Below are 115,343 nucleotides of genomic sequence, written 5' to 3'. Positions count from 1 at the left end.
GGCCAGACGCACCTTTATCTCCTTGTCAACTAATCCTGGATCCGCCTGACGCAGTAACTTGCCGTCAGGGCCGGTGACCAGGGCATAGCCCCTTTTCAGTACAGCCTGCGGCCCCAGGGCTTTAAGGCTGGCCTTTAAGTTTTCAAGGCGGCCCCGATCGCTTTGCAGCCTTGTTTTAAGTGCGTCAAGCAGACGAAAGCCAAGCTCGGTATTCTTTTGTTTTAAATGTGCCAAACGCCTGTCCGGCCTTTTCTGATGCAGGCCCTGCTCAAACTGGTAAAGGGTTTTCCTTTTCCCATGGCAGTTTGCATTCACCCCGGCAGCCGCCCGCATCATGAGGTCGTCGAGCCTGAGCCTTTTATCTATCAACCCGCGGCTCGGATCACTTAGGCCCTTTACGGCAGAGGTCAGGGCCAGCCTGCGTTGGTTGATCAGCCTTTGGCCTGCTGCCAGAAGCCTTTTCTCCAGACCGCCTGCGTTCTGAGCCAGAACAGCCATAGGCTGGGCCAGCATTTCAGCCGCAGCAGTGGGTGTAGCCGCCCTGTGGTCAGCCACAAAATCGCTGATCGTAAAATCAATCTCGTGCCCCACTGCCGAAATCACCGGCAAGGGGCAGTCTGCGATGGCTCTGGCCAAATCTTCATCATTAAAGGCCCACAGATCTTCGGGTGAGCCTCCGCCCCTGGTCAGGACGATTACCTGGGGCCAATCCCATTGGCTAAGTTCTTTAAGCGCCTCGATTATCTGGCCGGGAGCCTTTTCACCCTGTACGGTTGCGGGGAAAACCGCCACTTCAATGCCTGCAAAACGGTTATGCAGCACCTCTATGAAATCGCGCACCGCAGCCCCGGAACGGGAGGTTATGACCGCCACCCGCCTGATAAACTCGGGCAGGGGTTTTTTACGTTCCTGATCAAAGAGCCCCTCTTCGGCCAGGCGTTTTTTTATCTGCTCAAAGGCCAGGGCCAGGGCGCCGGAGCCCCTGGGCTCCATGGAATCCACCACCAGCTGGACCTCGCCCCTGGGTTGGTAAACGCTAAGTTTGCCCTGACAAAGGACCTTTAACCCGTTTTCAGGCTTAAAACGCAGGTAACCAGCCCGGTTGCGGAAAAAAACCGCCCGCAGCGTGGATTTGTCATCTTTAAGGCTGAAATAGAGATGCCCGCTGGCCGGACGGGCCAGACCGCTGATCTCGCCTTCCACCCAGATAAAATTAAACCTGCCTTCAGTATGTTTTTTCAGCTGGGCCACCAGATCACTGACGCTCAGGATCTGGCGCTGGCTGAACAGTTCCAGGTTCTTCAAGCCAACTCCTCTTCAGCCGCTATTAAGACGCTTGCGGGCATAACTCAAAAGCCAACTCTCTTTCAAGGAATTTTACCCACTCAAGCATATTACAAGGCATGAATGCGAACTCATAATCATATCCCAAAAAGGAAAAATACGCTAAATACCGCTGGAACCAGCTTAAATAAAAGGAAGGGCTCGCCTGGGAAAGGGCCGAAACCGTAACTCGGCTTTGGGAAACAGTAATTTTGCTTTAAAATCGTCATCTTAAAAAGGTTATTGCGGGATAACCCTGTAGGAAGTGATTTTGCCCTGGTTTTTCAGAATCTCGGCCGCGGCTTTTGCTGCCTTTCTGGTTCGATATTTGCCCACCAGGAGCCGCTGCCACCTGCCCTTTCCCCCCAGATCCACTGCGGCCAGTCTGGCCTGGACGCCGTTTTGGTTGAGTTTCCGCACCTCTTGATCGGCATAATCCTTTTTCTTGAAACTGGCCAGATGCAAGGTAAAGCCGCTGCCGCCGTGATTGGACGCAAACTTTGGCGGGGTTCTTTTTTCAGTGCCCAACACCACACTCATGCGGTCAACTCCACCGGCGTGTAAGGGAACATCCACATGATAATCGCTCACCCCTCCCGGGGTGCTGGCCTGGTAAACAATAACCTCGCTGCCCTGGGGACCGCTTACCACATAACGGCCCACTCCACCCCGCTTGCGCACCCTGGTTTCATTTTCCAGCATTATGGCTATGGTTTTATTTGAAATGCCCGCCCGGCGCAGTTTGATCACCTGCTCCACAGTCAGGGCCTTTGCCGGTAAACCGGTCAACAGGGAAAAAAACAAGCCTGCAACCAGCCAATAAAAAAAACTTTTTTTCCGCATCTCTCCCTCCTTCAAGGCAGGGATTCCAACCAGGCCCTGGCCTCCAGGGCCTCGGGACAGTCACCTTTTTCACAGGCCTTGTCCATATCCAGGTTTCCGCAGGGCCAGGGCTCGCCCTTTAGCAGGGGCAAAAGATCTTCCGGCCCTTGTTTCAGGATTTTTTCCCAGTCCGACACTTCTTCTTCAGAAGGAAGCCTGGGGGTGAGTACAGCCAATACATTTAAATCGCCATCCCGCCATTCGAGCCAGGCCGCATAGCCCGGACGCACGGTATTGCCCAGAACAAAGCCCAGGCCGTTCACCACGCCCCTGTTTTCCAGGTGTAAACTGCCGGAAAGCCAAAACACGTAAGGCAAACGGCCCACTTCGTAAAACTGGGCTAAGAAGGCTTCCTTAAGCAAGTTGAGAGGCGGCTTTTTACCATATATCCGCTGAATATTGTTTGCCCAAGGGTCCAAACCGGCCAAATGATCCGGTTTTACCTGCCAAAGCCAGTCATTTTCCGGCTTGGCCAGCAGATAGCAGTCAAGTCCCCATTCAACCTGTTTGTGCAAGAGGTTATTCTTGGAATATCCTCCCCCCACCACGGGATTAACGATCCGGGAATGACCCTGCAGGTCCAAAAGGCAATGGCTCAACCAGCCCAGGGCAAAAGCCCGGTCTGAATCTGTGTGGGCATTTTTGAAAAGAATTTTACAGAAACGCCAGGGAGCCAACTGGTGGGCCGCCTGGGCCAAACCGTTTTTTTGCTCCAGATAATAACCCGCATCAGGGGCCAGGGCGCCCGCCTGAAAAACCCGCCATAATCTTTCATCACCAGCTTCCATGCCGGTCTGTTTGGCCACATGGGGCCAAATTTCCTTGGCGTATTTCAGATGCGCAAAAGGACCCAAAGCCCACACTCCGCCGCTGAATCCAAAAACAAGGGCCACGACAAACAGAAACGTAAAAATGAGTGGTTTCAGGTTATCACTTCTCAAAAGCAAGCAGGGCCTCCACATGACCTGTGTGGGGGAAATGATCGAAAACCATGAATGAGCATGGCTCATAACCCAACTTTATCAACTCCTTGGCATCACGTGCGAGCGCCGCGGGATGACAGGATATATAAATTATCTTAGTGGGATCAAGCCTGGCCAGGCCGGGCATCAAACCTTTGGCCCCCGACCTGGGCGGATCCAGAACCACCAGATCAAAATGAGCCTTTTCTTCCCAAAGAACCGGCAGAACCTTTTCAACCTTGCCCTGGAATCCGGCCAGCCCTTGCTTTAATCCGTTAGCCTCCGCCCCAAAGACAATTGCGTCCAGAGAGCCGACGGCGTTTTCCACTGAAGTGACCAGCCAGTTTTGCCTCAAAAGCGGCAAGGTGAAGTTACCGGTTCCGGCGTAAAGGTCCAAGGCCTCCCCACCTTGTCCTTCTCCGGCCTCTTTGGTCAACTCCTCAAGCAGAATGTCATTGGTGGCAAAGTTGACCTGGGAAAAAAATCCGGGAAAAGCGAACAGGTCAAGATCAGCGGATCTGTACATGTTCGCCCCATTTTCAGGGGAAAACTCCCAGCGTTCAAGCCTGCCTGCCACGGAAAAACGAACCCCGGCCAGCCCGGTGTCAAGGAGCCCCGCCCTCAGTTCTTGGATTTTTTGTTTTGACACCCTTTGAGAGCGGTCAAAAATCACACAGGCGAAAACCGTGTCCTCCAGGCCGGAGAGAAGCTCGATCTCCTTGGGATCGGGGCCTTGCCATTGTTCCAGGTATTTTGCCAGTTCCGGCAGGATCCGGTTTATAGCATCTTTTGCCACCAAGCAATTTGAAATTTCCACCAGATCATTGCTGGCACGGGCATAAAATCCGATTTTTTTATGCTTTACCTGGACTCTCACCCGGTTGCGGCACCCCTCGGAAGCAGGAGAAGAAATTACTTCATGGGGCTTGATTCCGGATACACGGTGAAGAGCCCGCTCGACCCAGGCGGCCTTGGCCTTTACCTGAGCCGGATAGGCAAGGTGCATGAGGTTGCAACCGCCGCAATTTGCGTAATAGGGGCATAAAGGCTCAACCCGGTCCGGGCTGGGCTTGAGGATTTGCACCACCTCGGCCTGGTCGTAGTCCTTATGCTCCCTGGTAATTCCGGCCAGTACGGTTTCGCCTTTTAACGCACCTTGGACCATGACAGCCTTGCCATGGTCATTGCGGCCAAAGCCCCTTCCGCCAAAAGCCAGGTCGGTGATATCGATTTTGATTTCTTTGGTTTTCGTTTGTTGAGTTTTCATAAATCCTATGCTAGCAAATCAGGGACGTGAATAGAGCGGAAAAGTCTTTAACTTGGATGCCGCTTTTCAACCCATGAGCCGTTGAAATTGTTATTGCAATAGAGATGTTCTATTATAACCATAAGCCAAAAAACATTTAAGGCTTCCCGCCCATTACACCTTGCTGATACTTAAAGCATCACATTAAGGGGGCTTTTAAGTGAAACCAGACCCGGTTCAATTGCTCCTCAAAAGAAGTGAGAAAGAACCTTTCCGACAATTCATGGATTTGGAGGTCCTGGAGATAAAACCCGGAAACGCTCTGGTGGCCATGCGGTTCAGTAAAAAGCTGCAAAATATTTTCGGCATGCTCCACGGCGGCGCGGTCTTCAGTCTTCTGGACGAGGCCTTTCAACTGGCCTGCAACGCCCATGGCCAGGTGGCGGTGGCCCAAGAGCTTACCATCTACTACCTGGCTCCCGCCCGGGCCGGGGCCAGGCTGTTGGCCAGGGTCAGCGAACAACACGCTACCAGAAAAACCGCCCTTTACAAGGCCAAGGTATGGGAAGAAGACAGTGAAAAAATGATCGCCAGGGCCAGTGCCATGGCCTATCGCAAGGGCACTGACCTGCCTTTCAATGAAAAAGGCGAGCTTATCAATGAAAGTTGATCAATTGCAGTCTCCCAGGAGCAGGTCCGCGGTTTCCCCCAATACTTGGCCTATGGGCTCCCGGATCACCAGGGTTGCGTGATCGTCCAGCCAGGTTTCGTCCCGGTTCATCAAGACCACCCGGCCATGGTTTTCCAAGGTGAGCCTGGGCAGGGCCGCAGCCGGATGCACCACCAGAGACGACCCGGCTACTATCAAAAGATCAGCCTCGGCGCAGGCCTGGGCCGCTCCCTGGAGCACATTTTGGTCCAAAGACTGGCCAAAGCTTATGGTGGCGGGCTTTAAAATTCCACCGCACAAAGGGCAGGCCGGGTCAAGTTCACCCACCTCAAAACGCTTCAACACGGCTTCGGTATCTTCCATGTGTTTTTTGCAACTCAGGCAGGAGGTCTTGGCCACTGTGCCGTGCAACTCCCACATGGCCTCGGGCGCAACACCTCCCCGCACATGCAGTCCGTCTATATTTTGGGTGACAACCGCCTTCAGGTTGCCTGCCTCATAAAATCGGCCCAAGGCCAGATGACCTTGATGGGGCTGGGCCTTGAAAAAATCCCAGAAAGCCTCTTGATAAAAGCGCCAATAGGCGGTGCGGGCCTTGGATGAGGTCATAAATTCCTGGAACTGAGGCGGATTATGACGCTCCCACACTCCGCCCGGAGAGCGGTAATCCGGAATGCCTGATTCCGTGGACATTCCCGCCCCTGTGAAAACCACCAAGGAGTGAGATTGGGCTATGAGATCAGCAAGTTCCCGCATCTGCGCCCTCTTTTTCCCGGGACTCGAAGGCCTGCATGGCGTTTAAAAACTTTTCCGGAATCGCCACCGCCCGGCCCTGGTCCAGATCGTATGAGACGGTGAGGCTTTTACCCTTGGCCGCCAGAACTTCGCGCTCCGGCAGCCAAAGGGCATACTCAAAGGTAAACTTTTTTTGATTATACTCTGAACTCCGGATATAAACCCGGACCTTGTCCGGCATTCTGACAGGAGCCAGGTAGTCAACCTCTGTTCTTTGAATAACTATGGATATGGCCGGTTTGGTCAGGGGATTGAATATGCCCAACTTGCTTAGATAAGCCACCCTGGCCTCTTCAAAATAAGTTAGAAAAGTGGCGTTGTTCACCATGCCAAAGGCGTCTATATCGGAAAAACGGGGCCTGAACTCGTGGTAAAAATGAAAGCCCTTTAACAAATCGGCCATTATTCGAAGAAGCTCCCCGGGATCAGCTTTTATTCTTGCTGCTCCTGCGTTCGGCCAGGCTGAGCACCTTGCCTTTTGATTTTGGTTTTTCATCCTGGTCAGAAGTTTCCGGAGTCTCCGGCTCGGGCGGAAGCTGTCCCTGGGGCCGGGGCAAACGCTCCAGGCGCATGGACTCTCCCCCCATGGTGAACTCGGCTCCGTCTATATATTCCTCTCTGAGAATCCAGGTGACCTTGGCGGTGGGCAACTGCAAAAGCATAATGGTTATCTGCCACCAGCCCGGCTTTACATCGGCAACAATATCCTCAACGCGGGCAAACCCCATGGGCTGATCCTTGTGATAGATCAGGATAAGGTCCCCTGTCATGGTCTCCATGTTAGAATCTACTCGGTTTTACGGTTAATTTTCAAAAAGCTTCTTCACTTTGGCCAGACGCTCCTCAAACTGGCCTTCCTCGAGGCAGTATTCCTGAGTGCCGTGGCAGGCCACGGCAAAAGAGGAGATAGCGGAACCCCAAAGGGCGGCCTCTTCCAGGCTTAAGCCATTGGAAAGGCCTTTTAAAAGGCCGGAGCGATAGGCGTCTCCGGCTCCCGTGGGGTCGTTCACTTCATCAGGCGGGGCGGCGGGAATAAAGGTTTCACTGTCTTTTCTGCGCACCAGCGAGCCTTTTTCACCCATGGTGGTGATAACGCTTTCGACATTTTCCAAAATGGTCTTTAAATCCAGACCGGTGAGCTTTTGAATGATCTCCAGTTCATATTCATTGGAGATTAGGGTCATGGCGCCGTCCATGGCCTGTTTGAGCTCCTCGCCCTGCCATATATTCAGGGACTGGCCTGGGTCAAAGATAAAGGGCAGGCCCACTTTGCGGTAAAGCTCGGGCAGCCTGCTCATATCCTCTTTTCCGCCCGGGGCCACAATGGCCAGGGAATCAGAGGGCTTCAAGTGGCCTTCGTCCACATTGCAGGGGAAGTACATGGCGCCGGGATTGAAGCTGTTGATCATGTTGTTGCAGCAGTCGTTTGTAATAAAGCAGCCCGCTGTGAACTGATCATCGACCAGGCGCACGAACTCGGTTTTAATACCGTGGTTTTGCATCCATTCCAGATAGCGGGAGCCGTCCCTGCCCAACGAGCCCAGAACCGCCGGTTTTTCACCGAGCTGGGTAAGGCCGTAGGCAATATTTCCGGCGGTGCCGCCGAGCATTTCCCTCATGCTGTTGACGTTGAAGCTCACTGAAAGAGAATCTATATTGTTGGGCAGTATATGGTCTGAGAACTGCCCCTCAAATGTCATGATGCGATCGTAAGCCAAAGAACCGTAAATAAGGATTTCCATTATTAACCTTTCCGTGGGAAGGTGGCGTCAAGTAAGGTGAGCATCTGGTTCGCCCAGAGACGGGCCTGGTCCAGATGCTTATCATCAGTAGATGGAGCCCGGCCGCAAGGCAGGCTGAAGCATTCGTCTTTACTAAGCCGCAAGGTGACGCATCCGGGAAGTCCGGGAGGCAGGTGACTGGCCTGGTTTATCTGGTAAACGGTAAAGCAATCTTCATCGCAACGCACGCTGAACAGGGAGTCGCCCTGCTTCAGCCTCAATGCCTTGCCCAGCACCCCTCGGCAGAGAAATTCCTGATGAATTATCTCAAAAAGCTGGTCTTTGCTGACTTCCTTCATCCGCGCCCCCCGTTTCACAGTGTTTTAGCCCAAACCAAAGGCAGCTTTCACTGATAAAGACTGTGACAATGGATGTTACGTGGTCAAAGGAGGCATGTCAACCCATCACGCTTTTCCGCTAAAGGCCTTCCAGCCAAGCCCCATGCGCCATACAAAATAGAGCCCCACCAGGGTTGTGACTACAAAATGAATCAGCCAGAGCAGCATGGCATAGCCTCCGGCCTGAGCCGGATCAGCGCCCACAAAACTCAAAGTGGCTGCGGCAGCCAGGTGGAAGGTACCCAAAAAAGCAGGTGCGGAGGGGATCAAAAGGGCCAGCGCCACAACCACCTCCATAAGCAATCCCACCATCGGGCTCATGCTGATGCCAAAGGCAAATAAAAGGCTCCAGGCCCAAAAAGCCAGGCAGAACCAGACCAACAGAGAATGAATGGCCACAAAAAGCAGGTCCTTGGCCCTTGTGACTGCGAGTCCGTCGGCAAAAGCGTCCACCATGGTGAGAATCTTTTGACCCAGGCCCTTGGGCAGGGGTTTCAAGCAGATTCCCACCAGCTTGAGGGAAAGGTCCTTTTTCCAGCGGAAGCACTGCAAAATCACCAAAAGGCCTGCAAAAAGGGCAAATCCCAACCAGCCGCCGGTGCGCAGGGCGTCTACGGTTATTATGGTGCCGTCAACCCGGCCCTCGGGCAGGTCCATGAACCACATAACCAGAAGCAGGAAAAAAAGCACCGTGAGCCCGTCATAGACCCTTTCCATGACAACGGTGGCAAAGGTCGCCGATTTGCTGACTTTTTCGGTGCGCCCCAATACATAGGCCCTCACCACTTCCCCAAGATGGGCGGGCAGTATGTTGTTGCCCAAAAAGCCCACCATCAAGGCTTGAAAAAGGGGTTTGAAGCGGACATTGGCAAGGGGAAGCATGAGATAATGCCAGCGTATGGCCCTGAAAACATAGGAAAGCAGATAGAGCAGTGCATTGGGGAGAAGGTAAATCAGCTTCACTTGGCCCAGGGTGGTTGTCATCTCGTCTAAGGGAACAACCTGGAGAAAAAACCAACCAGCCGCCAGACTGATCAGAATTCCGAAAAGATATTGTTTCCACATGTGGTTTCACCAGGCCTAAAAACAAGGGCGGCTTAAGGCCGGCCCTTGATCTGCTTCTTGTTTCCCCAGGCGCAGCCGGAGAAAAAAGCGGTATATCGGAAGAAAACGGATCAATCCACAAACCGGAACTTGATCAGGCACCAAAGAGCCACCAGACCGTCTCTCCAGGTGATCTTTTTACCTTCATCAAACTCCCTGCCCGTGTACTTGATGGGGACCTCGTAGATGCGCAGGCCTTTTTTAAGGAGCTTGGCCGTGATCTCCGGCTCGAAATTGAACCGGTCGCTCTTTATGACCAGGCCCTCCAAGGCCTCTTTGGTAAAAAGCTTATAGCAGGTCTCCATATCACTTAAGGTGGTGTTGTAGAGGATATTGGTGGTGAGGGTGAGGAATTTGTTGCCCAACCAGTGGTGAAAGAACATGTTGCGTCTTTCACCGGTAAAGCGGGAGCCGTAGACCACCTGGGTTTTTCCCCTGAGCACCGGCTTTAAGAGCACCGGATAATCTTCGGGATCATATTCCAGGTCTGCGTCCTGGATAAGTATAAGATCGCCTTTGGCTTCGGCAAAGCCAGTGCGAAGGGCCGCGCCCTTGCCCCGGTTCACCGGATGTTTGAAAATGCGGATGGGCAGGTCAAACGGCTTTGCCTGTGGGTTTATACTGGTCTTGCCTTCCATGGCCGCCATTATCTGGGGAGTTTTATCCTGGGAACAGTCATCGATCATGACCAGCTCCCGCTCAAGATCGCCCAAGTCCACTGCCTGAACTTGTTTTACGATCTCCTCCAAGAACTGTTCTTCATTGTAAACGGGCATAACAATGGAAAGCAGCATAATACAACCTTATCTTAATTAATCAGACCACTATATAAAGGTTCAAAAATACCTTGGTAGGCTACTTGAGCCCCCCCAGATGTCAAGTGTAAAAATTGTTTAACTAACGCTTAAAGTTGTCTAAAAAGACTGAAAAAAGGCGTGAAACCTTTATTTATTTTCGTAAAACCCCGCAAGCGCTTCAAGTAAAAGCATACTACCAGGGAGAGGCGGGTGCAGTCGACTGCATATGCCTTTACTTAATGCCGGAATTTTTTTAGGGGCCGACAAAACAGCTCCCAAAATAAAACCAGATGGCCTTGAGATGAGCCCTGGTTCCTGTTATGGTCTGCGGTGGTTTTCAACTATATGAAAAATCAATAAAAGGCAGAGATGAACTTGCAAGTTACCATCGCGGTTATTTTCAAACCAAACCAAAAACACCTTGAAACCTTTCTGAGTCTTGCCGCGACTTGGCTGGATGAGGAAAGCGAATTGCTTTTGGCTGTCCCGGACCGGGAAGGAATCAACCAAGGCGGGCTTCTGCCTCTTTTCAGCGCCCTGCCCTGTAAAGCCTCCCTGATTCACCTGGCCTCTCTCTCCAATTTGGCCGGCATGAACCAATTGGTGCAGGCTGCAAAGGGGGAAATAATTTGTTTCATCTCTCCGGATTTTTTGATAGGGCCGGATTTTGTGCCCAGAGTAAGAGAATTCTTCAAGGAAAATGAATCCCTGGCCGCACTGGGAGGCGTTCCGGGAGTTTTGCCCGGAAAAGGCGCCTGGCCCGAGGTGGCTGAAGCAGTCGCAAATTTTACAGCTCTAAGCCAAACTTTTTGGGAGCCTGAATTACAGAACGCCGCCTTCAGGAAAAGCGCCCTTTTAAACGCCGGTGGCTTCAGTGACCAATGCGCCGATCCGAAGGGGGATCCTTATTTATATGAAAAGCTGGAAGATCGGGGCTTTGAAATAGCCTGTGATCACAATTGGCCGGTTCGCCGGGCCCACCCCGAAACCTTGCTCCAAAATCTGTTGGATCAATTTTGGCAGGCAGAGAAATGGGGTGCGAGCAAACCAAGGGGAGCCGCACCTTGGCCGGGCATGGCCTTGCAAAGTGGATTTGTAATGCTTGGCCTGGGGCTTTTTATCAGCCTGTGGCCATATGACCTGGAACGTGCGTTGACGCTCAGCCTGGTGTGTTTTATGTTGAATTACTATCCCAACCGGCAATTCTTTAAATTTGTCACGGAAAAGAAACCCGAGCTGATGGGTAAATCCATAGTTTTCGCGATGCTAAGGCCGTTTTTTGCTTTACCGGGTCTTTTTTGGGGGTCAATACGCAGACTGGGGCTTTTGACCTGAATTTATTGGTGATCAGCCTGGCCGAATCGGACAAGGAATTTGCTTTTTCTGTTATCGCCAAAACGGGACTAAAATGAATCTATAACACAAGACACTTGTTATACTGATAATGTTTGCTAAAAGGTTTCTGCTTTGTTTACCCGACCCTGTCTGGAGCTAACCCCCTTGAGCGCAGATCCTTCACTATTCAATAAGCGACAGGGAGCTTGTCCGGCAAGCGAGTTACAGGCAGCCAGACTTATAAATAAAACCTGTTAAAGGATCAGGAGAAAAACTGTGTTCAGTAAAAAATCCAAGAAATTTATTTACAAATCCGGGATTATTTCCGCGTTGATTGCCCTGGCCTTTTGCCTGGAACCTGTTCAAGCCAAAGCCGCTGACCCTATTACCCTGGATCAGGCGGTTACAATGGCCCTGTCCTACTCACCTACCCTCAAGGCTTCGCAACATAAGGTGGACTCGGCCAAGTTGGCGGAAAAAGAAGCTTATACCTATTATCTGCCCACTTTGGACACCCAATATGCCTATAAGGGCGTGCAAGACGCTCCCACAACCAGCATAGCCGGTATGACTTTCGAAGTTGGGTCTGAAAACACCTATAGTTGGAAAACAACTGTAACCCAGCCTATTTTTACTGGTTTTCGCATAACAAGCATGCACAAGCTGGCTGAACTGGGAATCGACCTGGCCAAGACAGACCTGCTCCTGGGCAAGCTCGACGTGGCGCTTTCAGCCAAGGAGTCCTATTTCCAGTACCTGAAAGCCCAAAAATCACTGGAAGTAGCCAACCAAGCCGTGCGGCAGCTAGAGGCCCATTTAAAGACTTCCCAGGATTTCTATGATGTGGGGATCATACCGGTCAATGACGTGTTGAAGGTCAAAGTTGAATTGGCCAATGCCCAGCAGAGCCAGGTGGCTGCGGATAACGCGGTCTCCCTGGCCGAGGCCAAGCTCTCGAGCCTTATTGGCTGGGGTGTGGATGAAAAAGTCCAGGTTGAGGACATCTTGCGCCGTCATCACAAAGACATCAGCTACAACCAGGCCCAACACAAAGCCAGGACAGAAAGGCCCGAACTCAAGGCTCTGGGCATTCAGCTTAATCAGGCGGACCAGCTTATCAAAAAGGCCCAGAGCGAATATTTCCCGGAGATAGGCTTGAAAGCGGGATACAACTACCTTAGTGATTCACCGGATATAAGCGATTCCGAGTATTACGACAACTCCGGCTGGGAAGTCCAGGCCTCCCTGGATTGGAGCATATTCGAGTGGGGGCGCACCAAACACAAGGTAGGACAGGCCAGGGCGGACAAAATGCGGATTACGGCCTTGGAAAACAACCTCAAGGACCAGATAGACCTGCAGGTGAAACAGGCCTGGCTCTTTTTGATAGACTCTGAGAAAAACATCATTACAGCCACCACCCAGGTTGAGCAGGCCAAGGAAAATTACCGCATCACCGAAGAGCGCTTTAAAGAGCAACTGACCACCAATACCGAGGTGCTCGATGCCCAAACCCTTTTAACCCAGGCCCAGGAAAACTACTATTCAGCCCTTACCACCTATAATCTGGCCGGGGCCAGGCTGCAAAGAGCCATGGGTGTGGGGCTTGAGCCCACCAAAATAAGGGGTAAAAAATAAAAGCCCTTTTGCCTTTCATTGAGCAAGGCCTTAAAATGCATTTCAGGCTGTGAAACGAAAAACCGGCCTGAAATGCATTTTTGCTTTACCTGTGTAGATAAAAGGTTTATCCCGACCGAACCGGTAAGCCGAATCCTATCTTGATCTGTTACGACTGTTAGTTATTCACCGCTTCCGGCTGGAGGCCAGATGGTCTTTTTTGAGCAAGTAAAGAAAACCTATCACGGCCGCACCAAACCTGCTTTGGATGAAATCAATCTGCACATACAGCCCGGCCAGTTCGTTTATTTAAGCGGGCCCTCAGGCGCAGGCAAAACAACCTTTTTAAGGCTGCTTTTCGGCGCCGAGCTGCCCAGCTCCGGACTGGTGAAAGTCCTGGGCGCGGATATGGGGCGCATACCCGCCCGGGCAATGCCGAGGTTGCGCAGAAAAATCGGGGTTATTTTCCAGGATTTCAAGTTGGTCAGGGGGCTTACTGTTTATGAAAACACAGCCCTTGCCTTGAGTGTCGCCGGTATTAACGGAAAAACCATGGCCAACCAGGTTTCAAAAACCCTGGCCCAAGTGGGGCTGGCCGCCAGGGCCCACACCCTGGTGGAGACCCTTTCCGGCGGTGAACAGCAAAGGGTGGCCATTGCCCGGGCCTTGGTGGCCCGGCCCAAACTGTTATTGGCCGATGAACCAACCGGCAACCTGGACCCTGAAAATGCAAGAGAAATCATGCGCCTGGTGGTCCAGGCCCATACCAGGGGAACCACTGTGATTGTGGCCACCCATGATCCCCAGCTGATTAAGCTGGTTCGCGGCCCCAAGGTGATCCGCCTTTATCAGGGCCGTTTGGAAGAAGGCTCATGAGCCCCAAACAGCCGAGCATGGGTCCTTTTGCCAGGGCCTTTAAGCAAATGAAACGGGATTTATGGCTGCAATGGGCCGCCATAATGAGCTTAACCGTGTCCCTGGCCATTTTGGGCGCATATGTAACCCTTTGCCTGAATCTTTCCGGCGCTTACCAGCAGATGATTACCGGTGCGGCCATGATGGTGGTCTTGGATGATTCCATAGCCGAATCCGACGGCTGGTATCTCACCAGACAACTGGCGGTGAGAAGCGAGGTGGCCAAAGCAACTTTTATAAACAAAAAAAAGGCCTTAAACCGCTTTACCCGTCAATTGGGGGAAAATGCCGATATTCTGAATGGACTTAAACAGAATCCCCTGCCCCCCACCATAGAGGTTTTTCTGTTGCCCGGAGCAGTTCAGAAAACCCTGGCCGAGCAGATAAAGGGCCTGCCCCATGTGACGGAAGTGGTGACCACCCGTCCCTGGTTGCGCAAAATGGAGGATTTTGCAGGCACCGCCTGGGAGCTGGCCATGGCGCTTGGCCTGCTTTTATTTGCGGGAATCGTGTTTCTGGTTTTAAACACCGTGCGTATTGCGATCTATGTACGCAGGGACCAGCTGGAGGTAATGGACCTGGTCGGCGCGTCAAATTGGTTCATCAGGATACCTTTTTTAATAGAGGCCCTGATCCAGGCCTTTGTTTCCTCAACCCTGGCCAGTCTCCTGATCTGGGGGCTCTTACGCGTTCTTGCCTCGCCCAAGGCCCTGCCCCTGGGGTTCAATGCCAGGCAACTGATGAGTTTTCCCTGGCAGGCGCCGGTGATTATTTCCTTTTTGGCTGTATTGGCCGCGGTGTTGGGCGGTTTTTTGGGTGTAAGCCGGGCCTTGCGCCCCAAGGGGGAATTTTGAGGCGCATCTTTTTTGCTTTAACCTGCCTTTGTCTGGTGTTGCCTTTGCCCCTTGGGGCGGCTCAAAAACCGGACTCCCTGGAAACCGCCCGCCGGGAGCTCAAAACCAGGCTCTCAACCCTGGTGGATCAGAGAAATCAGCTCACCCGCACAATCGAAGCCATTCATCTGGAGATCAATTCCCTTAAAATCCGCAGGATCAGGGCCAGGGCCCGCATAAACGAACTAAAGGCCCTGGCGCTCAAATCTTCCGGACGGCTTGAGGATCTGCGCCGGGAAGCGGCTGAGCTGCAACCAAGTCTTCTCAAAATGCGTGAGATATACGGTGAACGTTTGCGGGCCATGTACCTGCACGGACCGGACACCGGCCTGGCCATATGGGCCGGAGCCAATTCTTTTCATGATGCGTTGACTCGCAGTCAGGCCCTGGCCAGATTGGCGGCGGATTCCAGGGAAAAACTGCAAAAAATAAAAATACGCCAAAAAAAATACGAAAAACTTAAGACAAGCCTGGCCTTTAAGCAGAATGAATTTCTGGAGTACATCAAGGATCAACAGGAGACCGAAAAAACCCTGAAGGAGATGGAGCAAAAAAACGGCGGGCTGCTTAACAATCTGGAGGCTCAGGGAAAAAAACTTTCGGAAAATATAAACACCCTTAACCAGGCCCAGGCCAGGCTGGTCAGGACCCTGGCAATGGTAAAGACCCTGCCGCCGGAACAAAAACGCGGTAAAATCCTGGTTCCGCCGATTAAGGGTGTTGTGGCGGCCAAGGGAAACCTCTCCCCTCCGGTGGAAGGGGCTCCAACCAACTTGAACTTGCCGGAAAAACATGGCATTTTCATAAAGGCCAGGCCCGGATCATTGGTTCGCTCTCCCTGGTGGGGAAAGGTCGCCTATGCGGGAAACCTGGCGGGATATGGAAAAGTAATTGTTTTAGACCACGGTCAAAGAGTGCATACTGTACTTGCCTGTCTTGGGAACCTTTCTGTGGATAAGGGTCAAAATGTTAAGGCGGGGAGTGTAGTCGGCCAGGTTGGCGGCACGGCTTTGGTATACTTGGAAGTACGAAAAGGAGCCAAACCGGTAAACCCGTTAAAATGGCTGCGCTTGGGTTCTTGACCCAGACTTGTCAGACAGATACATTAAAATTCAAACATGTTGTATTTCACCCAGGAGGCTTTCATGCAAAAAGGCCGGTTAAGCGTACTGAAAACGCCTTTGGCCATTCTGTTTTTCTCTGTTGTTGCCGCGGCCTGCGTTATCGGTTTTTCCCGTAATCTGCCGGCTCAGGCGGCCAGTGACGCAGAATACAGGCGTATGCGCGTCTTTACCGAGGCATTGGCGGAGATTGAACGTAAATATGTCGAGAAAAAGTCGCCTGAGGAGCTGATAAACGCAGCCATAAAGGGCATGGTTTCCAGCCTTGATCCTCATTCCTCCTACCTCACGCCTGAAGAATACAAGGAACTGCAGGTGGAAACCAAAGGCAGTTTCACCGGGGTGGGAATTGAGATCACCACCAAAGACGGCATTCTCACCGTAGTCTCCCCCATTGAAGGGACTCCGGCCTACAAGGCCGGAATAAAGGCCGGAGACCGCATCGTAAAAATCGACGGCAAACTCACCAAGGGGATGACCAGCATGGACGCGGTAAAGGCTATTCGCGGTCCCAAGGGTGATAAGGTGGTGCTTTCGATCATGCGCGAGGGCGAGGCCAGGCTGCTTGACATACCTATTGTCAGGGACGTTATCCCCCTGGTGAGCGTGCGTCATAAAATAATTGAAGACGGTTACGGTTATGTAAGAATCAGCACCTTCCAGGAGAACACCACAAGTGACCTGGTTAAGGCCCTGCGCAACCTTCAGACCCAAAAAATCCCCTTGAAAGGTCTGGTGCTGGACCTGCGCAATGATCCGGGCGGTCTTTTGCAAGAAGCCGTGGGTGTGGCCGATCAATTCCTGGAAGACGGTGTCATTGTCTCCACCAAAGGCAGGCTTCCCGGTCAGGAAATGGTCTTCAGGGCCACAGGCTCCATGACTGCGGGTGATTATCCCATTGTCTGTCTGGTCAACAACGGAACTGCCAGCGCCAGTGAAATTGTGGCCGGAGCGCTCCAGGATCACAGCCGCGCCATAATAATGGGCACAACCAGTTTTGGCAAGGGCTCTGTACAGACCATTATCCCCATGGATGACAACGGGGCCTTGCGCCTCACAACAGCCCGCTACTATGTGCCCAGCGGCCGTGCTATCCAGGCCAAGGGAATTGTTCCCGATGTAGTGGTGGCCTTTGAGCCTCCGCCTGAAAAGCCCAACAAAAAGGAAAAATTCCATGGCATCAGGGAAAAAGACTTAAACGGAGCCATGAAAGCCGAAGAAGACCCTGAGGCTGAAAACAAAAATAAAGACGAAGAAGAAACCGACGATAAGCTTTATATGACGGCCGAACGTCTGGCCAAGGATAATCAGCTGCGTCGGGCCCTGGATCTGTTAAAGGCCTGGCAGGTCTTCGAAAAAGTGGCCAAAACAAAATACAGCCATGGGGCCACAACAGAAGAACGCTAAACCGTGGCCAAAAAACCGGTCATAAAAAAACTTAACAAGACAAAGAAAAAACCCGGGCGAAAGACCAAAAAATCCGGTTTCGCCCGGGTCTTTGACACCAGGGCGCTGGTCTACAGCGCCCTTTCAGCTGTCCTTTTGGCGGTTATGGGCACCTTTGTCTGGTGGCTTATTCAAGGCTCGCCCCAAAGCACGCCCCCTAAAACCCATAAAACCAATCAACCGAAAAGTATAATCTACGAAGAACCCCAGCATGACACCTGGGAAGAAACCCTTCACAGGATAGATGAAGCCATCCTGAAAAGCCTTAGGAGGGGCGGTCTTTCCCTGGATCGTACAAGGCTCAATATCAGAACCGCCCAAGGCGGGTATGTTACGGAAATCCAGTGCCGCGTAAAGGACAAGAAACAGATTTCAACCCTTAAAAACGCTCTGCTTAAAGGGTTGAAGGGCTTTAAGTTGAAAATAGCTCGGCAAAGGCACAAAAGAGGTTTGATTCTTTTGGTTTATTACCAAAAGAGACTGACCCACAGGGTGATCCTCCTACACAACGGCCTGCCAAGTTCAACCAGTATTCCAAAGGCGGATAAAAGACACCTGGCCGCCATCATCATAGATGATATGGGGTATCAGCTTAAACCGGCCCAAATCCTGGCCCGGATGAGTCTGCCCATTACTTTTTCCATTCTTCCCCATGCCCCCCATGGCAAGGAGGTGGCGGGCCTGGCTGCGCGCCATAAAAAAGAAATCTTACTGCACTTGCCCATGCAGCCTAAAAGTTATCCCAAGGTCAGCCCAGGGCCGGGAGGCCTGTATCTGGACATGCCCTTTGCCAAATTAAAAGCAGTCACAAAAGCGGATATCGATTCAGTGCCTTTAGCGGTGGGGGTTAATAACCATATGGGGTCTCAGTTCACGGAAAGCCCCAGAGTCCTTAAACCGGTTTTAAACCAAATCAAAGACCGCGGGCTTTTCTTTGTGGACAGCTTTACTTCCCCCAATTCCCAGGCCATGAAAGTGGCCCAATCCCTGGGCATGAGGACCTGGCGTAGACACGTGTTTCTGGATCACGATCCCAGCCCTGAGGCGATTCGCAGGCAGATGGAGAGGTTTATCAGCCTGTCCAAACGCCAGAACAGGGTGGTGGCCATTGGTCATCCCCATAAAAGCACTATATCCGTGATTGAAAAATACAAGGCAAGACTGAAAAAAGAAATGAGGCTGGTTCCGGTTTCCAAGGTGATTCCCGATTGAGGCAAATGTACACGGAGCAGATGACTAACGAAAAATAGTCCGCATATGTCTTGGCAGGGTTAACCTGTAACACCTCAAGTATTCCTTGAATACACCTTTAAATCGATTTTCTTGAAGCGGCCCCAGGTTTAGATCAATTTAAAACCGGAATTGAACGTGTCTTGAACACCATGCACATCAGGATGCACGGTGTAGTCTGCGATTTGCCGTTTTGGCGTAGACATTGGAATCAAGACCGGCTTAGTTAAAGCCGGAGATTTTAAGCCCAGATCAAGGGAACCCAGGAAAAAACCAGTTTCACCCCAACCAGGGCCATAACCCCGGCTACAACGTCATCGGCCAAAACGCCCCAGGCGCCGGGCAGGCCTTCGGCCTTATTCACAGGAAAAGGCTTGAAAATATCAAATATCCTGAAGAAGACCAAGCCGGTAAGCATGGCCGCCCAATCACCTGCCTGGGCCCCGTAAAGGGCCACCACCAGGCCCAGAGCTTCGTCTATGACCAATTGGGGAGGGTCCTTGGGGTCTGTTGAGCGGACAAAGGCATTAAGCTTGAGCGAGAGGTGAGTGATAAGCCAGGAAAGAGGCACAAAGCCCGCCATAAAGAGCAGGTAACCTGCACCGGTCAGTGCGTCGCCGCCGTTTGCCAGCCAGGCCCAAACCAATAAAAAGGTAAGGATCGAGCCATAGGTGCCGTGGGCTCCGGGGATCAGCCCCACACCTAAAGAAGCGAACCAGCGCAATATTCCTTTAATGATGATGTTGTCGTGAGAATTCATGGCCAGGAGTATATCAGACCGGGCTTAATAATGCTGACCAAGCTTATTAATTGGACGCAGTTTGTAGTTGTATCACCCAAGTTTAGAAAATGTGCTAAACCGGCAGATATCTGATCTTTTGCAATGGATCGTTATTAACCTCGCAATAACGGCTGCGAGCGTAAGGATACCGCCTTCCGGAAGAACTTTATTCCAGGAAACACCGGTTCTTTACTGATCTGAAAACCAAGTCAGGCAGGCATAATGCGCCAGGCTTTGGAGCGGCCCCTTGGCTTTTCCAATACGAATTTTGCGCCAGGTTCAGCACCGGTAACTTTTTCAAAATCGGAAATGGTAAGTCTGCCGGTTTGGGTGACTTCGTAATAGACTTGTTTTTTAGCCTTTTTTTCGCGTGACGTTTGTTTTATCTCTCCAGCTTCAACCATGGCTTGCTTTAACTGCTGTGCAAACTCAACCGCAGTCATGGCCCTTGAACGCCCCTTATTGTCTGATGTTGTGAATTGGTTGCGGATTTCTTGTTCAGAAACACCCGCATGCACCATTTTAAGAAGTTGAGCCCTCTGATCCCTGGTCCAACGAGATTTACGAGCCATTTTTGGCTACTCCTTTTAATTTAACAATTCAAAACTACATCTATAATTAATATCTATAAAGGCTAATGGTTATACTTGTCAACAGTATAAAAACAAATTCAGGCAATTTAGTGTGATTTCGCAGAAGATTTAAATAGTAAAGAGGTTTTTTGGGGAAAAAATAAGGCCGCGGGATTTTGTCGCGATATTATTTTTTTAATACTGAAAACGCCAAGTGGGGGTGAGCTTGGGAAAAAATGTTTCAGCTTGCACCACGAAGAGAGAGGTTCTATGTAAAAAAAGCCCTGCCCTCAAAATTTATACTTACCATTGGATACTTAAAAAGAGTCTGATTATTCAATTATAAATAGTACTACTTAATTATTTGCTTAAATTGTTTATACAACGGTTGCCATTTTAAGCAAAGAATGAAACTCAGGTATATATTGCAATTAACATGCTGTAATTATTAATATTTTATTTCGAAAATCTTTTGTCGGCCAACTATTATCTTTCCAGCCGGGTATGGTGACATGCAGTTTCTCTTGTTTCCCAAACTCCTCTTCTCTCTGTAATACAGATTCATGTAAACGAATGCCGCTACAGAACTCAATCCCGGTCTTTTCCCTGTCCACAAGCTCGTTTGATAGAACACCATAGCAATGCACCCATTTCCGTCTATGCTTGTCATAATGCTCTTCATAGCCTTGTGTCCAAATCGGCAAGCGTTTACACGGATGCTCAGTTAGCGCATTTGAAATTTGTTTCTAAAAGATTAAAAAAACAGCTTCCGTCAGGTCTATTAATCTTTGAGTGAAAAATCGCCCCACTCTGTTTCCCAAAGGACCCGAAGGACCCGCCTGATTTTTCTATTTCCAGGTAATTTTCAAGGAAGACAGGCAATATCGCCAAAAGAACGGCAAAAGTAATAAAGTTTAAGAATATTTTATTTTATTTAAAAATAATTAATTTTGAGCCGCGTCAAGCAAGTAATTTGTAAGTTGCGAAAACGCTTTGATCTTTTCGCATTTTTATTTACCGGGTTATAGGAAGCTATTTTTTATTAAACCAAAAGGCTTATTTAAACAAAAAACATAAAGCCCGTGGGGTAAGCAGGCTTGCAGCTATTTGTTATTATTTCTTTGCAAATTATGTGGAAATGGAAATATGCAATTTACTCAATACATTGTCTGACAGTTGAAAATCACTGCTTCTTGCCTGCTTTATCATTGTATACTTAGGCTTTACGCAGCCGGATTTTCCTGATAAATCCATTCACAACATTTGAACAAGGCCTTAAATAAAATTATTCCATAAGGCCTGAAGGCTTTGAAGTCTTCTCTTCAGTCCGATAGAAGAAAAAATTATGCACGATCTTACTTTGCTTGTTTCCGCCCTTATACTGGACGCCCTTTTGGGTGATCCGCCCCATTGGCCTCATATGGTGCGTTTCATGGGCCTGGCAATCAATAAATTGGAGTCTATTCTAAGGCCCAGGGCAAGCACCCCGTCGGCGCTGCGCCTGGCAGGGGCCATTATGACCTTAATTTTGGTTTTAGGTTCAGGCGTCCTGACCTGGGGCATTATCCTTCTGACCGGGATTTTTGCACCTGCGCTTGGCCTTTTGGTTGCTTTGGCCTTTACTTTTCAAAGCCTGGCTCCGGGCCAACTTTGGCGAGAGGCTAAACGGGTGGTAGAGCCTCTTGAACAGGCTGATCTGCAAAAGGCCAGGCAAAGGCTGGCCATGATAGTTGGAAGGGAAACAAGCGAACTGTCCGAAACCCAGGTCAGACAGGCTGTGATTGAAACAGTGGCTGAAAACCTAAATGATGGTGTGATTGCCCCGCTTTTCTATTTCGCCTTGGGCGGCCCTGCTTGGGCGGTGGCCTACAAGGCAGTGAACACCCTGGATTCCATGGTGGGGTATAAAAACGAAAAATACAAAGATTTTGGATGGTTCGCTGCCAAGCTCGATGATTTGGCAGGCTGGGCTCCCGCCCGGCTCAGTGCTTTCATGGTGGTTGTCGCCGCCAGGTTAATCGGGCTCAACGCCAAAGGCGCGGCAAGCTCTATCCGCTCGGATCACAATAAGCACAAAAGCCCCAATGCGGGTTGGCCTGAGAGCGCCTTTGCCGGGGCTCTTGAAATACGTCTGGGCGGACCCAACTATTACCACGGCAAGCTGGTGGACAAACCCTGGCTAAATCCCCAGGCTCGTTTTGCCGGCGATTCAGACTTCAAGGCTGCTTTGAGATTGATGTGGGGGGCCACCTTGGCCATGACGGCCTTTTGCTCCCTGTGGCTGGTTGTATAATAGCCTATAGAGGTCTTAAACTGCCCGGCAAGGCCTTAAAAGCAGGACTTGCCGGGTAGTTTTATTAAAAAAGCGTTCTAGCCACGCAGAGCTGTTATGGTCATCTCCGGCGGATCTATGATGGCCTTTTTCACTGCGCACAGGTTGGCAACCCTGATAACCGCCTTTTCATATTTATCCGGAAACTCAGGGGGTAAATAGATTTCCATCTCAATTTTTTCCAGGCGTTTGGTTTTTTCGTTAAAAGTGGGTTTTTGCACCAGCCTGAGTCCTTCAGTGGAGATCTCCCTGGCCTTGCAGAAGTTAAGCACATAAACCCCTGAGCAGGTGGCCAGGCCAGCCAGAAACAAGGTAAAGGGTTCCGGTGCAGTGCCGTCGCCTCCTTCATCTACAGGCTGATCTGTATGAATGGTGAATCCATTATACTTGGCATCCGCTTTAATCCCGCCCGGGAAACTGATTTCGATATTTTCCATATTTAGTTACCTTTCCTGGAGAAGGTGTTCCGATTTTAACCTCAACCCTTGGATATTACCTTTAAAACAGATACGGGGCCATGTCGGCTTTTGTGCAAGTTTTCACCTTTTCCCTATCCTGTTTTACATGGCCGCATTACGGCTTGAAATTAATACTGCCACTGAAATACTTAAAATGCCGGTTTACTTAAGGCTGCTTACAAAGAGTATTCATTTTTGCTATGTATTCCAACCCTCCTCCCTTAATATTGTAATTAGGTTGTCAAACATCAAATTTTGTTTACAAGGGATGGTGTTTTTTGCATTTTTGGGAACCGGGCAAAATTGTTCTAGCGATGTCGGACCTTACTTTCAGAACTGAAATAAAAAACTTGCTCCAACAAGCCGGACATCAAGTTTTAGAAGCCAAAGACGGCGCCCAGGCGCTTTGGGTTCTTTCCGACCACCGCAATGTGGAGATGGTCCTTTCCGAGCTGAAGATGCCGGTCTTAGATGGCGCAGGGCTCTTGAGGGGTATACGCAACTCACCGGATATGGCCTCTATTCCGGTAATTATCCTGGGAAGCGAAGATCAAAACCAGGGTATATTGCAATGTCTGGGAGCCGGAGCCTCCGATTTTATTAAACGCCCTTTTGAACCGGAAGAATTTTTGGTCAGGGTACGCAACAACCTGGCTCTTTTCCGCACTACGAAAGGCCTGGCCGAGCTGACCCAGGCCGATGACTTAACCGGACTTTACAGCCGAAGATATTTATTTGATATTTTGAACAGCGAGATGGAGCGTTCCCGCCGCACCATGGAATCACTGGGCATAATTTTAGCCAATCTCGATCAGTTGGACAGAATAATTGAGAAATGGGGCCCCATGATGGGGGATCAGATGATCAAGATTTTTGCTCAAAGGGTAATGCAACAAGTAAGGCCCTATGACAAGGCGGGCCGCTATGATTCCTCCAGAATAGTCATAGTTTCACCCAGCCAGGATGATATTGGGCTCATGGCCTTGGCTGAAAGGCTTCGTCTGGCCATGGAGGAGCCGGTCCCCACCCAGGGCGGAGAGACCGCTTCGGGTTTCATCAGCCTGGGAGCCGCCCTACTCGACCCCATACACAAGGAAACAGACTTGAATTTTCTGTCCAGGGCGGAACAGGCCCAGCTTGAAGCCAGGCAACGCGGCGGAAATCAAACACGTATGGCGGCCCCGAGTCTTTAGATTGGCGTTTTTAGAAGAAAACTGGAATCTTGAATTGATCTTTGGCGGACCAATGACAGTCCGCCAAAGATACATATATTGAAAAGCTAACTATTTTAAAGAGTTGTCAAAATTTATTTTTACTGGATCCAGGAGCGTAAATCCAAGCAGAGACTTCTTTGAATCCAATAATCAACCCTGATCCATGCCATGCCCCTCCGGGAAATCATTATCTGCGAAAACTTATCAGAGCCTTTGCTTAAATACTTCCAAGGCCTCGGGTATAAGTGAACGCACCAAAGGATCCTGCTCCACGCCCGGCCTGTCCCACAGGCCCTTTTCTCTTTGAAAACTCTTTACCAAAAGGGGCACCGTAGGAGAGAATTCTTCTTTTATTTCCTGGTTCCTGGATGCCAAATCAACAAGGGGATAAAGATCCGCTGCCAAGGAATGCACCCAGCCCAGCCTTTGCATCAAGTCAAAGCGCACTTGATCCAGGACAAACAAAAATGCGTCCAAGGCCTTGACCTTGTCCTGACTCCCTAAGTAATGAAATTTTTCAGCCGGCCCCAGATCCCGAACCCCCATGACCAGGTCATAAAGGGCCAAGGTGGCCTCATGTCCCAACTCGGCCAGGCAAAAAACCACCTTGTCAGGCAGGTGGCTGATTTTTTCAGAAGGCTCCGGCTGGTATCCCAAACGTTTTTCCCAATGGGTAAAAGCCTTGCCGGCCATGCGGTTACGCTTAAAGTCGATTATCGATATGAGCTGTGCCACAAAAAGTCGCCTCGCAAACCACTTTCTACTTTAAATATGCCCGCCCTTCTTCGGCCGCAGGCAGGGTGACCAAAAAAGAAGCGCCTTCACCTTCGCTGTTATGAACCTCAACATGTCCAAAATGACGATTCACGATTTTGTGCACTATGGAAAGGCCCAAACCAGATCCATTGGGTTTGGTGGTGAAAAATGGGTTGAAAATATTATGGATTACATCCATGGGAATCCCGCCGCCGTTATCGGTGACTTCACCGGCCACAAACTGCTTGCCCTCCCGCATAACCGCAAAGCTGCGGATGGTGAGGAAGCCGCCTTGGTTTGCCATCGCCTGGACCGCGTTTAGAAAAATATTGAAAAAAACATGCTTCACCTGCCGGTCGTCGCAAAGGATCATGGGCAGGTCCTTGCCGTATTTTTTTTGGATTTCTATTCCCTGATCACTAAGCTCCCTCTCCAAAAGCTCCAGGGCCTCATCCATGATCTGATTCAGATCAAACTCCGAAAAATGGTCTCTGGCTTCATTGGAAAAGTCAAGCATCTCGTTTAAGGTGCTCTCCAGCCTGGTCACCTCTTCAATGATAACATCAAGGTAAGGCGTAATCTGGGAATCATCCCCCACTTTCTTTCTGATGCGCCGGGTAAAGCCGCCTATGCTCACCAAAGGATTTCTGATCTCATGGGCCACACCGGCTGCTATTTCACCCAGGGCGGCCAATTTGTCCGCCTCCAAAAGGCGGTTTCGCATGTAGGCAAGCTCCTTATTGGCCTTTTCCAGGCTCTGATACAATCTGCTGGTCTCCACCGAAAGACCGCCCAACTGGGCCAGCATGGAAAGAAATTTCACATCCCTTTCCACAAAGTTACGCCCACTTAAACTGTTACTGACCACCAAGACCCCCACAGCCTTACCCTTGGCAAACATCGGCACCGAAACAAAGGCATGTTCCCCAAGGACCTTTTTCAACAACGGGTTTACCTGGGGGTCTTTGGCAGGATTATCCACTAAAATGGGCTTTTCTTCCAAAACGGTTTTAGCCAGAATCGATTTTTGCGGATCCAGGGGCAGCTTAAGATCGATCACCTCTGGAGACGGCTCCAGATGATCGTCAAAAATCGAGCCCTGAACCTCGTAAAGGGTGTCTCTCAGTTCCTTGACAGGGCTGATAAAATGGCTTTTTTGCATTTCCGCCACGGTTCTCAGCACACCTGAGAGATCATCAACCAAAAACAGAATCACATGATCATGATCAAATCCGGCGGGATGAATAAGTGCATGCAGGATAATCTGCACGGTCTCGTCAAAATCCATGGTATTCATCAAAACCGTGCTGATTTCAAAGATGGTGCCCAGAAACTGGACCATTTCCTCGTTGCGCTGGGCCAGGGTCTCGATGCTGTGCATGGTCAGCGCATTTTCCAGGGCGGAAGAGATCATCACCCCCATGGTATTGATGGTTTTCTGGTCCTCCAGGGTGAAACCCCTTTGCAACTCGCCCTGTTCCCTGACTTTTTTCTCAAAAACCAGAAGGTGACCCTTATGGCCGCGTTTAAAGGTGAGTGGTACGCAAAGAATACCCTTTCTTTCTGAATCATCTGTGCCCCTGGTCCTGATTAATCCCGGGAAAACCGGTTGAGGGGAACAAATGTCAGTGGGAATTGGGCCTGTTACATATTCATCAGGCACATTGCCGTATTGGGCGGTCAGTTCTTTCTGCTCATGGTTTTTGGTTTGGATCCTCACCAGCCCGCCTTCTGCGCCCAAAAGTTTGGCGCAGATGCTGGCCACCGTATCCAGCAGTTCGTTCAGCTCAATGGTGGATACTGCGTAGCGACCCATATCCGAAAGCACGTTGAGCTCTGCAATGCGCTTTTTAGCCTCCAGATAAAGATCATAGTTGCGCATGGTTCCGGCCATTTCGCGAGCGATCATGAGAAGCACCCTGAGGTCGTCATCGTCCAGCCAGGTGCTTTCATTCAGAATCAGGGCAGCCACACCGTATAGTTTGCGATCGTCAACCACAGGCAACAACACTGCGGTCCTGGCTATTTCGGCAATGCTCTTTAAGGCCCGATCATCTGTATCCGGGGTGACTTTTTCCTGTACAACCTGTCTGGAAAGGGCGACTTTTCCCATAAGCCCTTCATCCAGGGTGAACGAAGGCAGATTCCTTTCATCAAGCAGGGAGTTGGGCCAGGCATGAGCCAGTACAAAGGGTGTGCCCCCTTTATGCTGCACAAAAAGGGCCATGCACCGGGCCTGATAGTAATTATTCACCGCCACCAGAATAGAGTTGAGCCGCTCATCGGCGTCAACGCTGGAGGTGGCTATCTCAACCACATGGGATAACAGCTCAAATCTCTCATCCAGTGCCATGAGCTTTATGCCTCCTGCCTGCTCTCCCCAAGTCGCCTGGCTCTTTCATACAACTCCACGTAGCGTGGCGCAGCCTGCTCCCAGGTGTAGCTTCTAGTCATGGCCCGGCCCACCAGGGCCTGCCATTCATTGGTTTCGGCATAGGTGTCCAAGGCCCTTTGGACTGCCCGCAACATATCATTTGTGGTGTAATCCTCGAATTTAAACCCAACGCCGGGATTGGTTGAGCTGTGGTCTCTTATGGTGTCATCCAGTCCGCCCACCGCCCTTACTATGGGGGCAGTGCCGTAGCGCATTGCATGCAACTGGTGCAGCCCGCATGGTTCCGACTTGCTCGGCATGATCAGCATGTCCGCGCCCGCCATCACCTTGTGGGCCAAGGCCATGTCGTAACCGACATAAAGCCCGAGGCGTCCATTTTGTTTTGACTGGAAATGGGCGAGCGAGGTGTGATAATGGTCTTCACCAAAACCCATTATGACCAGGTCCGCCCCCATATCGATAATTTTTTCCAGGCCGGGAAGCAAAATTGCGAGCCCCCTCCTGTCCAGAAGTCGGCCAACAAAAGCCATCAGCGGGTGGTCGCCCTCCCCGGAAAGTTTGAACTCGCGAATCAGTTCTTTTTTACATTCTTTTTTGCCTTTAAGATCATCGGCGGTGTATTGGGCCTTGATGTGGGGGTCAACGGCCGGATTCCAGGTGTCGTTGTCAACGCCGTTTATTATTGCGCTTAATCTGGAGAACCGCTCCAGAATCACCCCTTCCAGGCCCCGGGCCACCTGGGGGGTCAATATCTCTCTGGCATAGCGGTGAGAAACAGTGGATATAAAATCAGCGAAAAAAATTCCGGCTTTCAAAAAATTGATCTTGCCGTGGAATTCAAGCACGTCTTGATTGAAATATTCCCAGTCCAGGCCGGTCAAGGGCATATCGTAATGCCAGAAAACACCCTGAGACTGAACATTGTGAATGGTGAGCAAACTGGCCGCATTTTTAAAGATTTCAACCTCTTTATAAAGGGTTTTCAGATAGAGGGGAACCAGGGCCGTGGTCCAATCATTGCAGTGGATAATGTCAGGGGACTTTTCAAGGGCAATCAGAAGTTCCAGTGCGGCTCTGGAAAAAAAGATAAACCTTTCTGCGTTGTCTTCGTAATCACCAAAGGCGTTGCCGTAGAGTCCGTCCCTTTCATAGTAGTGATCATTGGCAATGAGATAGACGTTAACTCGTTCGTGGGGCTTGTGATGATAAAAAACCGCCTGTTGAGTGCGCCAGGAAACGGGGATTTCCAACTCAAAATCCAGGCGGGACAAATCTTTACATAATTCCAGGCCTTCCCGGCATCTCAGGGTGATGACATCTACGGTGTGCCCCATCCGGGCCAGGGCCAAGGGCAGGTCATGGGAAAACTCGGCCAAACCTCCCACGCGGGCATAGGGCCAAGTCTCCGGTGTCATGAAGACAATATGCATGGATTTTAAACCCTCAATTCAAAAACCGGTCAATACCAAATTATAAAAGACTTGTAGGCTGCGTTTTTTAAAAAAAACAAACACCTCAGGGGTGACGCTGGCTTATCCCCTTATCCTGTTCTAATGCTAGATCATAGCACGCTCGCTTAGCCAGTACAAAAAACCCTGGTCATGCCCAGTTTTTCAGGGAAACTATAAGAAAATAGTAAGGAGACTGAATGATGTTGACCGATGGGTCAATTATTTTTTTACAGGCTTCCAGGTCAGGGAATTTGCGCTCCAGTGAACCAGGCTATATATTAAAATCCCGTGACAAGCACAGACCGCTTGACCAAATCCAAAAAAATGCGGCATTATAGCACTGTTTAGGGTTTACTCTTTTTAAATGCACCTTGGCTTACTTGGGCTTTCAGTGCACCCTTGACCAAGGAGGGATAAAAAACAATGGCTCCAAAATTTATCTTTATCACAGGCGGCGTCCTTTCCTCACTCGGCAAGGGATTAGCCGCCGCTTCTTTGGGCGCACTCCTGGAAGCCAGGGGTTTAACTGTTGTTCTGCAGAAACTGGATCCCTATGTAAACGTGGATCCGGGGACCATGAACCCCTTTCAGCACGGGGAAGTCTTTGTAACCGACGACGGAGCGGAGACCGACCTGGACCTGGGGCACTATGAGCGTTTCACCAATGCGGTTGAATCCAAAAAATGCAACCACACAACCGGCTCCATTTACCACAGGGTGATCAACAAAGAGCGCCGCGGAGATTATCTTGGCGGCACTGTCCAGATCATTCCCCATATCACCGATGAAATCAAAAAATCGGTGCGGGAAGTGGTCAACGGGGTGGATCTCGCCATTGTGGAGATCGGCGGCACTGTGGGCGATATTGAGTCCCTGCCCTTTTTAGAGGCAATCCGCCAGTTCCAGGCTGAAGTTGGCAAGGAAAACGTCCTTTACCTGCACCTGACCCTGGTTCCCTGGATCAAAACCGCGGGCGAGCTCAAGACCAAACCCACCCAGCACTCGGTAAGTGAGCTGCGCCGGGTGGGAATCCAGCCGGATATCCTGCTTTGCCGCACAGAAAAATCTTTGGGCAAGGATCTTAAAGACAAAATCGCCCTTTTCTGTAATGTAGAGCCCCAATCGGTGATCACCGCCCTGGATGTGGAAAACATTTATGAGGTGCCGCTGAACTACCACGACCAGGGCCTGGATGAACAGGTCTGCCGCAAGCTGAACATCTGGACCAGGGCTCCGCATCTGGAAAACTGGAAGGATCTGATCTACAAGGCCAAGAATCCCACCAACAAGGTCAAGATAGCCATGGTCGGCAAATATGTCGATCTCAAGGAATCCTACAAGAGCCTGAACGAGGCCCTTTCCCACGGCGGCATCGCCAACAACGCCAAGGTGAAAATAACCTATATTGACAGCGAAAGCGTGGAACGGGAAGGCGTTGGAGCCTTGAAAGGCGTCGACGGCATTCTGGTTCCCGGAGGCTTTGGCTCCAGAGGCATCGAAGGTAAAATCGCGGCCGTAAAATATGCCAGGGAAAACAACATCCCCTACTTCGGCATATGCTACGGCATGCACATGGCGGTGGTGGAGTTCGCCAGAAACGTCCTGGGCTGGAAAGAGGCCCATACGGCCGAGATAGACCCCAACACGCCTTATCCGGTGATCTACCTAATGCGCGAGTGGTTCGACTACCGCTCCCAGCGGGTTGAAAAACGTGATGAGTTGAGTGAAATGGGCGGCACCATGCGCCTGGGCGCCTATCCCTGTAACCTGATCCCCGAAACCAACGCGGCCAAGGCTTACCGCACCGAAGCCATTGAAGAACGCCATCGCCACCGTTTTGAGTTCAACAATGAATTTAAAGACGAACTGGTGAAAAACGGCCTGGTGGTTAGCGGAACCAGCCCGGACGGTGAACTGGTGGAAATTGTTGAACTGGCTGATCATCCCTGGTTCCTGGGATGTCAGTTCCATCCGGAGTTCAAGTCCCGCCCCATGAATCCCCATCCTCTTTTCCGGGATTACATCAAGGCGGCCTTGCGCTACCACAACGACAGGCAGAATAAAAAATGAAAAATCAGCCCGGTTTGACCTTGGCGGAGAAGCCTTTTGACACTGCTAAGTTTTTTGCCATCATGGGGCCGTGCGTAATTGAAAACCCGGAAATAACTCTCGGGATAGCCGAAAGCCTGGCCGAAACAGGCCAAAGGCTTGGCCTGCAAATAATCTTCAAGGCCAGCTTTGACAAGGCCAACCGCACCAGTATTGAGAGCTTCAGAGGCCCGGGCATGGAAAAGGGCCTTGAAATACTGGCCAAAGTGCGCCGGGAAACCGGGTTGCCCGTAATCAGCGATATTCATCAGCCCGACCAGGCAAAAATCTGCGCCGAGGTCTTGGATGTAATCCAGATACCGGCCTTTCTCTGCCGTCAGACAGACCTGCTTTTGGCAGCGGGCAAGACCGGCAAGGTGGTCAACCTTAAAAAAGGACAGTTTGTAGCTCCTTGGGACATGCAGGCCGCAGTGGGCAAACTAAAGGGCGCGGGTTGCCAAAATATCTGGCTCACCGAGCGGGGAAGCTCATTTGGATACAATAACCTGGTGGTGGATATGCGCTCCATACCGGCCATGGCCTCTTTGGGCTGCCCGGTGATCATGGATGCCACCCACAGTGTGCAGCTTCCCGGCGGCCTTGGCAGTTCAAGCGGCGGAGACCGCACCCTGGCCCCGGTTTTGGCCAAGGCAGCCGTTGCCGCCGGTGCAAACGGCGTATTCATGGAGGTGCACCCCAGGCCGGACGAGGCCCTTTGCGACGGGCCCAACAGTCTGGAGCTCAACAAGGTGGAACCCTTGCTCAAAACCCTTTCAGCCATTCACAACCTGGTAAGGGCGGAGGAATAACAACCCATGCAACCTGAAACCCTGCCCCAAAAGGCAGCCAAGATAAAACTACTGGTTCTGGATATAGACGGCGTGCTTACAGACGGCCGGGTGGTCTATGATTCAGACGGCCGGGAAATAAAGTATTTTGACGTAAAGGACGGGCACGGCCTGAAGATGCTGATGCGCAGCGGGGTTGAGATCGCGCTTTTATCCGGCAGGGAATCGAAGGTAAACCGCGATCGCGCAGAGGAGCTGGGTATAGAGGACCTCACCGAAAAGACCCATGTCAAGCTCCCGGCTTTTCTGGAAATCATGAAGCGAAAAGGCGTCACCCCGGAACAGACCGCCTATATGGGTGATGATCTAATCGACCTGCCCCCCATGCGGGCCGCCGGCCTTACCTTTGCCCCTAAAAACGCGGTGGTTGAAGTGCGGCAACAGGTTGACATGGTATCTGATTTCGAGGGCGGCAAGGGTGCGGTGCGCCAGGTCTGCGAGTTTCTCTTGCGCTCTGCCGGAACCTGGGATGAGATGATAAAACGCTATTTCTAACAGCAGGCTTTGTTCAAATCAAAAAGGCCTGTCTCCGGAGTTTCCGGAAGTCAGGCCTTTTTTCACGGCTTCTTAAAAATTAATCTTTTACTTTAAAAAAACGCGCAACCGACTGCTTCTAAAGGTTTTTGTGGCAATGATCATATAAAAAGTCAACGTCAGGACCCTTTTCCGGGCTCGCTGTCTACTTGCGGGCCCAAGGCCAAAGGCCCTGACAATCAAGACCCTTTTAAAAACCTCCATGTCTTTAAAACCGGTTTTATCAGACAGGCTTGCCCGTTGCCTGTTCATGAGCCTTTTAAAAAGGGAACAACCTTTGGTTTTGGGCCTGACGGGGTGCGGCTCAAACACCCCGCCAGGCAAAGCCGGACGTCCCCGGCTCTATCATGTGGGTTCCCTTCCCAGAACGGGCAAGCCTGCCCTCTGGAAACCTTTTTAGATTAAAAAGGTCCCAATGAAATCCAAGCCGGTTTTCAACGTAGTTCTCTGAGCAATGCTTCCAGTTCACGCGCCTTTTTACGCGCATCCCTGATGCTCATTCCGATTGCCAGGATAAGTCCCCCCAGTGAACCCGCGAAGACCAAGTAGGCGACGTCCATGTCATGCCTCCTTAAGAGTAAATGAATTGTTTGATTATCTAATCGGCAGGGGAGATTTTGACTTTAGGGTTTTTTTAAAAAACAAAGAATTAAAGGCCCGGACAAAGACGGGAGCCCGCATCCCCGAATGGAACCTGGGCGGCTTTTTAAAAAAAAGTTTTAATTATCCTGGTGCTCAGGAATACCTGAAAAAATTAAAACCGGGCGGGAGGTCAAAAAAGGACTATACAGGGGCATGATTCTGGTGTTCCAGGCGCTCCTTTTCTTCCCAATAGTCTTTTATGGTCAGAATTTCGTCTTTGATGTTTTAAAAGGCATCCACCACCTTGGGATCAAAATGACTGCCCGAATCGTCTTTTATAACTCTGAGCGCCTTATCCACCGGTTAGGGCTCTTTGCAGGGGCGACGCATGGTCAGTGCGTCAAACACGTCCGCCACCGCTGTAATCCTGGCCGGCAAGGGAATCTCCTCGCCCTTAAGTCCCAGGGGGGATACCCCTGGCCATGCTGAACAATGGTGTGTCTTCCCTGCAAAGGATTTCTCCGCCCTCCTCGGCAGGCGCTGCATCACCGTCCATTCATCCTGGTTCAATTTCGCCGGTTTTTTGAGGATATTGTCCGGGGTGCCGACCTTGCCCAGATCATGCATTTTAGCGGCCAGTTCCAGGATCATTGAATCCTTGGCGGAGATGCCCAGGGCCCTGGCAATGGCCACGGAATATGCAGCCATGCGTTCCACATGCCAGCCGGTGTCTGTATCTTTAAAGTGAGAGGCCTGGTCCAACATGCTGATGGCCCCTTTCTGGACCTGGCTCAACTCCTGCAGCAAGGGATTCATGCGCATAAAAATCCATACACCGGCGCTTATCACCAACAAAGCCAAGACCAGGACCACAGCCGCTTCCTGGCAAAAGGCTGACTTAGGCGGACCCAAAGAAGCGCTTAAGACAACAACCATCGGTACTTTATTGATCTCAAGGGGTGCGAAAGCCAAAAGAAATTCTTCCCCCGAAGCATCCTCAACAAAAGCCGTCCCGCTTTTCCCGCCCAGGGCCAGCTTGGCTATGGTTGAATATTTCTTTTGGGTTATGGTTCTGGTGGTTCCTTTCTGGTCCAGTAAATAAAATTTTTGCGGGTATCTAAGGTCTGCCGGATTCCCCCCGCCACTGGCCAATAATATAAGACGCTCCTCAACAGGGACTGCAATAATCATTTCATGCAATATTTCAGGTTTTCCCTTCAGCGAACCGTGGCACACCTCCAAAAGTGTCTTGATAAAACCTTGGCAGGCTGATATTTATCTGATTGCAAAAAAGACCTTGTCACTTCTATCTGATGGAGAAGAGAAGCCTTTTTGCCTTTCAATACAGCATGGTACAGCTGATGCAAAGTAAGTGTCTCCGCCATCAGAATTAAGCAGGAAAGCAAAGCTATGATAAGAAAAACAGCTTTTTTCTTGTGTTGAAAGGGCAGATCAGCCATTTATGGGGACCTCCGGAATTGACAGTTTTTGCAAATTTTTTATTTTCGGCTAGTTGTGTGCCCCCGCAGCCCTTGTCAAAGCCCTTTGGCAACTTACACAAGTAAAAACAGACCGCCCCGGCTCGCACAGGTTTTAATTAGCGCGCCTACGCCTGAGCTGCTTTCAGATAAGGAGCTCCCAGCTTTTTTCAACTCAAGTCCGGTTTTTTAAGCCTGCCCTGCTTGATGTTTCTAAATGCCTCTTATCTTTTTTAACGCGGCGGGACCTATCCCTGAAACAGCCAACAGCCCTTTGTCAGATGCCTTTTTTAGGGCTGCCATATCCGGGTATCCGGCCTTGTTCAAGGCTTCTACCTGGCGGTGGGTGAGGCCGGTCAACCTCTCAAGGGAAGCCAGATCCGGTTTCGTAGCTCGAGGCGCCTCGGCCTGGAAATCGGGTCCAGGTTCTTCTGTCTGAGGTCCTGCGGGCTCTGATTTTGGGGGTGTTTCCGGTTCAACCTTTGTTGTTTCAGCTTGCAAGCCGCCCTGCTCGGCTTCATCCGTTTCTGAGGAGCACTTCCCCCATTTGCGGTAAGTTTTCAAGGCTATTGCCGTTCCTATCGCCAATCCGGCCAAAATCCAGCGCAACACGAAAGCCCTCCTTTAATAATCCAATGAACAGAATTGACGACAATCTTGTTCACTGCGGGTTTTTAACTACTCCGGTTATTTTTATATATTAAACAAGCACCTTTAGCAGGGCAAACCCTAATGACAGACTTTATTTAATGTCTTTCAGTCTGTTAGCCGGGATATGGGATCAATTGGAATGGGTTGGGTTAAAATGATTATTGGGGAGCGGGGAAACTAAACGGCCCTGGCGGGAAAAAACTGATCCTGGTCTTTTCCGTTTAAAAAACCAGGATCAGCTGTTGTTTAAAGGAATTAACTCCGAGCCAGATCCAGGGCTTGCCCCAGATCCAGGGTTCCTTCGTATATTGCCCTGCCGGTGATGACACCGGCCAAGCCCAAGGGCTCAAAGGGTTTCAGGCGTCTGATGTCTTCTAAGTCATGCACCCCGCCCGAGGCGATTACCGGCGCCTTGATCCCCCGGCACAATTCCTCGGTGGAATCCAGGTTAACCCCTGAGTGCATGCCGTCTCTGGCTATATCGGTGAACACAATGGCGGCCACAAATTCTTGATCAAATTTGGCTGCCAAATCCATGAAATGAATCTTGCTTTCTTCGGTCCAGCCGTGAGTGGCCACCATGCCGTTTTTGGCGTCTATACCGATCACCACCTTGCCGGGGTTGGCCTGGGCCGCTTGCAGGGCAGCCTCAGGGTCTTTGACCGCCAGGGTGCCCAGAATGACCCGGTCAACGCCGAGTTCCAGGGTCTTCTCAAGGCCGTTAAGGTCTCTCACCCCGCCGCCGAGCTGCACCGGTATTTCAAGGGCCTTTGCTATATTGCTTATGACCTTTGAGTTGGCGGGGCGACCGGCCACCGCGCCGTCCAAATCGACTACATGTAAGCGCCCTGCTCCGGTTTCCTGCCATTTCAGGGCCATGGAGACCGGATCAGAGGAAAACACAGTCGAATCATCCATACGGCCCTGGCGCAGTCGCACACAATGACCGTCTTTTAAATCAATTGCTGGGATTACTTCCATTTAAAACCTTATTCCGGGTTTTTTTCGGTTTTTATGGGTTGTTTGCGCCAGGGGAACCTGGTCAAAAGGGTGTCCATTCCGTAGCCGGCCAGTTCCTCGGCCGTGTACCAGCGTATACCGCGGTCTAAATACTCGCCAAGATTGAAAATATTTTCGGTCAGGGATTTCTGGGTTTCATCAAAGGAGTTCTTCCAGATGATCTGCCCGTCTTTTATCCGCACGAGGGTCAGGTCAAAAGCCACGGAAGCTGGCTTTTCCGCGCTCAACTCACCGCCCACCCGGGGGGAAAAACGATACAAATGACCAACCAGGGCGGCATCGGTCTTAAAAGCCTCTCCCGTTTTCTTAATGGCCTCCATTAACGAAAGGCTCATATCCCTGCGCTGGATGGCGTTGAACACCTTGCCCGCCAAGGACTCGGGCACATACTCAAAGGTGGCCCAATCGGCCAAATTTTTCTCCAATGACCGGTCCAGGGAAGAAAGGCCGCCCAGGCCGCTTATGCCGTCGCGCACAAAAAAGGTGGCCCCTGTCAAGGGAGAACGCACCACCCCGTTTTCAGCGGTATCCGGCTCCACTTTCAGAAAAGGCAAAACCAGCACCCGGGTGGGGTTGAAGACAGGAGCGACATCCGCCGCCTTTTTGGGGGCCTGGCAAGCGCAGGCAAAAACCAACCCCGCCAGGACACCTGTGATTGCCGCATAGCGTAAAAACCCTAGACCTTTCATAGAACCCCCTTGGTCGATGCCACGCCCTTGCTGCGCGGATCCAGGGAAACAGCCTGATCCAAAGCCCTGCCCAGGGCCTTAAAGGCAGCCTCCAGTATGTGATGATCGTTTTCGCCGTAACACAAATCAATATGCAGAGTAACCCCGGCATGCAGTGCAAAAGCCCGCCAGAATTCCTTGGCCAGCTGAAGACCGAATCCACCGGGCTCGCCGGGGAACTTTACACCCGTGACAACCACTATGGGGCGATTGCTGAAATCTAAAACCACCCTGGCCAGGGCTTCATCCATGGGCACAAAGGCATGTCCATAGCGGGCGATGCCTTTTTTATCGCCCAGGGCCCGGACAAAGGCCTGGCCCAGGCAGATCCCCACATCTTCCACAGTGTGGTGCTGATCCACCTCCAGGTCTCCAATAGCCTTGACCTTGAGATCAAAGAAACCGTGAAACCCCACATGGGTGAGCATATGGTCGAAAAAACCCAGGCCGGTGTCAATATCCAGCCTGCCCTGACCATCCAATGCGAGATCAACCTTTATTTTGGTTTCCTTGGTGTTGCGCTCGATAAGCGCCGATCGCCCCATGCAAAAACTCCCTCCCAAGACATTGAAGCCTGTTATTTTTTCCGGACATGGATACCGGCTCTTTAAAACAAGAGCGCGTAATTTTAGATGCCGTGTTTAAGGCATTGTTTTTCGTTTGATAATGATTGCCTTGAACACGACGGATGCTAACATGTTGAATCTCTGTTGTCGATAACTTATGCCTGTTTTCAAAAGGCGTTAACCTGTTTTCCAACCTAAGGCGCCAGCCTTTTACTTCAATAACACAAAACCACATAAGTATGCCTGCAACAACCAGAAAACTTGGTTTTGTCTATATTTTAACGTCACCCTAAAAGGGCAGAAACAAAAAACACCTCGGAGAACCCCTCAAACAAGGGGTGAGGAAATTATCCCCTTGCAGACGGTTGACTTGCCCGCATCCGCCAGGTATATTCGCCTTCTAGTCCAACTCGGCGGTTAAACCAATCGCCTTTGGCTGCCCAAGTGGGGACGTAGCTCAGTTGGGAGAGCGGTGCGTTCGCAACGCACAGGCCGTGGGTTCAAGTCCCATCGTCTCCACCAAAAAAATAAAAACCCGGCTTAAAGATCCGGTTCGTGACAACAGGCTCCGCCTTGGTTTTGTAAATTTAAACCTAGGACAGGGCCTTTGTTATTTGATCTGTAAAAAAACTCCACCTGCTCATGCCGGTTGACCTCGCAGCTCCTTACCACCTATACTCATATAGATTTACCAGGTAATAAAGCGACACCATCCAACTTAAAGACAAGCGAGGCCTCTTTGTCCCAGCGGCCGGGTATATCCATTTTTGCCAAGCTTTTGCTGGTGATACTGCCTTTAGTGTGCCTTCCCATTGCCCTGGTTGGCTACTATTCCATGGACGCGGCCAGCGACAGGGTGAACCATCTGGTGCGTCAGGAGCAAATGCTCAAGGTAAAGGCGGTTGCCGAGGAGATCAACCAGGCCTTTGCGGGTTGCCGCATGGATTTGAAGACCATGACAAGCCTGCCGGTATTGGATGAATACCACCTGGCCAGGCATTTTGAATTGCAGGCGGAATCCATGTTTCACCAGGAAAACCTGGTGCGGCTCAGCCGGGAATTACTGGAGCGCACCCAACATTACCTGAGTGTAAGGTTTCTGGATATTTCAGGCAAAACCCTGATCCAGGTTAACCGGGCCGGCTTTTCCATAAACCGGGCAGGCAGCGTATGGCCGGGCCGAAATTTGATTAACTCACCGCCTTTAAAAGAAGCAGGGGTGTTTTTTTCCAAGATAAATAAAAAACCTGCCAAAGACGGCTATCTCATAAGCGCTCTGCACCCTTTTTTCACCGGATACAGGGACCTGGCCGGTGTTTTGGTTATTGATCTTGATTTCGGAAAAATCGCGGGCAAGGTGCGGAACATCCAGGTTGGAGAAGATGGATACTCCTTTCTGGTGGACCAAAAAGGCAACACCCTGGTTCACCCTGATTATGCCCCTTATGTGCGAAACCAGGGCTCTTACACGGAAGAAAGCCTCCAATTTCTTATTAGGGAAATGATGGCGGGAAAAAAGGGGTGGTCTAATTATACTTCTGAAAACCAGCCCAAACTGGCAGCCATGTGGCCCATAAGCCAGATGGGTTGGTCTCTTGCGGTCACCGTGCCGCTTTCCCAGATGCAGAAACAGGCAAATGACCTTAGCCGAAAAGTTTTCAAGCTCATGGCCGTCACCATGCTCTTGGCTGTTCTGGGCGCTTTTTTACTTTCCTATAACCTGGTCAAGCCCCTGCGCAACCTGGCAGAGGCCAGCAACCGGGTTGCCCGGGGCAGGCTGGACAGACCCTTGCCGGTCTCAACCAGTGACGAAATCGGCGATCTCACCAAAGCCTTTAACCACATGACCGCCAGCCTGGCCCAAGCCCAGGCCGAGTTGGTGCGCAATGAAAAACTGGCCTCTTTGGGGAGAATGTCCGCCGGAGTGGCTCATGAGATCAGAAACCCCTTAAATGCCATCAAAGGCGCCATGGCCCACCTGAAACAACGCCACGGCGACCTTGAGCTGGTGCGCCAATACTCGGGTCTGGTGGTGGAGGAAACAGATCGCCTGAACCGCTTTGTCTCTGACTTTCTGTTCTTTGCCAAACAAACCGCACCTCGCAAAAAACAAACCGATTTAAACCGTCTGATTTTAAAGGTACAGGATCTGATAAGCCGCACATCTGAAAATGAAGCGAGCCTCTTTCAAAACGAGCTGGACCCTGCCCTGCCCTTGGTGAGGCTTGATGATGAGCAAATCAAACAGGTGCTTATAAACATTTATCTGAATGCAATAGACGCAGCCCCGAACACAGGCGGAATTAAAACCCTCACCAGGCTTCAAAACAATCCCTATGCCCCGGTAGTGATCTGTGAAATCACAGACCAGGGTCCGGGCATGGCCCCACGGGATCTGTCCAATGCCTTTGATCCCTTTTTCACTACCAAAGAAAACGGCACCGGCCTGGGGCTTACCTTGAGCCTTGGCATAATTGAATCCCATGGAGGCAGGCTGAGCCTTGTCAACCGGGAAAAAGGCGGCTTGAAAGTAAGCATTAATTTACCGGTCTAGAGAAAAAGGAAACAACATGGATAAAAGGCCCGGAATATTGGTTGTGGATGATCAAGTCAACACCTTAAGGGTTCTGGCCCTTTTTCTGAAAGACAACGGTTTTTTAGTGCACAAGGCCCTGGGCGGGAAAAGGGCTTTGGCCCTTTACCGCGAAATGCCGCATCTGGATGTGATACTTTCGGATCTGAAGATGCCCGGTATGGACGGCCTGACACTTTTTAGAAAGATGGAGGCAATCAAAAAAACGCCGCCCTTTATCATCATGACCGCTTATGCCACGGTTCAGACAGCCATAAAGGCGCTTAAGGCCGGGGTGACGGATTATCTAATAAAACCCCTTAATTTTGAAGAACTGCCCCTTACCCTGGCCAAGGTTTTGAAGCAAAAGGAAATGAGCCGCGAACTTGACCTGTTGCGCAGGCAGGTGGGGCAAAACACCTCTTTTCAAGGCATGATAGGTCAAAGCGAGACCATGCTTAAGGTGTTTGAACTCATCAAAACCGTGGCCCCCACAGATGCGCCGGTTTTGATCACCGGTGAGACCGGCAGCGGCAAGGAGCTGATCGCCAAGAGCCTGCATAAAAAGTCCCACCGAAAAGACGGACCCATGGTCTCCATAAACTGTGCGGCCCTCACGGAAAGCCTTTTGGAAGCCCAGCTTTTCGGGCATAAAAAAGGTTCCTTTACCGGCGCGCTGAAAGACACCATGGGCCTACTGGAAAAAGCCGACCAGGGAACCCTTTTCCTTGATGAGATCGATAAGATGTCTTTGGCTCTTCAGGCCAAGTTGCTCAGGTTTTTGGAGGAAAAAACCTTTCGCCCCGTGGGGGGCAGTCAAACTAAAAACGTGGATGTGCGCATTATCGCAGCCAGCAACCAGGACCTTGCCCAGCATATTCGGCAAGGCGGCTTTTTATGCGACCTGCTCTACCGTATTGAGGTGATAAAAATAAAAGCGCCTTGCCTTAAGGAGCGTAAAGAAGATATCCCCTTGCTATGCAAACATTTTCTGGAGCACTATGCCCGGCACTACCGCAAACCCGTAAACGGAATAAACACCCCTTGCTTAGAAGCCCTGGCCAATTACCATTGGCCGGGTAATGTGCGGGAGCTGAAAAACTGCTTGGCCCGGGCTGTGATACTCTCCAGATCCAAGACCATCAAACCAGACGACCTGCCCGCCAAAATTACAGGATCGGCTCAAAAAAAACCTCACACAGGTCCTGGTTTCAACCTGGCAATGCCTGGCAGCAGCCTGAAGGAAATGGAGACGAGCCTGATCCAAAACACCATGGAGCACTGTAAGGGTAACAAGAGCCTGGCCGCCCGTATGTTGGGGATTTCCCGCAAGGGGCTCTATCAAAAACTTAAAAGACTGGGATTGGAATCAGAGGAGCGGAACAAGCGATGACCTGGCGATCAGCCCTTTTTTTTCTGGTTCTGGGAATAATCCTTTCGCCCGCAGGCATCAAGGCGCAAGAGATAATAATCGGCGCACCAACTTCCCTGGCCTCTTTGGAAGGTGAAGAAAGCTGCCGGGCGGCCCAAATGGCTGTGGAGCAAATCAACGCCTCGGGCGGGGTGGAGATAAAGGGGCGAAAGCACAAGCTGCTTCTTAAGACTTGTGATCTCGAAGATTTCAGGGCGCCCCACAAACCGGGCAAACCTTTGCTGAAGTTAAAGAATTTTATTCTCTCCCAAAAACCCCAGGCCCTTTTGGTCGGCCCTTTTCGTTCAGAGGTTTTCCTTAAATCCATGGACCTGGTCTCTGCCCATCGCCTGCCCTGTGTTGCCTCTATTGCCATGACCCCGGCTGTGGAGGCCGCGATTCTGGCTAACCCGAAAAACCGGTTCATCTTCCGCACCTGCCTTAACTCACGCTATCTGGCCGCTTATCTCATGGGGGCCATGGAGATGATCCGTGAACAGTTTGGTTTTAGAAAAGTTTATATTCTCAACCAGGATGTGGCCTGGGCCAGATCCACAGCCTCTTTATTGAGCAAGGTGTTTTTTGAAAAAAGGGGCTGGCAGGTGCTGGGCCAGGAAAACCTGATCATAACCAGGCAAAACGCAGACCGGATTTTAGAAAGGGTTGCCCGCAAAAAGCCGCGGGTGATTTTAGTCATATTCGATCAGCCGGAAGCGGCATTTTTGGTGCCCGGCTGGCGTAAACGCAAGATACCCGCGCTTATGGGCGGCTTTATATCGCCCTTAAGCGGCCCCGGCTCCTGGGCCGAGCATCAGGGGCAAATCGCCGGTTTTTTCAACATGGTCTTTGAACTCGGCAATCTGCCTTCAGACAAGTACCAGCTTTCAAAGGCCTTTTACCACAGGTTCAACCAACGGTTCGGCCGTCCCCTCCAGGCCGGTCACGGCCCTGCCCCGGCTTACGAGTCGGTTTTTGCCCTGGCTGAGGCCATTAAACGGGCCGATTCCCTGGACCCGGAAAAACTGGTGAAAAGCCTCATCCAAACCAACCGCCAGGGAGTCATGGGCAGGCTGCGCTTTCACCGGGCCCAACAGGCGGTCTTTGGAACCGATCCCCAAAAGAGTTCGGTTGGTTGTGTATTTCAATGGACAAACAACGGCGAACGCAGGTTGGTTTTTCCAAGCTCCATTGCTCAAGGTGGTTTTAAGCTGCCCTGGTTTGTCGGGCCTTGACCTTCATCATGCGTTACCTTTATGGGCACCTTGTCCAGCGTCTGACACCTTTTTACCCACTTTTCGGTCTGTCCTCGGCAACCACATGCTTTAACTTAATATTCTCCCCAGGAATCAAGCCGCAATTATTTAAACCGTTACCTTAAGTAACACATTTTCCCTTCCTTCTCTTGGCTAAGCCTCCTATTTTTCTAGTCATATCAAGCAATAGGGTTTTTTAACCTTTTGGCACGCAGCTTGCCCTTAAAAGCCATGCTTCTCTATGACAGGTCGCTTTTATTCAAGGGAGGAAAAGCCATGAAAAAACAAGCGCTTTTAATATTCACTCTCCTGTTTGCCCTGCTGGCCTGTCCCGGCCTTGGTGTAGCGGGCCAATCCGTGGTGGTGGGGGTCTCCACCTCACTCACTTTTTTGGAAGGCAAGGAATCCCTAAAAGCGGTTGAAATGGCTGTGGAGCAGATCAACCAGGCCGGAGGGGTTCAGGTTGGCTCCAAAAAGCTGCCCATGAAGATCGAATCCATTGATATCAGGGATGCGGCCAAGGGTGTTCCTGTGCCTGAGGCGCTTTTGGGCATGGAAAAACTGATTTTAGAGAAAAAGCCCACCGCCTTGGTGGTGGGGCCTTTCCGTTCAGAGGCGCTTTTGGCGGGCATGGAGCTTTTGGGCAAGCACAAGGTCCCCCTTTTAGGCACCATTGCCATGACCCCCAAAACCGAAGGCATGATCGCCAAAAATCCCAAATATAAATACGTCTTCCGCACCTGCCTTAACGCCAAATATTTTGTGGGCTACATCAAGGGGGTGATGGACCAGCTGAACAAGGAATACGGCTTTACCAAGGTATACATCATAAACCAGGATGTGGCCTGGGCCAGGGCCACCGCGGGAATCATGAAAAAACTCTACGGCAAAATGGGCTGGGAGGTGCTGGGGCATGAGACCTTCCCCATTGGAGCCGGTGATTTTTCCTCTGCCCTTATGAAGGCCAAGATGAAAAAGGCCCAGGTAATTCTGCCGGTCTTTGACATGCCCACCAGCGGTATTTTGGTGAAGCAGTGGCGCTCCATGCGGGTTCCGGCCTTGATGGCCGGATTTATCTCGCCTTTGGCCGGTCCGGCGGCCTGGAAAGCCTTTGACCAAAAGATCGGCGGCGCGGTGAACTCCATATTTGAGCTTGGCAATGTGCCTTCAACCAAATATCCGCCTGCCAAGGCCTTTTACGATGCCTATGAAAAAAAATACGGCAAACCCATTGAAGCCGGGCACGGGCCTGCGCCTTCCTATGCCTCCATATTCATCCTGAAGGCGGCTATTGAAAAGGCGGGCTCGCTTGATCCGGAGGCCATTGTCGAGGCCTTGAAAAAGACCGACCTTGAAACGCCTTTGGGCAGGGTCAAATTCTCCGAAGGGCATCAGGCCCTGTTTGGCCAGGACCCCGCCAAATCAGCCCTGGGCTGCTTTATCCAATGGAATGATCAAGGCAAGCGGGTGGTGGTGTATCCACCTTCCATTGCCATGGAAAAAATCGCCCTTCCCAAGTGGATGAAATCCGCCAAATAGGCCTTATATAGGCGGGCCCTCATTCGGGGGCCCGCCAAACTGCGAGGCCTTCTCAAGACGCGTAATTTCATCCGTTTGGCAAATCCCTGTTTTTTTCTCAAACGGCCTCTGACAAAGGCCGCCTTCAAAACCAAGGAGCTGATTAGTTGCTGGAAGGAACCCTGATCTACGGGCTGGTGAACAGCGTGATCCTCTTGCTGACTGCCTTGGGTTTTAATCTTACTTTTGGCATCAGCGGGGTGGCCAACTTTGCCTATGGAGCCCTATACGTGGCCTGCGGTTTTTTAGCCTGGCTGGGGCTCAATTCCCTGGGTTTGCCTTATGCAGTCTCCGCACCGCTCGCGGTGGTTTTGGTGGCCCTGGTTGCAGCCGCCGGGCACCGTTACCTCCTGCAAAGGGTGCGGGGCCTGGTCATAAGCGAGGTGATAGCCACCTTTGGCCTGGGGCTTATCCTGTTGGAGCTTTTCCGCTATTTCGGGTTTGTGGGGTTTGAATACACCCTGCCGATGATACTCGACGACACCATAACCATAGGCCAGACAGACCTGGACCTGCAAAGGGTGCTGATTGTCGGCGCCGGCATTCTGCTCACCGGGTTTTTATTTTTCTTTACCCGTTACACCAAGATCGGCCTGGCCTTTCGCGCCATTGCCCAGGATGAACGCACCGCCCTGACCCTGGGCATAAACACAGACCGCATCGCAGCCTGGGCCATGGGTTTCGGGGCGCTTTACGCAGGCCTGGCCGGGATTGTGATCCTGCCCCTGGGGACCATCAACGTTGACCAGGGTTACGGAGTTTTGATCAATGCCCTGGCGGTCTGTATTGTCGGCGGCCTGGGCAGCACCATAGGCGTGGTGGCCGCTTCTTTTATCCTGGGCCTGGCCCAGACCTTTACCGCTTATTACGGCGACACCCACCTCATGATGCTGGTGAGCCCGGCTGCGATTTTGCTGGTGCTTCTGTTTAAGCCTTCGGGCCTTTTGGGCAAACACAAGGAACTGGAAGAAAGAATATGAGGCTCATACCGGAAAACTGTTCATATAAGGCGGAATCGCCATGACCATGAGGCTTGAAAGAATAGATCGGGGCATCAAGGCCAGAAGCAGTGATATCTTTGCCCTTACCTCTTTCCGGGAGATGGGCTATCTGCTTTTGCCGAGGCTTTTACCCATTGTGCTCCTTCTGGTTATAGGGTTCAGCGTAAACCTCTATTGGCAAAGGGTCTTTGTCTCCACCATCTCCTTTGCCCTTTTGGCCGTTTCCTGGGATCTTCTGGCCCAGACAGGCATGGTCTGCCTGGGGCAGGCCCTTTTCTTTGGCATGGGGGCCTATGCAGCCGGAATCATGGATCAATATTTCCACCTGCCGATCTGGTTCACCATTCCAGCAGCCACCCTTGTCGGTGGATTTTTAAGCACCCTGCTGCTTTTACCGGTCCTAAGGCTGAGGGGGATCTATTTTGCCATGGTCACCCTTATCCTTCCCATGATGATGGAACGCTTTATAGAGGCGGCCCGCATATTAGGCGGAACCGAGGGCCTGCACGGCATTGCGGCCATGCCTTCGGTGCAATGGGAGCTTGTTCTGATCATGCTGGCTGTATGGGCGGCGCTGTTTGGCCTGCGCAGGCTCATGGCCACGGATCACGGCCTGGTGCTGAAAGGAATCAACGATAACGATCGGGCCGTCATGTCCGCGGGCATCAACATCTATTGGTTCAAGGCCCAAGCCCTGTTTATGGCCAGCTCAGTGGGGGCCTTTGCCGGAGCGTTCATGACCCATTCCTATCAGTTCGTGGGCATGCCGGTCTTTGCCCTGGATTATTCCATCATGCCTATCGCCTCGGCTGCGGTCGGCGGCATGGGCACCCTGGCCGGTCCCATGCTGGGCTCCTTTATCCTGGTGCCCCTTTCCGAGGCCCTGCGCGGCTTAGGCGGCTTGAGAACCGTGTTGTACGCCCTTTTGCTGGTGATCTTCACGGTGGGGCTGCCCGAGGGAATCTTTCACTATTTATCCCGAAAATACAATCAGTTTGAACGCTGGACCGAGGTGGAATAATGGCTTTAGAGGTATTGCTTGCGGTGAAGGGCTTAAGCCGCGCCTTTGGCGGAGTGCAGGCAGTGGATCAGGTTGACTTTGAATTAAAGCGGAACCAGGTCCTGGGAGTCATCGGGCCCAATGGCTCAGGCAAAACCACCCTGGTGAACCTGATCACCGGCTTTGTACGCCCGGATAAGGGCAAAGTGATATTCAAAGGCAAAAACATTACCAAAAAGCCTCCCTACAAAGTAGCTCAGATGGGTCTGGCCCGCTCTTTTCAGATGGCCAAACCCTTTTACCAGCTTGAGGCCTATAAAAACCTCAATGTGGCCCTTTACTCCCCCAGGGTGAAAGGTCTTTTGGGCGGCAAATTCGGAGATCGGGACGCAGTGGCCAAGGACCTTTTGGAAGAAGTGGGCTTTGAGCGGGATTCCCAGGTGATAACCCAGACCGCCTCTTCCCTGCCCCACGGTTATTTAAAGCGCCTGGAGCTGGCCAAATGCCTGGCCTTGAGGCCGGACCTTATTGTGCTGGATGAACTTTTCAGCGGCCTTTCCCTGGCCGAGGTGGCCTCCATGGTGCCTGTGATTGAAAAGCTGGTGGCCCAGGGCAAGACCCTGATCATGGTGGAGCACAGGCTAAGAGAACTTTTCCGCATCGCCGACCAGGTTCTGGTGCTGAACTTCGGGCGCAAGATAGCCCAGGGCAACCCCACGGAAGTCATGGATATGCCCGAGGTTAAAAGTGCCTACCTGGGCGCGGAAACAGAGGGGTTTTGATCATGCTCAAGGCCACGGACCTTATGGTTTTTTATGAAAACGCAATAGCTGTGAACGAACTGTCCCTGTCTGTTCGCAAGGGGCAGGTGGTGGGGGTGATCGGCTCCAACTCAGCAGGCAAGACCACGCTGTTAAACACCATAAGCGGGCTTATCCTGGATATCCAGCTCAAGGAAAAAAGAAAAGGCGGCGAACGCATAACCGTGATGGGAAAGATTGAATACCAGGGCCAAGACATAAGCCGGCTCAAGGCCCATGAAAGGGCAAGCCTGGCCCTGGTGCTCTGCCGGGAGAGACACCCGGTTTTTCCTGATTCCAATGTGCATGAAAACCTGAAGATTGCAAGTTACTTAAGGCCCACCAACCAGGTCCGGCAGGTCATTGACCATGTTTATGAACTCTTCCCCAATTTAAAGCGCTGGCGCAAGCGCAAGGCGGGCTTTTTAAGCGGCGGCGAACAGCAGATGCTGGCCATAGGCATGGCCATGGTGGTGGGTCCCAAGCTCCTGCTTTTGGATGAACCCCTTTTGGGGTTGAGCCCTGCCATGCAAAAAAACCTGGTTCAGGCCATTGAATCCCTGTCCCGGGAAAACGGCATCACCATGCTGATCGCAGAACAATTCGCAAGGCCGCTTTTGCCCATGCTTGATTTTGCCTATGTGATTGAAAACGGAATGCTCACCCTGACCGGCACCGGACCGGAGCTTATGGAAAACCCGGAGATCAAATCCGCTTATTTTGGTTTTTAAAAAACCCCGGGAGGCCCCATGCAACAAAGCACCCAGCCGCTCACCATACCTGCTCATTTCGGCGGCCTTTTGGATTCCTGCTCCCATAAAACCGCTGTGATATACCTGGGCGAGGAGTTCAGCTATAGAAGACTGAACCGGCTCAGCAACAGCTTTGCCCAAGGACTCAGGCAAAGGGGTGTCACCTCGGGCAGCAGGGTTATCATATATCTTCCCAATTCCATCCAATGGATCATCTCCTGGCTGGGGGTTCTCAAGGCAGGGGCAATCGCGGTTCCCATCACCCCTATCTACACTCCGAGCGATGTTGAATACATAGCCGATGACACAGGCGCCAGAGCCATAGTCTGTACAGACCGAAACTACGGTTACGTAAGCCAGGTGATTGAAAAAACGAGTTTAGAGGAGGTCATTGTCTCCAACCTGGCCGATATGCTGCCCCTTTACAAAAAATTCTTTGGCTGGGCCTTTGACCTGGTTCCCAAGGGCAAGGCAGCCAAAGGCGACCGCACCACCAACCTAAAACAAATGGTCAGTGAACCAACCGATGATATTCAGCCGGTGGAGGTGGGAGAAAACGACATATGCGAGATCATCTACACCGGGGGGACCACCAGGCACCCCAAGGGAGTGCCGATCACTCACCGTCTGCTTTTGGAACAGGCCCATGAGCAGATAAGCATGAGCGCCAGCAACTTTGAACTTTCGGAAAACGTAATCATGGGGTCGGCTCCCCTGTTTCATATTCTGGGACAGACCTGCTCATTGGGCACTATTCTGCTTCACGGCGGGGCCTTGATTCAGCAGCCCAGGGTGAACTTGGACGCCATGATGGACGCCATCACCAGGCACAGGGCCAAGACCATCATAGGTGTGCCGACCCTGTATCGCATGATTCTGGAGCATGACCGCCTGGATCAGTATGACTTGAGTTCACTGGAATACTGCTTTTGCGGGGGCGATGTGCTGCCCGAAGATGTGGGCAGGCGCTGGCAAAAGCGCTTTGGCAAGCCCATTTACATTGGCTATGGAGCCAGTGAAACAGTGGGCGGCGTTTCCATGACCCCCACTGACGAAGCCCCGCCCCAAGGGGCCATGGGCAGGGTTCTCGAATCTAAAAAAGTAATGGTGGTGGACCCGGTCACCTTGGATGAGCTGGCCCCGGAGGAGAGCGGCGAGCTTCTGGTCCATTCCGACCCCATGGTGGAGGAATATTGGAACAAGCCCCAGGAAACCAAGGATTCCTTTGTAGAAATTAAGGGAAAGCGTTTTTACCGCACAGGGGATGTGGTGAGAAAAGACGAAAACGAATGGCTATTCTTTGTGGACCGCACGGTAGACACCATAAAACATAAAGGGTACCGGGTTTCGGCCTCTGAGATTGAATGCGTGCTCCAGGATCACGCGGCTGTGGTGGGCTGCTGCGTGGTGGGGGTTCCGGATGAAAAAGTCGGTGAAAGGGTCAAGGCCTTTGTGGTGCTTAAAAAGGATATCAAGGGCATAACCGGATACGACCTGATCAAATACTGCCGAAACCGCCTTTCATCCTATAAGGTGCCTCAATATATAGAGTTCCGGGATATGCTCCCCAAATCCAAGGTGGGCAAGCTTCTACGCCGGGAAGTGCGGGCCGAAGAAAAGAGCCGCTTGGATTGATAATGACTCAAGGGCAAGGCACCTTAACAATTGCGTTTTAACCTGATTTCAAAGGGATAAACTTTGACAGGTCCCGTCAGCCCACATAAATCAGCTCCGATTCTTGGAGAAAGCCAGGCTGCGGGCAAACAGCTTGTTGAACAGAGGTTCACTGGCCAGCTCCAGATAACGGGCCATGGATGGAATAGCCTCCGCCCTGATTCTGGCCTCTTGATTATTGAGCATCTGTTGAGCCCCCTTGCCGGCTGCATTGCCAACCTGGCGGTAGATCGCAGCGGGTGCATCAGGTATCAAGCCAATAGACCTGGCGTTCTCCACATCAAAATTGCTGCCAAAGGAGCCCGCCAGCACTATTTCAGAGATATCGAAAGGTTCCAAACCGGCCAGATGGAGCAGAGTGAAGGCCGCCGCGTTGATGGCTCCCTTGGCAAGCTGAACCTGACTGATATCCGCTTGGGTCACCACGATATCCTTGCCGGTGGCTGATTGTTCACCCGGCACCAGAATATAACGAATGGAGCGTTCATCCACCTTCACCTGAGGCAGGGATTGATCTAAATGGCCCTGCGCGTTGATGATTCCGCCGCGCGCCATTTCCGCCACCGCGTCGATAATGCCTGAACCGCATATTCCGGCGGGCTTGCCGCCATCTATGGTCGACCACACCAGCCGGCCCTTATCCAACTGCACCCGGGAAACAGCCCCTGCCATGGCCCGCATGCCCGAGCTGAGATGAGCCCCTTCAAAGGTTGGGCCTGATGGGGCCGAAGCGATTAAAAGGGGATGCTCGCTGCCTGGCGCGGTAAGTACAACCTCAGTGTTGGTGCCGATGTCCAGGCCCAGGCGACAGGGGCCGGGCAAATCCAGATCAGCCCCCATTATCATGGCCACGTTGTCAGCCCCCACAAAACCGCCCACCAGAGGGGGTAGATATAAATAAGCGCCCGGAGCCAGGTTAAGGCCGATCTCCCGTGCCTTTAGGTCAATGGCCTGGTCCAGGCTGGCCACAAAAGGCGGTGCACCCAATTGTTCCACGGGCAGGCCAAGCAAAAGGTGCGTCATGGCTGTGTTGCCCACCAAGCTCATCTCGGTGATGCAACTGGGTTCAACTCCCACAGAGGAGCTTAATTCGACTACCAAATCGCCAAGCGCCCGGCGCACCAGGGAGGTTAGTTGGCGTCGGTCGTCGGGATTATGAATGGCCCGTTGCAAACGTGTAACTACATCGGCTCCAAATGCCACCTGGGGATTGAGCCTGCCCCGGGAATTCAGCACCTCTCCTTTTTCCAGATCTATTAAATAGGCCGCGATCTTGGTGGAACCCAAATCCACGGCCACACCCAGGGCAGCATCTCCGGGGCCTGCCACGCCGACTACTTCGGACCCGCGTTTATACACCCTGAGATTCCAGTCTTTTTCCCGGGCCATGCGGGTTATTTGGGTCGCTGTGGCCGGATCGCCCCACAACTCGCCTTCCCCTTCCCCAGCTGCCGGGGGGGTAACAGCCTCCAGCACTCGACGGAGGTCCGCACGGGGGTCTTCCAAGGTGGGAGCCTGAACTCGACAATCCACAGAGGTGATCACCGGTGAATTTGTCTGCGTAGCGCTTAAGTCGCCCAGGTCTATGCGCCAACTGCTGTCAGCGGTTTCAGCCGTATCAGGAATAACCACCCGCAGATCACCCAAGGCCCGAGTCTGGCAGGCCAAACGAAATCCTTGTTCAAGACGGGATTGATCAAGTAGGCGTTCTTCGGCATCATTAGGCGGAGAAACAGCTCCTTCCACTTGCACAAGGCAGCGGCCGCAAGTTCCTTTGCCTCCGCAGTCCAAAGGCAATAGCACTCCGGCAGTCAACATGGCTTCTGTAATAAGGCCGCCTTTTTGCAGCGCGACACTCTGTCCCCCAGGGTTGAACTCCACATTGACCATTGATTTCTCAGCCAAGGCAATTCTCCATTATAAAATACATTATCCACACAACGTCGCCGCAAGCAGCATGGTGTCGGACCCGGTGACGGAAGTAAGGATTGACCTCCCATAACCGGGCCCGAGTGCCCAGTTTTAAACAATCAAAGTACGCTAGAATGAACCTATCAGGGTAAGACAGACGTTTTGCCCCTCAGTGGTGTTCTCACCGGCATACTCAAACAAATACCGTAAGCTCAACTGGAATGGAAACGGCTTAAATCCCATGAGGCGGATTTCCGGTCCCACTGCATTACCAAAGTATTTTTGGTCTGAAGCTCCATCGCCAGAGTCTTCATCAAGCTGTTTATAGGTATACCCCGCCACCCCAGCGGTTAGAAACAGTTCTCCACTATTGAACGGAAAGGCCTTGGCCAAGCCGTACTCGGCCACAACATTGGCGCCAGCGGTGATTTCGGTGTCCCTGTCTTCTGTGTTCTGGAGCCAACGGGTCAATAGGGAGGCTGTCCAGGTCCTGGCTTCATCAAAGTAATAAGTGGCTCCCAGGGTCTCCATGAAGCTCCAGTATCCGGCGCCTGGTGATGAGGGTTCATCACTTTCGCCGGTGGGCGCGTAGAAACCAAACGCCAAGGCCACATCCCACCTTGGTGTATGCCAGGCAAATACAAAAGGCTCAACGCATATATCACCCAGGCTAAAGCTGTCTTCATCCACACCCTGGCGTTTCATTTCCATGCTGGTGTAAACCAGTGGAATCAAAACATCAAAACCAAAGTCAGCTCCCAAAATCTTATAATCAGTCATGTAGGTGAACTGGTGAACATTTGCGAAAACGGTGAGATCAAGGTCCAGATCAAGATCATTACCATTATCGTCGAGCATGGTGTCGGCGGTGTACATCAGATTGTACATGGTGTAGTGAAAACCCGGAGGCGGCAGGCTGGCTGCATTAAGGCCAAGAGAACCTGGAGTATAGTGACCAAAAGCCATGGCCGTGCTGGTGCAGTAAAAGAAAAATCCGATGGCTAATGTGATAGTGACAAGCCCTTTAACACGCCGCAACATAGTATCACCCCTTTTCTTGTCATTTGTGGTGACAAGCCTACTGAGATTTGGCTGGTAAATAAGGCTATAAGATCTCTTTTTCATCCTCAGGTTGAGACGAAGGCCCGTAATCAGCCCCCCAAAAGGCACACACTCCCGATGACTACATTACTTCTTTCATGGAGTAATGACGGTATGCCTCTGTCCGGGTTGACCATTCCCCTGTCCAATATCCGTTTTAAATAGTTCTTTTTCTATGTATCCATTGGTTAGGTGTTCGTGGCTCCCCAACAACAATCAAGGGTTTTGAGGAGCCACCTTTGTTCCGCTTAAGGGATCTAACCAATCTCCCGCTAGTATTGACCGTATTCCTTACCAGCCTCGACAAAGGCCAACATAGTGTCGTGCTTGGCTTCATCCATGGCGCAACCTATGCTGAGCATGTAGCCCTTATCTCCGGCAGCATCGTCAATGAGCTTTTTAGTCCCTTCCTTGACCTGTTCCGGGGTTCCGGTAAGAATCAAAGAGATCGGGAAACCACCGGCAATACACACCTTGCCGCCCAATTTTTTGCGGGCCTCTACCATATCTGTCCTATCGAACAGGTACATGGAGCGTATATCGGCTGTTTCAGCCAGGTAGTCCAGACGCTGGTTATAGGCTCCCTCCACAAAGCAGGCGGGCACACATCCAGCCTTGGCCAAGCCGTACATAACGGCCTTTAAGGTGGGCCAATAGAACTTCTGGAACTGCTCGTCAGACATGAAGCCATCGGCGCCTTTGTGCAAGGGGATGAACACCAGGGGATTTCCGCTTGCCACGGCCCCATCCACACCGGTCTTGATCATGGCAGGCACCAGACGCTCCACTGCCTCCAAAACCTTTTCGGGGCGGCGGTACATGTCCATCATCAGGGGAGTGGTGCCTCGGAAGGAATCGCTTAAGGTGTCAAAAGGAGCCTTGGTGGCGCCGCCTGCCCCAAAGGGGAACCCGGCAGCCAGAATCTGGGCCAAATACCCGCCCAGGCAATTGATCCATTCAAAATACTGCCGGCCTGCCTTGAGGAGAGTCTCGAAAGCTTCCTGCACCGGTGGGGTTCCAAGCGCAATCAGCCAGGAGCCCAGCATGGGCAGCTCCATGCTGCCATAAACCGGCGGAATCTCGGCCAGGGGAGCCAGGGCTCCCATGGTCTTTGGCATCCAGGAACGGAGCCAGAAATCCGTGGGATCGTTGATCAGATGATCAAACTCATCCGCCTTCATGTATTCCTTTTCGTGGAACTGGTAGGAAAGATGCTCGGCCACTCCATTGCCCGGCCATTTGTACAGGTGGTATTTCAAGGTGTCCAGGGCCGGGCCATAGCCCAACATGGGCGCCGCGCCTGCAGTGTCGGGTTGATAGGTGGTGCAAAAATCCAGATACGCCTGGCCGGCGGCATCGGGATCATACATGGCCTGACGCCCGGAAATCCCCTTCAACATGGTGGGGGCAAAGGTGGTCAAGGGCATGATCGGCACGCGCTTGATGTCTTGATCTATTTTCAAGGCAGCGGCCACCAGCCCGGCGCGCTCTTTATAAGCGGCCCTGTTTTCCTCGCTGGTAAACTCTATACCCTCACCCGAGGCCCATTGCTCCAGAAAAGCGTCCTGCCTCTCTATAACCGAGAGCTTTTCAAATCCTTTAATCATGATTCCCTCCGGGAAATTTTTATTTTGATTTGAAGGCGATTAACTGACCCATCCCTTGACTCGGCTGACACCTTCCACGGCATCTGTCACATAGGCGTCGGCTCCCACATAACTAAGCACCTGTTCGTCCATCTGACCGCCGCCGATGAGCACCTTGATATCATCCCTGAGTCCCTCGTCTTTCAGCTTATCCACCACAGACTTCATGGGGTCAAAAGCCAGGGTCAACAGGCCGCTCAAGCCAATTACATCCGCGCCAAAAGCCTTGGCCTCTTCTATGATCTTTTCAGTGGGCACATCGACCCCAAGGTCTTTCACATCAAGGCCGTTCAGTTCCAGCATCATGGTGGCGATATTCTTGCCTATGTCGTGGATGTCTCCTTGAACGGTGGCCATAACCACCTTGCCCAACTTTTCCCCGCCGTTTCCCGTTGTTCTTTCCTTGGCCAGGTAAGGCTTGAGAATATCGGCCGCTGCTTTCATCATTTCGCCTGACATGATCAACTCGGGGATGAAGTAAAGTTGTTTTTCAAATCGCTGGCCAACTTCCCCCAGAGCGTCCTGATAGCGGTTGAAGATATCCATGGCCGGAACGCCCTCATCAAGAAGGGTGTTGGTTAACTCCATGGCGGTTTCTTCCTGCATTTCTACAATCGCAGTATAGAGTTCCTGTAGATCAGCCATTTTAACCTCCAAATAGTTTATTTTTGCTCTTTTGTGATTTTCCCGGACCGGTAGGCCCGGCTGAATTTTTGGCAGAACTTATCTCTTCCCGTGAGCATTTCCGCCGCCAGCATCACGCCGATAAGGTCGCTGTTGTTGGGGTCGATAATGGCGCTGTCCAGCCCCATTTGAATGCACATGGCCATAAAAGTTTGATTGATCAATGAACGCAAGGGCATGCCAAAGGAAATGTTGCTGAGGCCGCAGGTTACGTGTGCTTTGGGATAGGCCTCATGCACACTTTTTATGCTGTCAAAGGTAATCAGGGCGTTTTGATCGCCGGTGCTGATAGCAGTCACCAGCGGATCGACATAAAGTTGGTCTTCCCGCAGGCCTCCGTCCTTGGCCAAACCCACCAGGCGATGGACAATCTTGAGGCGACCCTCGGCATTATCGGCAATGCCCACCTCGTCGTCCAGGGCCAGTAGAATCAGTCCGGTTTTATATTCAAGGGCTAAAGGCAATACACCCTCGATACGGGACTTTTCCCCGCTGACCGAATTTATGATAGGAGTTTTCTTTACGAGGTCGAGACCAGTCTTCAGGGCCTCGGGATTGGCGCTGTCCAGACAAAGCGGGCAGTCGGTTACCGATTGGATGCACTCCACCAGCCAGGCCATGTCCTCGGGCTCACGGCTGGGGGAGGTGCCGGCGTTCACATCTAGATAGTCGCTGCCCGCTTCCACCTGATTGAGGGCAAGTTGTTTTATATGTTCGGCGTCACGCTCCCTGATGGCGGCACCCACCTTTTTACGGGTGCCGTTGATTTTTTCACCGATAATAATCATAAAATTCCCTCACTTTCACTAAAACATAGGGATGGGGATACCGGGGGGGGCCACTATGAATTCAGGTCCATCCCACGGTCCATGTAAAAGTTTGTCCAATAGTTTCAAATCTTTGGGCAGGCAACAGAAGGTCATGTCGTGTTTTTTGGCCAGTTGACGGCAACGCTTTAAGGGCTCGATGGATTGATCTTTGCCGGTGAGCAAAGCAAGCCGGTTGTAATGTTTCAAGGCCACTTTAAGCAGCTGCTGTTGCCGTTCTTTGGGGAAGCGTTTTAAATCTTTTTTGAGTTGATCGAAGATATTCAGCTCTGTGTCGAGCCAGTGCGATTCCAGGAAATAGGTGCCTGGATTTTCATGTAGAACCTGCCGGTGCCTCTGGCGGGAGCCCAGTAACATTCCAACGCAATCATCAACCTTGGATAAAACCAGGGTGCTCTTTTTTGCCACCACCCCTTCCAGGGCTCGGCCGCATAAACCATAAGCCAACAGTATGGTTTCACCATTACGTTCCAGGCGGGCCACCTCCTCTCCTATGCTTTGGCGCAGCCGTTCCGGCTGCAAATGCAAGGCGATATCCAACACAGTCAAGGGCTCATCTGTTCCCAGCAGTTCCTTGACCAACGGGGCCAACGCTCTACAGGTGATGACTTTATTGGGGAAAGGCACGTAATTTATCTCCCAAGTCTAATCGGTTTTAGAGTATTATAGTCTTATAGAGTGATTTTACAAGAGTCTTATAGAGTAATTCTAAAATAACGCCGCATCCAAAAATTATTTATTACGGCAGCATCTGGATTTGCAGTTGATAAGCCATTGGAAAACAAAGGTTTAAAGGCGGGATGATTTCGTATATATTACCTGGTGAATTATTTTTCATAACCAGAGCGACCCCATGCGCCAACCTCTGATCAGTTGGGTGTGGCATTAGTACTGATATTCATGAGGTTTGTGCAGAGTGTCCAACTTGAAGGCAAACATAAAGAAACGGCAAAATCCGGACAAAGGCCCGAGACGCCCCCTGCTGGAGGTCAAAGAGGCCATTGACAAAGCCTCGCCCATGCCGGCCTACGCTCAATTGGCCGATTTTTTAAGGTCAGGCATTTCAAGGGGCGAATACCCCCCGGGTTCTCGCCTGCCGGCAGAGGCAACCCTGGCCAAGGCATACGGAGTCAGCGCCATGACCGCCCGCCAGGCAGTGAGTGTCCTGGAAGAAAACAACCTGGTGCGCAGGGTGCAGGGCAGCGGCACATATGTGCGCAAGGTGGACGTAGGCACCAGCAATTTTGACCTGGAGTCCTTTGCCCGTGTGTTTGGTGATCAGGATAATCTTCAAGTGCGCATTGTAAAGGCTGAGGTGAAAAAGGGGGCCGGCCCGGAAAAAGAAGTTCTGGGGTTACAGGCCAAAGATTCGGTTATCATGGTGGAGAGGATCATCTCACACCAAAACGAGCCTTTCACCCTGCACGTTTCCTTTACCACCTTTGATCCCACATCGCCCACAGTGGAGGCCATGTTGGATACGGTGGTATTGACCGGGCTCATTTTTCAAGAAGGATATTCCAATTTCAAACGCGGATCCTTGCGTCTTACTCCCACTCTTTTGGAGCCGCGCGAGGCCCGGCTTTTGGAGCTGAAGCAGGGAGAGCCGGTATTTAAACTGGATCATTTATTTTATAATTTTGATGATCAGCCCACCGCTTTTGGCTGGTTCTTGATAAGCCATGAAAAAATGCCATTAATTAGCAAGGTTGGTATCTGGGATGACTGATCGTACAGAACAAGGCGCCTTGGACTTGCGGCTGAAGCGACTGCTTGACCTGATCGTGCAGCTAAAGGAAGAGGAAAGCCTGGCCGAGCTGAAAAGTATGCTGGCCGAAGGAGTTGACCATAGGGATCTCCTGGCTTGCTTCATGGAAGGTATGCGGCGCGTCGGAACCAAGTTTGAAACAGGAGTCTATTTCATAGCCGCATTGATAATGGCGGGAGAGATAATGCGGTCGGCCACGGAGATATTACGCCCCTATTTAAAGCCCGGGCATCCGAACAACAAAGGACGCGTCCTTATAGGCACCATAGAGGGCGACATCCATGACCTTGGCAAGAACCTTTTCGCCCTTTTGCTTAACTGCAACGGCTTTGAGGTCATAGATCTGGGAGTGGATGTACCGGTCGTGAATTTTTTGCAAAAGGCCAGGGAACTGAAACCGGACGCCATATGCATAAGCTGCGTGCTCACCACCAGTGTGGAATATTTAAAGGACGCGGTGAAAGTCTTGGCTGACGAGTTCCCTTTTGCGAAAAATCGGATTGTGGTGGGCGGCACCTGCCTGGACGCACGCCTGGCTGAATATGTGGGCGTATCCCTCTGGGCCAGGGATGCCGCCGAAGGCCTGAAGATTTGTCAGAAAATAGTGCATACCAATCCCGCTGTCTGACGGTTTTGAAAACAGGAGCCTGTTTGCCGGCCTGTAAAAAGGCCCGACTCCTTTGAGCCGATTGGCGCCCCGATAAAAAGCCTTATTTACCTGGTACTGAACAGGACACAGGTGAAGTTTTGCCCACCCAAACTAGAAAACAGGACAGCTATGTGAAAAAGAAGCTGCGGGTGAACCGCGGCTGATAACCACTTGAGGCATGAATACTCAGGCAATGCAGCAAAAAACCTTTACGGAACGGGTGATCGATATCATCAGGGAAATCCCGCCGGGCAAGGTGGCGACCTATGGCGGAATAGCGGAAAGGGCCGGCAATCCCCGTGCTGCCAGGCAAGTGGCGAGAGTGCTCCATTCATCTTCCCGCAAAAGGGGCCTGCCCTGGCACAGGGTCATCAACAAACAGGGCCGCATAGCCTTGAAAGACCAGGGTTACGAACGCCAAAAGGCCCTGCTTGAGGCGGAAGGGATTTACCTTGATTTAAAGGGCAATGTTGACCTGGAGGAGTATTTGTGGAATCCCATCGGCGGCCTGATTTAGAGAACCTCACCTACCAAAGCGACGGTTTAGCGGCCACGGAAACGCCGCGTCTTTGCAACAGGCTGCCCTCTGCCAGATAAAGCCTCACCAAACCAATACGATAATAAACAATGGCCTGAACTTCGTTTATCTGGCTGGCCAAAAGATCCCGCTGGGCCTGGGCCACCAAAAGCGAGGTGCTCTTGCCCACGTCAAAGCGTTCTATCTCCGCAAAAACCGTTTTTTCCTGTAGCTCCCTGGTCAGACGGGTGGCAAAGATCTGGCGCCTGGCCCTTTCAACCTGGTTCAGGGCCAGCCTCACATCCAGCTCCACCTGTTGATTAAGGTTGTCAAGAGCCGCCCGGGCCTGCCTGGCCGAGGCCAGGGCAGCGGTGTGACGACCCTCGGCCGAAAGGTTATCCAGGTAATGACTGAGCTTCACCCCGGCCACGGCATCATAATTGGAGCCGTCCAAGTCTGAAAACGAATTGGATAAAGACTGGGCATATCCTGTCTTGCCCAGGCTGACAAACAGATCAAGCCTCGGCAGGAGGCCGTTTTTGGTTGCTATGGTCTGCAGGCGGTTTTCCTTTAGCCTAAGCCTGGCTTCATTCAGATCCGGCCTGGACTTGCGGGCCAGGGCTGCTCGGGCCTTGATATCTTTTATCGACCTTGGGGTGAGGTCCGGCCGGCTGGTGCTGACGAGTTTAAGCCCCAGGCCGCCGCCGGGGTTGATAATGCGCAAAAGCCTCAGCCTTCTGTCTTCCAGGTTGCTCTCCGCCTCAATGGTGGCCTGTTCGCGTCTGGCCACTTCCGCCCTGGCCGCGGCAGCCTCCACCTGGGGCAGCATGCCCACCTCTATCCTCTGCTCGATCTCCAAAAGCTGCTGCTGGGCCACTTCCAGGGAGCGCTTGAAAATGGCTATTTCCCTTTCGGCCTGCACAAACTCCCAATAGGCGATCTCAGCCTGGGCCAGGGTGGCTTCGGTAAAGCCCCTTAATTCATACAGACTGGCCCTGGTCTTAAGTTCGGCCTGACGCACAGCCACCAGGTTCACCACCGGCCCCAGGCCCCTTAACAAAGACTGGGTAATGCTCAAGCCCAACCGGGCCTCGCTCTCATCCGGGTCCAGGCTGGAGGAGGTCCTATCCCCTTCCGCGCTTATCTCCACATTTGTGCCGCTTGCAAAACGCCTGCGCACCCCGGCTGTAGCCAGGGTTTCCGTGGTTTCTTCGTTTTTCCAGGTTCTGGATGAGGTTTTGAATTTATCGGCCTTTTCCAGGCCATAGGAAAAATCCGCAAAAAGTTCAGGCGAAAAAACACCCCGTTCTATCTTTTCAAAGGCTCCGGCTTGCACAGGCGCGAACTGCCGGACCGTAAGCTCTTGGTTTCCTCTCAAGGCTGCATAGGCCGCCTGTTCCAAGGAAAGCAAAGTCTGCCCTTTTTCATTCACCTTAAAAGATGGAGCCTGGGCTTGCTCGGGCTTCAACTCGGCCGGGACCTGTAAGCTCAGATAGTCATCTTGGGGAAAGCGCTTATCATATTCAGCCTGGTCCACAGGCCAGCCGCCGGGCTTAAGGCACCCGGCAAGACCTAAAAACAACAGTAAAACCGGTAAAAAACGATATATGGAAATCAGTAAACGCAATTTCAACTCCGGGGCTTTTTTGAATCTGGATGAAACAGGCAATAAACCGCCGGGATCAAGACCAGGGTTATAAGGGTTGAACCGGTCAAGCCGCCTACCACTGCCCTGGCCAGGGGGGCCTGGGCATCGGCCCCCTCGCCCACGCCAAAGGCAAGGGGCAAAAGCGCCAGAATCGTGGTCAGGGTGGTCATTAAAATGGGGCGCAAACGACGACGCCCGGCCTCGGCCACTGCCTCCACCACAGCCATGCCCCGCCTTTTCAGTTGGCCTGCCTGGTCAACCAAAAGGATGGCGTTATTAACCACAATACCACCCAGCATGATGCAGCCTATATATGATTGCAAATTCAGGGTGGTCTTGGTCAGGAATAAAATAACCAAAACCCCCACCGCAGCCAGGGGCACGGAGAACATGACCACCAGGGGGTCGCGCAGAGACTCATACTGGCAGGCCAACACCATGTAAACCAGCACCAGGGCCAGGATCAAAGATACGATCAATTCGTTAAAGGCCTTGTTCTGTTCCTCAAGATTGCCCGTAACAGCCAGTTCATACCCCACCGGCCGGGGAATGGTGTTAAGCAGCTCTTCCACATCGCCGGCCACAGCACCCATGGGCCGACCGGCCACATTGGCCTCCACAAAGGCTATGCGCTGCTGGTCCTTGCGCTCTATCAGAACCGGCCCCCTGCCCTGGTCCGTGTGAACTAAATTGTTCAAGGAAACCTGGTCGCCGGTCCTGGTGGTGAGAGTGAGCCCCAGGATTTCTTCCAGAGGGCGCTTTTCCACATCCTTGAGCTGCACCAATATGCGGTAGGAGTTGCCACCGGTGCGGTATTCACCGGCCTTGGCCCCGGCCACGGCAATCTCAAGGGCCTGGGTCACATCCCGCACGCTAAGGCCCATGTCAGCCACCTTGTCCCGCTCCACTATGATCTTTTCCTGGGGTTTGCCCGGCTGCTGGCTGACAGTTACATCGGTAACTCCGGGAACCTTGGTCAGGAGTTTGGCCACCTGGTTGGCCAGGGCCTCCAGGATGTCTAAATCATATCCCCTGACCTCCAATTGCAGGCCTTCGTCCCCACCCAAGAGCCGCTCAAGCAGAAACTGGCCCTGTGGAGCCCTGGTGCGGATGGTCATGCCCGCCACCTTGCCGCCCAGGCGGCGACGCAAATCCGCCGCGATCTCAGTATTGGAGCGCTCACGCTCGGCCAAAGGTTTAAGGGAAAGGTTTATCTGGCTCTGACTGGAGGCGACTGCGCGCCGCCAGCCTGGGCCTACGCTTACCACACTGGATTCAAGTTCCGGCACGGCCGGGTATATGATCTTTTCCATGATCCTGGACTGCCGGTCCACCAGATCCAGACGGCTGCCAACCTCCATTTCGCCTACGACCCTTACCTCGCCCTCATCACTCGGAGGCATGAACTCAGTGTCAATATAGGGCAGCAACAGCAGGCTAAGCCCCAGACAGGCGGCTGCCGCGAAAACCGTGTACCAGGGATGGGTGAGGGCTTTTTGCAAAAAATCCCGATATCCGCTATCCATCCGGTTAAAGGCGTTTTCAGCCCATTTCATGATCCGGGCGTTCAGCCCGGATCTGGCGGGCAGGCATTCCCCCGGCGCCTTGAGCAGTTTGGAGGCAAGCATCGGCACCAGGCTGAAGGAAACCATAAGGGAACAGATCAGAGAAAAAATAATCACATAGGCCAGTTCAGAAAACAAAACCCCGGTCACTCCGCGCACAAAAACCAGGGGCAGAAAAATCACCAGAGTGGTCAGGGTGCTGGCTATGATAGCCATTCCCACCTCGGTGGTGCCGGTGGCCGCCGCCTCCTCAGGGGCCTCGCCCTCTTCCTGGCAGCGCCTGAAGGTGTTTTCCAAAACCACCACCGAACTGTCCACCATCATGCCCACCCCCAGGGCCAGGCCTCCCAGGGACATGAGGTTCAAGGTGAACCCGCCAAAATAGATCAGGGCAAAGGTGGCAATGATGGAGATCGGCATGGCCAGAGAAATCACCAGGGTGGAGCGAAGATCTCTCAAAAACAAAAGTAGAACCAATACAGCCAATCCACCGCCATAGAGCACGGACCGGGCCACATTGGAGATGGAGCGTTCTATGAAGTTGCCCTGGTTGCTCACCGGAACAACCTTTACCTGGGGAAATTCCGTGTTGACCCGTTTAATCTCCTCCAGTATGTGGCGTGACACCTCGACTGTATTTGCCTCGGCCTGCTTGCGAATGGCAACCCTGACCCCCGGAACTCCGTTGACCCGTATGATGCGGTTCAATTTTTCATAAGTGTCATCGACCTGGGCCACCTGGCTCAAGGTGACCGCGGCGCCTGCGCTTTTGGCAACCACGGTCTGCCTGATCTGATCCAGGCTGGTGTATTCGGCCGGCGCCCTTAAGGTTACCTCGTAGCGGCCCTGTTCAATCTCACCGGTGGGCAGGTCCAGATTGGCGTTTTCAATGGCCGCCAAAATCTGGGACAAGGGAAGCCCCAGGGCCTTGATGCGGTCCGGATCAAGCTGAACCCTCACCTCACGGTTAAACCCTCCCCAAACATCAACCTGGGCCACACCCGGAACCCGGGAAAACCTGAACCTGAGCTGATTTTCGATTATTTCAGTCAGTTCAATCGGGTCCAGTTTGCTGGAGATTCCCAAAATCACAATAGGAAAGCTGTTTATGTCGAATTTTCTTATGCGCGGCCTGACAATGTCATCGGGCAGTTCATTGATCTCGTCTTCCAGCACGGAACGCACATCCATGGCAGCCGTATCTATATCCGTGCCCCAGGAAAAGCTGACCGTGATCCTGCTTTTGCCTTCCGAAGACTGGGAGCCGATCTCCTCCACCCCCGGAACGGTGGCCACGATCTCTTCTAAAATCTGGGTGACCAGCCGCTCCATAACCTCGGGGCTGGCCCCTTCATAATTGGTCTGGATGGTCAGGGTGGGCAGCTCGATGTTGGGCAAAAGATCGATCTGGAGTCTGCTCAGGGAAAAGGCGCCTATGATCACAACCATAAGGGTAACCATGGTGGTAAAAACAGGGCGCCGAACACTGGCGCGGGGTAGGTTCACTGTCATTACCTCTTGACGTTTTGGGTTGAATGATTTTTTTGGTCCTCCGGCATGGTAATTTTGGAACCGTCAGCCAAGAGCTGCTGGCCCAGGGTGACTACCCTGCCCGAGAGATCATCATCCAGAACCTGAACCTGGCCATCCTGGTGTATGCCGGTTTTCACCGGCCTCCAAACGGCTTTCAAGTTTTTTTCATCAACCAAAAACACACCGCTTTCACCGCTCCGTTTGGTTACGGCAAGCGCCGGAACCATCACGGCATCGGTTATTTTCCGTAAGACCACGGTGGCCCTTATGAACATCCCCGGTTTCAAGCGCCTTTTAAGGTTGGGGATAACAAGCTCCACCCTGGCCTGGCGGGAGGTTTCCTTAAATACCGGAGCAATACGGTCTATCTGGCCGGTAAACTCAAGTCCGGGATAAGCGTCTGTTTTCAAAAACACTTTCTGACCCGTCCTTAAATTGGCATAATCCTTTTCCGCCACGAAAATAACCCCGCTTATGGGGCTTAACTCAACGATCGACAAAAGCGGGGAATTGGCGGCCACAGTCTGGCCCTCGTCCACAAAGCGCTCGGCAACCACCCTTTGCCTGTCACCTCCATACCAATCCGCCGTAACTTTGGTATAGCTCAGTTTGATTCTGGTGGTCTCCAGGGTTGCCTCGGCCCGAATGAGCTGGGCCTTGGCCACCTCAAAGGCCGCCTGGTTGGCCAACTGGTTTGCCTTGGCCTCGTCGAGCTGTGAATCAGAAGAAACCCCCCTTTTGCGTAAGGTGCTTACCCTTTCGAACTCCCGATTGGCTATCTCCAGCGCCTTGGTTGCCTTGGATAAATTTGCCCGGGCCACGGAGAGGTCGGCTTTGGCCTGCTTGACAGCCTGTATGTATTCATCATCGTCTAGCTCAGCCACAGTCTGGCCCCGCTTGACACTGTCAGCCAGGTCAACAAAGAGCCTTTCCACCCTGCCGCTTACCTTGGGAGCCAGCACAAACTCGGCCGATGCCTCCAAGGTTCCGCTAAAGGTGCGCCTAAACTCCATGTCCCCTCTTTTTATCAAGGCCGCCTTCACCGGGGCAGCCTGGGTGGACCCGTCTCTACGTGCGCCTCTGCCCCCCTCTTTATGACTGTAATAGACCCGTACAAGGACCGCTGCCACCAACAGGGCCAGGATCATAATGAAAATAAGCTTGGCTTTGTTTTTCATAACCGGATGATCTCATTAGGGTGCAAGCAATAACGGCCCGTATGGGGCCATGTCTTCCACAAAAGAAAAGCTGTCTTAAAACGATGCCGGGAAACAGGTTCCCTGGTCTTGCCAAGGACTCTTTCTCTGACATGTTCTGAGGCAGTTTATTCTAAGGAGCATTCTACAAAGGTCGGAGATAACCCTGCAAGCCCTTGCGGCTCGATTCACGGAATATAAATCTGGTTTTACAGCTTTTTCCCCGCATCTTTAAGTACCTGTTTTTTTAAAAATATTTAGACAGGATAGAGCGCCCGTAACCAGGGATTGAAATGCAGTTTCCCTTAGTGGATTCTATTTAACATATACATACCAAACCTTACAGCAAAATCAGCTCCATCTAATTTTAAACCGATTCATAAATATGGATTTAACGGATACATCCATGAAAAGAGAATAAAAAAGGAGTGGCGCCCCTAAAATCGGAGATTTTGGGGACCCCGAATGAACACCCCTAAAATCGGAGATTTTGGGGACCCCGAATGAACACCCCTAAAATCGGAGATTTTGGGGACCCCGGGGGAGAGGGTCCGTCGAATTGTAGACTTTTCATAAGGCGTGTGATTCTAATCAGTTGACAAAGCCCAAGAGTATTTTATCAGCAAATAAAAGCAGACCAGGTTTTTACCTGGTCCGCCCCTTTTTTCCCGACTGGTCGATTGGCCGCGAACAAATTGGGCAAACGGGTATTGCGACTATTTTTTCAGCAAGTCTTTTGCCCCTTTGCTGGTGGCCTCCCACCAGGGGTCTTGCCGGCTTTGTTTGGCCGGGGCCTTGGCAGGCTGTTTAACCTGAGGAGCGGCTGCTTCCGGTTTGGTCTGAGGCAGCCCTGCCTGGGGTTTGGTTTGAGGCACTTTGGCTGCGTCCCTTTTCTGGGGAACAGGCGAAGGATTGGCTCCTGGTCCCATAGCCGCCCTTAAAGACTCAAAATGAACCTGATGTTCAGGCTTGAAGGTCATGCGCTGCAATACCGACTGCTGATTGGCCTTCTCTTTTAATCCTGTAAGGGAGAGTTGATCATCCAGCAGAAAGAGTTCGGCCATTTCTCCGGAAAGCCTCACTGCGTAATAATTTTTGTAAGTGACATTGGAAGAGGTGTGGCCCGTGCCTATGCGGCCTTTTTTTTCCTCCAGATAGATTCCTTCCTGCAGTGAAGTCATGGAACCAGCTCCTTTGCTTGCAAACAAAAAATGCAAGGCCTCTTGATCTCAGGCGGTCTTCGGAAAACCAAAAACGCTTTTGAACAGAGCCTTACTGTAATTGTAAACAACCTGATTTTGGCTGGCAATTCTTTTACTTGAAAGAAAGATGGCGGGTAGGTTCAAACGGCCTGTCAACTCAAGGCAGGTTGACAGGCCGTTTTGCATCATTAATCGGAAGAGCCGAAGATTCCTTTGAGCATCTTCATGCCCTGCTTAAGGGTCTCGTCGGCGTCATCGCCACCTTGGTCGGAAGTCTCGGCCTCAGACTGGGATTCAGGATCCCGGTTTTTAGCGGCGGAGGGATTGAACAGTGCGCCCAGCCCACCTGCTGCTCCGGCCTGGCCGTTTTTGCCGAATTCAGGGTCTTTCAGCATGTCGATCCAGTTACGCGCCATTTCGCGCATCTTTTGGTCGGCCTGTTTGTCAAAGCGAACCTTAATGCCGCCGGGGACTTTAAAGGCATTGCCGGGCATTGAGACGTTGGTCTTGATGTTTGTGGCCTCTTCGTTGATAGAAACCCCCATGATGGAGCCTGTAACCTTAAGCGGTATGGCCGCCTTGGTCCAGCTGTAGCTGGTGAAGCCCATAACCGTCACGATATCAACAGGCTTGCCTTTATAAGTGCCCTTTTTAACCTCCGGTTTGCCGCCTCCGGTTAGACCGGAAGCAATGCTTGCCCCCATATGCTCCGCATTTTTACGAACGGTTTTCTGCTCGGCAGGGTTCAACTTATCGTATTCCTGGGCCATGTAATACATGGGGTTGCCCGTCTCGGTCGCCTCTTTTTTGATCAAATCCACATGGATGACGGTCTTGGTCTTGGTGATATCGATCTTTTTTTCCTTGTTGGTCATGCCAAAGACCTTGGTAACCGCGTCCGTATGCTTGGCTCTGAGATCACCCTTTAAGTAAAGCTTGGCAGCGCCGTTACTGGAGCCACTCATTTTATAATCAATGATCGCGCTCTTAAAAGGAATCTTCTTAAGTAAAAAAGGATTCTCGGCAGCGCCGGCCCCTGTCGCCCAGGCCATGCCCAGGCATAAGGCCAAGCCCGCCGTCAGCATCTTCTTTCCAAACAGTCTCATCTCTCTCCCCTTTCCCAAAATCACCCTTTAAGGGTTTATCACTTCGTATCCGCTCCGCCGTTTCGGTAACCTTTCAGGTCCAGGCAGGCATATGAATAGCCTGCTTCCAGAACAGCCGTAACAACCTCTTGACGTATGCCTTTTTGCATAACCCGTGCCATTATATCTGGATTAAACTCCAGCCGGGCAATGGGAAAATGATCCCTGACCCGTATCTGACCGTATCCCAAAATCTTCCTGAGCCCGTGCTCAGCCTCGGCGATGCGCTTAAGCAGCTCAGGGTTTAAGGGGGTGCCTGCAGGCACCCTGGAAGCCAGGCAGGCCCCGGAAGGCGCATCAGCCGTGGCCAGGCCCAGGGATCTCCCCAGAATACGGATATCTTCCTTGCCAATACCCGCATCAGCCAAGGGGGTTACCCCGCCCAGCTCGTCCAAGGCCTTTTTCCCCGGCCGCCTTTCAAAGGCATCATCGGCCTGACTGCCTTCCAAGACCACACCCAGGTCTTTTTCTCGTGCAAAATTCAAAAGATATTTTAAACGCAGGCGTTTGCAAAAATAACACCTGTCATTGGGATTGGCTTGAATATCAGGGTCGCCGAGTTCTTGGGCGTCCACCTCCCAAAGCTTTACGCCCAGTTCATCAGCCACCTTGCGGGCGTCATCCATCTCCCATTGGGGGGTGAAGGCCCCGCTGAAAATCAGGGCCTGGGCGTTTTTTCCGAGCGCCTCTTTGGCTGCGGCGAGCAATACTGAAGAATCAGCCCCCCCGGAAAAGGAGACCAAAACCCTTTGCCTGGCTTTTAAGCCTGTTATCAGTTTTTGCCATTTAGCTTTAAGTTCCTGATCCGCTTCCCTGGTCAACGACAATGCAATCCTCTTATTTTAATATGGAAATTCCGATTCGCCTTAGCGCCTGTTTTACAGGTTGCAAATCAGTATCAGGCAAGCGCACGGAGTATACTCTCTTCCCCTGCTCGCTTGATACAAGGGCCACACTGATCACTTCCACCCCAACCTCGACCAGCAGATGATGAACATCTTCCCAAGAAACGTTCTGGGGATCAAAAGACAGATCCAGCCTGACACTATCCTCAAAAAGCCCCAAAAGATCCACAAACAATTGTAGTATATCGGCGAGTGTCAGTATTCCCACCAGGCGATTTCCCTGAGTCACCAGCAGACCGGTCATTTTATGATGATAAAGTAAACGCGCCGCCTCATACACTGAATCTTCAGCGTCAATAACCAGTGGATTTGCGGTCATCACATCAGCCACCACCAGGTCATCAAGCAGAGAAGGAAACCAGGCGGTGCTCAGCTGCACGTCTGTGACCATCCCCTTTAGTTCGCCCTCTTCCAGCACTGGCAAATGCCTGATCACGTTTTTACGCATTATCCCCAATGCCTGATCAACAGATACCAAGGACGAAACGCTAATGGGGTTCTTGGTCATACGGTCTTTAACCTGCACGCATGCTGCTCCTTGGCTTGGAATTAACTTTTTCTTGTTATCCCCCTTAGTTAATGATTGCCCTTTTCTGCACAGCCAAGCAAGCAAGATTTACACTTTAAATATCATTATTCTGACGATATTTAGGAAATATTCATTAAGTCTTAATAAGCTCAAGCAGAACCTTGCCTTTTCCTTACGGAAAATGAACTTTTGAGACGCAAGGATACAATTTAAGCCGACAAACTCCAACTAAAATTTTAAGTTATCTAATACACTGGGCAAAGTCTGAATTCAAAAGCAAGAAAGTGTAACCTTTTTAAAACTCAAACCTACTGAATTGAAGAAACTAATCCCGCACAGGCGAAACCTTGACTTGCCTGGCACGAAAATGGCTATCAGTTTTAACATGGCCCCGAGACCCGATCAATCTTGTCGGGCTTCTAACGCTTGGCAGACTTATTTTCCCGGTATTGGGTTACAATATGAAAAGATGCCCGGGTCTTCTCCTTAGCCACAATCCTTGAGAAGTTAAACCGGGTGTGCTGGCTAAGGGGGGGACATAAGCCGCCGAAAAGCAAGGGCGGGTTTTAACTAAAGCCAGCTTTCGACGGCTTGGGTCAGCCGTAGTTTATAACGGCGAGGTGACCAGATGACAGGCAAGGCAGAGACAATACCGCCCAGTTTGAGCCGCAGGTTTTTCCCAGCGGCCCTGACAGTGGCAGCCATATTTTTTGCTTCACCGGCTGGTGACCAGATAGAGATGTTACGCCTCAACCAGGCAAGATTGACCAACAGCATAAGGTATGTTTCCGGCAAGCTTAACCAGGTTGGTAAAAAACTGGCTCTTTTAAGAGACTCGAGCGCTTTTGCCAAGGTGACGATCACTGCTTATCACCCTGTTAAGGAACAATGCGACGAAACCCCCTGGGTTACAGCCAGCGGAGCCCCTTCCCGGCCCGGCCGGACCATGGCCGTGAGCCGTTTTCTCAAAAAACGCCTGAACCTGAAATGGGGAGACCTGGCAGTTGTGCCCCAAAGGGGGCTTTATGTGGTCCAGGATCTCATGAGCGCCCGTTTTTGGGACGATCGGGTGGATCTCATGATTCCCATCGGAGCACCCGGATTCAAGGAATCAAAAGACGTCGTATTCCTGCGTCAATAAAGCGTGGTCCCCTCTCAACCCTACACCTTTGCCTCCGGGCAGGCCTCTTCACATCTGCGGCAAAACCTTATGGCCTTGCCTTTACCACTGTTTTTTTTAATGTTCTTTTGCATTTGTAAATGGCACAGCTCTCTTTTGTATCCGCTTTGGGGTCCACTGTGTGAGCTGTCTCCTGCCTTCCGGGTAAAGGCCTTTTCAGGACAGGCTTTGAGGCAGGGGGCAGGACAACCGGGACAGGGATTGTAATCAGTGGCAGGGCTCGTGACGAATTCAGATTTCAAAGCCAAGGCGCGCAAACGGTGAGCCGCTCCCAGGCCGGGGATCAGAAGCAGATTGTTTAAACCAATCACCCCCAAACCAGCCAAAACGGCTGCGTCCTTAAGGTAAAGGCCGCCCTTTTCCGGATAATAAGGAACATCAAAGGAATTAATACCAAACCCCATAAGCCACTGACCGAGCTTTTGATTAATGGTGATCAATATCTTATTACCCCTGGTGCCCCCTCTGACACCCTCTTCCCAATAATCCAGCTGTGGCTCGTCTTTGGGATGAGCCACAGCCAGGATTAAAAGAGACAGAGCTTTATTCCGCCAATGGGGAGCAGCCTTTTTATCAGGCCCCACACTGCCTAAATCCAGATCGGCCAGGGCCTTTTCCCTTACATATTGTGAAGACGAAGTCTCAAGCATATCCTCAACAGAGACCACCCCCGCGGCAAAGGCTCCCAAATCCAAAGCCTTGGCAACCAGTTCCTTAGTGTCAGGCGACATAAGCGCCTCCTGCCCCTGAAGAAAATCTAAAGTATTTTATCAATAAGGACCTTGTAACAGACGAATTATAGGATCGGACAGCCACCTGCCCGATCCTATACAATAATTTTAAACCCTATTTAGGCTCCAGGGGAACCTGCAATTCAATACGCAGGTCCTTGGGCGGCACCTGGTCGGGATCATCAAGATAAACCTCAACGCAAGGCCCGGGCTTGATCTCCCTGCCCTGGGTTGGCAGCCATTTGCCGACCAACCTGCCGAATCCCTCGGGAATCAACTCCAGGGGACCGGTCTGCAGATATAGCGCATAGTCTCCTTCCGGTATTTCCTGCACTCCTATCTCTTCTTCGGGCGCAATTTCCAGTCCCACGGTTATGCAGGCGTCATAGCGCAATTTTTCAATAGGGGTTATCTCGGGATCATCGTGACTAAGACCGATAAACAAGGTTTCCGGGGTCAGGAAACCTTTGGATTCGGCCCATTTGCAGAGTTTTTCCCAGGCAGGCTGGCATTTATGGTAAGGCCCCACATGCCTTACAAAAGCAACCCGTCTGGCCGGTATCTTCATGATTTTGGCATCCATTTCATCTCCCTTATATAAAATAGGTTCAAAACCCGTTAAATGACCCAGCGGGTTGTAATAAAGTTCGGCTGGGATATATCTGGGAAAAATCGCGCCCCGCCAGGCGCGCCAACGGGAAGGTGTTATCTTGAACATTCCATAAAAAGCGCGGCTGAATGACTCCAGGGTTTCATAGCCCGCCTGAAAGGCTATTTCAGTTACGGAAAAATCAGGTGTGCGCCTTAAATAAAATGCAGCCCTTTCCAGGCGCAGACGCCGCACATGCTGCCTCACGGTTTCTCCCACCATGCCCTTGAAAATCCGGTGGAAATGAAAAGGGGAAAAACAGGCGACCCGGGCCAGCTCATCCAGGTCCGGATCTTCTTCCAAATTTTCCTGGATATGGATGAGAACCCGCAACATCCTTGCGGCATAGTCTCTTTTAGTCGCATCCCTCATGTGCTATACCCCTGATGAGTTAATAACCTGATCCCAACTATAGCTCCGCCTTTTTGGGGATGCTTGACTATTTTTGCGAAATATGAACAGCGTAAGAAAAGGCTGGAGGTAAGTGCACAACAGCGCCTGCCCTTTTGAGCTGTAAAAGGGACGGGAGATTTAACTTATTTAGGGATAAGGCAAAAAATAGTCTACAGGGGCCAGCGTCCGGCCTCTATACAGCGCTCCCAATACTTGTTGGTCTGACGCACAAGCTGTTCGGCGCTAAATTGGTTCATTGCCACCGCGTCCAGATCCTCTTTATCAAATGAACCCTTCCTAACCAGATCCTGCCCCGCCCTTTGGGCCGCTCCTTTAATAATGCCAACTGTCTTGGGGAACAGTTCTTCCATGGAAAGCAGATAACTGGTGGGGCGCAACAGGCCGCCCACAAATCTTGTCTGCCAATTCCGGCAAATAAGCTCCACATGCTTGACCAGGCCCTGGAAATTATCCATTTCCTGAAAACCGGCGACACTCAAGAGCACCACCTCCGGCATTTTTTCGTAACGCCTTTGATGTCGGCAGTGGCCGTTTTTTATTTCAAACTGTGGTTTAAAAAGAGGAATGCTGCGATCCATAAAGGCCTTCATCTGGGCGGTCATGCCGTCAAGATAAACCGGAGTGGCCAGGATGAGGTAATCCGCCTTGCGCATTTTCCGCAAAAGATCGGGTGCATCGTCTTTATGCACGCAAACCCCTTTTGTTTTCACCCAGCAGGAATAACACCCCAGGCAGGGAGCTATCTTTTTTTTCTGCAAAAACACCTTTTCCACCAGAGCGCCTTGGTCTTCTGCACCCTTGAGGAAAAAATCAAGGAGAATATTGGTCATGCCCCTTTTCATGGTGGGGCTTCCGTTCAGGGCCAGAATGCGCATCACAGCCTCCTTGATCAGGACGTTTAAGGGAGTAGTCTGCGTGAACCCGGCCATAATGCCACAGCAATCCAGGCTCTGACAACTTTTTCCCATGGTTTTAATGGCGCTATCTTAGATACACGAGAGCCTGGTTTTTGGTATGCCGACACCAAGGCGTAGAATAGAATGGGGGTGGCAATGCAGATTATTCTCAAGTAAACAAGAATAATTCCAAGGGGGACCGCCTCCTGAATAATTACGCAATACCTTTAGATTCTTAATGTTGAGGAAGCAAATGAAGATATTGGTGACCGGAGGAGCCGGGTTTATTGCCAGTCATGTGACAGACGCCTATCTGGCTGCCGGGCATGACGTGGTGGTGCTGGATAATCTGTATACCGGAAAACTGGAAAACCTTAATCCGGGATGCCGATTTATCGAAATGGATATAAGGGATCGGTCCCTGGAAAAATTCATGGCCCTGGAAAAATTCGATGTGGTCAACCACCATGCCGCCCAGGTCTCTGTACCGGCTTCTGTGCAAGATCCGGTGCAGGATCTTGAAGTAAACGGCCAGGGCACCTTGAACCTGATGCAGTCCTCAGCCAAGGCCGGGGTTGGCAGGTTTATTTTCATCTCTTCCGGCGGGGCGATTTATGGCGAACAGGAGGTCCTGCCGATTAAAGAGGAGACCTGGCCCAAGCCCGAATCTCCCTATGCGGTTCACAAAATGCTCGGCGAGACCTATTTACCCTTTTTCCGGGATAACTATGGCATGGAGTATGTGGTCCTGCGTTATGCCAATATCTACGGCCCCCGTCAGGCCCCCCATGCCGAAGCCGGAGTTGTGGCCATCTTCACCGAAGCCCTTTTGGCAAAAAAAGACTGCACTGTATATCGCTTTGAAGAGCAACCCAAGGGTATGGTCAGGGATTACCTCTATGTGGGTGATGCAGCCCGGGCCAATCTGCTCGCTTTGGAAAAGGGTCAGGGTCAGACCGTGAACCTGGGCACCGAAGTAGCCACCCACACCCTGGATCTTTTGCGGGCCGTGGGCAAGGCCTGCGGTGTCAAGCCGGTCGAACAGTTCGGCCCTGCCCGCAAGGGAGATCTCAAACGGTCTTTATTGGAATGCTCCCTGGCCCAAAAGGCCCTGGGATGGCAGGCAGAGACTGATTTGGATAAAGGCCTTGAAATGACTGTGCAATGGTATCGCAATAAAGCCTGACCCAATATTTAAACATTGTAAACCAGGGCCTGATGGGATTTCCTGTCAGGCCATTTTAGGTGAGGTTTGTGCGAACCCCTTTTTCAAGACCCTGTTCTTACGACTTTTCAAACCACCCGATTGAATTAACAGCCTAAAACAAGCCAAGGCGCCTAAACCTTCAGCCAAGTTCAAAACCTGAATCAGTAAAAGTACGATTTACTCAATAGCATTATCTTTTCATCAATATTCAATGTTTCTATATATTGTTTGACAAGCCTAACAATTAGAATTATTTTAACAACCGTTTTCCTTTTTTAATTTTCCGGTGGTGTTCCGGCCCTAAGAGCAAAGTGCTCTTGCCTCTTACAAAGAGCGGATACAAAAAAACATTTACCAAAAGGCAAGCCATAAAAATGCAACTTCCTCCTTTTAAGTGGGAGCCAAACCTGGGTGCCCACCAGATTAAGGTTCCACAAGAGATGGGTAATGGAAGCATTAAGCTGTTCAGCCTGAATTGCGGCATGCAATTGGTTGTCATGGATTACAGGCTGCGAAAAACCACTGTTCTGGAATACGCGCCCCCGTTTAATTCGCTGGGGGTGGAGTTCTGCCTTTCGGGCCTTATTGAGGCGCATCTCTCCAGCATCAAAGACGCCCTAACCGCTCAACCGGGACAGAGTTCACTTCATTATTCCCCGGATAATGATTCTTTTTCGGAAGTTGTTTTTCCTGAACGGGTGCTGAGACTGGGCATCATGCTGGAACACGAGCAGCTGAGCACCTTTATAGGGGAAAACGGCGACTCACTGCCTATTAAATTTCAGGGTAACCACCAAACTCTGAGCCGCTATGATGGTCTAATTTCACCCCAAATGCATAACGTCATTCAACAGGTGCTGAGATGTCCCTTTCAGGGGATGACCCGCAATCTTTTTTTGGAGAGTAAAACTCTGGAGCTGATGGCCTATGTAATGGAGCAGGTCGTGCACCAGGACAACCGCCGAGTGGGCTCTCCCTCTCCCAAACCCAACGATGTTGAACGGGTCCGGCATGCCGCACTACTTTTGGCCGATGATCTGGAAAAAACGCCCGACCTCAATGAACTGGCCAAATCTGTGGGCATGTGCCGCAGTAAGCTTCACCATTGTTTTCGCATGGTCCATGGGGTCACGCCTTTTGATTACCTACGCAGCCATCGTTTGGAAGCCGCCATGCATTACTTGGCTGAAGGTGAAATGAATATTACCGAAGTAGCCTATAAAGTGGGATATTCCAGCTCCAGCTACTTTACCAAGGCCTTTAAAAAGCACTTCGGCCTTCCACCCAGTCAATGCAAAAAAGTGTCTTTGCACCATTAACAGACGATAGTGCCAAAAAAACAGAGCCAATTGCCAGCATCAATACCAGCCATGTGATGTATTGACTCCCCGTAATCATATTTTTTTTGTTTTCGCGCATTGCTCCTTATGGCGATATGCGGAACCGGAAAAGATTTTACTAGAAGGGGATGATTAAATGAAATATTCACTTAAACCGCTGATGGTGTTGGCGATGGCAGTTCTTTTGCTTTTTGCAAACATAGCCCTCTCAGCAGCCCAAGGCAAAAAGAATGCAAAACCAAACAACAAACAACATCGACTACAATCGGTAACAATCACAGCTCAAAAAACCGAGGAACTGGCCCAAGAAGTACCTATGAGCGTGTCTGTGTTTGGGGAAAAAGATATTGAAGACATGGGAGTGGAATCGGTCCTTGATTTGGCCAATTTTGTTCCCAACCTGATGATTTTCGCAAACGGCGTTAGCGGGACAAACTCCCCTTCCATGCGCGGCATACATGCCTTTGTGGAATCCCTCACTGTATCCAACGGCTTGTTTGTAGACGGTATACCCATTTTGTCGCCCATTGGCCTTGAAGACGGATTGCTAGACATTGAAAGGGTGGAGGTGCTTAGGGGGCCTCAGGGAACCTTGTACGGAAGAAACACCGAAACCGGGGTCATTAATATCATAACCAAAAAGCCTGGAAATGATTTTCAGGGCAAAGCTTCCGCGGAATTGGGGACCGACCAAAAAAGGCAGTTGACCCTTAACCTCAGCGGCCCCATAAAAAAAGACAGGCTTTTCTTTGGTGTATCCGGAAAATTCTATGAAAAGGAAGGTTTTATTGACAACACCTTCCTTGATGAGCCAGCCAATGACAAAAAACATTGGTATGGAAAGCTCCACCTTCGCTGGGTGCCGGTGGATGCCTTAGATATCTCTTTGATCTCATCCGCGTTGAAGTACGACGAAGGCGCCAATGTTATGGGCTTGGGGGCAGCTGGCGCGGCTGCCTATGGTCTACCCGCACCAATAGACGGAAAAGTGGCCTCTGATTATCCGGGAAAGAACACCTCAAAGTCTGTTTCCAATGCACTTAATATATCCTATGATTTCGGCAATTCGCTCAAGCTTACCTCCATTACCACTAGAAGGGTGTACAACGATGAAGGCAGATGGGATTATGACTTTAATCCCGTAAAGTTTATGCACACCACAAAGACCAATGAATACACCAGCTACTCTCAGGAGCTACGCCTTAATTCATCCGGCGACAGGCTGAAATGGCTGGTGGGACTTTATTACGACAATCACCACAATGACGTAAACACCACTCTGAACTCGGTTATTCCCTCCATGGTTTCGACAAACGACCGTGATTTTGATGGGGACTCAATGGCCTTTTTTGGCCAGGCAAGTTACCCAATCCTGACCCGTTTGACCCTGGTCGCGGGATTGCGCTATGAAAAACAGGACAAAGAGTTCGAGGATCACATACTAGTAAGAAAGGCCGACAATTCCTGGGACGATTTTGCACCCAAGCTGGCCCTGGAATATTCATTCACACCTGATGTCATGGCTTATGCCAGCGTTTCAAAGGGATACCGTTCAGGTGGGTTCAACACCTATGCAACTGATCCCCAATACACCAAATATGACGAAGAAAAACTATGGTCCTATGAAATTGGTCTGAAGAGCGAGCTCTTAGACAAAAGGCTCATACTTAATGCATCTGTCTTCTACATGAACATAGAAGACATGCAGGTAAATGAATCTGTAACGCCTTATGAAGCCTTCCTGACCAATGCGGGCAAAGCCTCGGCCACAGGCGGCGAGCTGGAAATGAGGGCGCAACTCTTCCAAGGGCTCTCCCTGATCGCCAACTTTGGTTACTGCGACATTAAATTTGACGAATTCAAAGACGCCCTGGGCGACTACCAAGGCAACAGAAACCCATATGCGCCTGATTACAATTACAACCTCGGCGCTCAGTACAGGGCTTCCTGCGGTATTTTTGCACGAGTGGACCTGATAGGTTACGGAAAAATGTATTTTGACAAGACCAACACCTATTCAAGGGAGGCCTTTGAAATTGTAAACGCGAAAATCGGTTATGAAATGGAGAACTTCGATATCTACCTTTACGGCAAAAACGTCTTTGACCAAGAATACAATTCGTATGGGTATTTCGATGGCTTCTACACCCTTTACAGCGAGCCCGCAGAATTCGGCCTGAGACTGACTTACCGGTTCTAGCAGGATGTGGTGAAAGCAAAATGAAAATGCTCCCGGATATCAACCTTAGAGACCATTCTTCATACAGGATTATCAACGGCAGGGTGCGGGCGCAGGTGCTTCTCACGGGTATTGAACTCTTTATTTTTGATTATCTCCGCACCGCGAAATCAGCCCCTGAAATAGCAGAAAAGCTTCATTCTCATGAGGCAAACACAAGGCTTTCGCTTGATGGACTCACCGCTTTGGGCTTGCTTGAAAAAAATAACGGGCAGTATAAAAACTCTGCCGAGGCCGAAATATCCCTCACCAGCAACAGCCCTGCCTATGTAGGTGAAATGCTTTTAATGATGAACAATTTCACTGCCCCGGCCATAAAGGACATGACCGGATTGGTGAAAGACGGGCCTCTGCCCGTGCAAACGGATATGGGAGATCAGTCGATCTGGGTGGAGTACGCCCGCACCATGGCCAATTACCAACGTTGTGGCATAGCCAGAGGAATTGCAGGCATCGTCGCAAAGGTAGAGGGTTTTTCCTCTTTTCAAAAGATGCTTGACTTGGGAGGGGGCTCGGGAATTTTTTCCATTGCCTTATTGGCCGAGCATCCAAGCATGAAAGGCGTTATTTTTGACCAGCCCGCAGTGATTGAGATGGCGGAAGAGTTTATTGCCGAATATGAGATGCAAGAGCGCTTAACCGTAATGGGAGGTGACTACGCCACTGATCCCTTGGGCCGGGATTACGATCTGATCTGGGCCAGTGCCACGCTTAATTTTGTGCGCGACGATCTGCCCCGGATGATGCAAAAAATCTTAAAGGCTTTAAAGCCTGGCGGCGTTTTTATAAGCTTTGCCGATGGAGCCACCCATGAACGGACCCGTCCGTCCATGTTTATCCTGGAAAACCTGATCTATGGCTTGAACGGGACAGACACCATGTTCGACCAGGGGGAAATAGCGGAAGCCATGCGCGAAGCCGGTTTTACATCAGTAGTGAGCCGCACCATAGAGACTCCCATGGTGCGGATGGATATGGATATCGCCAGAAAAACAGACTGATCAGACAAAAGGGTCGGGACTCCCTTTTTAATCCTCACTTTAGTTAGGGGGTCCCTTGACCCATCATCTTCGCGACCAGCCATAGGCCTTGCAGGATTTTTCTGTCGGGCCTTTTTTAGTATTTTTATAAAGCCAGATGCACTAAACTCTGGCTGCGAACAGCTTGCAAAATACACTGCAAGACACTCGCATCTTTTTTCAGTGTCCCCAAAAGGAGTGCCCCATGAAAGCCGCAGTGGTTCAGGCAGCGCCGGTTTGGCTTAACCCCAAGGCAACCACAGCCAAAATCATCTCACTAATGAAGGAAGCAGCGGAAAACCAGGCGCAGATCTGTGTTTTTGGGGAGACATTTTTATCCGGCTACCCTGCCTGGGTTGAATTCACCGGTGGGGCGGTTTTTGATGACCCCCTGCAGAAAAAAGCCTATGCCATGTACCTGGCATCCGCTGTTCGGGCCGATGGCCCAGAGATCAGGGCCATTGCCCAAAAAGCCGCTCAACTGGGTATTTTTATTTACCTGGGAGTGCAGGAGCTGAGCAACTCAACAGGCACTGTATATTGCAGCCTGGCGGCAATTGATCCTGACCAGGGACTTGTAAGCATGCACAGAAAACTGATGCCCACCTACGAGGAACGGCTGGTCTGGGGGATTGGCGACGGCAACGGGCTTAGAGTCCACCAATTCAAAAATATCCGCATAGGCGGGTTGAACTGCTGGGAAAACTGGATGCCTCTGGCCAGGACTGCCCTTTATGCGCAAGGGGAACAGGTGCATGTCTCTGTTTGGCCGGGAAGCCCAAGGCTCACCAAGGACATCACCCGCTTTGTGGCCCAGGAAGGCAGAGTATATGTATTGGCTGCCGGTGGATTACTCTATGATAAGGATATTCCCGATAATTTCCCTTTTAAAGATGAAATGATTAAAAACCCCGGATTCCACAGAACCGGCGGCTCGGTTATCGTGAGCCCGGAGGGGAAAATCCTGGGCCACGCGGAAGAAGGCAAGGAATGTATTATTTATGCGGACCTGGATATGGAAAAGGTCGGGCAGGCCAGGCAGAACTTTGATCCCACGGGGCATTACAGCAGGCCGGATGTTCTGAAACTTACGGTAAATTCCCAAAGACTCATGCCGATAAAATGGGAAAAAGAAAAAACTTGATCAAAACCGGCAAGCACTGCCCCGTCCAGCGTTTTTTCCCATAATTTGTTTCTAATTCTTAGTTTGTAACGGCAAGGGGTTATCAAAAAAATCCAGATGATCGGCGAGCACTATGCGGATAATATCCTTTAAGTGCTCGGACATGGCCTTTTCGCACAAACTGCTGTCTTGTCTCTCCAGTGCTTCCAATATATCCTCGTGACCTTTGGTTGAAATTTTGGACCGCCTTTGGCTTTGATAAACCTCCATGCGGCACTGGCCCAGAATTCCGCCCACCCTTTCCACAATATTTAAAAGAATCGAATTCCCTGCCGCCTTGGCCAGGGCCATATGGAATTCATTATCCAAAAGGATCTGTTTGGAAATATTGGTCTCTTTTTGTTGCAGCTTTAGTATCCGCCTAAGCTCATCAATATGCTCCGGACTGGCGTTAAGCGCGGCCAAGGCGGCAATTTGGGGCTCAACCATTTGCCTGAATTGGAAAATTTCAGCCAAGTTATCCTTTTCCCTGACCACGGCCTGGGCCAGATAATCCACCACATTGTCTGGTTCGCCCAACACCACAAAGGTGCCGCTGCCCCTTCTGCTCTTCAAAACGCCGTGCTCTTCCAGGGTGCGGATCGCTTCACGCACTGAATGTCTGGAGACCTTGAATATCTCAGCTAATTCACGCTCGGGCGGCAGCTGATCTCCCGGCTTCAAGTCTCCATTATCAATCAGATCCCTTATTTGCCTAACGATTTCTTCAAAGAGTTTTTTTTTCGTAACCGCTTTCAGGCTGCCTTTGGTCACGGCCTTACCGTGCCCTTTATCGGACATATAATTATCTCCGCAATATATTCTTATGTTTTACTTTTTAACCGAAAACCGCAAGCATGGTTGTTTTTGTTTCAACCTTGAATCTTCCGCATTAGTTGGCTTGCAGGCGATTGACCGTTAATATATCAGGTCGACCGGACTACGCACGGGGTCCAAAACCGACCCAGGTGGTTTGAGTAGAACTGAGCAGTAAAATCAACCAAATACAAAAGGTTGGACCATATTAAAAACCAAAATGAGGACTGTCAACCTGAAAATGTCCTCAAAGTATATCCGTATAAAACGTAAAGGTATTTTGACAATGGCCCTTTTGACCATGCAGCAGATAAATATGGCTTTTGGGGGATTGCCCCTTTTGGACAAGCAGGATTTTCACATTGAAGAAGGCCAGAAAATGGGCTTGGTGGGAAGAAACGGGGTTGGCAAATCAACCCTGCTCCATCTCTTAAATGGCGACTTCCCCCCGGATCAGGGCCAGATCATGCGGCGCCAGGGCCTTAAAGTCTCCTTGCTGCCCCAGGAGCACCCCACAGGTGTTTCCGGCAGCCTCTACCAGGTCGCTGCCCATGGCCTGGGCAAGCTGGGTATTTTCCTTACCGAGCAGCATGGTTACGCCGCAAATGAATTGCTCGCGGAAGACGAGCGGCAAAAAATCATGGCAGACTTGGACGAGAACAAGGTCTGGAGCCTGCATCAAAACATCACATCCATTCTCACCAAGCTGAAACTGGATCCCAAGGCCCGCTTTGAGACCCTTTCCGGAGGCTATCAAAGAAGGGCCCTTTTGGCCCGAACCTTGGCTGCAGGCCCGGATCTTCTTATGCTGGACGAGCCGACCAACCACTTGGATATTGAAAGCATCACCTGGCTGGAGAGTTATCTGGCTCAACAGACCACAACGCTTATATTTATCACCCACGACCGCATGTTCTTAAGAAACCTTGCCACCCGCATTGTGGAATTGGACAGAGGACGGCTGACCGACTGGGCCTGCGACTATCCCACCTTTATAAACCGCAAAGAAAAAGCCCGGGAAAACGAGCAGGCCCGTTGGGCAAGGCAGGATCGCAAAATTGTCGAGGAAGAGACCTGGCTGCGCAAGGGACTCAAAGCGCGCCGCACCAGGAATGAAGGCAGGGTCCGGGCCCTTATGGAGATGCGTGAACAAAGGTCCCAGAGAAGGCAACGCACCGGTTCTGTCAGCATGCTGGCCCAAGAAGCCGAGCGCTCCGGCAAGCTGGTGGCGACGGCCCGAGATATAAGCTTTGGCTATGAGCCCGAAAAGCAGATAATCAAGCAGTTGAAGACCATTATTCTCTGGGGAGATAAAGTCGGCATAGTGGGTCCCAACGGCAGCGGCAAGACCACGCTCTTACGTCTTCTGCTCGGCAGCCTCACCCCGCAAAGCGGAGAGATAAAAAGGGGAGCCAGAATAAAACCGGCCTATTTTGACCAGTTGCGCCAAACCCTGGATCAGGAAAAGACTGTGGCCCAAAATATCAATCCGGATGCGGACACCATTGTCATAAACGGCAGACAAAAACACGTTATCTCTTATCTGAAGGATTTTCTTTTCTCTGCCCAAAGGGCTCAAAGCCCGGTCAAGACCCTTTCCGGCGGGGAGCGCAACCGCCTGTTGTTGGCCAAGCTCTTCACCCAGCCCTCCAATCTGCTGGTTTTGGACGAACCGACCAATGACCTGGATACAGACACCCTTGAACTCCTGGAATCACTTTTAGTTGAATATAATGGAACAGTTCTCCTGGTCAGCCACGATCGCGCCTTTATCAACAACGTGGTGACCAGCACCCTGGTCATTGATTCCAAGGGAGTGGTAACCGAATATGCCGGCGGCTATGATGACTGGCTTAGCCAAAGCAAAAGCCGGGAAAAAGAAAATAATTCATCCATAAAAAAAACCAAACCCAGGCGTATAAAGCAGGCCCAGCCCAAACTGACCTGGAAACAGGAAAGGGAGCTGGAAGACCTGCCCGCTCTTTTGGAAGGATTGGAAAAAGAGCAGGCAGACCTGGAACAGGCCATGAGTGCTCCCGATTTTTATCGCCAGGAAGGAGACCAGGTGGCCAAGGCCAAAACCAGGCTGGAGGAATTGGAAGGGGAAATGGAAAGCCTTTTGGAAAGATGGGAAGAGCTGGAATCCATACAAAAGGCGGCGGAAGAAGCCAAAAACGGCCGGGTGTGATCACGCAGATGCAAGAAAAGCAAATCAGAAGCGGTTCAATTGCAGGCTGGTGGGTCTATCTGCTCAGGCTTAAGGACAATTCTCTTTATTGCGGCATCACCAATGATCCCGAGCGCAGGCTTAAGCAACACAACCAAGGCACAGCCTCCCGCTACACCAGGACCCGGCTGCCTGCCCAAATGGTATTCAAGGCCCCCTGTCCCGACCGCCCCGCCGCCCTTAAACTTGAAAAGCAGATAAAGGGACTTAAGAAAATCCAAAAGGAAATAATGGTCAAATCCGGCCGCCTACCGACATTTTTATCTGAAGCGAAATAAGGGGACGCCCCCCTTATGGGAATTAACCGGTCAAGGCATGGCCCACCGCCGGTTGTCTGGCCTGTAACATATCAACTACACTATGAATACTTTCATCTTCAAGATCCAGTTCGTGGGCCAGCTCTAAAATGCGCCTGGTGCGGGGAAAATTATCCTGCTCCAAATAGGTCTGAGCCACCTTGGCCACCAACTCCGCATCCCGATTGGCCAGACCAAACTCCAAGGCCCTTTCCATGTAGATAAAGCATCGCTCCATCTCGTCCATGCGCAGAAAAAGTCTACCCTTGTTGAAGTAAAGCCTGCCTGAATTGGGATCAATCCTGAGCCCCTGGTCATAGGCTTTATGAGCGGCGTCGTATTCTCCTCTTTCAACCAGCACCCTGCCCTCTTCGGCGCATGCCTCCACCCTGGACCGCAAGTCGCTGATTTTTTCTTCAATAGCCCCCCCCAACTCGGGGAAGCCCAAAGAATCGGCGTAATAGCCTATATCCTTAATATTTTCCTGATCATCAAGGTTCAGTAATACTGAGTCATAAAAATATTTGGAGGCTTGGTGAACATTTCCTGTTTGCAGGTAAACCTTGCCTATGGTCTTTAACAGATTGTACTTGGCTTCGGGCATGTATTTACCCGGCCAGGTGTGCGGTTCTATCAGGCGTTCAAACATGGTGACCGCCTTTTCCACATCTCCGTTGGCCAGGTGGCTTTTACCTATTAGTAGTGAGGCTTCCAGTCTTTCCTGCGCCTGATCACGTTTGGCGCTTTTCACCACCTCTTCCAAAACCTCTATGCCCTCATCCACCTTCCCCTGAGCCAGGCAACATTTAGCGATTCTAAATTTACGTGGAATAACATAAACCTGGGGTTTCAATTCCATGGCCTTGCGCAGGGCGCTCTCCGCCTCTTCAAATCGGTTTTCATCTAACAGTAGATCAGCGAACAGTTCCTGACGCCCGGCGCTCTCGGTGCCTCCGTTTTGCATGGCCGTCTCCAGGGCCAACAGGGCGTCTTCCTTATTACCCTGGCTCAACAAGGCCTCGGCAATTACATCGTAAGCGCGAAAAAATTGATTATTTCTATATATAGCGCGATGGTAATATTTAAGAGCGGCTTCAGTGTCCCCTTCTCGTTCCTTTATTTTACCCAATTCAACTAAAACATAGGTAGTAGAAGAATCACGCTTTAGTATTTGCTGGAAATATTTTTCTGCGATATCAAAACGCCCGCTGCGGGCATACATTTTGGCAAGATTAGCCAAAGGCCACTTGGCTTCGGGCATTTTTTTAGCTACAGCACCCATTTTCTTTAAAGCTGCTTCCTGCCTGCCGGAAGCGAATTGCAAGGCGCACCTGGATTCGGTTTCTCTGCGAAAAAGTATCTCGTTAAGCCTTCTGGTCAGTTTATACATATTTACCGGTTTAGTAAGATATGTATCAACTCTTTCCTCCACTCCCCTGACCACATTCACCTCATGAGATTCGGCTGTGACCATAACAAAGATCATGTCAGAATAATCATCTAAATCTCTAATTTTTTCAAGTAATTCCAGCCCAGTCATATGAGGCATGACCCAATCTACAATGGCCAGATCACAATGATGTTGCTTAATCAACTCCAGGCCCTGTTTACCATTTGCGGCCCTGTGAACATTTTTAAAACCCATCTGCCTGATTGTTTGCACCAGTAAAAGACGCATGGTGGGCATATCTTCAATAACAATGACATTCGCCTGTCTGTCGGCCACCCTTTGTAATCGGGTCAGACGCTGCATCAACCATTCATTGTTGATTTCATTTCGCATGTTTTCCAAAATCTTTTTTAAAAATAAAAACTAAATATTTGTCCAAAAATATTTTACACTGAATACTAAAAAAAGTAACAAAGTTCTTTAATAATATCCACAATTGACGTTATAGGTAATTTTTAAAATCGTATATGCTTTTAAATGATTCTCAATTCACTTTTGTCTTAAGTGTGTTGTAACTATAAATTAACAAAACCAAATCTGGCAAGTAAAATGTCACTGAGTCCGTTATTTGCAACCGGATGAATAGGAAATAATTCACCCGTTAAATCAGGGTGTTTTCAACCATACTTGACAAGCCGGGCCTTGAGCGGCAACATATTCGCCAATTCTCAAAAAAACCGCTGTTCGAATTGGAGCCGGGGTATGCGAATCAGAGACCTAAAGCTGGAAATTAACACGGAAACAGCCAAAGCCAGCGCCAAAGTTGAATGGGAGGATTCAGACCGCCCTGCCATTACCGTGTTCTTTGAAACACCGGCTGAATTCGCCCAGGACCTGGACGCAAATCCTCACTCCTTTTTGGCGGGCTGTCTGCCGCCGGCCATTTTTCACGCTGAAAAACGTATAAAAATGGACTATCCCGTATGCCCCAACTTCCTGGAGGGGTTGAACACCATTATGGCCCATTTTGCCCACTGGTACGGCAAAGACGGGCAAGGCCCTGTTTTGGAAGTGGAATCCTTAACTAAGCCGCGTCTGGGCGCCCCACGCAAACGAACGGGAATCTTTCTTTCCGGGGGAATAGACTCCCTGGCGGCGCTCTATAGCAACCATCAGCGGTTTTCACCGGATCATCCCGCCTATATCAAAGACGGAATCCTGATCCACGGTTTCGATATTGGCGGACGCTTAAAGTGGGGAGCCAAGCAGCACGTTTTTGACAGGGCCAAGGCGGCCATGGCCGAGGTGGCGGCTGACGCGGGGCTTACCCTTATTCCCATGTTAACCAATATTCGCCATTTGGCCGACTCCCGCATGTTCTGGATAAAGGTGTTTTTCGGTGCGGTATTGGCGGCATGCGGGCATGCCTTGGACAAACGGTTTGACCTGCTTTACATTGCCTCCTCTTATGATATTCCCAATCTAAATCCTTGTGCATCCCACCCCATGATCGACCCGGAATATTCCTCTTACAGCCTTTTGTTCAGGCACCGGGACCTGATCATGAGCAGGCTGGAAAAAGTGCGGCTGGTAAGTGAATGGGAAACAGGCCTCAACAACATGCGGGTGTGCTTTGCCAATGCCAAGAACCAATACAACTGCGGGCGTTGCGAAAAATGCGTACGCACCATGGCGGAGCTGGAAGCCATTGGAGCGCTTGACAAGTGCCGGGCCTTCCCTACAAATAAAATCACGCCGGATATGCTTAAGGCAGAAGATATATTGGAAAAAAATCGCTATATCTATTGGCGGGAAATGATTGACGACCTGAAATCCAGAGGAAGGCATGACCTGGTAGAGACTATTACCAACATACTGGCGGCAGCCGGAGACTAGCATTCCTGATAAAGGCAGGCAGGCCCGAATCTGTTCCGGAAAAGGCTTCTCCCGCCAGGGGATAAAGCAGGCGATTATTTTCATAAAACCCGTATTAATAAAATCACCTTAAAATCAGCTGAGTTGTTCAGGTTTCTTTGAGAATTTCCTTAATTTTCCTTAGCAACTCATTTTGCCCATAGGGTTTGCCCAGATACCCCCTTGCCCCCAAGGCCAGAGTATCTTTGCCTTTCCCCCGCATGGCATAACCGCTTGCGATAATCACCTTGACCTTTGGATCGAAGGCCAGCAGTTCAGCCAGGCACTGGTGTCCCCCCATACCGGGCATGCCCACATCCAAAACAACCAGAGCTATCTCATCAAAACGTTTTTTATAGATCTCAAGCGCCCTTTCACCGCTTTCTGCTGTCAAGGCCTTGAATCCCCTGGCAGTAAGCACCTGACTCCCCACCTGGCGTAAGGGCTCTTCGTCGTCAACCAGTAAAATAGTGGCTCCACTTGACTCCTTTTCAGAAAAGGAGAAAACGGAATCCGATCCCTGCCGTTTTATAATCGCCTTGGTGGTCGGCAGGAAAATCTCAAACACAGTCCCCTTGCCGACTTGGCTGGAACAGGTAATCTGCCCGCCATGGCCCTTTACCACCCCAAAAACAGAGGAAAGCCCCAAGCCTGTTCCCTTGCCCACTTCCTTGGTGGTAAAAAACGGATCAAATATTTTGGACATGATTTCAGGTTGGATTCCCTGGCCCGTATCAGAGACCTTTATAACCGCATAATCCCCGGCTGACAGGCCAAGGGAGCTGTGGTCCTCTGAAAAATATTTATTATAAGTGCTGATTCCCAAAACCCCGCCGTCCGGCATGGCGTCTTTGGCATTGCCGCCCAAGTTCAACAGCATCTGTTCCAGCTGGTTTTCATCCCCCTTTACAGGCTTAATATCGGGGGCCAAATCAAGCTCTATACTTATCATCTTGGGAATGGTGCGCTCCAAAAGGGCCACTGAATGCAAAACCTGTTCATTCACACTAAGCGGCTTCAGATCAGAGGACATATGGCGGCTGAAGGTCAATATCTGCTGGACCAGCCGACTGGCCTTTTGGGTGGCGGTTATCACCCCTTCGAGTTCTTTTTGATTGGACTCGTGTTGAGATTCCCTTAAAAGTCCGAGTTCGGCATAACCCAATATGCCTCCCAGTATGTTATTGAAATCATGAGCTATCCCTCCAGCCAGGGTGCCGATGGCTTCCATTTTCTGAGAATGACGAAGTTGAGCCTCCATGCTTTTCTGCTCGGTTATATCCCTGGCCATGCAAAGGGTGGCGGGCTTGTCCTGCCAGGTGACGGGAGCCAAATTCAAATCAAGCCAAACGGATTGCCCCTTTTTGCTTGTAAGTTCCAACCGATATTCAGATTGAACCTCTTCACCCTCCAGCTGTTCTGGAAAAAATTCGGAATCTAAATCCTTTTTATCATGACTCGCAAAATCACTGAACGGCATGTTGGGTAATTCGCTCTCAGAAACACCTAGAAGTCTGATAAAAGTGGGGTTGGCAAAACAGATCTTACCCTCTTGCAGAATAAAAATCGCCTCTGCGGCATTATTGACTAAAAGACGATATTTCTCCTCGCTTTCCTTAAGGCTCTCTTCCGCCTTTTTACGTTCTCCCAGCTCATTTACCAGTTCCCTGGTCTTTGAAAACACCTGGTGTTTTAGGGACCTGGTCCACAACAAGGCCAGGATTAAAAGAATAAAAACCGGGGTTAAAATCCAAAAGGCCGTCTTCAGCACAGCCTTGGCCTTGTCTTTACGCTCCACCTCGCCAAACCATTTCTGATAGATGCGTTCATATTCACCGGTGTTGTTGATTATGGAAAGCCCTTCATTTAGGCTGGCTAAAAGCTTGGTATCGCCCTTTTTTACGGCAAAGCAATATTTCCTGGGCAGAATAGGCTCTCCCACAGTACAAAGATTATCCAGGCCGTTATGATCAATAAAATACACACCTATCAACCTGGGTAACACAGCGCAATCATACTGACCGGCAGCCAACAGGCGTAAGGCCCGACCAGGATTTTCCACTCTGACAATATTATTGTAAATTTTTTGGCCGGTCAGATAATCATCGGCAAAATCACCTTTCTCAACCAGAACATAATGACCTTTTATTTCCGAAAAATTTTTAATTTCCGAGCCATTGCGGACAAAAACAGCATAGGTGGCTATGAGGTGGGGTCTGGAGAAATCCACCAGGCGGGCCCGCTCTTTTGAATAAAACATACCGGTGAGCAGGTCAATTTCACCGTTCTCCAGTTGCTTGCGAACCTGGTCCCAAGCTCCGTAGTCCAACTTGACCTTAAGCCCGGTCGCCTTGGCTACAGCTCTCGTTATATCTGCGTTAAAACCGCTGGGTTTGCCTGTTTCATCTAAAAACTCATGGGGAGGAATATTTTTGTCGCCTCTGGCAATAATGTGATCAGAGGCACTGGCCGGGATTACAGGGAGACAGAACAGTTCACTTCCCCCACCTGAAAACAAGAAGAGAAAAAAAAGAATACACTGAATGAATTTAAGTTTTCTAAACATTTCTGGCTGCGTTACTCAACATCCCCATATCTGAAACGGTTTTAAAAAGGCGAGGTAAATTATTTCCCTTTCATACTGTAAATGCCGTCCACCCCGCATAGGGAGAGAAAAACTGTCTTAAAAATCAACTCACCAAACGCCAACCCAATCATATTTAATAAGGATAGCACTAAAAAGCTCATGCATGTCCTACAGACCAACCTGAATAAGATTCAGAGCCAGTTGGATATAATGTGTCTAACTACTTGAAATCGCCCGGCCGTTTAAAAATCCGTTGCAACCATCAGGCATTACAAACAGTGCAAACCTTACACTATCTCACAGAAAAATAATCGCCGCTCTGTGACTGAATGCTTATATGCGGCATCATTGAAAAAAACCACGAGTGTAACTTAAGCCACCCAGTCCTGCCTTTAGCAGGGAGGTGCTGTTTGCAAAAAAACAATCGGCTGGGAAATTTGTACGGCATCATCGCTTCCCTGTGCGATTCGTAGAGATTCTCTCAAAAAAGGTAAAGAGAATGCCTATGAATCGCACATATCAAATTCACTTATGGCTCTTTACATTTTTTTTTGCATATCGCCTCTTGAAAAAAAGGCTAAATCCCCTTGAGTGGGTTGATCGGACTTAAAAATCCGCAAATTCAGAATCCTTTTGATTCCGCATGGGAGATGCCTCCAAATACAATTTCTCTTCAACAGGATGGGCCGATTCCTTTGATTTTGAAGAATCTCCCCCCTTTTTACCCACCAAGGCCACCAGGTCATTCACAAAGCACTGTAAGGTTTCAGCCTGAGCTGAGAGTTCTTCGGCTGCGGCTGCGGATTCTTCAGCATTGGCCGCATTCTGCTGAGTCACGGCATCCATCTCGCTGATTGCCTTGTTGACCTGGTCTATACCTTGGGCCTGTTCATTACTGGCCGCAGCGGTTTCCGCCACCAAATCACCCACCTTGGCTGTGGATGCCGCCGCTTCACTGAATGCTTCACTTGTCTTTGCAACCAAATCGGCGCCATGATGTGTTTTGCTTATTGTTTCTTCAATCAACACAGCCGTATTTTTTGCTGAAGCTGCGGCTCGTTGAGCCAGATTTCGAACTTCTTCAGCCACCACGGCAAATCCGGATCCAGCTTCCCCCGCCCTGGCTGCCTCCACTGCCGCGTTCAAGGCCAACAGGTTAGTCTGAAATGAAATTTCATCTATGGTTTTGACGATTTTGCTGGTTTCCTCTCCGGCCTTGGCTATATCCTCCATTGAACGTGTAAGCTCGTTCATGGCATTATTCGCACTTTCAACCAACCGATTGTTTGTTCTGGAAAGCCCATCGGCCTCTTTGGCATTGTCGGCATTTTGCCTTGTCATGGAGTGCATTTCTTCCATCGAACTGCTGGTCTCTTCCAAAGAAGCGGCCTGTTCCGAAGCTCCTTGAGCCAAGGACTGACTGGAATTGCTCACCTGTCCCGCTGCTGCGGCGACCTGAACCGCACCTTCGGTAAGGCCGATAATGATTCGGTTTATAGGGCGGGTAATGGAAAGAGTAAGATATACAGCCAAGACCAAACCGATTATAACTGCTACGCTAAGCCACATAATCATCTCTCTTGAAGCAGAAACCAGTGAGTCTACATTGGCTTTTCCCATTTGCCGCAAAAAATTGGTTCCATCTTGGGTGGTGCTTTGTATGGAGGCTAAAAGCGCCAACCCCAAAGCGTCCCGTTTGTCGCCAACAGCCAGAACCTCCTTCCAATTCCTCAAATATTCGGTCATGGCCTTTTTATATTGGGCAGCCGCTTCTCTGGTTGCCGCTATCTGTTTGATATTACTCTCGTGAACGGTTAGAGCCCTTAATGTATCCAGCTTGGAGTTTACTTCAGTAAAGTCACTGATAGCTTTTTCCAAAAGTGATGGATTCAAGAACGCCTGAGCCTTGACATTCAAAAAATGGCTATCATTGGCAAGGCTGATAACATCGTTTACTAAAGTTATTTTTTTAAAGCGGTCTAGAAGAGCAGATTGAGCAGCGCCTGCCTCAATCTGTTCTTTCATTTGTTTAATCTGGCTTACTAAAAAGTTGTCGCAATTTAGCATGTAAACGTCAACCAATGACTCCATTTCTCCCCTGTGTTTTTTTAAAAGATCGACCCCCCGAACAGTATCACCAACAATAGATTCATAAATTTTAACCTGGGCCGTCATTTTTTCGATATCTGTTTTAAGTTTTGCCAAATCAGGAAATTTGAGAGCAAATTGATGGAGTTTATTTAGTGATTCCTTAACCTTACTCAAGTCTTGTTTAGCTAGTTTTAAATATTTCTGTTCTTTGCTCATTCCATAACCACGCATGTTCAGCATGGTTCTTTGTATATAGCGCTCCAGATCAGTTAACATGCCGGTGCCGGTGATAAACTTCTCATCCATATCCTTGGTTCCGCTTTCAACAGTCTTCATATCAAAAAGACTGAAGCTGCCAAGCGCCAGAATAATTATGATAAGTACGCCAAAACCAACACCGATTTTTGTCGCTAATTTAAGATTCTTTAACATGAGCAGACTCCATAGCTAGGCTACAATTAACTTGCAAGTGCTTGATTAGCATAAGATGACAGTAAAAGGAACAGTGGCAAAATAATAAGGTCTTTTATTACCTGTAAGATCTATTCATTATCAAAATTCATACCAAATTTAAAAATATTTTGTAGTTTATTAAAGCTTGTATATCTAAATAGTTATAAATACCACTAATGATATTACTATTATTTTAAGGTTAAAATAGTCCAATCTCTTCGGACAGTTGGTCTTGTAAAACCAGAAAATATTTTAGATGTATTTCTTGCCAAAATACTTTTATAAGCGTATAATATTTACCCTCAATTAATTGTTAAAATTAAGCACAAAAACACTCAAAAATATCGGCAGAAAAATTAGTTAAAAAAATTAAACAAAAGTAGATATGTGTATACCGAAGGCGAAGGCAATAGTTATTTCCACTATTTTTATTGCTTGTTTTATAAGTATTTTACTGGGGAATTTCTAACTGGTTTTGATTCAGAAAGACAGGAGTGTGTATTGTTGACTGGGTCGCCTGGCCTCCAAATCAAGGGCGATAAGGCCAGTCATATTTATGTTGGATCCGGTTTGTGCTTAGTCAATTATGAGACGTGTATGGCGGGCTGTAACTCTTGCTTAGGGGTGCCTTGTTCCTGTGGAGTTTCTCGCTATAGTATCCTGAATATTCATCCCCCGCCTGCCGATGCTAATCAAGGGAGGCTTGCGATCTATTGGATCGGCAAAGGGCATACCAATTCAGCAATTTTTTTTTACTTGTATCACTAAAGAATTCCTCTTGGCCAGACAGCACAAATGGGATGCTCGCTGGAATCAAAGACCTGTTTACAAAAACGGCCGGCAAAGTAAGAAAGGCAACAAAACAAAGTGTTTTGACAAAAATTAAAAACTTCTTATTCCTGCAACTTCCTCTGCGGTGAGCACTTTATCTATATCCAAAATTATTTTCAGTTTATCTCCGAGCTTGGCCAGCCCCAAAATGAATTCCGTCTGCAAAGCCATACCAAAAGAGGGCGTAGGGGCAACATCTTCCGGCTTAACATCCACCACTTCATTCACATGATCAACCACAATGCCGATTTGTATGGTTTCATCACCTTTAATCACTTCTCCGACCACAACACAGGTCCTGTCATCGGGTTCTCTATAGTCCAGCCCGAATTTAGTGCGCAGATCCACCACTGGGATAACCTTGCCCCGCAAATTAATAACCCCGAGAATAAAGCCAGGCGTGCGTGGCACAGGAGTAATTTCCATCATGCCGATGATTTCTTTCACCCGTAACAGCGCAAGGGCGAATTCTTCTTCTATCAGGTCAAAGGTAAGATATTTCCCGGAGAGTTGGGCGGCAAATTGGACATCACCCAGAGTATCTTCTGAAACCTGAGTCCTCATATTAATTCCCTCCCCTAATAATTTTTTATCCCCCCTTATTGCCCCTCGCCGAACTGTTTTCATTATTCAAGACCTTGCGCACCACCTCGGCCAGCTTTCGCACGGCAAACGGTTTTTGGATGAAATTTATTTCCCCTTCTGATATGCCGTGTCGACTGATGATGTCATCCATGTAACCGGACATGTAGATGACCTTCAACCCCGGCTGGCGCTCCATGGCCTGCTCATACAGTTCCTTGCCGTTCATCTCGGGCATAACCACATCAGTAAGCATCAGGTCAAAGCCCTCGGGACAAGAATCGAAAAGTTCCAGGGCCTTAACCCCATTTTCAGCAACCATGAGGTTGTACCCTTGGCGTTTGAGGATATTTTCCGCCAGATTACGCACTTCCTGATTATCTTCCACCAACAGAACCCGTTCTTTTCCGCCCAACTTGAAATCTCCCTCCTGTTTAACTTCAACAGACTGATTCTTATCAGTGGAAAGTGGGAAATAAATTTTAAAGATCGCCCCGTGTCCGGGCTCTGAGTAAACCCAAATATGGGCCCCGTGCTGTTTTACAATGCCGTAAACCGTGGAAAGGCCTAAACCGGTGCCCTGCTCCCCCTTGGTGGAAAAGAAAGGTTCAAAAAGCTGTCGCCTGGTTGAGTTGTCCATTCCCAGGCCGGTATCCCGCACCGCCAACATGGCATGAGGCCCGGATTTTACACCCCGATGAGCCAAGGCATAGGTCTCATCCAACTCAACTTGGTTCAATTCGACTATTATCTGCCCCCCGGCAGGCATGGCGTCCTGGGCATTTACCACCAGGTTCATGACCACCTGCTCAATCTGGCCGATATCCGCGTTAATAGGCAGGTCATTCTCTTTAACCTGCAGAATAAAGGAAATATCTTCCCTTACGGTCTTGCGCAGTAGTTTTTCAAAACCTTTCAGCACCTCGGTAAGGTTTATAAGTTTGTACTCCAGATTCTGCTTGCGGCTGAAAGCCAAAAGCTGCCTTACCAGATCCCTGGCCTTTAGCCCGGCCTCGAAAACCTGCCCCACAAAATCCCGGCGATAATCCCTTTTGCTCAAATCCTCCAAAAGCAACTCACTGTACCCGATTATCGGCGAGATCATATTATTCATGTCATGGGCGATCCCTCCGGCCAGGCGGCCAATGGCCTCCATCTTCTGCGCCTGGCGCAGGCTGTCTTCCAATTTGGCCTTTTCTTCCTCACTTTTACGCATTGGGCTGATATCCCTAGTTATGGAAAGGATATATTCCTCGCCGCCCATCATGATTATGCTGGCAGACATGAGGCCAATCGTAATGCTGCCGTCTTTCCGCCTTAAACGGGTCTCCAGATTTGAGTAGTGCCTGTTTTCCTTCAGACCTCGAATAAGCTCTTCACGGTCCTTTGGATTCACCCAAATATCCAGTTCCAGGCTGGTCTTTCCGATGACATCCTCGGAGCTGTAGCCCATTATATCTGTAAAACCTTGATTTATATTGACATATAAGCCGTCTTTAAGGCGGGTGATATTAACTGCGTCAGGGCTGGTGTCAAAGGCCAGATGAAAACGGTCTTCGGCCTCGGTAAGGGATTGCTCCGCTGTTTTCTTTTCGGTGATATCCTGAGTAAACTCGACTAGACCCTGAACTTCCCCCTTATCATCCAAAACCGGGAACCCTCTGACCAGCCAATAACGTCCCTCTGAACTCTGCCTCTCCCGTTGCTGGGGTTTTTTGGTCTGCCTCGCCTTTTCCACAGGGCAGTTTTCACAAAGGGTTTTTCCGTTTCCCCACACCTCATAGCAACGTCGGCCAATAAGGTCTTCCGGCGAAAGGCCTACTGATTCGGCCGCCGCCTGGTTGGCCCAGACAATATGCCAATTCAAGTCGTGATAAACAACCAGCTCAACGGTTGCGTTTAAAATAAGATTTTTCTGATGTTCACTTTTGCGCAAGGCTTGTTCCATGGCCCTGCGTTCCGTGATGTCTTCTATAATTCCCTCCAGAAAAAAAACCTCGCCCGCCTCATTGGAAATGGTCTTTAAAAAAAGGTTTCCCAGGAACTCGCTGCCGTCTTTTCTACGATAGCGATTTAAATGATTCGTCACCCCGTTTGCTGCCATATTTTCAATTACTATGGGTTCCCGGTTTTCGCTGGAAACATGAACCTGCTTGGAAATATCTGTAATATCGAGCAATACTTGCTCGGGCGTATCATAACCCAACATTTCCGCCAGGGCCGGATTCACCTCGATAAATCTTCCGTCCGTACCGGCCCGGAACATACCCAATGGGGAATTTTCAAAGATGGCCTTATATTTGGCCTCACTCTGTAGCAAGGCTTTTTCGGCCTTTATCTGATCTTGAACATCCCGGCCCACACACAAAATGGAATTGACCCGGCCCTGGTCCCCGAAAATAGCCTTCATGGACCAGGAATAAAACCTCCATCCCTTGCTCGTCAAAACCCTTGAGGTGCACTCCTCTTGATAGGGCGGTAGAATTACCGCATCCATGAATTGTTTGACCATCTTTTGATAATCCACATGAATCTTGTCAAAAATATCCTTGTGGGGATTATCAATCTGGTCTTTGAAAAAGGTATCCAGATATCGGGGACTGGCAAAAAGCACTTTTAGACTGAGGTCAAGCTGGACAATCACATCATTTTGGTTTTCAAGCAAAAGCCGATATATGGCTTCGCTCTTTTTTAGCTTTATTTCAGCCTTCTTACGTTCTGAAATATCCCGAACAATCGAACTTACCCCTATTACGTTTCCCTGATTATCCATACGCCGGGAGTTGTTTATTTCCACCTCAATCAGCCTACCGGCCTTGGTAAGGCGCTGGGTTTGCAGGGTGTCCGATGATCCGGTTTTCATTACATCCGCTAAAATCTCGGCTTGTTGTTTTCGCAGAAATATAGGGCAGAAACTGGAAATATGAATACCCAGCGTCTCGTTGGCCGGGCACTGGAAGAGCTTTTCGGCGCCTTTATTGAAAAGGGTTATGATGCCGGTTTTGTCTGTCGCGATAATGGCGTCTTTGGTGCCGGACAATATATTCGCATAATCCCTTTCGGCCGAAAGGCGCATTTCATCTGAGTTTAAGGTGTAAAGGGCAAGAGAAAGGTCGGATGAAATCTGTTGAAAGAAATCCTGTTCCAACTCGTCTTTGGCGATGCTGGGCGGCAATGACACACTGATCCAGCCAAGGATTTGTTCATTATGCATCAGCCTGGAAGTCAGAGTCGGCCTGCCCACATATTCAGACATTAAGGGACAAAACGGACAATCAAGAAAAGGATGCTCTATCAGGTGCGGTTCCTTTTTCTTTAATGCAGCTGTTGCGCAGGCGGGTATTTCGCCGTTTTTCAAACTCTCGGACAGGGTGGCAATCCCTGTTTCAAAACCCGAGTGGTAAAAAGGCGCAAGCGGTAATCCGTCTTCGAGGAGTATGATCCAGGCGCTGAAATAACCTTGGGCTTCTGTCAGCACTCGGCAAATTTCATCCAACAAAAGATATTGATCTTTTTCCTGGGTTATCAGCTGATTCACTTTGCGGATAGCAGCCAGGACCCTGTTTTTATGTTCCAGTCTGGCTGTTATATAGCCACGCTGATCCACCAAAAGGACAATGAAGGCCCCTCCCAATATAAAAACAAAAACATAAAGGGTCCGAATGACCAGCTCCTGCTGCCCGGGATTCAACACCACTATTTCCCAAAAAGTTTTATTTTGGGGGTTAAACAGCAGATACCCAGTCAACGATTCAAGCAACCAGACGCAAAGGCCCAGAAGCAAGGCAACAAAATAGACCAGATGAGTGTCTTTTTGGGCTATTTTGAGCTTCAACCCGAAAAAACGCCTGACCCAACCCAGGCTCATCAGCACATGCACCGTTAAAATGAGAACATAGGCAGTTATGAATTGTTTTAAGGATACTGTGTGCACCCAGCTGAAGGGCACAAAATCCCAGGTAAGATCGGGATTCCAAGGCGGCGGGTTAAGGGAAACCAGCCAGCGGAATATGGTGTAAAAACCGGCTTCGGCCAACAGGCGAAAAGGGATCTCCACAGCAAAGGCGGACTCATACCAGACAGGCATTTGTTTTTTACTGCGCTTAGCGGCCCAGGTGCCATGCCAGTACACCCAGAGAGAAAACACTGGAACCGAATACAAAAGGCCCCATCCATCGCTTCTCCACAGCCACCACATGCTCTGGCAACCGCCGGCCAGAGCTGCAAGCAGCCCATAGCGAGGGCCCCAGGCAAACGCGATAAGCAGGGGGAAAACCAATCCGCCCAGGATGCTTATTTTAAACTGAGGGTGGTTCAGAAGCTCCAGGTCAATCATGTTGACCCAAAAGCCAAGCACACCAAACAAAACGGATATCAAAATACGGTAGGAGCGGCTTTGCCTGTTTCCTATGAGGGACCCGAAAAGGGAAACAACAGACAAAGGTGAGTTTAATACGGCTTTCAGTTTACTTGACTTTCTATTCACCCGGGCTCTCCCTTGGGGAATGGTCCGGCATGCAACCCTTTAAAAATCCAGCTGCTCTGGTCTGGAATTTTTTACCGGGCTAAAGCCAATAAATTCGAAAAGACTGGATAAAGCCAATTACTATTCATGAAATATGCCAATCAGTTCAATATGTAAGCTTTTAGTCAAGACAAGTCATCCCATGGTTTAAATGCAGATGCAATGGTGAAATATTTTTTTACCTGGTTGCCAAAATCCGTCTCGCCCGGATTACGTCCGCATCATGCGGACAATTCCCCAGATTTCAAAAAAATTTCCTGACTGTTCAGCTTGACTTTACTTAGCCCTGCTGCTATGAATGTTTTATTACAATATAAGAAATAAATTATTCGTAAAGGAAAAGGGATGTCAGGCAAAGGCAAAAGCCCGGAGACACTGGATGTCATAAGGTCCATACAACAAAAGTATGACCAGCTGAGCGATTCCCACAAACTGGTTGCTGATTACGTATTGAAAAATCCCGAGTCCGCCACTCTTCTGACTGTATCTGAGTTGGCCAAACAAATCGGCACCTCAGACGCCACCCTGGTCCGCTTTGCCAGGGAAGTGGGTTTTGAAGGCTACAAGCAGATGCGCGAACACCTGGCGGAATACATTCGCCGGGCCATATACGCCCAAAAACCCAGCCTGGAGCAACCGCCCAGGACCGGCGGCGTCCTTGAAAGGGTAAAGGACCTGGATTTGGCCTACATAACCCGCACCATTGAAGGGGTTGACCCCGGCCGTTTTCAAAGGTTGGCGGATGAAATATCCCAGGCCAAAAGGGTTTTTTGTCTGGGCTGGCGTATATCCTCTTTTTTAGCGGAATTCCTGGCCTTTCAGCTTACCCGCCTGGGGCTTAATTCAAGACCCGTTGTCCGGGAAAGACGCAGCCTTTTGGAGCAGGTGCTGAACCTTAAAAAAGGCGATTTCCTGATTGTCTTTGACCTGCTTCTGTATTCCCGGGAAGTCTACGACGCGGTCGCCTATGTGAGCACAAAACTAAAAGAGGTTAAAATAGCCACCTTTACCAATGATCCTCTGGCCCAGATTGTCCAGTACTCGGACCTGCCCTTTTTCCTGGACCTCTCAGGACAACGCGACTTTTCCATTATCTCCCTTACCGCTCCGATGTGTCTGATAAACGCCCTGGTTGAAAAAATAATAGCCCAAAATCCGCAAAGGGCCCAAAAGGCGCTCTCCCTATACGAAAAGGAAGTGCTGACCAAAAGCCGCTATGCCCTTAGCCCAAACTCAAAAAACTAAGATATTTGCCAAGGAGCATGAAGTTTGGATTTTGAATTCACGGAAGAACAGGAAAAAATCATTGCCCTGGTGGATGAACTCGGTAAAAAGGAATTCGCGCCCAAGGCGGCCCGTTGGGACGCCAATCATGAATATCCTTGGGAAAACGTATCGCGCCTGAGGGAGCTGGGTCTTTTGGGCATGACCATTCCCCACAAATACGGGGGTCCGGAAAGGCCGCTTTTGGATGCCATAGTGGCCATTGAGACCGCTGCCAAATACTGCGGGGTAACCGGGCGCATCCTGGTTGAATCCAATATGGGGGCCTTGGGCTGCATCATGGCCTATGGCACGGAAGAGCAAAGAAAAATCACAGCCAAGCGCATTTTGAAGCAAGGCGATAAACCCGCTATCGGCATGACCGAGCCCCAGGCCGGCACCAATCTGACGGAACTGAAAACCCGTGCAGAAAAGACCAAAGACGGCTATATGATAAACGGGCGCAAGCATTGGATAACCGGTGGAGGCATCTCCATAACCAACCTGATTTTCGTTCGTTTTTTCGATGAAAGCGGTGCGGAAAAGGGCATCGGCGGAATAATGGTGGATAAAGGGCATCCGGGATTCAGCTTTGGCCGGGTGGAAGATGCCATGGGTCTCAGGGGCATCCCCGAGACAGAGCTTATCTTTGAAGATTGCCTGGTTCCCTTTGAAAATGTAGTGGTGATGCCGGACCCGGAGCTAAAGCCCAATTACTCTGGCTTTAAAAAGCTCATGTACGGCTACAACGGACAACGCACCGGAGCCAGCGCAGTGGCCCTGGGGCTGGCCCAGGGAGCCCATGACTTGGCAGTCGATTACATGAAAAAAAGGGAGACCTTTGGCAAAGCCATCTCCCAATACCAGGGTCTGCAATGGATCATGGCCGAAGGCCAGACCAAACTGGATGCGGCCCGGCTTTTGATCTACCGCTCAGCCTGTACAGCCAGGTATTTGCCGAACAATGTCATGATGCCCGAGATAAAGGAATCCTCCATGGCCAAGGCCTTTACCGGCCATGCGGCCTTTGAGGCGGTGAGTGAATCTTTACAGATGTTCGGCGCGGCTGGTTATTCCAGGGATTTGCCTTTGGAGCGCATGCTCAGGGATGTAAGGATGTTTCAGATAGGCGGCGGCACCACCCAGGCCCAACTCACCCAGGTGGCCCGCTCCATATTCAGATAAATCCTCACCCTGCCGGATTTAAAAACCCTTGTCCGACCTATGAAGTTGGTAAGGGTTTCTCAGGGAAAGCGGCCTATTTATCTCAAGCAGCCAAGCCTTTGGCCAGCTCATAGCCCAGGTCAAGAGCCATTTGGTTTTTGGCCAGGGTCTGGGGAGGAACGTTTCCTTTTAGCGCCTTTTTCAGGGAATCGAGGCTCACCATGGAGGTAAGGGCGCAAAAACCGCCGAGCATAATGATGTTGGCAAAAAGCGCCTTGCCCAATTTAGTCTCCGCTTCTCTTGTAGCCGGTATGGGGTGGGCTTTTTTTACCAGAGGCGGCAGGTTGGTCACCAGGGTGGAGTCATAGACAACAAGGGTCTTGTCCGGGTCAATATCCTTGCCGTACATATCCATGGCTGGCTGGGACATCACACTAAGTACATCTATGCAAAGGGGCTTGATATAGTCTATGGCCTTCTCCGAAAGAACCACCTGGCTGCGGCAGGCCCCTCCCCTGGCCTCAGGGCCATAGGATTGGGTCTGAGCCACCTCCCTGCCTTCATACAGCCCCGCTCCAATGGTTAGCAGAATCGCCGCTTTGATCACACCCTGACCGCCGAATCCGGCGAACATCACCTCATGACGCATGGTCTTTCTCCACATAAAGCGCCATATCAGGGCAGACGCTTTCACATAAAAGACAATGATTACAGGCCTCGGGGCACTCGGCAAAGGGCAGGAGATAGCCCTTTTGATTACGTTCATCCGAGAGCTTCAGCACCCCTTCAGGGCACACGCCGATGCAAAGCCCGCATCCCTTACAGAAATCCTTATCTATACTGATCATGCCCGCGGCTCCTTTGAGGCCCTTTGCATAAGGTCGTACTGGGTGCGGCTGAATTCCGGCAAACCGTTTCTCTCAAGCAACTTGCCGACTGTAAACCTGCCTTTTAGCTCCTCGGGGCTTTTTTGATCGGCCTTTTTGACTGGAATAGCTTTTTTCTTAAGCATTTGCATGAGTTCCAGCGCATCAGAGGTTCCGTGCATGTATCGCCCGGCCTGGGTTGGGCATTGCACCATGACCTCCACAAAGGAAAACCCCTGGTGGACCATGGCCTGTTTAAGGGATTTCTTGAGCCCCAGGGGATGGGCGCTGGTCCAGCGGGCAATGAATGAGGCCCCAAAGGAACGGGCCAGTTCACAGGCGTCAAAGGCCGGTTCCGGGTTGCCGTGGGGCGAGGTCTGGGTTATGGCCCCATAGGGAGTTGAAGGAGCGGTCTGACCTCCGGTCATGCCATAGATATTGTTGTTCATCATAACAACCGTGAGGTCTAGGTTGCGCCTGGCCGCATGCATGAAATGGTTGCCCCCAATGGCCAGGCAATCCCCGTCTCCGGTGAAAACCACCACTTTGCGATCCGGCCGGGCCAATTTAAGGCCCGTGGCCATGGCCAGGGCTCGTCCATGCAGGGTGTGCAGCACATCGGACTTTATAAAAACAGGGGTCCAGCCCGAACAGCCGATGCCGCCCACCAGGGCCAGCTCATCGCCTATAGCAAGTTCATCGATTGCCCGCACAAAGGCGTTAAGCACGGTTCCGTGACCGCACCCCGGGCAGTAAATGGTCGGAAGCGCGCTTTTGCGTAAGTATTTTTCAGCCAAGGGGTGCATATCAAAAACCTTTCCGTAAAGGTTTACTTAAGGCGTTCATCAGCTCATCAGGGGTGTGCAGATCCCCGCCAAGTTTGGGCAGGGAAATAACCCGCCCAGACTCCGGCAGCACCCTTCTCACCTCCCGGCACAGCTTGCCTATATTCATCTCAGGCACCAACACCCTTTTCACGCCCCTTAAAAGTTGTCTCAACTTTTCATCGGGAAAAGGCCACAGGGTTCTCAACTTCAAGCATCCCGCCTTAAGGCCCTGTTCCCTGGCCAGACTCACTGTATGTAAAGCGGAGCGGGCCACCGGGCCAAAGCACACAAAGACTTCATCGGCGTCATCTAAAGAGCGTTCTTCAATATCCGTAAGTTCTTGGGTGTGGTCGATTATCTTGTTACACAACCTTTCAACCAACCTGGCCGAGGCTTTGATATCCCCGCCCTTTCTGTTGCCAGTCTCGTCATGAAGCTGCCCGTCCACCAAAATGTCGTATCCCCGCCCCAGGCCGGGCATGCCGTCCAAAAGTCCGTCCGGGCCCGGCTTGTACATCTGATAGTCGGCCGGAGGCGTCTTGGGAGGCTTTCGCTGCACCGTTTCCAAATTTTCCGGAATTTTAAGTTTTTCCCTGGTGTGACCCACAATCTCGTCTGAAAGCAGAATCACCGGCGTGCGAAATCGCTCTGCAAGGTGAAAGGCTTTGTAAGTCAGATCAAAGGCCTCTTGCACCGAAGAAGGGCATAACACGATCACCTCATAATCGCCATGGCTGCCGTACTTGGCCTGATAAATATCCTGCTGAGCGGAAATGGTGGGCTGCCCTGTGGAGGGGCCACCCCTTTGAACATCAATAATTACGCAGGGGGTTTCAGTCTCGGCCGCATAGCCTATCCCCTCCTGCATCAGGGAAAAACCGGGCCCGCTGGTTGCGGTCAAGGATAATCTGCCCCCCCACGAGGCCCCTATAACTGCGCTGATAGAGGCGATCTCGTCTTCCATCTGTACAAAAACCCCTTGTCTTCCGGGCAGATCACGAGACATCAACTCCGCTATCTCCGAGGCCGGGGTAATGGGATAACCGGCAAAAAAGCCGCAACCGGCGGCCAAGGCTCCCAGAACACAGGCCTCATTGCCCTGTACGATAAGGCTGTCGGCCATAATTATTACGCCTCCCTGGAATGGGTATTTTATGATTTATTTATTTCACTTTTTGCATTGAATATTTCATAGCAGGCTAAAACAATACTGTCAAGCTCGTGCTTTATGTCCTTTACTTTTAAAAAAGATTCTCAGTAAGATTTAGAGAACCCGGTTCCAGGCGCTGAGGAATCAAGTAATTAGCTGTAACGTGTTTAAAAATATGTCGATGATATGCTTTACCGGAGTATCATTGCAGAATAATCCAAAAACAATTATCAAGTTTCTTAACCTTTGTTTTGCTATGTAAAATTTTGAGATTCAGATTTCAACACACAGGACCCGGGCAATTTCTGACGTAATATATGGGAAAAGACATCAATAATATACTTTACTCAAACAGCGCCACCGGAAAAACAAAAAAACAAATATCTTTATTTGTCACCTTTATTTTGGTGTGGTACTTAATTTTAAATACAGGCTGGATTCACGGCCTGATTGTCCTTAAAAAGTCCCTTTAAAGGTTGTCATCGGGAGAAAAGATGCTCATCCCCCATGCTAAAGGCCTTATCGGACGGGCCGGACTGATCATTACGACCGTTTTTGCCCTTTTTCTTCTGCTCATACCACAAGGGGTGCAGGCTAAGGACAAAAATGCCTGGGATCACAACCTGTTAAAGGTGGGGGTATTAGAAGAGCCCAAAACCTTGAACCCATGGCTGGCCAGCGACATCTGGTCCAACAACGTACTGAAACTGATCTACCAGCCCCTTTACACCCATGAACCCCAAAACCTGGACCTGATCCCCTGGCTGGCCGAATCCATGCCGGTTTATGATAAGGCCAACTGCACCTACCTGGTAAAACTAAAACCATGCAACTGGTCGGACGGCAGCCCCTTCACTGCCCATGATGTGGTTTTCACCGCCCAGCTAATAAAGAAATTCAAAATTCCACGTTTTTATTCCAAGTGGAAATTTGTAACCAAAATTGAAGCGCTGGACGATCATACCGTGCGTTTCACCCTCAAAGAACCCAAGGCCATGTTCCTTTCCAGAACCATGACCACTCCCATAATGGCTAAAAAACAATGGCAGCCCGTGGCTGAAAAAGCCCTTAAGACCAAAAAGCCCCTTGCCAGCCTGTTACAGGCCGAAGTGAAGATACCCTTGGGCGCAGGCCCCTTTAAGCTGAAGGAATGGCGCGAGGGTGTTTATATTTATCTTGTTAATAATGAACAGTTTTTCGGCCGCGGTAAGAAAATAGCAGGCCGCAAGCTCGGGCCATATATCAAGGGGCTTCTATTCAAGGTATACGGAATCAGCGACGCCGCCATCTTAGCCCTGCGCAAAGGCGCGGTGGATATGTACTGGAACGGCATCCAGCCCGGCTATCTCAAGGAAATCGAGAAAGATCCCTCCCTTGAATTTTTTATCAGTAAAAAAAGCGCACTTTATTTTTTCGGGTTCAACCTGCGTAAAAAACCCTTTAGCGACCTGGCCTTCAGAAAGGCCATTGCCTATTTGATCGACAAGGAATTTATCATCCACCGCATTCTGCAGAACTACGGCATGCCGCTCAGCTCCGTAATTCCGCCGGGCAACCTGTTCTATTACTGCCCCCGGGGACCGGTCTACGGTCAAGGCCTCAGCAGGGAAGAACGTCTGAAAAAGGCCTGTGAAATACTCACCAAGGCGGGTTATTCCTGGAATGTCTGTCCTGTGGACGGCCAAGGCAACATTGTGGAAGGCAGTACACTTCTGAATAAGGACGGGACTCCAATCAAGGAGTTCACCATCCTCACACCCCCGGCCGACTACGATCCCAACCGGGCCATGAGCGGAATGATGATCCAGCAATGGTTAAGGCAGGCCGGTCTGCCGGTGGTGGCCAGACCCATGGCCTTTTCCGCCCTTATTCAACAGGTTAAATGGCGGCACGACTTTGACTGTTTTGTTTTGGGTTACGGCAGGCTCAGCCTTGACCCCTCTTATCTGAGAAGCTTTTTCCACTCCAGCATGGACCGAAAACGAGGCTGGAACATGAGTGGATTCAGAGACAAGCAATACGACAAGCTGGCCATCGCCGCCAACAGCGCCATGGACAAAAAAGAACGCAGGGAGTTGGTCTGCCGCCTGCAAGAAATTCTAATGATCCAGGTGCCTTATATTCCTTTGTATAATCCGCTTTTGGTGGAAGGGGTGCGAACCGACCACTTTAAAGGTTGGGTCTCCACCACAGGCGGCATCGGCAATATTTGGTCCATGTGCGAGGTCAGGCCGGTCGACTAGAAAACGAACCGGCAAAGGCCTTTGGAAAAAAGAGCCCCAAAACCGGGTAAGCTAAAAAGTTTATGTGGGTTTGAAAAGTTACCGAAGTCTGATTTTTCAAAAATTAAATCGCGGTTTTTCCGACCACAGATGTCGGGGTTTTTGCATCCTGCCCGCCGGGCGGAAAGAAACCCGGGATCAAAAAGATGGATGGGACATGAAAAGATACATTGTGCAAAGATTCGTTCAGATCGTGATAATTCTTTTCGTGATCCTGACGGTTCTTTTTGTTCTCTTCCGCCTGGCGCCCGGTGACCCTATTTCCCGCATGGTGGACCCGAACATGACTCCTGAAGACGCGGCCCTGCTCATATCCCAACTGGGACTGGATGAGCCGCTTTTCACCCAGTACATCCACTATCTTAAAAACTTCTTCACCGGCAACCTGGGGCATTCGTTTCACTATGGCGAGCCGGTGATGCGGGTTATCGGCCAAAGGCTGCCGAACACTATTTTGCTTTTCACCACCTCGGTGATCCTCTCCGCCCTGGTGGGGATCTCCTGGGGCAAGATCGCCAGTTGGCACAAGGGCAAAAAAACCGATATCACCCTTACCATCATAAGCCTTTTCACCCACACCCTCTTTCTGCCCTGGCTGGCCCTTCTGATGATCTGGTTCTTTGGCTTTAAGCTCAGCTGGTTCCCTATAAACGGCATGATTTCCCCGGAGATATGGATCAACCCCGACTCGGGATTCTTCCAAAAGGGCCTGGATGTGCTGCACCACATGGCCCTGCCCCTGTTTACCCTCTTTATAATGCATTTCGGCAGCTACCTTCTGGTGATGCGCAGCTCCATGCTCGACACCCTGAAGGAAGACTACATCATAACCGCCCGGGCCAAGGGGCTGACTGAAAAGAAAATCAGAAACCACCATGCCGCGCCGAACGCCTATTTGCCGGTGGTCACCAGTGTAGGCTTGAGCCTCGCGTTTTCCATTAACGGCGGAGCCCTCACGGAAACGGTCTTCAGTTGGCCGGGCATAGGCAGGGAGTTGGTCTTTGCGGTGAGTCACAACGACTATCCACTTGCCCAGGCTTCATTTCTGCTCATAGCCACGGTGGTTTTGTTCTCCAACCTGGTGGTCGATGTGCTTTATGCCTATCTTGACCCCAGGATCAGATACTAAAGGTCCAAGACATGGAAAAGGTCGTGCAAATGCCAGGCAGCCAAAGCAACCTGAACTCATCTCCGGCCAAGGCGGACCAGTGGGCCAGGCTTAGGGAAAATTGGCGGATATTCAGAAAAAACCTCTTGGGAAGAATAGGCCTGACCCTGCTCGCCATGTTCTTTTTAATGGCTTTGTTCAGTTATGTCCCGCCGATGATAGACCCCATGTACAACCCCATGACCGGGGTGGACCCCAATGTGGTCTTTGCCCAGGGCCCCAGCCTGACCCATCCTTTGGGCACGGATTTCATGGGCAGGGACATTTTAAGCCAGCTTCTGGCCGGAGCCCGGGTTGCCTTTATGGTGGGCATCTCGGCGGCCTTTATGAGCGTATTTTTGGGGGTGAGCATCGGCATGGTGGCGGGATACATGGGCCGCTTTGCAGACACCTTCTTGATGCGCGCAGCGGATATGATCATGGTCATGCCCACCCTTTTGGTGGTGCTCATGCTTTCCAGCCTGTTTGGCCAACTTAACATCTGGACCATCGTGCTTATGATCGCCCTTTTCCGCTGGCCGGGAGTAAGCCGGGTGATAAGGGCCCAGACCTTGAGCCTTAAGCAAAGGCCCTTTATCGATGCGGCCAAGGTGGCGGGGGCCGGGCATTTACGCATCATCTTCCGGCATATCATGCCCAACGTGCTGCCTCTGGCCTTTTTGTATATGACCTTCAGGGTCACCTCGGCCATTGTGATAGAAGCGGCCTTGGCCTTTTTGGGATTCGGAGATCCGGGCACGGTGAGCTGGGGCATGATGCTGCAATGGGTCTGGAAAACAGGCCACATGTTCCAGGCCCCCTGGTGGCTGTTACCGCCCGGCATCTGCATCTCCCTGATCACCCTTTCCTTTTACATGCTCGGCAGGGCCATGGAGGAAATCCTGGATCCCAGGCTCCGGGAAGAGACGGCGGCAGGCTGATATGAACCTGATTGAAGTTAAAGACCTGAGCATTGGCTATAAAACCTCGTCCGGTCTGCTCAAGGCGGTGGAAGGGGTGAATTTTTCCCTGAAGGCGGGAGAAACCCTGGGCCTGGTGGGTGAATCCGGTTGCGGCAAGACGACCATAGGCATGGGCCTCATGGGCCTCTTGCCGCCGAACGGAAGCATAACCGGCGGTTCAATCCTCTTGGAGGGCGCGGATTTGGCCCAAATGCCCAAGGAAAAACTCAGGGAACTGCGCTGGAAAGAAATGGCTATGATCTTTCAGGCCGCCATGAACGCCCTTAACCCGGTGCATCGGGTGGGAGACCAGATCATAGAAGCCATAACCACCCATGAACCAAAGGTGGGCAAGGAGGAAGCCTTGGCCAGGGTGAAAGCCCTTTTCGATCTGGTGGGCATGGATAGAAGCAGAATCAACGACTATCCCCACCAATACTCCGGAGGCATGAAGCAAAGGGCCATAATCGCCATGGCTCTGGCCCTGCGCCCCAAGCTGATCATTGCCGATGAGCCCAGCACGGCCCTGGACGTGATCGTGCAGGATCAGATCTTGAAGCAGATAAAGAAGCTGCAGACCGATTTCAACATGGGCATGATCTTCATCTCCCATGACATATCCATTGTGGCGGAGATATCAGACCATATCGGCATCATGTATGCCGGTCAACTGGTGGAAAAAGGCCGGGTGGACCAGGTGTTCAGACATCCGGGCCACCCTTACACCAAGGCTCTTCTGGCCTCCTTCCCCCGCTTGGACGGGGAAATCAGCCGCTTAATGCCCATCAGCGGAGAACCGCCCAACCTGGTGGGACGGATTCCGGGCTGCCGTTTTTGCAGCCGTTGTCCCAAGCCGGAGGCCAGTTGTTCCTTGTCCCCGCCGGACTGGTTTGAAATGGAAAAGGGGCACCACGTGCTTTGTGACAATTGTCAACCCATCCTTAATTGAGAGGTTTTTTTAGACCATGCCCCCTGAAAGCCAGACAATAGTAAAGCTTTTAAATGCCAGCAAAATTTTTCGCACCAAAGGCGGAAAATACGGCAAGGGCAAAAGCGAGGTGGTGGCCTTAAACCAGGTGAACCTGAATCTTGATAAAGGCGAAATCTTTGGCCTGGTGGGTGAATCCGGCAGCGGGAAAACCACCTGCGGCAGGGTGATCGTGGGGCTGGAAGACCTGGACGCAGGCGACCTTTTTCTGGAAGGCCGCCAAGTAACCGGAGTTTCAGCCTCCGAGTTCAAGAAATACCGGCGCATGGTGCAGATGGTTTTTCAAGACCCCTACCAGTCCTTAAATCCCCAGATCTCCATACTGGACAGCGTGGCCGAACCTTTAGTCACTCATAAAATGGGCAATGCCCATGAAAGGGAAAACCTGGTTGTATCAATTTTGGACCAGGTGGGTCTTTCCCCGGCCAGGGACTTTGTCTATCGTTTTCCCCATCAGTTAAGCGGTGGTCAGCGCCAAAGGGTGGCCATCGCCAGGGCCATGATCCTGGGGCCCAATTGCCTGGTGGCGGATGAACCAACTTCAATGCTGGATGCCTCATATTCCGCCCAGATCTTTGAAATCCTCCTAACTATGCGAAAACAATATCAGACTGCTATTTTATTCATTACACACTCTCTGGCTGCGGCCCGTTATCTCTGCGATCGCATAGCGGTAATTTATAAAGGCAATATAGTGGAACAGGGGCCCTGCAGGGAGGTTATTGAAAATCCATGCCACCCCTACACAATGGCCCTTTTGGACGCCACGCCCAAATTCGGAACGGCTTCGGACAAGTACCGGCACAACACCCTTTTGGAAAAATCCGTGGCCCAGCCTCCTGAAGGCTGCGTATTTTTCAGCAGGTGCGTCCGCTCCGTGACGGGCAAATGCGACAAAGCCGCCCCTGAGTGGCGTCAGGTCAGGGAAGGCCATTATACGGCCTGTTATTTGGCATCCACCCAATAACCTGCGCAAGGTATTTAGTGTTTTTATACCTGGCTCAAATTGATTTAAGCTATAGTCACCAGCCGTAAGAAGGCAACGATAACAGCTCGCCGGCAGGCAAAGCCCAGCTCTTTACTGAGCAGTCTGCGATAAAGTCCAAATGGATATAATCGGCTATTTGGAGTATTAATGAATTCTTTTCTAAACAAATGGCTCAAAATCCAAAAACAGGAGATCGCTGTTTTCCTCTGGACAGCGGGCCTTTTGTTCCTGATCCGCACATCGAACATACTCCTCAACAACTTTGCCGAAACCACTTTTCTGAAACGCTTTGGCGTGGAGTACCTGCCCGTAGTCTATGCGGCCAACTCCATCGTGACCTTTGTCATAATGGGCATGATCGCAGGTGTAATGCGCAAAATGCCGAGCGCACGGCTCTTGGGCTATCTGCTTATATTCTGCGGCGTATCGGTATTCGGCCTGCGCTTTGTGGTGGGGACCGGCCTGGATTTTGTTTACCCGGTCCTGTTTCTGCTCAAATCCCAATATGAGGCCCTTTTAGGGCTGATTTTCTGGTCTTTGGCCAATGACCTTTTCAACACCCGCCAGTCCAAGCGTCTTTTTCCGCTGATCACCGCAGGCGGTGTTTTGGGCGGAATAATCGGCAGCTTTGGCACCCCGGCCCTGGCAGACCTCATAAACTTAAACAACCTGATGGTCGCCTATCTGGTGAGCACCTGCATGGCCGCGACCATTGTCTGGCGCATGAACACAGTCTTTCCCACCCTGGCCTTGCCGGAGAGGACCGCGAGAAAGGCCAAGAAAAAGACCAGCTTCAAGCAGGAGATAAAAAAAATCCTGCCCATGGCCAAGAAGTCGACTCTCTTGAAGATCCTGATATTGCTTACGCTCCTGCCCAATATCATGATCCCCATCCTGAACTACCAATTTAACTACGCAGTTAACGAAGCCTTTACCACGGAAGGCGGAATGCTGAACTTCTTTGGTTACTTCAGGGGTGTGCTGAATATTATCAGCCTGGTGATTCTGCTTTTTGTGGGCAAAATTTACTCCAGATGGGGCCTTCCGGTGGCGCTCATGTTCCACCCGGCCAACTATGTGCTCGCCTTCTTATCCTTCTTGCTGAATTTTGGAGTGGGTTCGGCCATATACGCGCGCATCTCCACCCAGGTGCTCAAGGTGACCATAAATAACCCGGCCAGGGCGATTTTACTGGGGCTATTCCCCTCGGAGCTGCAGCCATTGGTGCGCCCATTTTTACGGGGCACGGTGGTCAGGGTCGGCATCTTGACCGGCAGCGGTATTATTCTGCTTGCTGAAGGAATTCTTCATCCCAAATATCTTTCCATAGCCGGCATAATTTGCGGTGCAGGCTGGGTAATGACCTCGATATGGCTTAAGAAGGTCTATTCCAATGTTCTGTTGGGCCTGGTCTCGGACAAGGTGGTGGATCTCAAGTCACTGGAAGCCGATGACGTAGGCCAGTTGTTCAAGGACAAGGGGGCTCAGGTTTCCCTGGCCTCTGCCTGCCGCAGAGCCACCGGGAAAACCTGTGTATGGTATGCGCGCATGATGAAGGAGCAGGGGGTGGAAGATCTGAACCAGACCCTGCTTGAAATTATTCCCCAGAAAAACGGGACCACTCAAATAGGCCTATTGGAGTTGCTGACCCGGGAAGCCGATGACCAAGCCATTAGCGTGTTTGATAGGCTTTATGATCCGGACAAACCCACTCTAAACGCCGCCTTGGCCCGAACTGCCTCACGCATGCCGCTTTCAGTAAGCGGCGACTTCCTTAAAAAACTATATTCCGAGTCAGATGACGTTTGGGTCAAGGCCCAGGCCATGCACGGCCTATACGCCAATGATCCGGATTCTTACAGACCCATGATCAACAAATGGCTGGCTTCTGAAGAATGCATGGAAAAATGCGCCGGAGCCCTGGCCGCGGGAGAATCCGGAGACAAATCATATCTATATAAATTGGGAGAAATGCTGAAACAAGAAAAGGACCAGGAGGTGACAAGCTACATCTTCATGGCCTTGAACCGTCTTGAGGCTCCCAACTTGCAGGAATTGATCCGCACCGGGCTGGAGACCGAGCCCCAAACAGTCCCGCTGGAGGTTTTGGACGACTACACTCTTTCGGATGATCAATCCGTGCGCACCATGGTAAATCTTCTGGGCGGTGAATCGGAAGAGTTGCGCAGCCTGGCCCAACGCAAACTGAAAGACGCCCCCACCCAGCATGTGGGCATACTTATAGAGTCCCTCACCCTGCCGAACCGGGGCATCAGAAGCGCACTTTTCTCCCTTTTGGAGAACATGCAGGTCAGCGACCTGGATATCATGGCCTATGCCAGGGAAAACTTAAACCGCGCCTATTTCAATCTGGTGTATGCCCAGGCCTTGGCAAAAATAGCGAAAAACCCCATGATCAGTCTTTTACAAGACCACCTTCTGGCCAAAAAAACAGCCAGGGTGGAGAATATCCTCAGGGTTCTGGCCACTCAGGAAGAAGACTCCTCCCAGATGCGCATAATAATGAGGGGATTGAGTTCGGCCAATGCCAAGCTGCGCTCCAATGCGGTGGAGGCCCTGGAATCAATGGTGGGATCCTATCTTTCCACGGCCATGTTGCCGCTTTTGGAAGATCACAATGTAAATGAATGCATCGAAGTTGCCAAAAGACAATTTAAAATAGCCATGCCGCGTACAGGCGATGGCCAAGTTTTTAACAAACTGCTGGAACAAAATGACTGGCTCATCCAGTACCTGATTTTATGCGTCATTGCACAAGACCGGGAAATTTCCGCCTTTGGCTTCCAAGATAAGATAAAGGAACTGGCCGATTCGGATAACCCCAGGGTAAGGGAAATGGCCACACGACTATTGGATGCCGGGTATAAGGAATTGCCCCTAAAGGAGAAGGACATGTCGCAGCCCATAACCCTTTCAGACAAAATACTTCTGCTCAAAGGCATGGATATTTTCAGCGGCCTCACCATTCAGGAGCTCTCAGCCATTGCCAGTATTACCGAGGAAGAACGGGTCAAGGCAGGTCAGAATATAGTAGTGGAGGGAGAAGAAGGCGAAACCATGTTCTTGATCATCTCCGGCAAGGTGGCAGTCAAAAAACAGGCTGACGACGGCAGGCAGGTGGAGATAGACACTGCCATGGCCGGGGAATACTTTGGCGAAATGGCCCTTTTCGAGGACCAGTTGCGTTCAGCCACTGTCACGGCCCAGGAGGACACGGGCCTTCTGGTTCTGCACAAAAGAGAGTTCTCTGAAACAGTGCGAGAATTTCCCCAGGTGGCCCTTCAGATCTGCAAGGAACTCAGCCGCCGCATCCGCAATCTGCATGGAACCATCAAACGGCTGGAGGCCTGCAGCCAATAGTTATTCCGAGCAGGACTTGGTGGAATGGGCCCTGATCAATAAAAAGACTTATTCTTAAGAATGCAAAATTTTTCCGGGTTGATTTTTATCAGCCCGGTTTTTTTGTAGGCGTCCACTCTATCCCCTGTCTGTTAGTTTCACTAAATAGTTTTATTTGATAGAATTGGCTCTTATCAAATCAAACAAAATTCAGAAACCACTTCGTCTGCACCCAATAGTTTTTTGGGAGGGGGTGATCGCCTGCGGTTTTTTTCTCAATATTAATTCCTGGTTTTCTGTAACAATTGCCCAACAGAGCCAGGTGTTGAATAAATAATCCAACTTAAAAGGTGAAAGAAAACTTCAGATAAATATAATCATTCCCATGGGTTTATTTAATTTTAACCTATGGAAATGACTTAATATTTTTTAAGATTGAAATTTTTATCATTTTTTTACAAATCTTATGCGGCGAGTCTCTTGACAAAACGACGCAATGGATGCATTGTAAATTCATTCTGAATTAAGCAAGTGCACATTTTCTGCATTTGCGAATTAATTTAATCGTTATTCAGAATTTATCAGATGCGGTATGTCAGTGAGACTTGCCAGGAGAACAAAGGTGGTTAAGCTATGAATCCAGTTGATATCTTCTCAGATATGCGTCACCAGATCATCTGGTTGGATCTAAAGCCTGAGAGCACCTTAAACCTGGTGGAGCTGGCTAAAAAATACGGGGTCAGCCGCACTCCGGTGGTGATAGCCCTGAATAAGCTGGAAGTAGAAGGCTGGGTGGTGCGTCACGGTTCTCATTTTGTGGTCAGCCCCCTGACCATTAACCGCATGCGGGAGATAACCGAGATCAGGGCTGTTATTGAACCCCAGGCCAATATCTGGGCCATGTACCGCATGAGTCCGGAGGGCAAAGAAAAACTCCAGGGGATAAAAGAAGAAATCTTGACCTTAGATGATGCGGTGGTCAACAAAGACATTGTCCGCATGGATTCCAAGTTTCACAATCTTCTCTATGCCGAGACCCACAACGAGCAACTTTACACCCAGCTGACCAATATGCTGCACCAATATTTAAGATTCTGGCTCACCCTGCCCGCGCAAATACAAAAAGACAAATTCTTCATTGAGCACTTTGAGATTATCAAGGCCATTGAAGAACAGGACGAGCTTCGTCTGCGCGCCGCGGGAACCGAACACATCAAGGTCTCCATGGACGAGATGACCGCAGCCAACTAAAAGGCCGTTTCATAAGCCTTTACAGCTGACAAGGTCCCGGGCCGAAAGCCTCGGGGCATTGCCGATAAAACTACAGATACCTTTTCAAAATCGGAGCAAGCAACAATGGAGAAAATGACCAAGGTCGAGCGAGTCAAGGCCGCGCTGAATAAAGAGGAAGTAGACCGCCTTCCCATGAGCGTGTGGCTCCATTATCCTCATCTGGACCAAGATCCCCGCAGCCTGGCTGAACATCAGGTGGCAGTGCAGAAAGAGTATGACTTTGACTTTATCAAGCTCATGCCCTTTGGCCTTTACACCACCCAGGACTTCGGCGCGAAAATCAAATTTTTCTGCCAGCCCAACGATCCCGCCATTATTGACGAGTTCGGCATCAAGGATATTTCCGACTGGGGCAAGATCGAGCCCTTGGGCGGCACCTACGGAACCTACGGCAAGCAGGTGCAGCTGGCTCAGCACGTTTACAACTTGGTGGGTGACGATGTGCCCTTTATCCAGACCATCTTCAGCCCCCTGACCACCGCCCGTAAATTAGGCGGCGACAGAATATTTGAGGATCTGAAGAAAGATCCCAAGCTTTTTCACCAGGCCCTCAAGGCGCTGACCGAAACCAGCGTCAACTTCATCAAGGCCAATATTGAAGCCGGCGTGAGCGGGTTCTTCTTTGCCACCCAGTGCTCCGCTACAGACCTTATGACCCCTGAAGACCATGCCGAGTTCGGTGAAAAATACGACCTCATGCTCTTTGACGCCTTTAAGGACGATACCTTCTTCAACGTCTGCCACATGCACGGCGAAAACGTCATGTTCGACACCTTGGCCAACTATCCGGCCAATTGCCTGAACTGGCATGACCGTTGGGTGCCCCCGAGCCTGGGCGAAGCCAGGAAACTCACCGACAAGTGCCTGTTGGGCGGCATTAACGAAAACGGCGTCTTGGCCAAGGCCTCTCCGGCCGAGGTCCAGGCCCATGTGGCCGAGGCAGTGGCCGACGCCAGCCGGACCGGCCTGATGATCGGACCCGGTTGCGTGGCGGCTCCCCTGACTCCGGAAATCAACTATTACGCAGCCAGAATGGCCGTGGAAAATAAGTAAGTTTAATGGCTTTTGTCCCTTAACCGGGGCAAAAGCCATTTTCTTATAAGGCTGACCACTTTTCCAAGGTGGTTGCAAAACCAAGGAAGTGGCCCTTGGGGAGATATCCCCGCATGGGTAAAGGGCTCTTTTGCATAAACCAAATTCCAAAGAGGAAAAAAATGAAAAGATCGACCCTAGTGATTATCGCCGCTGTGCTCGCTCTCAGTATGCTGGCGGCCCCGGCCATGGCCAAGACCTATAAAATGCGCTTGGCCACTGTGGTGAGCGCTCCTCACCCCTGGATCGATGCGGCCAAATTCATGGCCAAAACTTTGGCCGAGAAATCAAACGGCCAGATCAAACTTACGGTGCATGCCTCTTCCAGCCTGGGCAGCGACCAGACCACCATCGATGAAATGCGTATGGGCACCATCGACATGGTCGTCGGCGGCACCTCTCCGGCCGCGGTTTTTGTTCCTGAGTTCCAGCTTTTCAGCCTGCCCTACCTCTTCGCCGACTATGACAAATTCTACAAGGCCACCGACGTGAACAGCCCCGTGTTCAAGTACATTGCCAAGTCTTATCAGGACCGCAAGCTGAACCTGAAGCTTATGGCCCTGGGCGGCGGCGGCGTGCGCAACTGCTCCAACAACTTAAAGCCCATTGTCAAACCCGAAGACATGAGCGGCATGAAAATGAGGGTTCCCGGCAACCCCATCGTCAGCAAGATCTGGGCCGCCACCGGCGCACTGCCCAGCCCTCTTCCCTGGAAAGAAATCTACTCCGCCATGCAGACCGGCGTTGTGAACTGCTTTGAGAGTTCAATCAGCGGTTACTTTGGCAGCCGTTACTACGAAGTGGCCCCTTACCACAGCAAGACCCAGCACCAGTTCATGGTCTCCCATATCTCCATGAGCATGGTCTCCTACAAGAGGCTGCCCAAGGACCTCCAGAAGCTGGTGGAAGAAGTGGCCGCAGAGGCCGGCAAAATGATTACCGCCGGCGGCCGCAAGGCTGACACCGACAAGCTGAAGATCCTGGTGGAAAAACACGGCGTGAAGGTCAACGATGTTGACAAGGCTGCCTTTATCAAGCTGTTCGCTCCCCTGCAGGACGAACTGGCCAAGGAAGCCAAGCAGACCGCCCTTTTGCAGAAGGTCAGAGAAGTCAAGTAGAACCGACTGGTTTTTCCAAGCCAAAGGGCCGTTTATGGAGGAGTGTCAGGAATTTCGTGTATGGAGCCAATTGTGAGATAATCACCCCTTAATCGGAGGAGTACACACAATGGCTACCAAGGATGAGTTGCTCAAGGGCTATGAGAAGCCCGAAGACCTGTTGGGAGAAAACGGAATATTCCAAGAGCTGAAGAAGGCCCTGGTTGAGAAGGCGCTTGGAGCGGAGCTTACGCACCACCTGGGGTGCGAGAAAGGTAAGAAGCCGGAAGCCAAAAGCGGCAACACCCGAAACGGCCACGGCAAAAAGCGGGTGAAGTCAAGCGGTGGCGAAATAGAGTTGTCAGTCCCCCGCGACCGCGACGGCAGCTTCGAACCTCAGTTGATCAAAAAGGGCCAGCGCCATTTCGACGGCTTTGACGACAAGATCATTTCCTTGTATGCCCGAGGCATGACGGTCCGGGAAATCCAGTCACATCTCAAGGAGCTATACGCAGTCCAGGTTTCGCCCGACCTGATTT

96 protein-coding genes and 1 tRNA gene (1 of these 97 running past the window's edge) are annotated in these 115,343 nt (G+C 50.8%); 47 read left to right on the top strand and 50 right to left on the bottom strand.

Annotation, left to right across the window (positions count from 1 at the left end):
* The 4 genes from xseA to X474_RS12905 all read right to left on the bottom strand — a co-directional run.
* Nucleotides 1-1,305 carry the 5' portion of an exodeoxyribonuclease VII large subunit gene (gene xseA, locus X474_RS12920; RefSeq protein ID WP_044349440.1) on the bottom strand. The gene continues 42 nt to the left of window position 1, outside the view, so only the first 1,305 of its 1,347 coding nucleotides appear in the window; the start codon lies at nucleotides 1,303-1,305; its stop codon lies off the left edge, out of view.
* Nucleotides 1,306-1,563: 258 nt separating this feature from the next.
* A complete protein-coding gene (locus X474_RS12915) occupies nucleotides 1,564-2,166 on the bottom strand; it encodes an SPOR domain-containing protein (RefSeq protein WP_044349439.1) in 603 nt (200 codons plus the stop codon).
* 11 nt (nucleotides 2,167-2,177) lie between these two features.
* On the bottom strand, nucleotides 2,178-3,152 hold the full coding sequence (locus X474_RS12910; RefSeq protein ID WP_044349437.1) for a zinc dependent phospholipase C family protein: 975 nt from the start codon (nucleotides 3,150-3,152) through the stop codon (nucleotides 2,178-2,180).
* Nucleotides 3,136-4,434: a class I SAM-dependent RNA methyltransferase gene (locus X474_RS12905; protein ID WP_044349435.1), complete on the bottom strand. Its 1,299-nt coding sequence runs from the start codon at nucleotides 4,432-4,434 to the stop codon at nucleotides 3,136-3,138. The genes X474_RS12910 and X474_RS12905 overlap by 17 nt, the downstream gene beginning before the upstream one ends.
* A 199-nt stretch (nucleotides 4,435-4,633) precedes the next feature.
* On the opposite strand from X474_RS12905, the gene X474_RS12900 reads away from it, so the two are divergent.
* On the top strand, nucleotides 4,634-5,083 hold the full coding sequence (locus tag X474_RS12900) for a PaaI family thioesterase (protein ID WP_052515172.1): 450 nt from the start codon (nucleotides 4,634-4,636) through the stop codon (nucleotides 5,081-5,083).
* On the opposite strand, the gene X474_RS12895 is transcribed toward X474_RS12900, so the two are convergent.
* From X474_RS12895 to X474_RS12865, 7 genes are all read right to left on the bottom strand, one after another.
* The gene (locus tag X474_RS12895) at nucleotides 5,084-5,839 is read right to left on the bottom strand and encodes an SIR2 family NAD-dependent protein deacylase (RefSeq protein WP_044349434.1); all 756 of its coding nucleotides are present in this window, start codon (nucleotides 5,837-5,839) and stop codon (nucleotides 5,084-5,086) included.
* The gene (locus X474_RS12890; protein WP_044349433.1) at nucleotides 5,823-6,281 is read right to left on the bottom strand and encodes an acyl-CoA thioesterase; all 459 of its coding nucleotides are present in this window, start codon (nucleotides 6,279-6,281) and stop codon (nucleotides 5,823-5,825) included. Before X474_RS12890 ends, X474_RS12895 begins: the two co-directional genes overlap by 17 nt.
* Nucleotides 6,282-6,303: 22 nt before the next feature.
* Nucleotides 6,304-6,657, bottom strand: a complete 354-nt coding sequence (locus X474_RS12885; RefSeq protein ID WP_044349431.1) for a hypothetical protein — start codon at nucleotides 6,655-6,657, stop codon at nucleotides 6,304-6,306.
* Between the two features lie 24 nt (nucleotides 6,658-6,681).
* Nucleotides 6,682-7,620, bottom strand: a complete 939-nt coding sequence (locus X474_RS12880; protein ID WP_044349430.1) for a carbohydrate kinase family protein — start codon at nucleotides 7,618-7,620, stop codon at nucleotides 6,682-6,684.
* 2 nt (nucleotides 7,621-7,622) lie between these two features.
* Complete coding sequence (locus X474_RS12875) at nucleotides 7,623-7,958, bottom strand: hypothetical protein (protein ID WP_044349429.1); 336 nt, start codon at nucleotides 7,956-7,958, stop codon at nucleotides 7,623-7,625.
* 105 nt (nucleotides 7,959-8,063) lie between these two features.
* Nucleotides 8,064-9,062: a lysylphosphatidylglycerol synthase transmembrane domain-containing protein gene (locus X474_RS12870; RefSeq protein ID WP_044349428.1), complete on the bottom strand. Its 999-nt coding sequence runs from the start codon at nucleotides 9,060-9,062 to the stop codon at nucleotides 8,064-8,066.
* 110 nt (nucleotides 9,063-9,172) lie between these two features.
* Nucleotides 9,173-9,895, bottom strand: coding sequence for a glycosyltransferase family 2 protein (locus X474_RS12865; RefSeq protein ID WP_044349426.1), 723 nt, complete (start codon nucleotides 9,893-9,895; stop codon nucleotides 9,173-9,175).
* Nucleotides 9,896-10,267: 372 nt separating this feature from the next.
* On the opposite strand from X474_RS12865, the gene X474_RS12860 reads away from it, so the two are divergent.
* The 7 genes from X474_RS12860 to X474_RS12830 all read left to right on the top strand — a co-directional run bounded on the left by X474_RS12860 (nucleotide 10,268) and on the right by X474_RS12830 (nucleotide 18,437).
* Nucleotides 10,268-11,233 carry a glycosyltransferase family 2 protein gene (locus X474_RS12860; protein WP_044349424.1) on the top strand — a complete coding sequence of 322 codons (966 nt, stop codon included), beginning with the start codon at nucleotides 10,268-10,270 and terminating at the stop codon, nucleotides 11,231-11,233.
* Nucleotides 11,234-11,509: 276 nt separating this feature from the next.
* The gene (locus tag X474_RS12855; protein WP_044349423.1) at nucleotides 11,510-12,871 is read left to right on the top strand and encodes a TolC family protein; all 1,362 of its coding nucleotides are present in this window, start codon (nucleotides 11,510-11,512) and stop codon (nucleotides 12,869-12,871) included.
* 189 nt (nucleotides 12,872-13,060) lie between these two features.
* On the top strand, nucleotides 13,061-13,726 hold the full coding sequence (gene ftsE, locus X474_RS12850; RefSeq protein WP_044349421.1) for a cell division ATP-binding protein FtsE: 666 nt from the start codon (nucleotides 13,061-13,063) through the stop codon (nucleotides 13,724-13,726).
* The gene (locus tag X474_RS12845) at nucleotides 13,723-14,619 is read left to right on the top strand and encodes a cell division protein FtsX (RefSeq protein WP_044349419.1); all 897 of its coding nucleotides are present in this window, start codon (nucleotides 13,723-13,725) and stop codon (nucleotides 14,617-14,619) included. Before ftsE ends, X474_RS12845 begins: the two co-directional genes overlap by 4 nt.
* On the top strand, nucleotides 14,616-15,740 hold the full coding sequence (locus X474_RS12840; protein ID WP_044349418.1) for a murein hydrolase activator EnvC family protein: 1,125 nt from the start codon (nucleotides 14,616-14,618) through the stop codon (nucleotides 15,738-15,740). Before X474_RS12845 ends, X474_RS12840 begins: the two co-directional genes overlap by 4 nt.
* A gap of 63 nt (nucleotides 15,741-15,803) precedes the next feature.
* The gene (locus tag X474_RS12835; RefSeq protein WP_052515171.1) at nucleotides 15,804-17,186 is read left to right on the top strand and encodes a S41 family peptidase; all 1,383 of its coding nucleotides are present in this window, start codon (nucleotides 15,804-15,806) and stop codon (nucleotides 17,184-17,186) included.
* 3 nt (nucleotides 17,187-17,189) lie between these two features.
* Nucleotides 17,190-18,437: a divergent polysaccharide deacetylase family protein gene (locus tag X474_RS12830; protein WP_052515170.1), complete on the top strand. Its 1,248-nt coding sequence runs from the start codon at nucleotides 17,190-17,192 to the stop codon at nucleotides 18,435-18,437.
* Nucleotides 18,438-18,696: 259 nt separating this feature from the next.
* Here X474_RS12830 and X474_RS12825 read toward each other — a convergent pair whose 3' ends face one another.
* A complete protein-coding gene (locus X474_RS12825; protein WP_082464344.1) occupies nucleotides 18,697-19,215 on the bottom strand; it encodes a phosphatidylglycerophosphatase A family protein in 519 nt (172 codons plus the stop codon).
* A 230-nt stretch (nucleotides 19,216-19,445) separates the two neighbouring features.
* Nucleotides 19,446-19,808 (bottom strand): hypothetical protein, encoded by a 363-nt coding sequence (locus X474_RS26815; protein WP_044349417.1) that lies wholly within the window; start codon nucleotides 19,806-19,808, stop codon nucleotides 19,446-19,448.
* A gap of 1,345 nt (nucleotides 19,809-21,153) precedes the next feature.
* Here X474_RS26815 and cbiB point away from each other — a divergent pair.
* A complete protein-coding gene (gene cbiB, locus X474_RS12815) occupies nucleotides 21,154-22,101 on the top strand; it encodes an adenosylcobinamide-phosphate synthase CbiB (protein ID WP_044349416.1) in 948 nt (315 codons plus the stop codon).
* Between the two features lie 77 nt (nucleotides 22,102-22,178).
* Here cbiB and X474_RS12810 read toward each other — a convergent pair whose 3' ends face one another.
* Nucleotides 22,179-22,577 (bottom strand): OsmC family protein, encoded by a 399-nt coding sequence (locus X474_RS12810; RefSeq protein ID WP_044349415.1) that lies wholly within the window; start codon nucleotides 22,575-22,577, stop codon nucleotides 22,179-22,181.
* 335 nt (nucleotides 22,578-22,912) lie between these two features.
* Here X474_RS12810 and X474_RS12805 point away from each other — a divergent pair, with 335 nt between their 5' ends.
* Entirely contained in the window at nucleotides 22,913-23,791 is an 879-nt protein-coding gene (locus X474_RS12805; RefSeq protein WP_156360749.1) for a GGDEF domain-containing response regulator, read from the top strand.
* 225 nt (nucleotides 23,792-24,016) lie between these two features.
* Here the strand turns inward: X474_RS12805 and X474_RS12800 are convergent, their stop codons facing one another.
* From X474_RS12800 to X474_RS12790, 3 genes are read right to left on the bottom strand one after another with little or no spacing between them, the layout of a single operon-like run.
* Nucleotides 24,017-24,547 carry a hypothetical protein gene (locus tag X474_RS12800; RefSeq protein WP_156360748.1) on the bottom strand — a complete coding sequence of 177 codons (531 nt, stop codon included), beginning with the start codon at nucleotides 24,545-24,547 and terminating at the stop codon, nucleotides 24,017-24,019.
* A 25-nt stretch (nucleotides 24,548-24,572) separates the two neighbouring features.
* A complete protein-coding gene (locus X474_RS12795) occupies nucleotides 24,573-26,921 on the bottom strand; it encodes a GAF domain-containing protein (protein WP_044349411.1) in 2,349 nt (782 codons plus the stop codon).
* A 5-nt stretch (nucleotides 26,922-26,926) separates the two neighbouring features.
* Entirely contained in the window at nucleotides 26,927-28,393 is a 1,467-nt protein-coding gene (locus X474_RS12790) for a glycogen synthase (protein ID WP_044349409.1), read from the bottom strand.
* A gap of 444 nt (nucleotides 28,394-28,837) precedes the next feature.
* On the opposite strand from X474_RS12790, the gene pyrG reads away from it, so the two are divergent.
* From pyrG to X474_RS12775, 3 genes are read left to right on the top strand one after another with little or no spacing between them, the layout of a single operon-like run.
* A complete protein-coding gene (pyrG, locus tag X474_RS12785) occupies nucleotides 28,838-30,484 on the top strand; it encodes a CTP synthase (protein ID WP_044349407.1) in 1,647 nt (548 codons plus the stop codon).
* The gene (gene kdsA, locus X474_RS12780) at nucleotides 30,481-31,311 is read left to right on the top strand and encodes a 3-deoxy-8-phosphooctulonate synthase (RefSeq protein WP_044349405.1); all 831 of its coding nucleotides are present in this window, start codon (nucleotides 30,481-30,483) and stop codon (nucleotides 31,309-31,311) included. The genes pyrG and kdsA overlap by 4 nt, the downstream gene beginning before the upstream one ends.
* A gap of 6 nt (nucleotides 31,312-31,317) precedes the next feature.
* Nucleotides 31,318-31,845 (top strand): KdsC family phosphatase, encoded by a 528-nt coding sequence (locus X474_RS12775; RefSeq protein WP_052515168.1) that lies wholly within the window; start codon nucleotides 31,318-31,320, stop codon nucleotides 31,843-31,845.
* Between the two features lie 473 nt (nucleotides 31,846-32,318).
* Here the strand turns inward: X474_RS12775 and X474_RS27060 are convergent, their stop codons facing one another.
* The 7 genes from X474_RS27060 to hisB form a co-directional block, all read right to left on the bottom strand.
* Complete coding sequence (locus X474_RS27060) at nucleotides 32,319-32,444, bottom strand: hypothetical protein (RefSeq protein ID WP_269433190.1); 126 nt, start codon at nucleotides 32,442-32,444, stop codon at nucleotides 32,319-32,321.
* Between the two features lie 385 nt (nucleotides 32,445-32,829).
* Nucleotides 32,830-33,657, bottom strand: a complete 828-nt coding sequence (locus X474_RS12760) for an HD domain-containing phosphohydrolase (protein WP_052515167.1) — start codon at nucleotides 33,655-33,657, stop codon at nucleotides 32,830-32,832.
* 26 nt (nucleotides 33,658-33,683) lie between these two features.
* Entirely contained in the window at nucleotides 33,684-33,926 is a 243-nt protein-coding gene (locus tag X474_RS12755; RefSeq protein WP_044349399.1) for a hypothetical protein, read from the bottom strand.
* A 231-nt stretch (nucleotides 33,927-34,157) separates the two neighbouring features.
* A complete protein-coding gene (locus X474_RS12750; protein WP_044349397.1) occupies nucleotides 34,158-34,556 on the bottom strand; it encodes a hypothetical protein in 399 nt (132 codons plus the stop codon).
* A 294-nt stretch (nucleotides 34,557-34,850) separates the two neighbouring features.
* Nucleotides 34,851-35,576 carry a 1-(5-phosphoribosyl)-5-[(5-phosphoribosylamino)methylideneamino]imidazole-4-carboxamide isomerase gene (gene hisA, locus X474_RS12745; protein WP_044349395.1) on the bottom strand — a complete coding sequence of 242 codons (726 nt, stop codon included), beginning with the start codon at nucleotides 35,574-35,576 and terminating at the stop codon, nucleotides 34,851-34,853.
* Between the two features lie 8 nt (nucleotides 35,577-35,584).
* Complete coding sequence (locus X474_RS12740; RefSeq protein WP_052515166.1) at nucleotides 35,585-36,304, bottom strand: hypothetical protein; 720 nt, start codon at nucleotides 36,302-36,304, stop codon at nucleotides 35,585-35,587.
* Nucleotides 36,301-36,888: an imidazoleglycerol-phosphate dehydratase HisB gene (gene hisB / locus X474_RS12735; RefSeq protein WP_044349394.1), complete on the bottom strand. Its 588-nt coding sequence runs from the start codon at nucleotides 36,886-36,888 to the stop codon at nucleotides 36,301-36,303. The genes X474_RS12740 and hisB overlap by 4 nt, the downstream gene beginning before the upstream one ends.
* Nucleotides 36,889-37,355: 467 nt before the next feature.
* On the opposite strand from hisB, the gene X474_RS12730 reads away from it, so the two are divergent.
* The 10 genes from X474_RS12730 (at nucleotide 37,356) to X474_RS12685 (ending at nucleotide 48,911) form a co-directional block, all read left to right on the top strand.
* Nucleotides 37,356-37,431 (top strand) — tRNA-Ala (locus tag X474_RS12730).
* A gap of 217 nt (nucleotides 37,432-37,648) precedes the next feature.
* Nucleotides 37,649-39,463, top strand: a complete 1,815-nt coding sequence (locus X474_RS12725) for a HAMP domain-containing histidine kinase (RefSeq protein WP_044349393.1) — start codon at nucleotides 37,649-37,651, stop codon at nucleotides 39,461-39,463.
* 16 nt (nucleotides 39,464-39,479) lie between these two features.
* Nucleotides 39,480-40,874: a sigma-54-dependent transcriptional regulator gene (locus X474_RS12720; RefSeq protein WP_044349392.1), complete on the top strand. Its 1,395-nt coding sequence runs from the start codon at nucleotides 39,480-39,482 to the stop codon at nucleotides 40,872-40,874.
* Nucleotides 40,871-42,124 carry an ABC transporter substrate-binding protein gene (locus X474_RS12715; protein WP_044349390.1) on the top strand — a complete coding sequence of 418 codons (1,254 nt, stop codon included), beginning with the start codon at nucleotides 40,871-40,873 and terminating at the stop codon, nucleotides 42,122-42,124. The genes X474_RS12720 and X474_RS12715 overlap by 4 nt, the downstream gene beginning before the upstream one ends.
* 297 nt (nucleotides 42,125-42,421) lie before the next feature.
* A complete protein-coding gene (locus X474_RS12710) occupies nucleotides 42,422-43,684 on the top strand; it encodes an ABC transporter substrate-binding protein (protein WP_044349388.1) in 1,263 nt (420 codons plus the stop codon).
* A gap of 146 nt (nucleotides 43,685-43,830) precedes the next feature.
* Entirely contained in the window at nucleotides 43,831-44,703 is an 873-nt protein-coding gene (locus tag X474_RS12705) for a branched-chain amino acid ABC transporter permease (RefSeq protein WP_044349386.1), read from the top strand.
* A 40-nt stretch (nucleotides 44,704-44,743) separates the two neighbouring features.
* On the top strand, nucleotides 44,744-45,745 hold the full coding sequence (locus tag X474_RS12700) for a branched-chain amino acid ABC transporter permease (RefSeq protein ID WP_044349384.1): 1,002 nt from the start codon (nucleotides 44,744-44,746) through the stop codon (nucleotides 45,743-45,745).
* Entirely contained in the window at nucleotides 45,745-46,506 is a 762-nt protein-coding gene (locus X474_RS12695; RefSeq protein WP_044349382.1) for an ABC transporter ATP-binding protein, read from the top strand. Before X474_RS12700 ends, X474_RS12695 begins: the two co-directional genes overlap by 1 nt.
* Before the next feature lie 2 nt (nucleotides 46,507-46,508).
* Entirely contained in the window at nucleotides 46,509-47,255 is a 747-nt protein-coding gene (locus tag X474_RS12690) for an ABC transporter ATP-binding protein (RefSeq protein WP_044349381.1), read from the top strand.
* A gap of 18 nt (nucleotides 47,256-47,273) precedes the next feature.
* The gene (locus X474_RS12685) at nucleotides 47,274-48,911 is read left to right on the top strand and encodes a class I adenylate-forming enzyme family protein (protein ID WP_082464343.1); all 1,638 of its coding nucleotides are present in this window, start codon (nucleotides 47,274-47,276) and stop codon (nucleotides 48,909-48,911) included.
* A 90-nt stretch (nucleotides 48,912-49,001) separates the two neighbouring features.
* Here X474_RS12685 and X474_RS12680 read toward each other — a convergent pair whose 3' ends face one another.
* The 6 genes from X474_RS12680 to X474_RS12655 all read right to left on the bottom strand — a co-directional run bounded on the left by X474_RS12680 (nucleotide 49,002) and on the right by X474_RS12655 (nucleotide 55,746).
* Nucleotides 49,002-50,855, bottom strand: a complete 1,854-nt coding sequence (locus tag X474_RS12680; RefSeq protein WP_052515165.1) for an ASKHA domain-containing protein — start codon at nucleotides 50,853-50,855, stop codon at nucleotides 49,002-49,004.
* A 135-nt stretch (nucleotides 50,856-50,990) separates the two neighbouring features.
* Entirely contained in the window at nucleotides 50,991-51,902 is a 912-nt protein-coding gene (locus tag X474_RS12675; RefSeq protein ID WP_044349378.1) for a SphA family protein, read from the bottom strand.
* 332 nt (nucleotides 51,903-52,234) lie between these two features.
* Nucleotides 52,235-53,569, bottom strand: a complete 1,335-nt coding sequence (locus X474_RS12670; RefSeq protein ID WP_044349376.1) for a uroporphyrinogen decarboxylase family protein — start codon at nucleotides 53,567-53,569, stop codon at nucleotides 52,235-52,237.
* A 39-nt stretch (nucleotides 53,570-53,608) separates the two neighbouring features.
* Entirely contained in the window at nucleotides 53,609-54,253 is a 645-nt protein-coding gene (locus tag X474_RS12665; protein ID WP_044349374.1) for a cobalamin B12-binding domain-containing protein, read from the bottom strand.
* Nucleotides 54,254-54,270: 17 nt separating this feature from the next.
* The gene (locus tag X474_RS12660; protein WP_044349371.1) at nucleotides 54,271-55,080 is read right to left on the bottom strand and encodes a dihydropteroate synthase; all 810 of its coding nucleotides are present in this window, start codon (nucleotides 55,078-55,080) and stop codon (nucleotides 54,271-54,273) included.
* Nucleotides 55,081-55,098: 18 nt separating this feature from the next.
* Nucleotides 55,099-55,746 (bottom strand): DUF1638 domain-containing protein, encoded by a 648-nt coding sequence (locus tag X474_RS12655; protein ID WP_044349369.1) that lies wholly within the window; start codon nucleotides 55,744-55,746, stop codon nucleotides 55,099-55,101.
* Between the two features lie 289 nt (nucleotides 55,747-56,035).
* Between X474_RS12655 and X474_RS12650 the strand changes: the two genes are divergently transcribed.
* The 3 genes from X474_RS12650 to X474_RS12640 all read left to right on the top strand — a co-directional run bounded on the left by X474_RS12650 (nucleotide 56,036) and on the right by X474_RS12640 (nucleotide 58,053).
* Nucleotides 56,036-56,848: a GntR family transcriptional regulator gene (locus X474_RS12650; RefSeq protein ID WP_231688327.1), complete on the top strand. Its 813-nt coding sequence runs from the start codon at nucleotides 56,036-56,038 to the stop codon at nucleotides 56,846-56,848.
* Nucleotides 56,841-57,515 carry a cobalamin B12-binding domain-containing protein gene (locus tag X474_RS12645; RefSeq protein WP_044349367.1) on the top strand — a complete coding sequence of 225 codons (675 nt, stop codon included), beginning with the start codon at nucleotides 56,841-56,843 and terminating at the stop codon, nucleotides 57,513-57,515. Before X474_RS12650 ends, X474_RS12645 begins: the two co-directional genes overlap by 8 nt.
* 199 nt (nucleotides 57,516-57,714) lie before the next feature.
* Nucleotides 57,715-58,053 (top strand): MGMT family protein, encoded by a 339-nt coding sequence (locus X474_RS12640; protein WP_231688326.1) that lies wholly within the window; start codon nucleotides 57,715-57,717, stop codon nucleotides 58,051-58,053.
* A gap of 10 nt (nucleotides 58,054-58,063) precedes the next feature.
* Here the strand turns inward: X474_RS12640 and X474_RS12635 are convergent, their stop codons facing one another.
* The 7 genes from X474_RS12635 to X474_RS12605 form a co-directional block, all read right to left on the bottom strand.
* Nucleotides 58,064-59,680: a TolC family protein gene (locus X474_RS12635; protein ID WP_044349364.1), complete on the bottom strand. Its 1,617-nt coding sequence runs from the start codon at nucleotides 59,678-59,680 to the stop codon at nucleotides 58,064-58,066.
* Nucleotides 59,681-59,682: 2 nt separating this feature from the next.
* Nucleotides 59,683-62,772, bottom strand: a complete 3,090-nt coding sequence (locus X474_RS12630; protein WP_044349500.1) for an efflux RND transporter permease subunit — start codon at nucleotides 62,770-62,772, stop codon at nucleotides 59,683-59,685.
* A 5-nt stretch (nucleotides 62,773-62,777) separates the two neighbouring features.
* Nucleotides 62,778-63,977, bottom strand: a complete 1,200-nt coding sequence (locus X474_RS12625; protein WP_044349362.1) for an efflux RND transporter periplasmic adaptor subunit — start codon at nucleotides 63,975-63,977, stop codon at nucleotides 62,778-62,780.
* A 734-nt stretch (nucleotides 63,978-64,711) separates the two neighbouring features.
* A complete protein-coding gene (locus X474_RS12620; RefSeq protein WP_044349360.1) occupies nucleotides 64,712-65,176 on the bottom strand; it encodes a hypothetical protein in 465 nt (154 codons plus the stop codon).
* Between the two features lie 209 nt (nucleotides 65,177-65,385).
* Nucleotides 65,386-66,303 (bottom strand): hypothetical protein, encoded by a 918-nt coding sequence (locus tag X474_RS12615; RefSeq protein WP_044349358.1) that lies wholly within the window; start codon nucleotides 66,301-66,303, stop codon nucleotides 65,386-65,388.
* A 38-nt stretch (nucleotides 66,304-66,341) separates the two neighbouring features.
* Nucleotides 66,342-67,169 (bottom strand): ATP-dependent sacrificial sulfur transferase LarE, encoded by an 828-nt coding sequence (gene larE, locus X474_RS12610; protein ID WP_197282085.1) that lies wholly within the window; start codon nucleotides 67,167-67,169, stop codon nucleotides 66,342-66,344.
* A 10-nt stretch (nucleotides 67,170-67,179) separates the two neighbouring features.
* Nucleotides 67,180-67,773, bottom strand: a complete 594-nt coding sequence (locus X474_RS12605) for a CBS domain-containing protein (RefSeq protein ID WP_044349356.1) — start codon at nucleotides 67,771-67,773, stop codon at nucleotides 67,180-67,182.
* A 631-nt stretch (nucleotides 67,774-68,404) separates the two neighbouring features.
* Between X474_RS12605 and X474_RS12600 the strand changes: the two genes are divergently transcribed.
* Nucleotides 68,405-68,917, top strand: coding sequence for an RlpA-like double-psi beta-barrel domain-containing protein (locus tag X474_RS12600; protein WP_044349354.1), 513 nt, complete (start codon nucleotides 68,405-68,407; stop codon nucleotides 68,915-68,917).
* A 20-nt stretch (nucleotides 68,918-68,937) separates the two neighbouring features.
* Here the strand turns inward: X474_RS12600 and X474_RS12595 are convergent, their stop codons facing one another.
* The 3 genes from X474_RS12595 to X474_RS12585 form a co-directional block, all read right to left on the bottom strand.
* Complete coding sequence (locus tag X474_RS12595; RefSeq protein ID WP_052515163.1) at nucleotides 68,938-69,687, bottom strand: hypothetical protein; 750 nt, start codon at nucleotides 69,685-69,687, stop codon at nucleotides 68,938-68,940.
* Between the two features lie 115 nt (nucleotides 69,688-69,802).
* Nucleotides 69,803-70,708 carry an AraC family transcriptional regulator gene (locus X474_RS12590; RefSeq protein ID WP_044349353.1) on the bottom strand — a complete coding sequence of 302 codons (906 nt, stop codon included), beginning with the start codon at nucleotides 70,706-70,708 and terminating at the stop codon, nucleotides 69,803-69,805.
* A 191-nt stretch (nucleotides 70,709-70,899) separates the two neighbouring features.
* On the bottom strand, nucleotides 70,900-71,718 hold the full coding sequence (locus X474_RS12585) for a flavodoxin family protein (protein WP_082464339.1): 819 nt from the start codon (nucleotides 71,716-71,718) through the stop codon (nucleotides 70,900-70,902).
* Nucleotides 71,719-71,899: 181 nt separating this feature from the next.
* On the opposite strand from X474_RS12585, the gene X474_RS12580 reads away from it, so the two are divergent.
* From X474_RS12580 to X474_RS12560, 5 genes are all read left to right on the top strand, one after another.
* Nucleotides 71,900-72,832, top strand: coding sequence for an NAD-dependent epimerase/dehydratase family protein (locus X474_RS12580; protein WP_044349351.1), 933 nt, complete (start codon nucleotides 71,900-71,902; stop codon nucleotides 72,830-72,832).
* A gap of 461 nt (nucleotides 72,833-73,293) precedes the next feature.
* Nucleotides 73,294-74,172 (top strand): helix-turn-helix domain-containing protein, encoded by an 879-nt coding sequence (locus X474_RS12575; RefSeq protein ID WP_197282084.1) that lies wholly within the window; start codon nucleotides 73,294-73,296, stop codon nucleotides 74,170-74,172.
* Nucleotides 74,173-74,509: 337 nt separating this feature from the next.
* Nucleotides 74,510-76,393: a TonB-dependent receptor gene (locus X474_RS12570; RefSeq protein ID WP_197282083.1), complete on the top strand. Its 1,884-nt coding sequence runs from the start codon at nucleotides 74,510-74,512 to the stop codon at nucleotides 76,391-76,393.
* Between the two features lie 20 nt (nucleotides 76,394-76,413).
* The gene (locus X474_RS12565; RefSeq protein ID WP_044349347.1) at nucleotides 76,414-77,433 is read left to right on the top strand and encodes a class I SAM-dependent methyltransferase; all 1,020 of its coding nucleotides are present in this window, start codon (nucleotides 76,414-76,416) and stop codon (nucleotides 77,431-77,433) included.
* 223 nt (nucleotides 77,434-77,656) lie between these two features.
* Complete coding sequence (locus X474_RS12560) at nucleotides 77,657-78,595, top strand: carbon-nitrogen hydrolase family protein (RefSeq protein ID WP_044349345.1); 939 nt, start codon at nucleotides 77,657-77,659, stop codon at nucleotides 78,593-78,595.
* A 51-nt stretch (nucleotides 78,596-78,646) separates the two neighbouring features.
* Here the strand turns inward: X474_RS12560 and X474_RS12555 are convergent, their stop codons facing one another.
* Entirely contained in the window at nucleotides 78,647-79,414 is a 768-nt protein-coding gene (locus tag X474_RS12555) for a FadR/GntR family transcriptional regulator (protein WP_044349343.1), read from the bottom strand.
* Nucleotides 79,415-79,715: 301 nt separating this feature from the next.
* Between X474_RS12555 and X474_RS12550 the strand changes: the two genes are divergently transcribed.
* The gene (locus X474_RS12550) at nucleotides 79,716-81,617 is read left to right on the top strand and encodes an ATP-binding cassette domain-containing protein (RefSeq protein ID WP_044349341.1); all 1,902 of its coding nucleotides are present in this window, start codon (nucleotides 79,716-79,718) and stop codon (nucleotides 81,615-81,617) included.
* Between the two features lie 8 nt (nucleotides 81,618-81,625).
* Entirely contained in the window at nucleotides 81,626-81,934 is a 309-nt protein-coding gene (locus X474_RS12545; RefSeq protein ID WP_044349493.1) for a GIY-YIG nuclease family protein, read from the top strand.
* Nucleotides 81,935-81,956: 22 nt separating this feature from the next.
* Here the strand turns inward: X474_RS12545 and X474_RS12540 are convergent, their stop codons facing one another.
* Nucleotides 81,957-83,735, bottom strand: a complete 1,779-nt coding sequence (locus X474_RS12540; protein ID WP_052515161.1) for a tetratricopeptide repeat protein — start codon at nucleotides 83,733-83,735, stop codon at nucleotides 81,957-81,959.
* Nucleotides 83,736-84,104: 369 nt separating this feature from the next.
* Here X474_RS12540 and X474_RS12535 point away from each other — a divergent pair, with 369 nt between their 5' ends.
* On the top strand, nucleotides 84,105-85,238 hold the full coding sequence (locus tag X474_RS12535) for a hypothetical protein (protein ID WP_052515160.1): 1,134 nt from the start codon (nucleotides 84,105-84,107) through the stop codon (nucleotides 85,236-85,238).
* Between the two features lie 127 nt (nucleotides 85,239-85,365).
* Here the strand turns inward: X474_RS12535 and X474_RS12530 are convergent, their stop codons facing one another.
* The 4 genes from X474_RS12530 to X474_RS12515 all read right to left on the bottom strand — a co-directional run bounded on the left by X474_RS12530 (nucleotide 85,366) and on the right by X474_RS12515 (nucleotide 96,286).
* Nucleotides 85,366-87,822, bottom strand: a complete 2,457-nt coding sequence (locus X474_RS12530) for a transporter substrate-binding domain-containing protein (RefSeq protein ID WP_044349340.1) — start codon at nucleotides 87,820-87,822, stop codon at nucleotides 85,366-85,368.
* A 627-nt stretch (nucleotides 87,823-88,449) separates the two neighbouring features.
* Nucleotides 88,450-90,366, bottom strand: coding sequence for a HAMP domain-containing methyl-accepting chemotaxis protein (locus X474_RS12525; protein WP_052515159.1), 1,917 nt, complete (start codon nucleotides 90,364-90,366; stop codon nucleotides 88,450-88,452).
* A 903-nt stretch (nucleotides 90,367-91,269) separates the two neighbouring features.
* The gene (locus tag X474_RS12520) at nucleotides 91,270-91,782 is read right to left on the bottom strand and encodes a chemotaxis protein CheW (RefSeq protein ID WP_044349338.1); all 513 of its coding nucleotides are present in this window, start codon (nucleotides 91,780-91,782) and stop codon (nucleotides 91,270-91,272) included.
* Nucleotides 91,783-91,807: 25 nt separating this feature from the next.
* On the bottom strand, nucleotides 91,808-96,286 hold the full coding sequence (locus X474_RS12515; protein WP_044349336.1) for a PAS domain S-box protein: 4,479 nt from the start codon (nucleotides 96,284-96,286) through the stop codon (nucleotides 91,808-91,810).
* Nucleotides 96,287-96,670: 384 nt separating this feature from the next.
* Between X474_RS12515 and X474_RS12510 the strand changes: the two genes are divergently transcribed.
* The gene (locus X474_RS12510) at nucleotides 96,671-97,570 is read left to right on the top strand and encodes a MurR/RpiR family transcriptional regulator (RefSeq protein WP_044349335.1); all 900 of its coding nucleotides are present in this window, start codon (nucleotides 96,671-96,673) and stop codon (nucleotides 97,568-97,570) included.
* 24 nt (nucleotides 97,571-97,594) lie between these two features.
* The gene (locus X474_RS12505) at nucleotides 97,595-98,773 is read left to right on the top strand and encodes an acyl-CoA dehydrogenase family protein (protein ID WP_044349334.1); all 1,179 of its coding nucleotides are present in this window, start codon (nucleotides 97,595-97,597) and stop codon (nucleotides 98,771-98,773) included.
* Between the two features lie 82 nt (nucleotides 98,774-98,855).
* On the opposite strand, the gene X474_RS12500 is transcribed toward X474_RS12505, so the two are convergent.
* From X474_RS12500 to X474_RS12485, 4 genes are read right to left on the bottom strand one after another with little or no spacing between them, the layout of a single operon-like run.
* Entirely contained in the window at nucleotides 98,856-99,401 is a 546-nt protein-coding gene (locus X474_RS12500) for a 2-oxoacid:acceptor oxidoreductase family protein (RefSeq protein WP_044349332.1), read from the bottom strand.
* On the bottom strand, nucleotides 99,391-99,600 hold the full coding sequence (locus X474_RS12495; RefSeq protein WP_044349331.1) for a 4Fe-4S binding protein: 210 nt from the start codon (nucleotides 99,598-99,600) through the stop codon (nucleotides 99,391-99,393). Before X474_RS12495 ends, X474_RS12500 begins: the two co-directional genes overlap by 11 nt.
* Nucleotides 99,597-100,424 carry a thiamine pyrophosphate-dependent enzyme gene (locus tag X474_RS12490; RefSeq protein WP_044349330.1) on the bottom strand — a complete coding sequence of 276 codons (828 nt, stop codon included), beginning with the start codon at nucleotides 100,422-100,424 and terminating at the stop codon, nucleotides 99,597-99,599. Before X474_RS12490 ends, X474_RS12495 begins: the two co-directional genes overlap by 4 nt.
* A 1-nt stretch (nucleotide 100,425) precedes the next feature.
* Nucleotides 100,426-101,568, bottom strand: coding sequence for a 2-oxoacid:acceptor oxidoreductase subunit alpha (locus tag X474_RS12485; protein WP_044349328.1), 1,143 nt, complete (start codon nucleotides 101,566-101,568; stop codon nucleotides 100,426-100,428).
* 521 nt (nucleotides 101,569-102,089) lie between these two features.
* Here X474_RS12485 and X474_RS12480 point away from each other — a divergent pair.
* The 10 genes from X474_RS12480 to X474_RS12435 all read left to right on the top strand — a co-directional run.
* Complete coding sequence (locus tag X474_RS12480) at nucleotides 102,090-103,838, top strand: ABC transporter substrate-binding protein (RefSeq protein ID WP_044349327.1); 1,749 nt, start codon at nucleotides 102,090-102,092, stop codon at nucleotides 103,836-103,838.
* A 196-nt stretch (nucleotides 103,839-104,034) separates the two neighbouring features.
* Nucleotides 104,035-105,006, top strand: a complete 972-nt coding sequence (locus X474_RS12475) for an ABC transporter permease (protein WP_044349486.1) — start codon at nucleotides 104,035-104,037, stop codon at nucleotides 105,004-105,006.
* Nucleotides 105,007-105,017: 11 nt separating this feature from the next.
* A complete protein-coding gene (locus tag X474_RS12470) occupies nucleotides 105,018-105,965 on the top strand; it encodes an ABC transporter permease (RefSeq protein ID WP_197282082.1) in 948 nt (315 codons plus the stop codon).
* 1 nt (nucleotide 105,966) lies between these two features.
* Nucleotides 105,967-106,935, top strand: coding sequence for an ABC transporter ATP-binding protein (locus X474_RS12465; RefSeq protein WP_044349326.1), 969 nt, complete (start codon nucleotides 105,967-105,969; stop codon nucleotides 106,933-106,935).
* A gap of 16 nt (nucleotides 106,936-106,951) precedes the next feature.
* The gene (locus tag X474_RS12460; RefSeq protein WP_044349325.1) at nucleotides 106,952-107,941 is read left to right on the top strand and encodes an ABC transporter ATP-binding protein; all 990 of its coding nucleotides are present in this window, start codon (nucleotides 106,952-106,954) and stop codon (nucleotides 107,939-107,941) included.
* A 168-nt stretch (nucleotides 107,942-108,109) separates the two neighbouring features.
* Complete coding sequence (locus X474_RS12455) at nucleotides 108,110-111,343, top strand: Npt1/Npt2 family nucleotide transporter (protein ID WP_044349323.1); 3,234 nt, start codon at nucleotides 108,110-108,112, stop codon at nucleotides 111,341-111,343.
* A 612-nt stretch (nucleotides 111,344-111,955) separates the two neighbouring features.
* Complete coding sequence (locus X474_RS12450) at nucleotides 111,956-112,573, top strand: GntR family transcriptional regulator (RefSeq protein ID WP_044349321.1); 618 nt, start codon at nucleotides 111,956-111,958, stop codon at nucleotides 112,571-112,573.
* 105 nt (nucleotides 112,574-112,678) lie between these two features.
* Nucleotides 112,679-113,668 (top strand): uroporphyrinogen decarboxylase family protein, encoded by a 990-nt coding sequence (locus X474_RS12445; protein WP_197282081.1) that lies wholly within the window; start codon nucleotides 112,679-112,681, stop codon nucleotides 113,666-113,668.
* Nucleotides 113,669-113,829: 161 nt separating this feature from the next.
* Nucleotides 113,830-114,825 carry a TRAP transporter substrate-binding protein gene (locus X474_RS12440; protein WP_044349482.1) on the top strand — a complete coding sequence of 332 codons (996 nt, stop codon included), beginning with the start codon at nucleotides 113,830-113,832 and terminating at the stop codon, nucleotides 114,823-114,825.
* A gap of 109 nt (nucleotides 114,826-114,934) precedes the next feature.
* Nucleotides 114,935-115,343, top strand: a 409-nt coding sequence (locus X474_RS12435) for an IS256 family transposase (RefSeq protein WP_044349319.1), incomplete at its 3' end; no start/stop codon positions are given.

This window comes from Dethiosulfatarculus sandiegensis, assembly GCF_000931935.2.
Lineage (GTDB): Bacteria > Desulfobacterota > Desulfarculia > Desulfarculales > Desulfarculaceae > Dethiosulfatarculus > Dethiosulfatarculus sandiegensis.
Note: the sequence above shows the minus strand (reverse complement) of the source record. Positions and strands in the feature narration are given on the sequence as shown.

Excerpts from the sequence above, each read along its gene's own strand:
- X474_RS12915 (WP_044349439.1), bottom strand. The coding sequence starts at position 2,166 with ATGCGGAAAAAAAGTTTTTTTTATTGGCTGGTTGCAGGCTTGTTTTTT.
- X474_RS12905 (WP_044349435.1), bottom strand. The coding sequence starts at position 4,434 with ATGAAAACTCAACAAACGAAAACCAAAGAAATCAAAATCGATATCACC.
- X474_RS12895 (WP_044349434.1), bottom strand. The coding sequence starts at position 5,839 with ATGCGGGAACTTGCTGATCTCATAGCCCAATCTCACTCCTTGGTGGTT.
- X474_RS12890 (WP_044349433.1), bottom strand. The coding sequence starts at position 6,281 with ATGGCCGATTTGTTAAAGGGCTTTCATTTTTACCACGAGTTCAGGCCC.
- X474_RS12885 (WP_044349431.1), bottom strand. The coding sequence starts at position 6,657 with ATGGAGACCATGACAGGGGACCTTATCCTGATCTATCACAAGGATCAG.
- X474_RS12880 (WP_044349430.1), bottom strand. The coding sequence starts at position 7,620 with ATGGAAATCCTTATTTACGGTTCTTTGGCTTACGATCGCATCATGACA.
- X474_RS12875 (WP_044349429.1), bottom strand. The coding sequence starts at position 7,958 with ATGAAGGAAGTCAGCAAAGACCAGCTTTTTGAGATAATTCATCAGGAA.
- X474_RS12870 (WP_044349428.1), bottom strand. The coding sequence starts at position 9,062 with ATGTGGAAACAATATCTTTTCGGAATTCTGATCAGTCTGGCGGCTGGT.
- X474_RS12865 (WP_044349426.1), bottom strand. The coding sequence starts at position 9,895 with ATGCTGCTTTCCATTGTTATGCCCGTTTACAATGAAGAACAGTTCTTG.
- X474_RS12860 (WP_044349424.1), top strand. The coding sequence starts at position 10,268 with ATGAACTTGCAAGTTACCATCGCGGTTATTTTCAAACCAAACCAAAAA.
- ftsE (WP_044349421.1), top strand. The coding sequence starts at position 13,061 with ATGGTCTTTTTTGAGCAAGTAAAGAAAACCTATCACGGCCGCACCAAA.
- X474_RS12845 (WP_044349419.1), top strand. The coding sequence starts at position 13,723 with ATGAGCCCCAAACAGCCGAGCATGGGTCCTTTTGCCAGGGCCTTTAAG.
- X474_RS12835 (WP_052515171.1), top strand. The coding sequence starts at position 15,804 with ATGCAAAAAGGCCGGTTAAGCGTACTGAAAACGCCTTTGGCCATTCTG.
- X474_RS12825 (WP_082464344.1), bottom strand. The coding sequence starts at position 19,215 with ATGAATTCTCACGACAACATCATCATTAAAGGAATATTGCGCTGGTTC.
- X474_RS26815 (WP_044349417.1), bottom strand. The coding sequence starts at position 19,808 with ATGGCTCGTAAATCTCGTTGGACCAGGGATCAGAGGGCTCAACTTCTT.
- cbiB (WP_044349416.1), top strand. The coding sequence starts at position 21,154 with ATGCACGATCTTACTTTGCTTGTTTCCGCCCTTATACTGGACGCCCTT.
- X474_RS12810 (WP_044349415.1), bottom strand. The coding sequence starts at position 22,577 with ATGGAAAATATCGAAATCAGTTTCCCGGGCGGGATTAAAGCGGATGCC.
- X474_RS12805 (WP_156360749.1), top strand. The coding sequence starts at position 22,913 with ATGTCGGACCTTACTTTCAGAACTGAAATAAAAAACTTGCTCCAACAA.
- X474_RS12795 (WP_044349411.1), bottom strand. The coding sequence starts at position 26,921 with ATGGCACTGGATGAGAGATTTGAGCTGTTATCCCATGTGGTTGAGATA.
- X474_RS12790 (WP_044349409.1), bottom strand. The coding sequence starts at position 28,393 with ATGCATATTGTCTTCATGACACCGGAGACTTGGCCCTATGCCCGCGTG.
- pyrG (WP_044349407.1), top strand. The coding sequence starts at position 28,838 with ATGGCTCCAAAATTTATCTTTATCACAGGCGGCGTCCTTTCCTCACTC.
- kdsA (WP_044349405.1), top strand. The coding sequence starts at position 30,481 with ATGAAAAATCAGCCCGGTTTGACCTTGGCGGAGAAGCCTTTTGACACT.
- X474_RS12775 (WP_052515168.1), top strand. The coding sequence starts at position 31,318 with ATGCAACCTGAAACCCTGCCCCAAAAGGCAGCCAAGATAAAACTACTG.
- X474_RS27060 (WP_269433190.1), bottom strand. The coding sequence starts at position 32,444 with ATGGACGTCGCCTACTTGGTCTTCGCGGGTTCACTGGGGGGACTTATC.
- X474_RS12760 (WP_052515167.1), bottom strand. The coding sequence starts at position 33,657 with ATGATTATTGCAGTCCCTGTTGAGGAGCGTCTTATATTATTGGCCAGT.
- X474_RS12755 (WP_044349399.1), bottom strand. The coding sequence starts at position 33,926 with ATGGCTGATCTGCCCTTTCAACACAAGAAAAAAGCTGTTTTTCTTATC.
- hisA (WP_044349395.1), bottom strand. The coding sequence starts at position 35,576 with ATGGAAGTAATCCCAGCAATTGATTTAAAAGACGGTCATTGTGTGCGA.
- X474_RS12740 (WP_052515166.1), bottom strand. The coding sequence starts at position 36,304 with ATGAAAGGTCTAGGGTTTTTACGCTATGCGGCAATCACAGGTGTCCTG.
- hisB (WP_044349394.1), bottom strand. The coding sequence starts at position 36,888 with ATGGGGCGATCGGCGCTTATCGAGCGCAACACCAAGGAAACCAAAATA.
- X474_RS12720 (WP_044349392.1), top strand. The coding sequence starts at position 39,480 with ATGGATAAAAGGCCCGGAATATTGGTTGTGGATGATCAAGTCAACACC.
- X474_RS12715 (WP_044349390.1), top strand. The coding sequence starts at position 40,871 with ATGACCTGGCGATCAGCCCTTTTTTTTCTGGTTCTGGGAATAATCCTT.
- X474_RS12710 (WP_044349388.1), top strand. The coding sequence starts at position 42,422 with ATGAAAAAACAAGCGCTTTTAATATTCACTCTCCTGTTTGCCCTGCTG.
- X474_RS12700 (WP_044349384.1), top strand. The coding sequence starts at position 44,744 with ATGACCATGAGGCTTGAAAGAATAGATCGGGGCATCAAGGCCAGAAGC.
- X474_RS12695 (WP_044349382.1), top strand. The coding sequence starts at position 45,745 with ATGGCTTTAGAGGTATTGCTTGCGGTGAAGGGCTTAAGCCGCGCCTTT.
- X474_RS12690 (WP_044349381.1), top strand. The coding sequence starts at position 46,509 with ATGCTCAAGGCCACGGACCTTATGGTTTTTTATGAAAACGCAATAGCT.
- X474_RS12685 (WP_082464343.1), top strand. The coding sequence starts at position 47,274 with ATGCAACAAAGCACCCAGCCGCTCACCATACCTGCTCATTTCGGCGGC.
- X474_RS12675 (WP_044349378.1), bottom strand. The coding sequence starts at position 51,902 with ATGTTGCGGCGTGTTAAAGGGCTTGTCACTATCACATTAGCCATCGGA.
- X474_RS12670 (WP_044349376.1), bottom strand. The coding sequence starts at position 53,569 with ATGATTAAAGGATTTGAAAAGCTCTCGGTTATAGAGAGGCAGGACGCT.
- X474_RS12665 (WP_044349374.1), bottom strand. The coding sequence starts at position 54,253 with ATGGCTGATCTACAGGAACTCTATACTGCGATTGTAGAAATGCAGGAA.
- X474_RS12660 (WP_044349371.1), bottom strand. The coding sequence starts at position 55,080 with ATGATTATTATCGGTGAAAAAATCAACGGCACCCGTAAAAAGGTGGGT.
- X474_RS12645 (WP_044349367.1), top strand. The coding sequence starts at position 56,841 with ATGACTGATCGTACAGAACAAGGCGCCTTGGACTTGCGGCTGAAGCGA.
- X474_RS12640 (WP_231688326.1), top strand. The coding sequence starts at position 57,715 with ATGAATACTCAGGCAATGCAGCAAAAAACCTTTACGGAACGGGTGATC.
- X474_RS12625 (WP_044349362.1), bottom strand. The coding sequence starts at position 63,977 with ATGAAAAACAAAGCCAAGCTTATTTTCATTATGATCCTGGCCCTGTTG.
- X474_RS12620 (WP_044349360.1), bottom strand. The coding sequence starts at position 65,176 with ATGACTTCACTGCAGGAAGGAATCTATCTGGAGGAAAAAAAAGGCCGC.
- X474_RS12615 (WP_044349358.1), bottom strand. The coding sequence starts at position 66,303 with ATGAGACTGTTTGGAAAGAAGATGCTGACGGCGGGCTTGGCCTTATGC.
- X474_RS12600 (WP_044349354.1), top strand. The coding sequence starts at position 68,405 with ATGACAGGCAAGGCAGAGACAATACCGCCCAGTTTGAGCCGCAGGTTT.
- X474_RS12595 (WP_052515163.1), bottom strand. The coding sequence starts at position 69,687 with ATGTCGCCTGACACTAAGGAACTGGTTGCCAAGGCTTTGGATTTGGGA.
- X474_RS12590 (WP_044349353.1), bottom strand. The coding sequence starts at position 70,708 with ATGAGGGATGCGACTAAAAGAGACTATGCCGCAAGGATGTTGCGGGTT.
- X474_RS12585 (WP_082464339.1), bottom strand. The coding sequence starts at position 71,718 with ATGGGAAAAAGTTGTCAGAGCCTGGATTGCTGTGGCATTATGGCCGGG.
- X474_RS12580 (WP_044349351.1), top strand. The coding sequence starts at position 71,900 with ATGAAGATATTGGTGACCGGAGGAGCCGGGTTTATTGCCAGTCATGTG.
- X474_RS12575 (WP_197282084.1), top strand. The coding sequence starts at position 73,294 with ATGGGTAATGGAAGCATTAAGCTGTTCAGCCTGAATTGCGGCATGCAA.
- X474_RS12570 (WP_197282083.1), top strand. The coding sequence starts at position 74,510 with ATGAGCGTGTCTGTGTTTGGGGAAAAAGATATTGAAGACATGGGAGTG.
- X474_RS12565 (WP_044349347.1), top strand. The coding sequence starts at position 76,414 with ATGAAAATGCTCCCGGATATCAACCTTAGAGACCATTCTTCATACAGG.
- X474_RS12560 (WP_044349345.1), top strand. The coding sequence starts at position 77,657 with ATGAAAGCCGCAGTGGTTCAGGCAGCGCCGGTTTGGCTTAACCCCAAG.
- X474_RS12555 (WP_044349343.1), bottom strand. The coding sequence starts at position 79,414 with ATGTCCGATAAAGGGCACGGTAAGGCCGTGACCAAAGGCAGCCTGAAA.
- X474_RS12550 (WP_044349341.1), top strand. The coding sequence starts at position 79,716 with ATGGCCCTTTTGACCATGCAGCAGATAAATATGGCTTTTGGGGGATTG.
- X474_RS12545 (WP_044349493.1), top strand. The coding sequence starts at position 81,626 with ATGCAAGAAAAGCAAATCAGAAGCGGTTCAATTGCAGGCTGGTGGGTC.
- X474_RS12540 (WP_052515161.1), bottom strand. The coding sequence starts at position 83,735 with ATGCGAAATGAAATCAACAATGAATGGTTGATGCAGCGTCTGACCCGA.
- X474_RS12535 (WP_052515160.1), top strand. The coding sequence starts at position 84,105 with ATGCGAATCAGAGACCTAAAGCTGGAAATTAACACGGAAACAGCCAAA.
- X474_RS12530 (WP_044349340.1), bottom strand. The coding sequence starts at position 87,822 with ATGTTTAGAAAACTTAAATTCATTCAGTGTATTCTTTTTTTTCTCTTC.
- X474_RS12525 (WP_052515159.1), bottom strand. The coding sequence starts at position 90,366 with ATGTTAAAGAATCTTAAATTAGCGACAAAAATCGGTGTTGGTTTTGGC.
- X474_RS12520 (WP_044349338.1), bottom strand. The coding sequence starts at position 91,782 with ATGAGGACTCAGGTTTCAGAAGATACTCTGGGTGATGTCCAATTTGCC.
- X474_RS12510 (WP_044349335.1), top strand. The coding sequence starts at position 96,671 with ATGTCAGGCAAAGGCAAAAGCCCGGAGACACTGGATGTCATAAGGTCC.
- X474_RS12500 (WP_044349332.1), bottom strand. The coding sequence starts at position 99,401 with ATGCGTCATGAGGTGATGTTCGCCGGATTCGGCGGTCAGGGTGTGATC.
- X474_RS12495 (WP_044349331.1), bottom strand. The coding sequence starts at position 99,600 with ATGATCAGTATAGATAAGGATTTCTGTAAGGGATGCGGGCTTTGCATC.
- X474_RS12490 (WP_044349330.1), bottom strand. The coding sequence starts at position 100,424 with ATGCACCCCTTGGCTGAAAAATACTTACGCAAAAGCGCGCTTCCGACC.
- X474_RS12485 (WP_044349328.1), bottom strand. The coding sequence starts at position 101,568 with ATGGCCGACAGCCTTATCGTACAGGGCAATGAGGCCTGTGTTCTGGGA.
- X474_RS12480 (WP_044349327.1), top strand. The coding sequence starts at position 102,090 with ATGCTCATCCCCCATGCTAAAGGCCTTATCGGACGGGCCGGACTGATC.
- X474_RS12475 (WP_044349486.1), top strand. The coding sequence starts at position 104,035 with ATGAAAAGATACATTGTGCAAAGATTCGTTCAGATCGTGATAATTCTT.
- X474_RS12470 (WP_197282082.1), top strand. The coding sequence starts at position 105,018 with ATGGAAAAGGTCGTGCAAATGCCAGGCAGCCAAAGCAACCTGAACTCA.
- X474_RS12465 (WP_044349326.1), top strand. The coding sequence starts at position 105,967 with ATGAACCTGATTGAAGTTAAAGACCTGAGCATTGGCTATAAAACCTCG.
- X474_RS12460 (WP_044349325.1), top strand. The coding sequence starts at position 106,952 with ATGCCCCCTGAAAGCCAGACAATAGTAAAGCTTTTAAATGCCAGCAAA.
- X474_RS12455 (WP_044349323.1), top strand. The coding sequence starts at position 108,110 with ATGAATTCTTTTCTAAACAAATGGCTCAAAATCCAAAAACAGGAGATC.
- X474_RS12450 (WP_044349321.1), top strand. The coding sequence starts at position 111,956 with ATGAATCCAGTTGATATCTTCTCAGATATGCGTCACCAGATCATCTGG.
- X474_RS12445 (WP_197282081.1), top strand. The coding sequence starts at position 112,679 with ATGGAGAAAATGACCAAGGTCGAGCGAGTCAAGGCCGCGCTGAATAAA.
- X474_RS12440 (WP_044349482.1), top strand. The coding sequence starts at position 113,830 with ATGAAAAGATCGACCCTAGTGATTATCGCCGCTGTGCTCGCTCTCAGT.